The sequence below is a fragment of the Streptomyces silvisoli genome, from assembly GCF_029269905.1.
GTDB classification, from domain to species: Bacteria; Actinomycetota; Actinomycetes; order Streptomycetales; family Streptomycetaceae; genus Streptantibioticus_A; species Streptantibioticus_A silvisoli_A.
Genome location: NZ_JARJBC010000021.1, coordinates 1 through 113,440, shown reverse-complemented (window position 1 = coordinate 113,440; position 113,440 = coordinate 1). Strand labels below are relative to the sequence as shown.

The window sequence follows — 113,440 nt, the reverse complement described above, 5'->3', positions numbered from 1 at the left end:
GTGGGGTGCTCACTAGCGTCTTCACAGTGACCACAGCCGACACTTTGCAGAAGAACGGATCAGCCTCCGAGGCACCGGAGGTGGACTCCCCGGCGCGGCCCGCCACGGCGGCCGGAACAAGGCCGCAGCGTGACCCCTTCTTCGACAACGCGAAGTTCCTGCTGGTGGTCCTGGTCGTCATCGGTCACAACTGGTATCCGCTGATCAGCCACACACGGGCGGTCAAGGCCGCGTACCTGGTGGTCTACTCCTTCCACATGCCCGCGTTCATCCTGCTCAGCGGGTACTTCTCGCGGAGCTTCGAGGCGCGCCCCGACCAGGTGCGCAAACTGATCAAGACGGTCCTGGTGCCGTACCTGATCTTCGAGACGTTCTATCTGGCGGTGGTCGCCGAGGCGGACGGTCATCCGTTCAAGATGGATCTGACCTACCCCAGTTACCTGTGCTGGTTCCTGATCGCGCTGTTCGTGTGGCGGTTGACCACGCCGGTGTGGCGGGCGATGCCACAGCCGTTGCTGGTGTCGGTGCTGGTCTCGGTGGTCGCCGGGTTGACGAACGTCAGTACCGATCTGGCGCTTTCCCGCGTGCTGCAGTTCCTGCCGTGGTTCGTGGCGGGCCTGCTGATGAAGCCGGAGCACTTCCGCTGGCTGCGGCGCCGCGCGGTACGGCTGTGGGCCGCCGCGGCGCTGGTCATCGCCCTGCCGGTGGCGTACATCCTGGCGCCCACCGCCAACGCGGACTGGCTGTCCATGGAGTACGGCGCCACCGATCTGCACGTCGGCGCAGTGGAGTACGTGGCCATCAGGGCCGCGTTGTTCGCCGTGGGCGCGGTGCTGGTCGGCGCGGCGCTGGCGCTGGTGCCCGCCCGTCACCTGTGGCTGACCGCCCTGGGCACGGTGACCATGTACCCGTACCTGTTGCACGGGCTGATCGTGAAGTCCGCGCAGGCGAACGGGTTGTACGACCTGGTGGCCAACTCCGGGCCGCCCGCGGTCATCACGTTGACGGTCGGGGCGGTCGCGCTGGCGCTGCTGCTGACCACGCCGCCGGTGCGCAAGATCGCGCGCTGGGCAGTGGAGCCGTCGTTCCGCCGTCCGCGCCAGGTGTTCGGCCGCTGAGACCGATCGGCCCGTTGCCCTCAGCGGAGCGCTGAGCGGTCCGCTGACCGCCGTTGGCGCACGCGCCGGGCGGCGGGGCCGGGGTGCGGTCCGAAAGCGGCAGCACCGGCGGTACGCCGTCCGCCTGCCGCTCCCCCAGGAACACCCGCCGGACCACCCGCTCCGCGGCGTGACCGTCGTCGTAGCGGCAGAAGCGGGCCCGGAACGCGGCGCGCAGTTCGGCGGCGCGCGGGCCGCACCAGGCGCCGCTGGTGAACGCCTCGATCAACGCGTCCTCGTCCTCGGCGACGATGCCCGGCGGCTCGGCGGTGATGTCGAAGTACGTGCCGCGGGCCGCCCGATAGGCCGCCCAGTCCCCGGCGTGGACGACGATCGGCCGGTCCAGGTTGGCGTAGTCGAACATGACGGACGAGTAGTCGGTGAGCAACCCGTCCACGGCCAGGCAGAGTTCCTCGACCGAGGGGTGCCCGGAGACGTCGATGACGGTGGCCGCGTCGTCGGCCGGGGCCGTTGTCAGTGGCTGCTGGTAGAAGTAGTGGGAGCGGACCAGCAGGACGAACCGCGGCCCGAGGGCGCGGGCCAGGCGTCCGAGGTCCAGTAGGGGGAGCTGGCCGCGGCGGTAGTCGCGGTGGGTGGGGGCGTACAGAAGGGCGGTGGTGCCGGTGGTGATACCGAGGCGGTCGCGGATCCGCAGGACGTCGTCGGCGCTGGCGCGGTACAGGGCGTCGTTGCGCGGATAGCCGTACTCCAGGGTGGTGTAGGACGCGGGGTAGGCGCGCTCCCACACCAAGGTGGAGTGGCGGTTGGCGGACAGCACGTAGTCCCAGCGGTCCGCGTGGGTCATCAGCCGCTCGAAGTCGGTGCCCGCCCCCGCGGCGGGATAGTCCCGCAGGTCCAGGCCCATGTGCTTGAGCGGTGTGCCGTGGTGGGTCTGTACGTGGATCTGGCCGGGCCGTTTGACCAGCCGGTGCGTGAAGTTGACGTTGTTGACCAGGTACTTGGCACGGGCCAGCGCCGTCCAGTAGGCGGCGGAGCCGGGGTGCAGCCGTCGTACGCCCTCAGGCAGGGTGTGCGCGAACTCGGGGGTGGTGATCCATGCGGTACGGATGCGCGGGGCCAGTTGGCGGACGGCGGCCTCGATGGCGGCGGGGTTGCATGAGTAGCCGCGGTTCCAGTAGGCGGCGAACACCGCCAGGCCGGGGTCGATACGGCGGTGCGTCTGGAGGCGGTAGTGCGCCAGGAGCAGCCCCGCCCGCAGCTTCCGGTACGCCGCCCGGGCCGCGTCGCGCGCCGCCCGGCCCAACTGGTCGACGCGCCACAGCAGTCGGTAGGTCCGTCCGGCGCCGAGTCTGGTCAGCAGATAGCGCACCGCGCCGCGCCGGGACGCCGCCGGGTGCGGTTGGGCCGGGCGGTGGCGGTGGTACTGCGCGCGGCAGCGGCGGAAGTACTCGGCGCGGGCCGAACGCGGCAGCCTGCCGGGCGTGTTGTGGACCGTGCCCAGGTGGTCCAGCATCCGCTCGAACAGGACCGGTCGCCACCGTGTCAGTTCGGGGCGCTCGTCGAGGAAGGCGAAGACCCGGTCGTACTGGTCGAAGATGTCGAAGTGGCGGCGGCTGGTGGTGGACAGGATGTTGCCGCGCCGGCGCTGCCGGTAGTGCAGGCAGACCTGGTCGAGCACCGCGATCGACTCGGCGGCCAGCAGCGTGGGGTACGTCCAGGGGGTGTCCTCGTAGAAGCCGGCGGGGAACGTCAGGCCCAGCCGGGCGATGTACTCGCGGCGGTACGCCTTGTTGCAGGCGATCATCAACAGCCGCAGCAGTTCGGGGCGGTCGTCGAGGGTGAACACCGGGGGGCCCGACTGGCCGAGGTGGTGCGACAGGGCGTTGCGCCGCGCCTCGCCGGTCCAGTACGTGCGGTCGTAGTCGTAGACCAGCACATCGGGGTCACCGGTGTGCCGGAGCCGGTCGGCGATGGCGCGCAGGGCGCCGGGCGCGAAGGTGTCGTCGCCGTCGAGGAACAACAGGTAGTCGCCGCTGGCACGGGCCATCCCGGCGTTGCGGGCCGGGCCGAGGCCGCGGTTGCGCGGCAGGTGCACGGGGACCACCCGGCGGTCACGGGCCGCGAAGTCGTCGATGATCTCGCCGGAGCCGTCCGGCGAGTGGTCGTCGACGGCGATGACCTCGAAGTCCGGGTACTCCTGGGCGAGCACGGACTCCAGGCACTCGGACAGGTACGCCTGGACCTGGTAGGCGGGAACGATGACGCTGAAGCGGGTCACGGCACATCCCTTCCAGGAAGGAAACTGCTCAGGTCCCTGCCCGGTTACGGCCCCCGCCGCACTCGGCGGGGCCGCCCGGATCCGGACCGCCCCGCCAACGGGCCACGCCTGGCGGCTACTTGACGGCGCCCGCCATGACGCCGGAGACGAACTGGCGCTGGAAGGCGAAGAACACCACCAGCGGAATGACCATGGAGACGAACGCGCCGGGGGCGAGGACGTCGATGTTGTTGCCGAACTGCCGCACCTGCTGCTGCAACGCCACGGTGATCGGCGCCGAGTCGCTGTTGGCGAAGATCAGAGCCACCAGCATGTCGTTCCACACCCACAGGAACTGGAAGATGCCGAGCGAGGCGATGGCCGGGCCGCCCAGCGGCAGCACCACGGTGCTGAAGATCCGTACCTCGCCCGCTCCGTCCAGCCGGGCCGCCTCCAGCAGCTCGCGGGGGATCTCCGCGAAGAAGTTCCGCAGCAGGAAGATCGCGAAGGGCAGGCCGAAGGCGGTGTGGAACAGCACCACACCGGTGATCGAGCCGAAGATCCCGATGTCGCCGAAGAGCCGGGCCACCGGGATCAGCGCGATCTGCACCGGCACCACCAGCAGTCCGACCACGGCCAGGAACCACCAGTCGCGCCCCCGGAAGTCCAGCCAGGCGAACGCGTATCCGGCGAGCGCACCGATCACCACCACCAGCACGGTGGCCGGGACGGTGATGTAGAGCGTGTTCAGCAGCGAGTGGGTGATGGCGGAATTGCCCAGCAGGGTACGGAAGTTGGTGAGGGTCAGCTGTGAGGGGGCGGTGAGGACCCGCCACCAGCCGGAGGTGGCGATGTCGGCGTTGCCGCGCAACGAGGAGAGCAGCAGGCCGACCGTCGGCAGCAGCCAGAACAGCGCGATCACGATCAGCGCGACACGCAGCAGGCCGCCGCCCGCCCGGCTGGCCAGCCGGGCCGCCAGGGCCGGTGTGCGCCGTACCGGGGCGGTGGTCACCGGCGTCGCTCCCTTCTGATCCGGTGGATGTTGAAGACCATCACGGGCAGTACGAGGAGCAGCAGCAGGACGGATATGGCGCTGCCCACGCCCTGGTCGTCGCCGCCGCCGAAGGAGGTCAGATACAGCTTCAGGGCCAGCACCATCGCGTTGTTCTGGGTGGCGCCCGGGGCGATGATGTAGACCAGATCGAAGATCTTCAGGACGTTGATCATCAGCGTGACCAGCACCACGGCCAGTACCGGTGCCAGCAGCGGCACGGTGATCCTGCGGAACACCTGCCACTCGTTGGCGCCGTCCACCCGCGCGGCCTCCAGCAGTTCCCGTGGCACACCGGCGAGCCCGGCCGCGATGAGCACCATCGCGAAGCCCGCCCACATCCACACATAGGCGCCGATGATCGACGGGGTCACCAGCGTCGGGCCGAGCCAGTCGACGCCGCCGTACTTCGCCGCGAAGTTCGAAGCGGGCAGCCGCAGTCGGGCGCCCGCCGCGGCGGCGGGCAGCGTGAACGTGCCGTCGGCCGCGGTCCTGGCGGACGCCACCACGCGCCCGCCCCTGACCGCCTGCACGGTGACGCCCTTCAGGGCCTTCTCACCGGGGTCGATGACGCCGGGCCGGCCGCCACCGCCCGGATGGAAGTCCAGCCACACCGTGCCGGTGATGCCGCCGCCGTGCGGCGGTGCGGCCTGCTCGGCGCCGGGCGGCAGCTTCGTCTCCGGGATGCCGACCAGCGGCAGCAGCGCCGGGGTTCCGGGCCGCGCCGTGGACCGGGTGGTGTACGAGCCGCCCCCGCTCGGCGCCAGATCGGCGCCGGGGCGCGGCCGGGCGCCCGGGTACACCGAGCTGGGCGAGAACACGTCGTGGACCCCGGCGACCACCGCGTTGGCCACGCCCTGGCTCGGGTCCTGTTCGTAGACCAGCCGGAAGATGATCCCCGCCGCCAGCATGGAGATCGCCATCGGCATGAAGACCACCAGCTTGAACGCCGTTCCCCAGCGCACGCGTTCGGTGAGCACGGCGAAGATCAGCCCCAGCGCGGTGGTGATCGACGGGGCGACCACCACCCAGACCGCGTTGTTCTTGATCGCCGTCAGGGTCCCGGGGTCGGAGAAGACCGTGCCGTAGTTCCGCATCCCCACGAAGCCGGAGCCGCCCGCGTCGTAGAGGCTGCGCACGATCGAGTAGCCGATCGGATAGACCACCAGCGCGCCGAGCAGTACCAGCGCGGGCAGCAGGAACAACACCGCCACCCAGGGCCGGGGCCGTACAAGTCCCCTGCGGGCGCGCGGCGTTGCGGCCGACGGCGTGCCGGGACCGGCCGCGTCGGGTGCGGCCATCGAGGCGGACATCGCCGGTCAGCCGTTCCCGTACGCCTTGGCGGCATCGGCCTCCAGCGCCTTCTGCGCGCCCGCCACGTCGCTGGGATTGGCGAGGAAGTCCTGGAGGTCCTTCCACTCGCCCTCGCCCTTGGTGCCGCCGAAGGCCGCCGGGGCCTGGTCCGACATATCGAAGCGGAAGTCGTTCCCGGCATCGATCAGTGCCTTGGCGATACCCCGTGTCACATCGTCCGGATACACCGACGGGTCGAGGGACTTGTCGGGGGAGAGGAAGCCGCCCTGCTGCGCCCAGATCTTCGCCGCGTCCGGTGTCGCCAGGAAGGTCAGCAGTGCCTGAGCGCCCTTGGTGTCCTTCAGGGCCACCGCGATGTCCGCGCCGACGGTCACCGGCGGCTTGCCGTCGCCGACCGCGGGGAACGGGAAGACCTCGGCGTCGGTGCCGATCTTCGCCTTGGTGTCGGACTCGATGAACCCGGCGACGAAATCCCCCTCGTACACCATCGCCGCCCCGGGCGGGTTGCCGGTGAATGTCTGGGTGACCGACTTGGGGAAATCTGTTTGGAGCGCGCCCTTATGTCCGCCCGCGAGCAGCTGGTCCTTACCGAAAAGCTGGCCGAGGGTGGTCAGCGCGTCCTTCACCGACGGGTCGGTCCACTTGATCTTGTGCTGCGTGAGCTCGTCGTACTTCTGTGGGCCCGCCTGGCTCAGGTAGACGTTCTCGAACCAGTCGGTCAGCGGCCAGCCGTCCGCACCGCCCACCGAGACCGGAGGGATGCCCGAATCGGATATCGTCTGGGCGGTCTTGAGGAAATCCGCCCAGGTCTTCGGCACGCTGACGCCCGCCGACTGGAAGGCGGCCGTGTTGAACCAGATCAGCGACTTGTTGGCGGCCTTGAACGGCACGCCGTACTGCTTGCCGTTGTACGCGCCCAACTTCTGCCAGCCCTGAACGTAGTTGGCGTCCAACTGGGCCCGCACATCGGCGTTGACCGGCTTGATCCAGCCCTTCTGCGCGAACTGGTCCAGCACACCGGGTTGAGCGAGCAGCGCGACGTCCGGCGGCTGACCGCCCTCGATCTTCGTGCCGAGGAAGGTGGACTCACTGTCCCCGGTCGGTGTGAAGGTGACCGACGCGCCGGTGCGCTTCTCGAACTCGGCGAGCACCTTCTCCATGTTCTGCTGTTCCGGGCCCGTCCACACCGCGGCCAACTCCAGGTGCTGACCGTGCAGATCCGGCAGCTTCACTGAGGACCGGCTGCCGCCGGTGCCCGGTGACTGGCCGCCGTTGTCGCTCTTGCCGCCACCGCCGCCGCAGCCTGCGGCGCCGAGTGCGAGCGCGGCCACCGCCGTGATGGCGAGCGCGGCATGAGCCGTGCGCGAGGTACGCATCTGCCCCTCCCCCTGCCTGCCGGAACCGTGCGACAGTCGTACGCCCGCCGCTCAGCCCCCGCAAGGCCGCCCGCGCGGCCAAGGGGGCGATCGTGACCGTGTTGTAAGGCAATTGACGGGAAGTCGGGCGCGTCAGACGAGCAGAACCGGTGCGTCGGCCCCCGACGACTCCGCGGCCCGTTGCAGCGCGCTGGCGAGCAGCGCCAGGTCCGTCGGCCCGTTGCCCAGTTCACGTACCGGCCGCCGGGTCGGCGGATCCCCCATCCGCTCCCATTCCACCGGTACGACGGTGGGCCGCAGCGTGGCGGTGCGCGGGATCCGTCCGCTGACCCGGCCCGCCTGGAACGGCGTCACCGCCCCGTCCGGCCTGCGCAGGTACCCGCGTCCCGGCTGCTGTTCGGCCAGCGCGGCGGGTTCCTCCACATGCACCAGCAGGGCCGCGGACTCCGGGTCCTCGGTGCGCAGCGCGATCCTCAGCCGGGCGCGGTCGTCCGCCTCGGTGCCCGCCGTACGCTCCGGTCGTCCGGTCGCCACCACCAGATGAACGCCCAGCGGGGCCCCGGCCCGGGCCAGCGACTCCACCGCCCGCACCACCGAGCCCGCCGCCGGGCGGCCCGGGCTGCCGAGCGCGGGGGCGGTGAGCGCGTCGAAGTCGTCCACCACGACGACCAGTCGGGGCAGTTCCGCGGCGGCCTTGCTGCGCAGTTTCACCGCGCCCTCGGTGGAGGGCTGCTGCGCGCCGGTGTCGGTGCGCGGCGCCGCCAACCGCTCGGCGAACCGGTGCGTTGCGTGCCAGGAGTCGAAGGACTCGCCGTCCAGCAACTCCTCGCGGCGCTTCAACTCGGCCGTCAACGCCTGGGCGAACTCCCGCATACGGGAGGGGTCGGAGGCGGCCAGATACGTCGAGACATGCGGCAGGTCCGTACAGACCCGCAGACCCTCGCCGCGCTCTGGCGCACCGTCGACCAGTACCAGCGCCAACTGGTCCGGCCGGGCGGCGGCCGCCAGCGCCGCCGCCACCGAGCGCAGCAGCTCGGTCTTGCCCGCGCCCGGTGCGCCGCCGACCAGCAGGTGCGGGCCCTCGGTGGCCAGGTCCACGGCGACCGTGCCCTCCGGCCCGACCCCCAACGCGGCCCGGGGCGCGGCGGGTTCGTCAGTCCAGCGCGCGGAGATCTTCGACGGGGTGGCCAGCGCGAGGTCCAACTGGTCGAGCAGCCGGGCGGTTTCCGGCAGCGCGCTACGCGCCCGGCGCCCCATGCCGTCCGCCTCCCGCAGCGGCGCCAGCGCCCGCCCGAACCGCTCGGCCCAGGCGTCCGACACCGCGTCCACCACCGCGTGCGACGGGCCGTCCGGGGTGAGCGCCAGGGTCGTCGCGACATCGCCCTCCAACCGGGCGAGCGCACCGCAGCGGGCCGCCAGCCGGTCCGCCGACTCGGCCAGGCAGACCAGATGGATCCCGGCGGCCGGGCCCGCGTGCGCCAGCCGCGCCACCGACTCGCGCAGCGCGGTGGAACCGGGGTCTCCGTCCACCACCACGACCGTGTACGGGCCGGAGCGTCCTGCCGCCAACGCGGCCACCGCCTCCGGCTCCGCCGAGGGCCAGCCGGTGCCCAGCGGCCCCTCGTCCAGCCTTCGGGCCAGCTCGCCGGTGCGCGCCTCGGCCTGCTCGCGGTCGAAGGCGAGCAGCAGCCGGCAGTCCTGGCCGTGCGCCGGACGCAGATGCGGCAGCCAGTTCAGCCAGGACCACTCGTCGGCCCGCTGGTCCGCGCCCCGTGAGCGGTCCGCGCTGATCAGCACCAGTTCCAGGGCGGCGGGGGAGTGCAGTGCGCACAGCTGTGCCACCACCGAGCGGGCCAGGCCGCTCAGCCGCGGCCGGGGGCCGACGATCCCCAGCGAGCCCGCGCCGCGCAGGCCGACGGTGACCGGCACCGAGGGCAGCGGCCCGTCGTCGGTCGGCAGATCGGTGCTGCCCAGCCGGACCGCCAGCGCGTCGGGGTGGTCGCAGCCGCGCTCCCACAGCCGTGGCCCCGGGCCCAGCGCGGTCACCAGTACGGCGGCCGGGTCGGGCGCCCGCTCCCGTAGCGCGGCGGCTTCGGCGGCCAGCCGGTCCTGCCCGGTACGGGCGCGGTCACCGCGTCCGGCGGCGCGGCCCGAGGCGAGCCGCCGGGCCAGGGCGCCTATGGCGCCGGACAGCCCGCCGCGCGCGGCCGCGGCCTCCCCGAGCACACCGCCGCGCCCGGCCAGCGTCACCGCGTCCCGCGCGACGGCCGCCAGCCGATCGCGGGTGGCGGCGCGGGAGGTGTGGGCGTCCGCCTCGGGCGCGGTGAGATCGGTTGCGGGTGCTTCCGCCGGGTCGGGCGCGGGGGTTGTGCCGGTTCCGGCGCTGTCCGGGCCGGGGGCGTCCGCCGCCGCTCCGGGAGGCTGGGTGGGGCGGGCGCCGGGGCTGGTGCCGGTGGCGTGGGTGGTGCGGGCTTCGGGGGCGGCGGCACGTGGCTGGTTCACGCCGGTTTCCGGGGAGCCGGTTCGGGCGTCCTCGTCGGCACCGCCCGCCGCCGAGCGTTCCGCGCCGAACTCCCCTGTGCGCGAGGGCGGTTGACCGGCGCCGGCCGGGCCGCCCGAGGCTGTCGGGTCCGCGCCCTGGCCGGTTCCATGACCGGAACCGGAGCCGCCCAACGGCCCGCGGGGCGCGGGTACCCGCGCGTAGGACCCCGTTCCGTACCCCGTGGGGGACGGCAGGACGACCTGGAGGTGCCCCTCGTTGTCGGGCACGACGACGAGGCCCGCGGGCGGGCCGTCGGCCGGATCCAGCCGGAGCGTGGACTCGCCGATCCGCAGCAGCGCGCCGGGCGGCAGCGGTACCGGGCGGTCGTCCACCGGGCGGCCGTCGACCCGGGTGCCGTTGGTGGAGCCCAGGTCGGCGACCGTGATCTGGCCGCCGGGGTCGACCGTCACCACACAGTGCAGCCGGGAGACGTCCGGATCGTCGATCGGTACGTCGGCCTCCAGCGATCTGCCGATCCGCACCTGGCCGCCGTGCAGCAGGTGCACCCCGCCCGCGTCGGGGCCGCCGACCACCTGGAGGCGGGCGGCGGCTTCCGGATCGTCGTGCTCCGGCTCGGCCGGGGTGTGCACCGACAGCACCGCGCCGTCCACCAGAGGCGGTATGCCCAGCCGCGCGGTCTGCGGATCGAGTCGTTCCGCTCCCGCGTACAGCGCCACCGCGGAGCCGGACGAGCGCACCGGCTGCCCGGATCCGACACTGGCCGCGAGTGCGCCCGCCACCGTGCCGAGCGCCGTGTCCGCCGGAGCGGTCACGAGCACGTCACAGGCACGGCCGCCGCGCGGCCCCAGGACGGTCAGCCGGATCTGCATCGTCGTCCGCGTCCCTTCTCACCCGAGAAGCCCGGCAGGGGCGCCGTCCCCCACCGCGTCGTACGGGAGGCATCCTCCCACCTGCCACTGACACTCCGCCCCCGGCGGCCCGTATAACGATCTTGAACGGTCGGCGACCGGTGCGTTTCGGACGTATTTCGATCACCGCCGGGATCGAAAACCTCGTCCCGTGGTGAACGCGGATGCGGGCCCGGACGTTCACACAGGAGTGCCCGGCTGCCGGGCAACCGATCGCCGGTCCGTCGCGTCCTAGCCAGAAGCCCCATGTCACGGCCGTCACGCCGTCGGTCCCACAGAGCACGGACCGGTACGGCGGCTCGGCATTACAGTGGGCGAACGGGCCATCGACGCCACGGCGCGCAACCCCCGGCTGAGGGCGGGGGCGACCGGCGGGCGGGTCCGGCAAGGGATGTCGACCACGACTGGGAGCGCATGACGTGCGGCCGGTAGGCAGCAAGTACCTGCTAGAGGAGCCGCTCGGGCGGGGTGCCACGGGCACCGTCTGGCGTGGCCGGGTGCGCGAGGCGGCCGACCCCGTGGAGGGCACCGCGTCGCAGGCCGGGGAGGCCGTGGCGATCAAGGTCCTCAAGGAGGAGCTGGCCGGCGATCCGGACGTGGTGATGCGCTTCCTGCGGGAGCGCTCGGTCCTGCTGCGGCTGACCCATCCGAACATCGTGCGCACCCGTGACCTGGTGGTCGAGGGCGAGCTGCTGGCCCTGGTGATGGACCTGGTCAACGGTCCTGACCTGCACCGCTATGTGCGGGAGAACGGGCCGTTCAGCCCGATGGGCGCCGCGCTGCTCACCGCGGGCATCGCCGACGCGCTCGCGGCCAGCCACGCCGACGGTGTGGTGCACCGCGACCTGAAGCCCGCCAACGTCCTGCTGGCCAGCAGCGCGGACGGCTCCCAGATGCATCCGATGCTCACCGACTTCGGCATCGCGCGGCTCGCCGACTCCCCCGGCGTCACCCGCACGCATGAATTCGTCGGTACGCCCGCCTATGTGGCGCCGGAGTCCGCCGAGGGCAAGCCGCAGACCTCCGCGGTGGACATCTACGGCGCGGGTATCCTGATGTACGAGCTGGTCACCGGGCACCCGCCGTTCCGTGGCGAGAGCGCGCTCGAAGTGCTGCACCAGCACCTGAGCGAGGAGCCGCGTCGCCCCTCGACCGTGCCCGAGCCGCTGTGGACGGTGATCGAGCACTGCCTGCGGAAGAACCCGGACGAGCGCCCCAGCGCCGGGAACCTGGCCAGAGCGCTGCGCGTCGTCGGCCACGGCATCGGCGTGCACGCCACCCCGGCCGCGGCCGAGGCCGCGCTGGGCGTCGCCGCCCTGCTCGCCCCGGACCCGGCACCTGCTCAGGTGCCCGGCACGGGAGTGGGCACCGGCGCCGGGCGGGGACCGGCGGGCGCCGCCGATCCGACGCAGGTGCTGCCCACCGGCGCCGCCGCGCCGTACGGCCAGTACGGGCAGCCGCAGTACGACCCCAACGGCGCGACCAGCGTGCTGCCGCACTCCGCGCCCACCATGGGCGGCGACGGCACCCGGGTGATGCCGCCGCTGCCGGACGCCACCCCGGCGGCCCAGGCGCAGCAGTCCCAGCAGCCGCAGGGGCCGCACCCCTGGGAGTCGCAGCTCAACGCCGCCCGCAGCCGCAACGAGCAGACCGAGCTGCAGTACCTCGACCCCAGCCAGGACCCGCTGCGCCGCCGCCCGCGCCGCCAGCCCGCCGCCGCGCCCCAGCAGCAGCCCTACCAGCAGCCGCAGCCCCGCTACCAGCAGCCCCAGCCGCAGCCGCGCTACGAACCGCAGCCACAGCGCTACGAGCCGCAGCGCCGCCCGGAGCGCGAACCGGCGCCGCGCCGCGAGCCGCGCCAGCGCACCCCGATGCGGATCCCGGGCCTGGGCTGCCTCAAGGGCTGCCTGTTCATGATCTTCATCCTGGTGGTGATCGCCGTACTGGTGTGGAACTTCACGCCGGTGCCCGACTGGGTCGCCAAGGGGCAGAGCTGGTACGACGCCACGTCCAGCTGGATCAGCTCCGCCTGGCACTGGGTCTCCGACCTCGGCCACAGCTCGAACCGGATGATCGGCAACGGCTGACGGGCGACGGGCGGTTGACGAGGCGGGTCCTCTGGAGTGATCCAGGGGCCCGCCTGGCGCCAACTCTGGAGATTTGTCGACTTCCTGAGGGTGATTTCCCCCGCAGAAGCCGCACTCGCCACCATCCGGTGCCCCCAACGCGCCGTCAGCCGCGTAGCTTTGTCGGCAACGCGTGTCGCCGGGGCCGCCCAACGGGCCGTCGGACGGCGACAGGTGACGTCGGATGAGTCGGAGCAGCCTTGGCACGGAAGATCGGCAGCCGGTACACCGCCCAGCAGGTGCTCGGGCGGGGTTCCGCCGGAACGGTATGGCTGGGTGAGGGGCCCGAAGGTCCGGTCGCCATCAAGCTGTTGCGCGAGGACCTCGCCTCCGACCAGGACCTGGTCGGCCGGTTCGTCCAGGAGCGCACCGCACTGCTCTCCCTCGACCACCCGCGCATCGTCGGCATCCGCGACCTGGTGGTCGACGGCTCGGACCTGGCGCTGGTGATGGACCTGGTGCGCGGCTCCGACCTGCGCTCCCGGCTGGAGCGCGAGCGCCGCCTGGCGCCCGAGGCCGCGGTCGCCATCGCCGCGGACGTCGCCGACGCCCTGGCCGCCGCCCACGCCGCGGGCGTCGTCCACCGCGACGTCAAGCCGGAGAACGTGCTGCTGGACGCCGCCGCGCCGACCGGCCCCGGCGGCGCCCCGCCCGCGCTGCTCACCGACTTCGGCATCGCCCGCCTGGTGGACTCCCCGCGCCGCACCCGGGCCACCCGCATCATCGGCACCCCCGACTACCTCGCCCCGGAGATCATCGAGGGCCTGCCGCCGCGCGCCAGCGTCGACATCTACGCGCTGGCCACCGTGCTCTACGAACTCCTGGCCGGGTTCACCCCGTTCGGCGGCGGCCACCCCGGCGCCGTACTGCGCCGCCATGTCACCGAGACCGTCAGCCCTATCCCCGGTGCCCCCGAGGCGCTGTGGCAGGTCCTGGCGCAGTGCCTGGCCAAGGCGCCGGCCTCCCGGCTGACCGCGGGCGAGCTCGGGGAGCGACTGCGCGCCCTGCTGCCCGAGCTGGCCGGGCTGCCGCCGCTGGAGGTGACGGCACCGGCCGGGGCCGCCGACACCGACGAGACGGCCCGTACGGACCGGCAGGAGGGCGCCGGGCCCGAGCCGCGGGCCGCCGCCCCGCGCGCCCGCCGCGGCGCCGTACCGCTGGTCAGGGGAGCCGCCCCGGACTCCAGTCGGGACACCCACACCAGCATCAAGCTGCCCACCGCCGACGAGCTGGCCGCCTACCGCGACTCCGGCGGCCACCGCGGGCCGCACCGGCACCGGGCGGTGTCCGACGCGGTGCGCAGGCGGCGGCTGAAGCTGGCCGCCGCCGCGACGGCGGCCGTGGTCGCGGCGGGCATCGGCGGCTGGGCGGTCGCCTCCGGCGGCGGCGACAAGTCCAACTCGCGCGAGGACCACCATCCCGGTGACACCCCGCACAGCGGCACCCCGACCGCCCCCACCGCGGGCGCCGCCTCCCCGCAGGGCCACACCGGCGCGCCCGCCGCGCTGCCTCACTGGTCCGGCTTCCAGGACGCACCCCGGTCCGGTGTGCCACTGGTCGGCGGGCCGCGGGCGATCGTGCTCTCCGGCATCACGTACGTCTTCGCCCGCGGCACCGACCAGAACGTCTGGTACCTCACCCGGGACGCGGCCACCGGCCAGTACGGCGCCTGGCAGCGGCTCAGCGGCATACACACCGCCGACGACCCCGCCGTCGTGACCGCCCGCCCCGGCCAGCTCGACCTGTTCGCGCTCGGCACCGACCACCTGCTGTACCGCAGGACGCTGGCGGGCGGGGTGTGGAACCAGTGGTACATGGTCGACGAGCGCACCACCTTCGACGCCGCTCCCGCCGCCGCCTCCTCCGAGCCCGGCCGTATCGACCTGGTCGGCCGCACCGGCGGCGACCTGGTCACCGCCTCCCTGGTCGGCGACCGCTGGAACGCCTGGGCGGTGGTGCCCACGGCGGGCCGCATCACCGCCGCCCCCGGCCTGGTCTCCCGCGCCCCCGGCACCCTGGACGCCTTCGTCGTGCGGCAGTCCGACGGCGCTGTGCTGCGCCTCCCGTACGCCCACGGGGCCTGGCGGCCGCTCCAGGTCGTCGGCGGGCTGGACGCCACCGGCCGCCCCGAGCCGGTCTACGCCGGGGGCCGCGAGTACGTGCTGGTGCCCTCCGGCGGCGGCCTGGCCCAGGCCGTCAGCCCGCAGGACGGCGCCGACTGGACGGTGGCCGACGTGGCTCAGGACCCCGGCGCCGGCGGCTCCGGCGCGGCCGTGGCGGCCAGCGGCCGCGGCCTGGAGGCCTGGGTCCGTACGAACGGCGGCACCCTCGCCCGCGCGGTCGGCTCCGCACAGCAGTAGCCCCGAGGCGGCCGCCCCAAGATCCTTCCCTGCGCGCCCTCGCGCGTGATCTTCCGCCCCGCCCGTGGGATGGGCACCGTTTCCACCGGGGATGCGCCTTCCGCTGACGGCCGCGCCGAAGATCTTCACCGGCCCTGGGAACGCCCTCCCGCAGGGAGTCCCCGCGGGCCGCGCCGTACGGTCCGTACCGGGCTCATCGCACCAGAGGCATGGACCGCGCGGCGCACCGGTACGCTGGTGGCGTGGCAATCGTCGACGTATCCGAAGAGTTGAAGTCCCTCTCCTCCACCATGGAGTCCATCGAGGCCGTTCTGGACCTCGACAAGCTGAGGGCCGACATCGCCGTGCTTGAGGACCAGGCCGCGGCGCCGTCGCTCTGGGACGACCCCGACAACGCGCAGAAGGTCACCAGTCGGCTCTCCTACCTCCAGGGCGTGCTGCGTAAGACCGAGGCGCTGCGCGGGCGGATCGACGACCTCGCCGTGCTCTTCGAACTCGCCGAGGCGGAGGACGACGCGGACGCCCGCGCCGAGGCCGAGGCCGAGCTGACCTCGGTTCGCAAGGCGGTGGACGAGATGGAGGTCCGCACGCTGCTGTCCGGCGAGTACGACGCCCGTGAGGCGCTGGTGAACATCCGCGCCGAGGCGGGCGGTGTCGACGCCGCCGACTTCGCCGAGCAGCTCCAGCGGATGTACCTGCGCTGGGCCGAGCGGCACGGCTACTCCACCGAGGTGCTGGACACCTCGTACGCCGAAGAGGCGGGCATCAAGTCGACCACGTTCGCGGTCAAGAGCCCGTACGCCTACGGCACGCTGTCGGTGGAGCAGGGTACGCACCGGCTGGTGCGCATCTCGCCGTTCGACAACCAGGGCCGCCGCCAGACCTCCTTCGCGGGCGTCGAGGTGCTCCCGGTGGTCGAGCAGAGCGACCACGTGGAGATCGACGAGTCCGAGCTGCGCGTCGACGTCTACCGTTCCTCCGGCCCCGGCGGCCAGGGCGTCAACACCACCGACTCCGCGGTGCGCATCACCCACCTGCCCACCGGCATCGTGGTCTCCTGCCAGAACGAGCGCTCGCAGATCCAGAACCGCGCCTCGGCGATGAACGTCCTCCAGGCCAAGCTGCTGGAGCGGCGCCGCCAGGAGGAGCAGGCGAAGATGGACGCGCTCAAGGGCGACGGCGGCAACTCCTGGGGCAACCAGATGCGTTCGTACGTCCTGCACCCGTACCAGATGGTCAAGGACCTGCGCACCGAGCACGAGGTGGGCAACCCGCAGTCGGTGCTGGACGGTGAGATCGACGGCTTCCTGGAGGCCGGTATCCGCTGGCGCAAGCAGCAGGAGAAGTAGCCCACGGCGCCGGGTGAGTTGGCGCTTTTTATCACAGCCTTATACCCAACTGCCCGGCAAACAACGTCAATTGGGTCATACATGCTCGGTATGCGCTTGACGCTGCTGTGAAATGTGGGAAAGCTGGCGCGCGGCATGCGTATGACGGGGTACCAGCGGGCGGGGGCGGGCAAGCAGTGGTACTGCGGTGCGCGGCCCCCGGGAAATCGCGGCCCTGGGCATAGCTGCTCCACATTCTTCGCATTCTCCGGTTCCGGAGATAGGCAGCTACTGGGGGTAGTTGGCAGATGACCAATCGTAAAACTCGCGTGCGCCTGGCGCGCATAGCCGCCGGCGCGGTGTTCGCGGCCGGTGCCTCGCTGACTGCCGTGGGTACCGCCCAGGCCATGAGCCCGGGCGCCAACGACAGCGCGACCCCGCAGACCGCGAAGTCGGCCCAGGACGGCACCGTGCTCGGTGTCACCGGAGGCAACACGGTCGTCGGCGTCACGAGCGGTGACTCCTCCAACGGTGGTGACTCCTCGTCCAACGGCGGCGACTCGTCCAACGGGGGCGACACCGGCAGCGTGGTGGGCGTGACCACCGGCGGCGGTTCGGTGGTGGGCGTGACCACCGGCGGTGACAACTCCGGTACCACCACGACGGGCGGTGACTCGTCGGGCACCACTGGTTCCACGGGCGACACCGGTAGCACGTCCTCCACGGGCGGCGACACGTCCGGGACCACCGGGTCCACGGGGACCACCGGCTCGACCGGTACCACGGGCACCACTGGTTCCACGGGCACCACTGGTTCCACGGGCACTACTGGTTCCACCGGCACCACTGGTTCCACGGGCACGACGGGGTCCACCGGTACCACCGGCTCCACGGGGACTACCGGTTCGACCGGTACCACGGGGTCCACCGGTACGACCGGCTCCACCGGTACGACCGGCTCCACCGGTACGACCGGCTCCACCGGTACGACCGGCTCCACCGGGACCACCGGTTCGACCGGTACCACGGGCTCCACCGGTACCACCGGCTCCACGGGCACCACCGGCTCGACCGGTACCACCGGTACCACCGGAAGCACCGGTTCGACCGGAAGCACCGGCTCTACGGGTTCGACCGGGTCGACGGGCACCACCGGTTCCGGTGACAACGGTGGCACCTGCACGCTGTCCCAGGACAGCGTGAACTGCGGTGGCAACAACAACACCGGCACCGACAACAACAACACCCAGCAGGTCGCTCAGGGCAAGGCGAAGCAGCAGCTCGCCGAGACCGGTTCGTCCGACACGACGTTCCTGCTGGTCGGCGCCGCCACGATGATCGCCGGTGGTATCGCCTTCCGGCTGATGCCGCGCATGGTCAACCGCCGCAACGCGGCCTGACGCCACCCGGGCGACTGTGCGGGCGCGACCACGCACACGTGAGGGGCCTGGGGCGTACGGATTCCGTAGCCCCAGGCCCCTCGTGCGTCTCGTACTCCAGCGTGGGGCGTACCGCCCGTTACGCGGCCTGGCGTATCACCAGCGCCACCGCGATCAGCGCGATGAGCAGCGCCATCAGCGTGGCCGGGGTCAGCGCGCCGAACGGGCTCTCCTGGTGCAGCCGCTCCCGGTTGGCCCGGCAGACGGCGCAGCGCCCCTCAGAGACCGGTCCAGCGCAGTTGGCGCACACCAGTCGGTCGCATGTCATGCGATGTCCTCCTCACCCTTTTCAACGCCATCGGGCGTCGACGGGTTCCCGGGTGGTGGTCCCGGTTGTTCTCCGGCGCCTCGTGCACTGCTATTCCTCCACTGTGCCAGTTCCCGCACGATTCGGCGCGCCCCGTACCACCGTGCACTCCAGCGGGTGCGTCCGATGCGCGCTTTGTCCGTGTATCGCTGGTGAGGAAGCCCCCAAACCACCGACGGCGCCTGCGCGGTCGCGCGCGCTTCGCGTAAGGTCGGCGCACCGGGAGAGCCGCGCTACCGGCTGTCCGTCCCCCCTAGGCCGACCCTGGTGCAGCTGTGATCCGATTCGACAATGTCAGCAAGACCTACCCGAAGCAGAACCGCCCGGCCCTCCGCGATGTGTCGCTGGAGATCGAGAAGGGCGAGTTCGTCTTCCTGGTGGGTTCCTCCGGCTCCGGGAAGTCCACCTTCCTGCGGTTGATGCTCCGCGAGGAGCGCACCGACACCGGCGCCGTCCACGTACTCGGCAAGGACCTGGGCCGGTTGTCCAACTGGAAGCTGCCGCATCTGCGGCGCCAAGTGGGCACGATCTTCCAGGACTTCCGGTTGCTGCCCAACAAGACCGTGGCGCAGAACGTGGCGTTCGCGCTGGAGGTCATCGGCAAGCCGCGCGGCACCATCCGCAAGACCGTCCCCGAGGTGCTCGACCTGGTCGGGCTGGCGGGCAAGGACGACCGGATGCCGGGCGAGCTGTCCGGCGGTGAGCAGCAGCGGGTGGCGATCGCCCGGGCGTTCGTCAACCGGCCGCTGCTGCTGATCGCCGACGAGCCGACCGGCAACCTCGACCCGCAGACCTCGGTGGGCATCATGAAGCTGCTGGACCGGATCAACCGGACGGGCACCACGGTCGTGATGGCCACCCACGACCAGCAGATCGTCGACCAGATGCGCAAGCGCGTCATCGAGTTGGAGAAGGGGCGACTGGTCCGCGACCAGTCGCGCGGTGTCTACGGCTACCAGCACTAGCCCCGTTCCGCAGCCGCAGCCACCAGAAAGGTCACCATGCGCGCCCAGTTCGTCCTGTCGGAGATCGGCGTCGGTCTCCGGCGCAACCTCACCATGACATTCGCGGTGATCGTCTCCGTCGCCCTCTCCCTCGCCCTGGCGGGAGGCTCCTGGCTCGCCCGCGAGCAGGTGAGCCACATGAAGGGCTACTGGTACGACAAGGTCCAGGTGTCGATCTTCCTGTGCAACAAGACCGACGGAACGGACACCGCCAACTGCTCGAAGGGCGCGGTCACTCCGGAGCAGATGGCCCAGATCAAGTCCGACCTGAGCAAGTTGCCGGTGGTCGACAAGATCTACACGGAGTCGCCGCAGGAGGCGTACCAGCACTACAAGCAGCAGTTCGCCGGACAGGCGGGCATCGACCTGCTGACGCCGGACCAGATGCAGTGGTCGTTCCGGGTCAAGCTCAAGGACCCGCAGCAGTACAACGTGATCTCCAGCGCCTTCGACGGCCGCCCCGGCGTCCAATCGGTGCAGGATCAAAGGAAGTTGCTGGACAACCTGTTCGGCCTGCTCAACGGCATGACGTATGTCGCCCTGGCGGTACTGGCGTTCATGCTCACCGTCGCCATGCTGCTGATCGTCAACACGGTGCGCGTCTCGGCGTTCAGCCGCCGCCGGGAGACCGGCATCATGCGGCTGGTCGGCGCGTCCAGCTTCTACATCCAGATGCCGTTCATCATGGAGGCGGCGCTGGCCGGGCTGATCGGCGGCGGCCTCGCCTGCGGAATGCTGCTGGCCGGGCGGTACTTCCTGATCGACGGCGGGCTGAAGCTCCAGTCCAAGATCCAGCTGATCCAGTTCCTGGGCTGGGGCGACGTCATCAGGGTGCTGCCGTTGGTGCTGGTGGTCGGCGTGCTGATGCCCTCCCTTGCGGCTTTCTTCACGCTACGCAAGTACCTGAAGGTGTGACAGGTATGTACGGGCCGCCCACCAGCCGGGCTTCCGTACGCCCCGGTGTTCTCCATGCCGGGGCGTACAGCCCTGCCCTACACTCCCGACCATGTCCGGCCCCACGATGTTCGTGAGGCCCCAGCGGATCCGCCGCGGGGCGACCCTGACGCTTGTCTTCGGTGCGGTGCTGGCGACCGGCGCGGCCACCGGAGCCTTCAGCCAGCCCGAAGCGAATCCGATACCGCGGCACACCGCACCCGTCCGGGCGGCCACCGCCCAGTTGGGCACCACCGACATCGCGCGGGCCATCGACGACGGCAAGGTCGGCCCGCGGGCCGCCGCCGAACTCGTCAGCCGCAGCGGCGACCGCTGGTCGTCGTTCTACACCGCGCAGGAGTACGAGGGCTTCCAGCAGGAGTTGGACGGCCGGTACGTGGGCGTAGGGCTGTGGGTGCGGCGTGACACCGACGGCCGCATAGCGGTCTCCCGTGTCCAGTCCGCCAGCCCGGCGGAGCGCGCCGGGCTGCGCGTCGGCGACTGGCTGCGCACCATCGACGGCCGGGGGGTGACCGGCGGCGCGGTGACCGACGTGGTGGCCCGGCTGCGCGGCGTCGACCCCGCCGACCCGGACGACGCGCCCGCCCCGCGCCCCGGCAGCGAGGTCCGGCTGGGCCTTGACCGGGACGGAGACGACTGGACGGTCACCGTGCGCCGCGCGGAGCTGACCACCGAGCCGGTGACCGTGACCCAACCCTGGGCCGGTGTCACCGAGATCGGCATCGACTCCTTCGTGCACGGTGTCGCCGACCAGGTGCGCGCCGCCCTCGCGCACGGCGACCACCACCAGGGCGTCCTGCTGGACCTGCGCGGCAACTCCGGCGGCTTGGTCACCGAGGCGGTCGACGTGGCCTCCGCCTTCCTCGACGGGGGCCTGGTGGCCACCTACGACGTGCACGGCGAGCAGCACTCGCTGTACGCCAGCGGTTCCGGCGACACCACGACGCCGCTGGTCGTCCTGGTCGACGGCGGCACGATGAGCGCCGCGGAGCTGCTCACCGGCGCGCTGCAGGACCGCGGGCGGGCGGTGGTGGTCGGCTGCCGCACCTTCGGCAAGGGGTCGGTGCAGATGCCCAGCACGCTGCCGGACGGCTCGGTGGCCGAACTGACCGTCGGCCGCTACCGCACACCGACCGGACGCGCGGTCGACGGGCAGGGCATCACCCCCGATCTGACCGTCCGCGGTCGGCAGAGCGCCCAGACCGAGGCGAGGACGGTATTCAGTGGCCTCGGGGCCCGGTCGTAGTGGGAGAATGACCTGGCTATGGCTAAAGAGACGGGTCGCAAGCTGATCGCGCAGAACAAGAAGGCGCGGCACGACTACCACATCCTGGACACCTACGAGGCGGGCCTGGTGCTGACCGGCACCGAGGTCAAGTCGCTGCGCCAGGGGCGGGCCTCACTGGTGGACGGCTTCGCACAGCTCGACGGTGGCGAGGCGTGGCTGCACAACGTGCACATCCCCGAGTACAGCCAGGGGACGTGGACGAACCACTCCGCGCGCCGCAAGCGCAAGCTGCTGCTGCACCGGGCGGAGATCGACAAGCTGGTCGGCAAGACCCAGGAGACGGGCCACACGCTGGTCCCGTTGCAGCTGTACTTCAAGGACGGCCGGGCCAAGGTCGAGATCGCGCTCGCCAAGGGCAAGAAGGACTACGACAAGCGGCAGACGCTGCGCGAGAAGCAGGACCGGCGCGAGGCGGAGCGGGCGATCTCGGCGGCCCGCCGCCGCCAGCGGCACTGAGCCGGGCCCGGGCCGGAATAGGCTGGCACCGGCATCCGTTGATCCAGTATGATGGCGCCAGCTCATTGAGAAGTGAACATGGGGATGATCGGTTTCGACTGCGGTTGTTGAGGCAGGGGAAGCGAGCCGAGGAACGCGGTAATGATCTCGTAAACCATCTACCGCAAAAAAATAATCGCCAACACCAAGCGCGATTCCTTCGCCCTCGCTGCCTGATCTAACAGACAGCGACTTTGCGAAGTGTCAGCCCGGGGCTGTTCCCGACCCGGATCCTGGCATCAGCTAGGGAACTCAACCACTGGGCCCGGCCACGGGGCCTAGTGGGAAAGCAAACAGTGGCTGGGCCCGTCGGCAGCTTGTCTGCGTGACTGCCGGGGCCGAGAAAAGCACAGCAGACTGCGCTCGGAGAAGCCCTGGTTCTGCACCGTAGGACGCGGGTTCGATTCCCGCCATCTCCACTTGAGCGAGGGCGAAGTGTGTTCGCGGAAAGCGCGAACCGCTTCGCCCTCGTTGCTTTTGCGCGGCTTCGCCGCGCGTGGCGCGGGCTTTGCCACCCGCACCCCCCTTGCGGGCTCACCGGCCGAGTAGCGCTGTCCGCTGCCGGGGTTACCGCCCCCTTTTCGGTGGCCCCCTTGGACGGACACCCAGAACGGCTCACCCGTGAGAAAACGCCCGTACTCATATACGGTGACAGGCTGCTCCTCAAGGAGTGGGCTCCCGCGGAGTGACACCACTCCCGCACGGAGTGTGAAGGAAGCAAGGCAAGAAGGGGGTCCGTGCGTGAGCGCGCAGGACGCGCAGGACGTGGCCGAGGACGCGGGCCACATCGCGCAGGAGGCGGCCGGGCTCGCGGTCGTCGACCGCGAGCTGGCGGCTGAGCAGCGCCATCTCGACCGCGTCTACCGCCGCCTGGAAGAGAAGATCCACGAGGCGGAGTTCCTGGTCGACGACGCGGAGAAGCGCGGCCAGGTCGGTACCCCGGGCGCGCTGGCCGAACGCGACGCGCAGGTGTTCCAGGCGGGGATGCACCTCAACCGGCTCAACTCCGAGTTCGAGGACTTCCTCTTCGGCCGCATCGACCTGCTGCGCGGCAGGGACGGCAGGCGCGGCCCGGACGGCGCGTTCACCGCGACCGAGGTCGCCGAGGACGCGGTCCGCCCGGACAACACCGCCGACATCGCGGAGACCCTGCACATCGGCCGTATAGGGGTGCTCGACGCCGACTACTCGCCGCTGGTCATCGACTGGCGGGCGCCCGCCGCCGCGCCGTTCTACCGCTCCACCCCGAAGGACCCCGGCCGGGTGGTGCGCCGCCGGGTGATCCGCAGCAAGGGCCGCCGGGTGCTCGGCGTCGAGGACGACCTGATGCGCCCGGAGCTGGCCCCCACGCTGGCGGGCGAGGAACTGGCCATCGTCGGCGACGGCGCGCTGATGGCCTCCCTCGGCCGGGCCCGCAGCCACACGATGCGCGACATCGTGGCGAGCATCCAGGCCGAGCAGGACATGGTGATCCGCGCGCCCGCCCCGGGCGTCACCGAGGTCACCGGCGGTCCCGGTACCGGCAAGACCGCGGTGGCGCTGCACCGGGCCGCGTACCTGCTCTACCAGGACCGGCGCCGGTACTCCGGCGGCATCCTGGTGGTCAGCCCGACACCGCTGCTGGTCTCGTACACCGAGGGCGTGCTGCCCTCGCTCGGCGAGGAGGGCCAGGTCGCGATCCGCGCGGTCGGCTCGCTGGTCGAGGGCGCCGAGGCGACCACCTACGACAGCCCGGCGGTGGCCCGGATCAAGGGCTCGTCCCGCATGCTCCCGGTGCTGCGCAAGGCCGCCAGGGGTGCGCTGGACCTCGGCGGTGCGGCGCCCACCTCGCTGCGGGTGGTGGCGTTCGGCCGCAGGCTGGAGCTGGACGAGCGGGAGCTGGCCGACATCCGCCGCAGCGTACTCGCCGGTACCGCGCCGCTGAACCTGATGCGTCCGCGCGCCCGCCGGCTGTTGCTGGACGCGCTGTGGGCGAAGTCCGGGCGCGGCACGCATCTGGCGGACCCTGAGCTGATCGCCGAGGCCCGCGAGGGGTTCGACGAGGACGTGGCGACCGAGGACGACTTCCTCGGGTTCCTCGAAGCCTGGTGGCCGGTGCTCACCCCGCGCCGGGTGCTGGCGGTCATGGCCGACGAGAAGCGGCTTGGCCGGTGGGCGCGCCGCACGCTGAACCCGCGTGAGGTCCGCCAGCTGGCCCGCTCGCTGGCCCGTCTGGACGAGCGGGGCCACGGGCCGCTGAGCGTGCACGACGTGGCGCTGCTGGACGAACTGCGGGTGCTGCTGGGCGCCGCGCCGCGCCCGGTCAGGCCGCGCGAGGTGGACCCGCTGGACGAGCTGACGGGTCTGGACGAGGTGACCACCTACGCCGACCGCGCCTACGCCGCCCGCCGCACCCGTGCCGAGCGGCTGGAGCAGGAGCGCACCGAGTACGCGCACGTCATCGTGGACGAGGCGCAGGACCTGACGCCGATGCAGTGGCGGATGGTCGCCCGCCGGGGCACCAGCGCCACCTGGACCGTGGTCGGCGACCCGGCGCAGAGCTCGTGGAGCGACCCGGACGAGGCGGCGCGCGCCCGTGACGAGGCGCTGGGCGCCCGGGTCCGCCGCCGCTTCACGCTGACTGTCAACTACCGCAACCCGGCGGAGATCGCGGAGCTGGCGGCGAAGGTGCTGCGGTTGGCGATGCCGGGCATGGAGTCGCCCACCGCGGTGCGCTCGACCGGGGTGGTGCCGCGATTCGCCCTCGCCGAGGGGGAGTTGGGGCAGGCCGTACGGGCCGAGGCTCGGCGGCTGCTGGCCGAGGTCGAGGGCACGGTCGGTGTGGTGGTGGCGATGGGCCGCCGGGCGCAGGCGCGGCAGTGGCTGGCCGGGCTCGGGGACCGCGTGGTGCCGCTGGGCAGTCTGGAGGCCAAGGGCCTGGAGTACGACGCCACGGTGGTGGTCTCGCCCGCCGAGATCGCCGACGAGTCCCCGGCCGGGCTGCGGGTGCTGTACGTGGCGCTGACCCGGGCGACCCAGCAGCTCACCGTGATCGCCGGGGAGCGGGACCAGCCCGACGAGGCCGGTGTGCCCGATCTGCTGCGGGACTGAGCACGGTACGGCGAAGGGCGCCCCTCGATCGAGGGGCGCCCTTCGCGTCAAGCCTGTGACACCGACCCGCCATGCTCGCCTCGCGGCAAGAGGTCGCTCGTAGCGACAATGGTTGGGCCCGGGGGCTTGGATCGAGCCGGTGCCGTAACCAGACTAACAAACGTTGCGGGTTGGCCATTCCTGTTGCGGGAATTGGCCGTCGGAGGCGGCCCGGACGGCGTACGGCGGCCTCTGGCCGCCCGCTGGTGTCTCGCATAGCGGAATTACGTTTCCGTGATGTGGGGCTGGTTACCGCCTACCCGTCAGTAGGTGCGACCATCGAGTGTCGCGTGCCCGACCCATGGACACGACACGGAAAATGCGGAGGAAAGTCGGCATGGCAACGGCGCCGAGCGTCTCTTACTCGATCACGGTCCGCCTGGAGGTCCCCGCGAGCGGGACCGCGGTCAGTCAGCTCACCACCGCGGTGGAGTCGTCCGGCGGGTCCGTCACCGGTCTCGACGTCACCGCGTCCGGACACGAGAAACTCCGTATCGACGTGACCATCGCGGCCACCTCGACCGCGCACGCCGACCAGATAGTCGACAAGCTGCGCGGCATCGAGGGGCTGGCCATCGGCAAGGTCTCCGACCGTACCTTCCTGATGCACCTCGGCGGCAAGATCGAGATGGCGTCCAAGCACCCCATCCGCAACCGTGACGACCTGTCGATGGTCTACACCCCGGGCGTCGCCCGGGTCTGCATGGCGATCGCCAACAACCCTGACGACGCACGCCGGTTGACCATCAAGCGCAACAGCGTCGCGGTCGTCACCGACGGCTCCGCGGTGCTCGGCCTGGGCAACATCGGCCCCAAGGCCGCGCTGCCGGTGATGGAGGGCAAGGCGGCCCTCTTCAAGCGCTTCGCGGGCATCGACGCCTGGCCGATCTGCCTGGACACCCAGGACACCGACGCCATCGTGGAGATCGTCAAGGCCATCGCCCCCGGCTTCGCGGGCATCAACCTGGAGGACATCTCCGCTCCCCGCTGCTTCGAGATCGAGGCACGGCTGCGTGAGGCGCTGGACATCCCGGTCTTCCACGACGACCAGCACGGAACCGCGATCGTCGTGCTCGCCGCGCTGACCAACGCGCTGCGGGTGGTCGGCAAGAAGATCGAGGACATACGCGTCGTCATGTCCGGTGCGGGCGCGGCCGGCACCGCGATCCTCAAGCTGCTGCTCGCGGCGGGCGTCAAGCACGCCGTCGTGGCCGACATCCACGGCGTGGTGCACAGCGGCCGCAGCGACCTGGTGGACGCCGACCCCGAGTCGCCGCTGCGCTGGATCGCCGACAACACCAACCCGGAGAACGTCACCGGCACGCTCAGGGAGGCGGTGCGCGGCGCCGACGTGTTCATCGGCGTCTCCGCCCCCAACGTGCTGGACGGCGCGGACGTGGCCGCCATGGCCGACGGCGCGATCGTCTTCGCCCTGGCCAACCCCGACCCCGAGGTCGACCCGGCGGTGGCCCGGGAGACCGCCGCGGTGGTCGCCACCGGCCGCAGTGACTTCCCGAACCAGATCAACAACGTGCTGGTCTTCCCGGGCGTCTTCCGCGGCCTGCTGGACGCCCAGTCGCGTACTGTGAACACCGAGATGATGCTGGCCGCCGCCCGGGCCCTGGCGGAGGTCGTCGGCGACGACCAGATCAACGCCAACTACATCATTCCGAGCGTCTTCAACGACAAGGTGGCCAGCGCCGTCGCGGAGGCGGTCCGCGAGGCCGCCAAGGCGCAGGGTGTGGCCGCCCCGCACTCGATGCCGAACGACGTCCGGTAGGCGAGCCCGCGCGTCGCTGCCGGTCGCGGCTGTGCAGCCCCTAAAGTTGCCGCAGCCGCGGCCGGAGAATCCCTGCGCTGCGCTGTCAGTAGCGGACGGAGCGTCACCAAGCCGCCACGGTGGCGCTTTTCGTGTGACTCTCGCGGGCGCCGGATTGGCTTTCCCGCCGCAGGTACGGGCAGGATGCGTACCCGGGCGAGAGGTTCTTGCGGCAGCCCCGGACCATTGGTGTCCGAGTGGCTTGGCAGCATCGGCTTCAAACTCACGCCTTAATGGCAAGAAAAACACGGGAGTACGAATTATGAACCGCAGTGAGCTGGTGGCCGCAGTGGCTGACCGCGCCGAGGTGACCCGCAAGGATGCCGACGCCGTGCTGGCCGCTTTCGCCGAGACCGTCGGCGAGGTCGTCGCCAAGGGCGACGAGAAGGTCACCATCCCTGGCTTCCTGACCTTCGAGCGCACCCACCGTGCCGCTCGCACCGCGCGCAACCCGCAGACCGGCGACCCCATCGAGATCCCGGCCGGGTACACCGTCAAGGTCGCCGCGGGCTCCAAGCTCAAGGAAGCCGCGAAGGGCAAGTAACACTCGCCCTCTACCTTGACGGGCCAAGCCCGTCCCCCAGGGCGGCCACCTCCGGGTGGCCGCCCTTACGCATGGGTGAGTGACTCGTTGTCTCCCGCGGCGAGCCCAGACTCCGGGGGAGCCCCAGCCCCCCGGGGTGCCCCGAGGGACTGCGGGCGCTTCCCGGGCCGCCCTGCGGGGGAAGGCGCCCCGCCTGCGGGCGCGGCCCGCCGCGGGGCGGCGCAGGTCAGACCGTGACGGCCGTCGGGAGTTCGACGTGCGCGCCCAGGGCGCGGAGCTTGTCCATGAAGTTCTCGTAGCCGCGGTTGATCAGGTCGATGCCGTGCACCCGCGACGTCCCCTCCGCCGCGAGCGCGGCGATGAGGTAGGAGAAGCCGCCCCGCAGGTCAGGAATGACCAGATCCGCACCCTGCAGCTTCGTCGGCCCGGACACCACCGCGGAGTGCAGGAAGTTGCGCTGCCCGAAGCGGCACGGCGTACCGCCCAGGCACTCCCGGTACAGCTGGATGTGCGCGCCCATCTGGTTCAGCGCCGAGGTGAAACCGAGGCGCGACTCGTACACCGTCTCGTGCACGATCGACAGCCCCGACGCCTGCGTCAGCGCCACCACCAGCGGCTGCTGCCAGTCGGTCTGGAAACCGGGGTGCACGTCCGTCTCCAGCGCGATGGCGTTCAGCGCGCCGCCGGGGTGCCAGAACCGGATGCCCTCGTCGTCGATCTCGAACGCGCCGCCGACCTTGCGGTAGACGTTGAGGAACGTCATCATCTCGCGCTGGCTGGCGCCGCGTACGTACACGTCGCCCTTGGTCGCCAGCGCCGCGCTGGCCCAGGACGCCGACTCCAGGCGGTCGGGCAGCGCCCGGTGGTTGTAGCCGCCGAGCGTGTCCACACCGGTGATCCGGATCGTCCGGTCGGTGTCCATGGAGATGATCGCGCCCATCTTCTGCAGTACGCAGATCAGGTCCTCGATCTCCGGCTCCACGGCCGCGTTCGACAGCTCGGTCACGCCCTCCGCGAGGACGGCCGTCAGCAGCACCTGCTCGGTCGCGCCGACCGACGGGTACGGCAGCTGGATCCTGGTGCCGCGCAGTCGGTGCGGCGCCTCCAGGTACAGGCCCTCGGGCCGCTTGTCGATGGTCGCGCCGAACTGCCGCAGCACCTCGAAGTGGAAGTCGATCGGCCGTCCGCCGATGTCGCAGCCGCCCAGACCCGGGATGAAGGCGTGGCCCAGGCGGTGCAGCAGCGGCCCGCAGAACAGGATCGGGATGCGCGAGGAGCCCGCGTGCGCGTCGATGTCCGCGACGTTCGCGCTCTCCACGTGCGAGGGGTCGAGCACCAGCTCACCCGGCCCCTCGCCGGGGCCGACGGTGACGCCGTGCAGCTGCAGCAGCCCGCGCACCACCCTTACGTCTCGAATGTCCGGAACATTGCGCAGGCGGCTCGGCCCACTGCCGAGCAGGGCGGCCACCATGGCCTTGGGTACGAGGTTCTTCGCACCGCGCACACGGATCTCGCCCTCAAGCGGGGTGCCGCCGTGGACAAGCAGGATGTCGTCGGTCATGGGGCTCGCGTTCCTGGAGACGTGGCAGGACGGGGGAGAGGCGATACGCCTGACGTCCGCACGGGGTCCGTACGTACGTCGGTCCGCGCCCTACACGCAGCAACTCCCGACCGGTAGTCGGGGCGCGGCACCGGAAGAAATGGTAATGCGCTCAGCGACCGCCCCCGTCAAGCCGGTGCACGGCTCGGCCCCCTTGTCACGGAGGTGCAGCACATTGCTCACCACGTTGTCACGCACCGCCGGGAGCACGAACCGGAATCGGCCACCCGGGCGCACCGCGACACCCGGCGGCGGGTACGCGGAGGTTTCCGGCGCCGAGTGATACCGGTGAGAACTGCCCACACCGGGCCCGGATGCGGGATCATGTTGGTCATGACGGAGGTGTCCTCGCTCACCGGTCGGCTCCTCGTGGCGACCCCGGCCCTGGCGGACCCGAACTTCGACCGGGCGGTGGTTCTCCTCCTCGACCACGACGAGGAGGGGACGCTCGGCGTCGTCCTCAACCGGCCGACCCCGGTGGGCGTCGGTGATGTGCTGGAGGCGTGGGCGCAGCTGGCGGGCGTCCCGCAGGTGGTGTTCCAGGGCGGCCCCGTCTCGCTGGACTCGGCGCTCGGCCTGGCGGTGGTGCCCGGCGAGGCGCGGGAGGACGGAGAGGGCGAGCCGCTGGGCTGGCGGCGGGTGCACGGCGCGATCGGCCTGGTCGACCTGGAGGCGCCGCCGGAGCTGCTCGCCGCCGAGCTGGGCTCGTTGCGGATCTTCGCCGGGTACTCCGGCTGGGGGCCCGGCCAGCTGGAGGACGAGCTGGTGGAGGGCGCGTGGTACGTGGTCGAGTCCGAGCCGGGAGACGTCTCCTCGCCCGACCCCGAGCGGTTGTGGCGCTCCGTGCTGCGCCGTCAACGCAACGAGTTGGCGATGGTGGCCACCTACCCGGACGATCCGTCGCTCAATTAGGCCGGTCGGCGGGTCGGTCAATTAGGCTAGTTCGACATGAGCACTCTTGAGCCCGAGCGCGGGGCGGGTACCGGAACCCTTGTCGAGCCGACGCCCCAGGTGTCGCACGGCGATGGCGACCACGAGCGCTTCGCCCACTACGTACAGAAGGACAAGATCATGGAGAGCGCGCTCTCCGGATCGCCGGTGGTCGCGCTCTGCGGCAAGGTCTGGGTTCCCGGACGCGACCCCAAGAAGTACCCGGTCTGCCCGATGTGCAAGGAGATCTTCGAGTCGATGGAGATCGGCGGCGGAGACAAGGACAAGGGCGGCAAGTAGCGGCCCCTACGGCCCCCAACTGACGCAGACGGCCGCCGTCCCGCCCGCCGGGCCGGCGGTCGCGTCCTGACCCGGCACCTGGCCTAGTCGACCGCCGCGTCCCGGAGCATGGACTGCGCGTAGCGCGCGGCCTCGGACAGCGCGCGGCACAACTCGCAGTGCAGCACGGGCGCCTGCTCGCCGGTGAGCCCGGTCATGGTGAGCCGTACTCCCGTGGCGAAGCAGCGGAAGCAGGTGTCGTTGCGGAGGCGGAAGAGGTCGATGCGGCGATCTTTTCGCATCGCACCGCCGCCGCGTGCCGCGTACCGCCCGCGCGGGTGACGCACGGGTGAACCACTGGACTTCGCGGCCAGGAGATGAGATGTCCCGTCGCCGACTTCAGCTCACCGCGGCGGTCGTCCAGACTGGTCGGTCATGGATCTCATCCCGGCACCCACCCGACTGCTCGCGGCGCCCGACGACACTCCCTTCACGCTGGACGACTCCACGCTGATCGACGCCGCCCCCGGCACCGAGGGCACGGCGCGCTGGCTGCGGGCCACGTTGGGCGCGGCGGCCGGGCTGACCCTGGCGCCCGGTACGGACGGGCCCGCCATCCGGCTGCGCACCGACGGCGCGCTGGCCGCCGAGGGGTACCGTCTGGCGGTGCGAGCCGACGGGATCGGCATCACCGGCGGCGGGCCCGCCGGGGTCTTCTGGGGCGCCCAGACGCTGCGCCAGCTCCTCGGGCCGCGCGCCTTCCGCCGGGCACCGCTCGACGGCACGGCGCCGCGGGTGCCGTGCGTCAGCGTCGAGGACGCGCCGCGCTTCGGCTGGCGCGGCTTCCTGCTCGACGTCGCACGGCACTTCATGCCCAAGGACGTGGTGCTGCGCTACGTCGACCTGCTCGCGGCGCACAAACTCAACGTGCTCCACCTGCACTTGACAGACGACCAGGGCTGGCGGATCGAGATCAGGCGCCGTCCACGGCTGACCGAGGTCGGCGCGTGGCGCACCCGGACCAAGGTGGGTCTGCGGGAGTCGGCGCTGTGGGACGAGCGGCCGCACGGCGGCTACTACACACAGGACGACATCCGGGAGATCGTCGCGTACGCGGCCGAGCGGCACATCACCGTCGTCCCCGAGATCGACGTCCCGGGGCACTCGCAGGCCGCCATCGCCGCCTACCCGGAGCTGGGCAACCAGGACGTCGTCGACACCGCCGCCCTTCCCGTGCTGACCAGTTGGGGCGTCAACCCCAACGTACTGGCCCCCACTGACAGCACGCTGCGGTTCTACGAGGACGTGCTGACGGAGGTGCTGGAGCTGTTCCCCTCCACGTTCGTGCACATCGGCGGGGACGAGTGCCCCAAGGACCAGTGGCGGCGGTCGAAGGCAGCGCAAGCGCGGATCGAGGAACTGGGCCTGGCCGACGAGGACGAGTTGCAGAGCTGGTTCATCCGGCACTTCGACCGCTGGCTGGCGGACCGCGGCCGCCGCCTCATCGGCTGGGACGAGATCCTCGAAGGCGGCGGCCGGGCCAAAGGGCGTGCCGCCGCCGAGAACGACGAGGAACGCCGGGAGGGGGCGCAAGCGCCCGCAGGGCAGGTGACGGAGCACGGACTCTCTCCGGGCGCGGCCGTCTCCTCCTGGCGCGGCTACGCGGGCGGGATCGCCGCCGCCCAGGCCGGACATGACGTCGTGATGTGCCCCGAGCAGCAGGTCTACCTGGACCACCGGCAGCACGGCGGCGACGACGAACCGGTGCCCATCGGATACGTGCGAACCCTGGAGGACGTCTACCGGTTCGAGCCGGTACCGCCGCAACTCGACGGCGAGCAGGCCCGGCACGTCATCGGCACCCAGGCGAACCTGTGGACGGAGACCCTCGACTCGGTGCGCGCCGTGGACTACCTGGCCTTCCCGCGGCTTGCCGCCTTCGCCGAGGTGGCCTGGTCCCGGCTGCCCGCCCCCGGGCTGCGCGACTACGAGGACTTCACGGCCCGAATGGCGGCACACTACCGGCGACTTGACGCACTCGGCGTCGAATACCGGCCGCCCGCCGGGCCGCACCCCTGGCAGCGGCGCCCCGGCGTCATCGGACGCCCGATCGAAGGGGCGCCCCCAATCGTGTGAGCCGGGGCGCATCATCTCGCCGTCGCACGGGCGGTACTGGCACGGTGGGGCGGCAGGCGAAACCGCACAACGCGCCCGAAGCGCGCCAAAGCCCAAGTAAGGGAGAGGTGATGGTCATCGGGACCATCGGTCCTCACACGGACAGAACCACCCTTCATGGACCCTCGGGTTGATCGGCCCGGAACATGTGCCAGAGTTGCCGTGACCGGGCTGTCAGCACGTACCGTACGGCGACGGGCCGGTATGGGCCGCGACAGGGCCGGATGGGCTGTGGGCGCCGTGGAAGGGACAGCTCCGTGAGCACGTACGCACGGCAGACGGGACGCACGGTGACGCTGCCCGCCTCGCTCGACGAGGCGGTGGCGGCGCTCGCCGCGCTGCCCACGGCCGTGCCGGTGGCCGGTGGCACCGATCTGATGGTCGCCGTCAACTCCGGTCTGCTGCGCCCCGCGGGACTCGTCGGACTGGGCCGGATCAGCGAGATCCGCGGCTGGCAGTACGCCGACGGGCACGCCCTGCTCGGCGCCGGACTCACCCATGCCCGCATGGGACGGCCCGACTTCGCCGCGCTCATCCCCGCCCTCGCCGCCGCGGCGCGCGCCGCCGGTCCGCCGCAGATCCGCAACGCCGGGACGCTGGGCGGCAACATCGCCACCGCAGCGCCGACCGGTGACGCGCTGCCGGTGCTCGCCGCGCTGGAGGCCAGCGTCGTCCTGGCCGGTCCGAGCGGCACCCGGGAGGTCCCGGTAAGCCACCTGCTGACCGGAATGGATCCGCTGCGCCCCGGTGAACTCCTGGCGTTCGTAAGGGCTCCGCTGCTGCATGCCCCGCAGGTCTTCCTGAAGGCGACCGCGCGCACCGGCCCCGGCCGGGCCATGGCGTCGGTCGCCTTGGTGCTCGACCCGGCGCGCCGCGGGGTGCGGTGCGCGGTCGGCGCGGTGGCGCCGATGCCGCTGCGCCCGTTGGAGGCCGAGCGGTGGGTGGCCTCGCTGATCGACTGGGACGGCGCACGCACCCTGGACCCGCGGGTGTGCACCGCGTTCGGCGATTATGTGGCCATGGCCTGCATCCCGGACCCGGCGGGCGACCCGGCGGATCCGGCGGGCCAGGACGCGGGCGCGCTGCCGCCCGCGGTCGCGCATCTGCGGCGTACGGTGGCCGCACTGGCCCGCCGGGCACTGGGGAGGGCACTTTCGTGAGCGATGACGGGACGACGGGTGCGGGCATGAACGGACAGCCCGAGCACGGCTTCGCGCCGGGGGACGGCGTGTGGCAGCCGCTGGCGCCCGGCGGTGAGTACGACGCCGACGCGACCATGCACGTCTCGTTCGCCGAGCGGTTCCACGACCTGGCGGCCACGCCGTCCGGTACGGATCCGCTGGCCGCCCCCGGCCACGGCTACGTTCCGCCGCAGGACGCGGCCGGTTGGGGCGCGCCCACGGCGCCCACCGACGTCACCGGCCCCACCGGGTCCGGCGAGTGGCCGATGCCGTTCGCGCCGGACGCCGGACAGGGCGCCGCCGACCCGGTCGCCACCCAGCAGTGGACGATCCCGTTCGCGGACGACCCCGGTGACGAGTCCGGCGAGTACTCGGTCGGGCAGATGGTGGCCACCCCGCGCGAGCCCGCACACGTCGCGCTCGACGAGTGGCCCGAGCAGACCACCCCGGAGGAGGCGGCAACCGGCCCGGCCCCGGCGGCAGTTGAGGCTCCGGCCGAGCCGTACACCGCGCCGGAGGCCGAGCCGCACACCGCGCCGGAGGCCGAGCCGCACACCGCGCCGGAGGCCGAGCCGCACACCGCGCCGGAGGCCGAGGCCGCGCCGCCCGCCGCCGAGGCCGACCCGCACAGCGAACACCCCGTCACCTCCTACGTGCTGCGGGTCAACGGCGCCGACCGGCCGGTCACCGACGCCTGGCTCGGCGAGTCCCTGCTGTACGTGCTGCGCGAACGGCTCGGCCTCGCCGGCGCCAAGGACGGCTGCGAGCAGGGTGAGTGCGGCGCCTGCTCGGTACAGGTCGACGGACGGCTGGTCGCCTCCTGTCTGATGCCCGCGGCCACCGCCGCCGGCTGCGATGTGCGCACCGTCGAGGGTCTGGCCCGGGACGGCCGGCTCTCCGACGTACAGCAGGCGTTGGCCGACTGCGGCGCGGTGCAGTGCGGCTTCTGCGTTCCCGGGCTCGCGATGACCCTGCACGACCTGCTCGCGGGAAACCACCGGCCGACCGAACTGGAGACCCGGCAGGCGCTCAGCGGCAACCTGTGCCGCTGCTCGGGCTACCAGGGCGTGCTCGACGCCGTGCGGCAGGTGGTCGCCGCCCGCGCCGCGGCGGACGAGGACGAGGAGAACCCGGCCCCGGCGCCGGAGAACGTGACTCCGCTGATCCCGCACCAGGCCTCTGGCGCGGCGGACGACGGAGGACTGGTATGACGCCCGCCAGCGGCAGCGGCGAGATCGGAGACAAGTCATGACAGCGGCGCGTGGCGCCTCCGTTGAGGGTGGTGGTGGGCGACGGGAGGAAATGAGCGGCGTGCGTGGCACCTCCGCCGGGGACGCGGCGACCGGACCCGGCGCGGCGACCGCGCTGCCCACCGTGGCCGTTCCCTCCATCACCGTGGAGAGCCAGCACGGCCTCGGCGCCTCCCTGCTGCCGGCCGACGCGGCGGCGAAGACCCAGGGCGTCTTCCCGTACGCCGCCGACCTGTGGGCCGAGGGCCTGCTGTGGGCCGCGGTACTGCGCTCCCCGCACCCGCACGCCCGCATCGTCTCGATCGACACCACGCACGCCGCCGAGATGCCCGGCGTCCGCGCGGTCATCACGCACGCGGACGTGCCGGGCGACGCCATGCACGGCCGCCGGGTCGCCGACCGCCCGGTCTTCGCGCACGACATCGTCCGCCACCACGGCGAGCCGATCGCCGCGGTGGCCGCCGACCACCCCGACACCGCGCGGCTGGCCGCCGCCGCGATCACCGTCGAGTACGAGGTGCTGGAACCGGTCACCGACCCCGAGAAGGCGTTCGCGGCACCGCCGTTGCACCCGGACGGCAACCTGATCCGGCACATCCCGCTGCGCTTCGGCGACCCCGCGGCGGCCGGCGAGGTGGTGGTCGAGGGCGTCTACCGGGTCGGCCGCCAGGACCCGGCCCCGATCGGCGCCGAGGCCGGACTCGCCGTGCCTCGCCCGGACGGCGGGGTCGAGCTGTACGTGGCCTCCACCGACCCGCACGCCGACCGGGACATGGCCGCCGCCTGCTTCGGACTTGAGACCGACCGGGTCAAGGTGGTGGTCACCGGGGTGCCCGGCGCGATGGCCGACCGGGAGGATCCCGGCTTCCAACTGCCGCTCGGACTGCTGGCGTTGAGGACCGGCCACCCGGTCAAGCTGGTCGCCACCCGGGAGGAGTCCTTCCTCGGGCACGCCCACCGGCATCCGGCGCTGCTGCGCTACCGGCACCACGCCGACGCCGAGGGCAGGCTCGTCAAGGTCGAGGCGCAGTTGCTGCTGGACGCGGGCGCCTACGCGGACGCCTCGTCCGACGCGCTGGCCGCCGCGGTGGCGTTCGCCGCCGGTCCCTATGTCGTCCCGCACGTCTTCGTCGAGGGCTGGGCGGTGCGCACCAACAACCCGCCGTCCGGGCATGTGCGCGGTGAGGGCGCGATGCAGGTGTGCGCCGCGTACGAGGGACAGATGGACAAGCTCGCCGCCAAGCTCGGCCTCGACCCGGCCGAGCTGCGGATGCGCAACGTCATGGCCACCGGCGATCTGCTGCCCACCGGCCAGACCGTGACCTGCCCGGCACCGGTGGCCGAACTGCTCAAGGCGGTACGGGACGCCGAGCTGCCGCCGCTGCCGTCCGCCGACGACGAGGCGGAGTGGCTGCTGCCGGGCGGCCCGGAGGGCGCGGGTGAGCCGGGCGCGGTGCGCCGCGGGGTCGGTTACGCGCTGGGCATGGTGCACATGCTGGGCGCCGAGGGGCACGACGAGGTGTCCACGGCGACGGTGCGGGTGCAGGACGGCGTCGCGACGGTGATCTGCTCGGCGGTGGAGACCGGCCAGGGCTTCGCCACCCTCGCCCGGCAGATCGTGCAGGAGGTCCTCGGGGTGGAGGAGGTGGCGGTGCTGCCCGCCGACACCGACCAGCCGCCCGCCGGACCGTCCGCCCGCGGCCGGCACACCTGGGTGTCCGGCGGCGCGGTGGAGCGCGCCGCGAAGATGGTCCGCACCCAGCTGCTGCAACCGCTGGCCGCCACGTTCGGGATGTCGGTGGAGCTGCTGACCATCGCCGACGGCAAGATCACCTCGTACGACGGGGTGCTCAGCACCACCGTCGCCGAGACACTGCAGGGCAAGGAACTGTGGGCCACCGCACAGTGCCGCCCGCACCCCACGGAGAAGCTGGACGAGACCGGCCAGGGGGACGCCTTCGTCGGACTGGCCTTCGCGGCGATCCGGGCCGTGGTGGACGTCGACATCGAGCTGGGCACTGTCCGGGTGGTGGACATGGCCGTCGCCCAGGACGTGGGCCGGGTGCTCAACCCCCGGCAGGTCGCGGCCCGCATCGAGGCGGGGGTCACACAGGGCGTGGGCATGGCGCTCATGGAGGACCTGCGCACCGCTCAGGGCGCGGTCAGGCGGCCGTCGCTCACCGGCTACGCGCTGCCCACCGCGCTGGACGCGCCGCCGGTGCGGATCGTGAAGCTGGTCGAGGAGCGGGACGTGGTGGCGCCCTTCGGGGCGAAGGCGGTGAGCGCGGTACCCGTGGTGGTCTCGCCCGCGGCGGTCGCGGCGGCGGTACGGGCCGCCACCGGCCGGCCGGTGGGACGGCTGCCGATCCGCCCGCAGACGGCGGCGGCCCGGCAGGCGTGAGAGCGGCCGTCGGACTTCGTCCGGTTTGCCCGCCGGGGCCCCGAAATGCGTCATGGTCGTGATACGGACGGTGACGAGCGGGTGCCCCGCGTGTGAGCCTCCGCATAGGGCGCAGGTCACTTACGAAGGCGTGTAGTGGACGCATAAAGGTGCCGTCAACAGGGCCGCCACGGGCTGTGGCGGCCCTTTTCGCGCCCGCTGGCCGACCCCGTTTCCACTAGTGCGGATAGTAGGTCACATCTTTGCCAGCGGATTTTCCGGTCGCTAAGAATTGCCGAGCCGCAGGGCGCCGTGGGACATGAACGCGGCGCCTATCGCCGAAAAAAGCGAAGGCGTCGCCCGGACTATGTGCCGGACGGGCGACTGCGGCTCAGCGACCTGGAAGAGGAACCAACTCAGCCATGCCCATGCCCGCCTTTCCCGCTCTCAACCGCATGACCCGGACGACCCTGACGCACCTCGACGGCCTGACCCGGAAGCACAAGCTCTCCGCGGCCGGTGTCGCCGTTGCCGGCGCCTCAGTCCTGGCCTTCACGGTCGCTCCGGGATCGGCGCACGCAGCCAACCTCAGCAACCCGGTGATGTCCGCCGCCATGGCGTTCAGCACGTCGGACGCCGGCTCCGCCCCCCAGAGCCAGCAGGCCAGCATCTCGCAGCAGGTCGCCGAGGCCGTCAAGCCGGTCAAGGACCACGCCTCGGCCCAGCACCAGGCCGCGCGGAACAAGGCCGACGAGGCCCGGCGCAACGAGCCGCAGGCCGCGAACCGCTCGGAGTCCCGCCCGGCCGCCCCGGCGCAGGCCGCTCCGGCCCAGCCCGCCCCGGTGTCGTACCCGAACAACCTGGACGGCTGGATCCGGCAGGCGCTGGACATCATGCACAAGAACGGCATCCCGGGTACCTACGACGGCATCAAGCGCAACATCCTGCGCGAGTCCAGCGGTGACCCGAACGCCATCAACAACTGGGACATCAACGCCCGGAACGGCATCCCGTCCAAGGGCCTGCTCCAGGTGATCGACCCGACGTTCAACGCGTACCACGTCGCCGGAACCTCCCACAACATCTGGGACCCGGTCGCCAACATCGTGGCCGCGTGCAATTACGCTGCGAACCGCTACGGCTCGATGGACAACGTGAACTCGGCCTACTGACGGGTCCCATGGCGCCAATAAGCGCGGTGCCGGTAGTGAATTCACTACCGGCACCGCGTTCTCCGCTTTTCGCGGGGATTGCTCCCGCCGCTTCCCCGGCCGCATTTCACGGAGGCCGTGGCGGGAATCGAACCCGCGTAACTCGCTTTGCAGGCGAGCCCCTGAACCACTCGGGCACACGGCCGTGTTGATGCCCTAGACCATAGGCCCGCCCCCCGGGGCGGGGTCAACGGTTGGGCGCGGGGCGCAACGTGACCGCCACACCGCGTTCACGAACCGGCGGCGGGCCTACGACGATCGGACGACGAGGAACCCGACCACGGCCAGGCGCCGCCGAGCCCCTGGCGACCTACGCTGCCGCCATGACCGCGCTGAACGGACCTCTCAACGAGCAACGCACACCGCCCATATCGGGCACCGGCGACCGGGCGGAGACGGTGCTGAGCCGCCGCTACCGGGCGTTGACGCTGGGGATCGTCTCGGTCGTGCTGCTGGTCGCCTTCGAGGCGACCGCCGTCGGCACCGCGATGCCGGTCGCCGCCCGCGATCTGCACGGGCTGTCGCTGTACGGCTTCGGTTTCTCCGGCTACTTCACCACCAGCCTGTTCGCGATGGTGGTCTCCGGCCAGTGGTGCGACCGGTCAGGACCGCTGGCACCACTGAGCACCGGTATCGCCTGTTTCGCCGGCGGACTGGTGGTCTCCGGCACCGCGCGGGCCATGTGGCCGTTCATCGCGGGGCGGGCCGTCCAGGGCGTCGGAGGCGGGCTGTTGATCGTCGCGCTGTACGTGGTGGTCGGCGGTGCCTATCCGGAGCGGCTGCGGCCGTCGGTGCTGGCCGCGTTCGCCGCGTCCTGGGTGGTGCCGTCCATCGTCGGGCCGCTGGTCTCCGGCGCGGTGACCGAACAGCTGGGCTGGCGCTGGGTGTTCCTCGGCATCCCGGTCCTGGTGGCCCTGCCGGTCTCGGTGGCGCTGCCCGCCCTGCGCCGGGCGGCGGTCGCGCGGCACCCGGACGCCGCCGCGCCGCGCGACCGGCGCCGCGTCCCGCTGGCGCTGGGCATCTCGGCGGGCGTGGCACTGCTCCAGTACGCGGGCCAGGACGTGCGCAGCTGGTGGTCACTGCTGCCCGCGGCCGCGGGGGCGGCGCTGCTGGTGCCGTCGGCGGTGCGGTTGCTGCCCCGGGGGACGTTCCGGGCCGGGCGCGGGCTGCCGTCGGTGGTGCTGCTGCGCGGTATCGCGGCCGGGTCGTTCCTGGCCGCCGAGAGCTTCGTGCCGCTGATGCTGGTGACCCGGCGCCAGCTCTCCCCGACACTGGCCGGTCTGTCGCTCGCCAGCGGCGGCGTGACCTGGGCGCTGGGCAGCTATGTGCAGTCCCGGCCGCGCCTGGAGCCGTACCGGGAGCGGTTGGTGCGGGCTGGGATGGGGCTGGTGGCCACGGCGGTGGTCGGCGCGGCGCTGGCGCTGGCACCGGTGGTGCCGGCGTGGATCGTGGCGGTCGCGTGGTGCGTGGGCGGGCTCGGCATGGGGATCGTGATCGCCTCGATGAGTGTGCTGCTGCTGAGGTACTCGCCGCCGCGGGAGGCGGGCGCCAACTCGGCGGCCCTCCAGGTGTGCGACGCGCTCTCCAACGTGGTGCTGGTGGCCGCCGGGGGAGTGCTGTTCGGCGCGCTGGGCGGCGGTACGGTCGCCGCCACCGGTGGCCCGGCGGCCGGCGCCCAGTCCCATCCGGCGGCCTTCGCGGCGGTGTTCTGCCTGGCGGCGGCGGTCGCGCTGGCCGGTGTCGGGGTGGCGGGCAGGCTGCGTCCCGAGCGATAACGGCCGTTCTCGGTACGGGACTTGGCGTGGGGGGCGGCAGCCGGGCGCCGGGAGCGGAGAGCGGCGGGGCGTGCTGTGAGGTGTGTCGCACCCCGGCGTGGACTCGCCGCGTTCGGCGCGGGGCGGTGAGGAGGCGCCGGTAAGCTGTCACGGTTTTCGTATCCGACCGACGTGACCGACAGATCCGACGGACCCGCCCGGAGACCGTGACTACCACCGCCTCGCACCACCTCTCACCCGCCTTCCCCGGCCGTGCCCCGTGGGGTACGGCCGGGAAGCTGCGTGCCTGGCAGCAGGCCGCACTCGACGCGTACATCCAGTCCCAGCCGCGTGACTTCCTCGCCGTGGCGACGCCGGGCGCGGGCAAGACCACGTTCGCGCTGACCCTCGCCTCGTACCTGCTGCACAACCATGTGGTGCAGCAGGTCACGGTGGTCGCGCCCACCGAGCACCTGAAGAAGCAGTGGGCCGAGGCGGCGGCGCGGATAGGCATGAAGCTCGACCCCGACTACAGCGCGGGCCCGGTGTCGAAGGAGTACCACGGCGTCGCGGTGACCTACGCGGGCGTCGGGGTGCGGCCGATGCTGCACCGCAACCGCTGCGAGCAGCGCAAGACGCTGGTCATCCTGGACGAGATCCACCACGCCGGCGACAGCAAGTCCTGGGGCGAGGCGTGCTTCGAGGCGTTCGAACCGGCCGCCCGGAGGCTGGCGCTCACCGGTACGCCGTTTCGTTCGGACACCAATCCGATCCCGTTCGTCTCCTACGCGGAGGGCACGGACGGCATCCGGCGCTCGGTGGCCGACTACACCTACGGGTACGGCAACGCGCTCGCCGACGGTGTGGTGCGGCCGGTCATCTTCCTCTCCTACAGCGGCAACATGCGCTGGCGCACCAAGGCGGGCGACGAGATCGCCGCCCGGCTCGGCGACCCCATGACCAAGGACGCCATCGGCCAGGCCTGGCGCACCGCGCTGGCGCCGACCGGTGAGTGGATCCCCAACGTGCTGCGCGCGGCCGATCTGCGGCTGACCGAGGTCAGAAAGAGCATCCCGGACGCGGGCGGTCTGGTGATCGCCTCCGACCAGGACGCGGCCCGCGCCTACGCCAAGCTGATCCGGGAGATCACCGGGACCAAGGCGACGGTGGTGCTCTCCGACGACACCGGCGCGTCCAAGCGGATCGACGACTTCAGCAACTCGGAGGACCGCTGGATGGTCGCGGTCCGCATGGTGTCCGAGGGGGTGGACGTACCGCGGCTGGCGGTGGGCGTCTACGCGACGACGATCTCGACGCCGCTGTTCTTCGCGCAGGCGGTCGGGCGTTTCGTACGGTCCCGGCGGCGCGGGGAGACGGCGTCGGTCTTCCTGCCCACCATCCCGATGCTGCTCGGCTTCGCCAACGAGATGGAGGTCGAGCGCGACCACGTGCTCGACAAACCGAAGAAGTCGGGCGAGGACGACATCTACGCGGAGGAGGACAAGCTCCTCGCGGAGGCCGAGAAGACGCAGGACGAGGTCACCGAGGAGCAACTGCCGTTCGAGGCGCTGGAGTCGGACGCGGTCTTCGACCGGGTGCTCTACGACGGCGCCGAGTTCGGCATGCAGGCGCACCCCGGCAGCGAGGAGGAGCAGGACTACCTGGGCATTCCGGGGCTGCTCGAACCGGACCAGGTGCAGTTGCTGTTGCAGCGGCGGCAGGCCCGGCAGATCGCGCACAGCCGCAGGAAGCCGGACGCCGAGGCGGACCTGGTGGAGCTCCCGGCTGAGCGGCGCCCGGTGGTCAGCCACAAGGAACTGCTTGAGCTGCGCAAGCGGCTCAACACCATGGTCTCCGCCTACAACCACCAGAGCGGCAAGCCGCACGGGGTGATCCACAACGAACTCCGCCGCGCCTGCGGCGGTCCGCCGAGCGCGGAGGCGACGGCGGGCCAGATCCAGGAGCGGATCAAGAAGGTCCAGGAGTGGGCCACCCGCCTGCGCTGACCTCGCGCTGGGCGTTCGGGGCAAGGGCCCTTTCCGGGGGTGCGGCCTGGCCCGCCCAGGGGTTTACGGAAGTCAAGGTTCCGCATCTGCAATGCGCGTAAAACTCCGCGATCCGACGTAGCCGATCGCGGAAAGGTAAAGAGCTGTGCCCGGATTGTGGACGAGCTCTTTCGCTGAGCGGTACCGCTCGCTACTGTCCCGCTCACGCACGCGCCGTGGCAACGCCGCCGCGGAGCGCAGCCGGGTTCCACGCGACCGGCGGCCTCTGCGCGCGCTGCCGCGCTGTCGGCAGTGGTTCCGTCGCGCCGGGCCGCCACTCACCTGAGGAGGGGGCGTCGTGACCGCGGAGACCTCACAGACGCTCGACCGGGGACTGCGGGTCCTCAAACTGCTGGCCGACACCGACCACGGGCTCACGGTCACCGAGCTCGCGGCAAAGCTCGGCGTCAACCGCACCGTGGTGTACCGGCTGCTCGCCACGCTCGAACAGCACGCCCTCGTGCGCCGCGACCTGGGCGGCCGGGCCAGGGTCGGGCTGGGCGTGCTGCGGCTGGCGCACCAGGTGCATCCGCTGCTGCGCGAGGCCGCGCTGCCCGCGCTGCGCTCGCTCGCCGAGGAGATCGGCGCCACCGCGCACCTGACGCTGGTCGACGGCAACGAGGCGCTGGCCGTCGCCGTGGTGGAGCCGAGCTGGACCGACTACCACGTCGCGTACCGCACCGGCTTCCGCCACCCGCTGGACCGCGGCGCGGCGGGCAAGGCGATCCTGGAGGGCCGGCTGTGGAACGCCGCCCGCCGCAACGTACCCGCCCCCGCCTGCGCCGGCGGCCCGGCGCCGCAGGCGGAGCAGAACGGGGCGCCCGGCTACGTCCTCACCCACAGCGAACTGGAGGCGGGCGCCAGCGGCGCCGCCGCGCCGCTGCTCGGCGTCACCGGCATCGAGGGCAGCGTCGGCGTGGTGATGCTCGCGGACTCCGTACCGGAACGCGTCGGCCAGCGCGTGGTGGCCGCGGCGCGGGAGGTCTCGGAGGCACTGCGGTAACGGCTGGGGAACCGGAGACGGCGGGACACCGCAGAAGTGTTGTAATGCCAGTGTGTCTTCTCGCGCCAAAATCCTCGCCGTCTGCTCCGCCGTCGTCGTCGCGCTGCTCGCGGTGGCACTGTTCGCCCCGCTGCCGATCACGATCGCCTATCCGGGCATGACCGCGAACGTCCTGGGCGCGAACAACGGACAGTCGGTGATCACCGTGACCGGTACGAAGACCCGCTCCACCAGCGGACAGCTGCGGATGGTCACCATCGTCGCCACCGCGCCCAACGCGGACGTGCACTTCAGCGACGTGTGGAAGGCGTGGTGGTCCAGGAGCGAGGCGGCGATGCCGCGCAGCGCCGTCTACCCGGGCGGAGGCAGCGTCCAGCAGGTCACCCAGCAGAACCTCAACGAGATGAAGCAGTCCCAGCAGGCGGCCACCGCCGCCGCCCTCAAGCACATGGGACTGTCGCCCTCGCAGGTGAAGGTGGACCTCAAGCTCGCGGACGTCGGCGGCCCCAGCGCCGGACTGATGTTCACCCTGGGGATCATCGACCGTGTCCAGGGCGACGGAAAGGGCAACGACCTCACCGGTGGCCGCACCATCGCCGGCACCGGAACCATCGACCAGAGCGGCGCGGTCGGCGCGGTCGGCGGGGTACCGCTCAAGGAGCAGGCGGCCAAGCGCGACGGCGCCACCGTCTTCCTCACCCCCAAGGACGAGTGCTCCGACGCCAAGGCGGAACTCCCCGCGGGCCTGAAGCTGATCCCGGTCAACACCCTGGACGACGCGCTCAGCTCCCTGGCGGCGCTGCGCTCCGGCGCACCGCTGCCGAGCTGCTGACCCCCGACAGGCCCACGTTCAACCGGACTTGATGAACCCCTCGCGAACCAGCCAGTCCTTGGCGACCTCGCGCGGGTCCTGGCCCTCCACGTCCACCTTGGCGTTGAGCCGCTGCTGGTTCTCGGTGGTGAGCTTGGCCGTGATGGGTTCGAGCACGGTGGCGATCGCCGGATGGGACCGCAGCGAGCGGCTGTTGATCTCCGGGGCCGCGTTGTAGTCGGGGAAGAAGTGCCGGTCGTCCGCGAGCACCCGCAGGTGCCTGGCGGCTATCCGGCCGTCGGTGGTGAACACCTCGCCCAGCGCGCAGGAGGTGCCCTGGGAGACCTGGGTGTAGACGATTCCGCTGTCCATGATCCGGATGTTCCTGACCGGGATGCGCATGCCGTACGCCTTCTCCATGCCGGGCAGGCCGTCGTCGCGCACGTCGAACTCGTTCTCCACGCAGAGGGTGACCACGCCAGGGTCCGACCGCGACAGGGCGGCCACATCGGACAGCGTGGAGTAGCCGTACCGCCTCTGGTTGGCCTGGTTCGACGCCAGCGCGTAGGTGTTGTCGAGGGTGGCGGGCGGCAGCCAGGTCAGGCCGTTGCGGGCGTCCTCGTCGCGTACCGCCTGCCACTGGGCGTGCGGGTCGGTGATGGGTCTGGTGTGGCCCAGGTAGGTGATCCAGGCGGTGCCGGTGTACTCGTACATGGCGTCCGCCGTGCCCTTGAGCACCGCCTGGCGGGCGCCGATGGAGCCCTGGATGTTGGTCTTGTCGATGACCGTGGCGCCCGCCGCCTTGAGCGCCAGGCCCATCATCTCGCCGAGGATGATCTGTTCGCTGAAGTTCTTGGAGGTGACCGTCAGCGTCACTCCCCTGAGTGGTTTCCCCTGGCCGATCGAGCCGGGCTGCACCGGGTCGGCGATGGCCTGGCCGCTCCTGAGCCCGCAGCCGCAGAGCGCGGCCGTGCCGCACAGCGCGAGGGCCGCGCAGAGCGCCACCGCGCGTACCGCGTTCACCGGCGCAGGAAGCCCTGGTCGATCAGCCATGACTTCGCCACCTCCCGCGGGTCCTTGCCCTCCACGTCGACCTCGGCGCCCAGCCTGCGCGCCTCCTCGGTGGTGAGCCTCGCGGTCACCGGGCCGAGCAGCCCGGCGAGTTGGGGGTAGCGCCGCAGTGTTCCGCCGTAGACGACCGGGGCCGCGTTGTAGTCGGGGAAGAAGTGCCGGTCGTCGGTGAGCACGGTCAGCCGGTCCGCCTCGATCCGTCCGTCGGTGGCGTACACGTCGCCGATCAGGCAGGGACTTCCCGCCGCGATCTGGGTGTAGATCAGCCCGGCGTCCATCGTCATGATCCGTGATTTCGGCACCGAGACGCCGTATGCCCGCAGCACGCCGGGCAGCCCGTCGTCGCGCACCGCGAACTCGTTGTCCGCGCAGATGGTCAGGGCCGACGGCGAGCGCTGGGCCAGCGCCGCCACGTCGGAGAGCGTCCGCAGCTTGTAGCGCGCGGCGTTGTCCCGGTTGACGGCGAACGCGTAGGTGTTGTTCAGCCGCGCCATCGGCAGCCAGGCCAGTCCGTTGCGGGCGTCCTGGTCGCGTACCGCCCGCCACTGGGCCTGTGGGTCGGTGATGGGTCTGGTGTGGCCGAGGTAGGTGATCCAGGCGGTGCCGGTGTAGTCGTACATCGCGTCCGCCGCCCCGCTGAGCATCGACTGGCGGGCGCCGATCGAGCCGCTGATGCCGGTGTGGTCCCGTACCGTGGCGCCCGCCGCCTTGAGCACCAGGCCGGTGATCTGGCCCAGGACGCGCTGCTCGGTGTCCTGCTTGGAGGCGACCGTCAACCGTGCGCCGGACAGCGGGCGGCCCGCGCCGACGGAACCCGGTCTGACGGTGTCCGCGATCTGCCCGCCGCTGTGCAGCCCGCACCCGGAGAGCGCCCCCAGCAGGGCCAGTACGGCGCACAGCGGACGGCTCACCCCGCCTCCAGCCCGTGCGGGGTCATCCGCAGCTCGGCCAGTGACGCCAGCCAGTCCACCAGCAGCGCCAGCGCCACCGCGAGCACCGAGCCGACGATCAGCACCCGGGTGCGCTGGGTGACGATGCCGTTGGTGATGATCGTGCCCAGCCCGCCGCCGCTGACGAACCCGGCGAGCGTGCCGGTGCCCACGTTGAGCACCAGCGCGTTGCGCACCCCGGCGAGGATCAGCGGTACCGCCAGGGGCAGTTCGACCTTGCGCAGCACGCCCCAGCCGGACATGCCGATGCCGCGCGCCGCGTCCACCAGGCTCGGGTCGATGGCCCGCAGCCCGCTCATGGTGTTGCTGAGCACCGGCAGCACCGCGTACGCCACCATGCCGACCAGCGCGGTGTGCGGGCCGATGCCCAGCCAGAAGGTGAGCAGCGCCAGCAGGCCGATGGACGGGATGGACTGGCCGAGGTTGGCGACGGCGGTGGCCAACGGGGCGGCGCCGCGCAGTCGTTGACGGGTGAGCGCGATGCCCAGCGGGATGGCGATCACCAGCACGAAGAAGGTGGAGTACGCGACCAGCTTGATCTGCTGCCACAGCGCCTGGCGGACCGCGCCGCCGTTCAGCGAGTTGCGTTCGATGGAGTCCAGCGGGATGTTGCTGATCCACAGATAGGTGGCGACCAGCGCCAGTGCGACCACGATCGGGGTGAGCACCAGCCGCTTGGCCGAGACCCTGCGGCCGGGGGTGCTGGGCAGCATTGAGACGACCGGCTGTTCCGGTTCGCCGCCCGGGTCCTGCCGTTCGGCCAGCCGCTCGTGCTTCTCCGGGCCGCCGGTCATGGCCGCTCGCCCCCGGCGAAGCCGCTCTCCAGCCGCTGCTGCGTCTGGTGGGCGCGCGCCTCCTCCAGGTCGTGCCGGTGCTCAAGGGCGGCCATCCGGTCGGCCTCCAGCAACCGGTGCACCGAGTTCAGCAGCGTCTCCATGTCGACCACACCGACGTACTCCCCGCGCCGCCCGGTGACCGGTACCCGGCCCGCGCTGTCGGTGAGCACCGCCTCCAGCGCGTCCCGCAGCGTGGCGTCCCGGGTGACGTGGTGGGTGACCAGCGTGCCCGCCCTGGCCAGCGAGCCCTTGGCGCGCATCAGGTCGCCGCGCCGCAGCCACTTGTACGGGCGCTGCCGCCGGTCGAGCAGCAGCAGTTCGTTGCCGCCGCGCTCGCGCAGCTTGTCGAAGATCTCCTGGAGCGGGTCGTCCATGGTGACGGTGGGGACGTCCTCGATCGTCACGTCGCGCACCCGGGTCAGGTTGAGCCGCTTGAGCGCCGCGCCCGCGCCGACGAAGCCGGAGACGAAGTCGTCCGAGGGGTTGGTGAGGATCGCCTCCGGGGTGTCGAACTGGGCGATGTGCGACTGCTCGCGCAGCACCGCGATGCGGTCGCCGAGCTTGATCGCCTCGTCGAAGTCATGGGTGACGAAGACGATCGTCTTGTGCAACTCGTGCTGCAACCTGATCAGTTCGTCCTGCAGGTGGTCGCGGGTGATCGGGTCGACCGCGCCGAACGGTTCGTCCATCAGCAGCACCGGCGGATCGGCGGCCAGCGCCCTGGCGACCCCGACGCGCTGCTGCTGGCCACCGGAGAGCTGGCGCGGGTAGCGGTGGTGGAACTCGCGTGGGTCGAGTCCGACCAGGTCCAGCATCTCCTCGACCCGCTCCCTGATCCGCGCCTTGGGCCAGCCGATCATCTTCGGCACCTGCGCGATGTTCTCCGCGACCGTCATGTGCGGGAAGAGACCGGAGGACTGGATGGCGTAGCCGATCCGGCGGCGCAGCCGCACCGGGTCGATGTCGGTGACGTCCTCGCCGTCGATCCTGATCCGGCCGGAGCTGGGCTCTATCAGCCGGTTGATCATCCGCAGTGTGGTGGACTTGCCGCAGCCGGACGGGCCGACCAGGATCACCGTCTCACCGGCGGCGATCTCCATGTTGACGCCGTCCACCGCGGGCTGCTGGCTGCCCGGGTAGCGCTTGGTGAGGTCGTCCAGCTCTATCACCGCGCCGGTGACGGCCCGCTGGCGGTCATCCACGGATCCCCCTTGAGGTGGTCAGCCGCCCGATCAGCACCAGGGCGAAGTCGAACAGCAGGGCCAGTACGACGATGCCGAGCGTTCCGGCCAGCACCTGGTTGAGCGCGTTGGCGCTGCCCAGGCTGGAGATGCCGTTGAAGATCTCGTTGCCCAGGCCGGGGCCCGAGGCGTAGGCGGCGACGGCGGCGATGCCCATCAGCATCTGGGTGGCCACCCGGATGCCGGTGAGGATGGACGGCCAGGCCAGTGGCAGTTCGACCTTGAGGATCTGGGCGGTCCGGCTCATCCCGATGCCCCGGGCGGCGTCCACCAGCGTGGGGTCGACTCCGCGCAGCCCCACGATGGCGTTGCGCAGGATGGGCAGCAGCGCGTAGAGCACCAGCGCCGTCACGGTGGGCGGCACGCCCAGGCCCAGTACCGGGATCAGCAGGCCGAGCAGCGCGTACGACGGCACGGTCATGATCGTCACTGTGGTGGCGATGGCCAGCCGTCCGGCCCGGTCGTTGCGGTACGTCAGCACGCCGATGCCGATGCCGACCGCGGAGGCGACCACCATGCACTGGAACACCGCGCTGGCGTGCTGGTACGTGTCCGTCAGCAACTGCTGACGCCGGTCGCTGACGAAACTCCAGAAGTCCACGTCGGCCTCCTGACGAATCACCGTACTGACGGCCACACAAAGGCGTCTACCAGGCGTCTACGCCCCGTCCCGCGCTGCTCCGTCCTGCGATGCCTGCTCCACCAGCGGGATGATCCGGTACGGAACCGGATTTTCCATGACGATCGCCGTGGAAGCCCGCACGATGCCATCAAAACCCACGACCCGGTCGATCACACGTTGGAGATCGGCGTTCGAGCGGGCCACCAGACGGCACAGCATGTCCCCGTGCCCGGTGGTGGTGTGCAGTTCCAGCACCTCGGGCACGGTCGCCAAGTGGGCCCGTACGTCCGGGCCTTGGCCCTGCTTGATCTCCAGCGTGGCGAAGGCGGTGACCGGGTAGCCGAGCGCCGCTGGATCCACCTGGGGGCCGAAGCCCCGGATCACCCCTTTGGCCCGCATGCGGTCGAGCCGCGCCTGGACCGTGCCGCGCGCCACCCCCAGCCGTCGGGACGCCTCCAGTACCCCTATCCTCGGCTCCCGCTCCAGCAGCTTGATCAGCCGCCCGTCGAGCGGATCGATGCCCATAGCGCCTCCTTGATGGTCATCATGCACAGATTGACCGGTGGATCCCGGCTAGTGCGGCACAACATGTCCAGTGATTTCGCAAACTATTGCGCACTATGAAGCGTGGCGGGAGGCTTTCGCCATGACTGAGACCCAGGACAAGACCAAGGACGCATTCCCGGTCAAGGGCATGGACGCCGTCGTCTTCGCGGTCGGCAACGCCAAGCAGGCCGCGCACTACTACTCCACCGCCTTCGGGATGAAGCTCGTCGCCTACTCGGGCCCGGAGAACGGCAGCCGTGAGACCGCCAGTTACGTCCTGGAGTCCGGCGGCGCCCGCTTCGTGTTCACCTCCGTCATCAAGGCGGAGACCGACCGCGGCCACTTCCTCAGCGAGCACGTCGCCGAGCACGGCGACGGTGTCGTGGACCTGGCGATCGAGGTGCCGGACGCCCGCGCCGCGTACGAGCACGCCGTGGCGCACGGCGCCACCGGCCTCGACGAGCCGTACGAGCTGAAGGACGAGCACGGCACGGTCGTGCTCGCCGCCATCGCCACCTACGGCCAGACCCGCCACACCCTCGTCGAGCGCACCGGCTACGACGGCCCCTACCTGCCCGGCTTCGTGGCCGCCAAGCCGATGGTCGAACCCGGCGCCCGCCGCTTCCAGGCCATCGACCACTGCGTCGGCAACGTCGAGCTGGGCAAGATGGACGAGTGGGTGGCCTTCTACAACAAGGTCATGGGCTTCACCAACATGAAGGAGTTCGTCGGCGACGACATCGCCACCGAGTACTCGGCGCTGATGTCCAAGGTGGTCGCCGACGGCACCCGCAAGGTGAAGTTCCCGCTCAACGAGCCCGCCATCGCCAAGAAGAAGTCCCAGATCGACGAGTACCTGGAGTTCTACGGCGGCCCCGGCGTGCAGCACATCGCGCTGGCGACCAACGACATCGTCTCCACGGTGCGGGCGATGCGGGCGGCCGGTGTGGAGTTCCTCGACACGCCCGACTCGTACTACGACACCCTCGGCGAGTGGGTCGGCGAGACCCGGGTACCGATCGACACACTGCGCGAGCTGAAGATCCTCGCCGACCGCGACGAGGACGGCTACCTGCTGCAGATCTTCACCAAGCCGGTGCAGGACCGGCCGACGGTCTTCTTCGAGATGATCGAGCGGCACGGCTCCATGGGCTTCGGCAAGGGCAACTTCAAGGCCCTCTTCGAGGCCATCGAGCGCGAGCAGGAGCGCCGCGGCAACCTGTGAGCCGGGGGCCGGGCGCCGCCCCGAAGATCCTCCGCCCTCGGCCGGCGGCCGCGTGCTTTCGCTCGCGGCCGCTCGGTGCGACGCTGTGGGCATGACGGATCTTGTGGAACGGCTGCGTGCGGGACTGCCGGACGAGGCGGTGCTGACCGACCAGGACGTCACCACCTCGTACGCCCGGGACATGGCGAGCTTCTGCGATGCCGGGGCACCGGCTGTCGTCGTGCTGCCGCGCACGGTGGAGCAGGTGCAGCACGTCATGCGCACCGCGACCGAACTGCGCGTCCCGGTCGTCCCGCAGGGCGCCCGCACCGGCCTGTCCGGAGCGGCCAACGCCAGTGAGGGCTGTGTGCTGCTCTCCCTGGTCAGGATGGACCGCATCCTGGAGATCGACACCGTCAACCGCATCGCGGTGGTCGAACCGGGCGTGGTCAACGCGGTGCTCTCCCGCGCCGTCGGCGAGCAGGGCCTGTACTACCCACCGGATCCGTCGAGTTGGGAGCAGTGCACCATCGGCGGCAACATCGGCACCGGCTCCGGCGGGCTGTGCTGTGTGAAGTACGGGGTCACCGCCGAGTACGTGCTCGGCCTCGAAGTCGTCCTGGCCGACGGGCGGTTGCTGCGCACCGGGCGGCGCACCGCCAAGGGCGTCGCCGGCTACGACCTCACCCGGCTGTTCGTCGGCTCCGAGGGCAGTCTGGGCGTCGTCGTCAAGGCGGTGCTGGCGCTCAGGCCCACCCCGCCACGGCAGTTGGCGCTGGCGGCCGAGTTCCCGTCGAACGCCACCGCATGCGAGGCGATCTGCGCGATCATGTCGGCCGGACACGTGCCGTCGCTGCTCGAACTGATGGACCGCACCACCATCCGGGCGGTCAACGAGATGGCGCGGATGGGGCTGCCGGAGACCACCGAGGCGCTGCTGCTGGCCGCCTTCGACACCCCCGACCCGGCGGCCGACCTGGCCGCGGTCGGCGAACTGTGCACGGCCGCCGGGGCGACCACGGTGGTGCCCGCCGAGGACCCGGCCGAATCCGAACTCCTCCTGCAGGCACGGCGGATGTCGCTGCCCGCCTTGGAGCGGATGACCGGCACCACCATGATCGACGACGTGGCGGTACCGCGCTCCCGGCTGGCCGCGATGCTGGACGGGGTCGCCGCCATCGCCGACCGGCACGACCTGGTGATCGGGGTGTGCGCGCACGCCGGAGACGGCAACACCCACCCCGTGGTCTGCTTCGACGCGGCCGACCCCGACGCCACCCGGCGGGCCCGCGCCTCCTTCGACGAGATCATGGCGCTCGGCCTGGAGCTGGGCGGAACGATCACCGGCGAACACGGCGTCGGGGTCCTGAAGAAGGACTGGCTGGCCCGCGAACTCGGCCCGGTGGGCGTGGAGTTGCAACGCGGCATCAAGCAGGTCTTCGACCCGCTGGGCCTGCTCAATCCCGGCAAGCTGTTCTGAACCACGGCGGCGCTAGGCCCCCGCCTCCGGGCTGTCATCGCCCGGCCAACCCCCGTGCGGCCACAGGTCGTCCAGCGTGGTGGGGGCGAGCAGCCGGCTCAGTTCGTCGTCCATACCCAGCTGTTCGTGCTCGGTGCCCGGCGGGACCACACGCAGCGTGCGCTCCAGCCAGGCGGCCATCGGAGACGACGGTGCCTCCAACAGCGCGCTGCCGTCGGGGGAGTTGAGCGCCAGGCAGATCACACTGCGGCCCTCCACCTTCGTCGGCCAGATCCGCACATCGCCGTGGCCGGACGGCCGGAACACCCCCTCGACCAGCAGCTCCCGGGCGAACGTCCAGTTCACCGGCGAGTCGGAGCCGATATGGAAGGTGATGTGCACGGCGAACGGATCGTCGGTCCGGTAGGCCAGCCGGGCCGGTACGCAGACGCTGCGCTCGGGCGACAGCACCAGGGTCAGTTCCAGTTCGCGTTCCACGACGGTGCGCATGAAGACGACGTCCTTTCCTCGGCAGCCCCTGGCGGAGTGACGCAGCGGGCGCTGCGGGGGGCCGCACCGGGAGAGAGCGCATACCTCCCACACCATTACGCGACTTCGGGCCGCGATGTTGGGATTTTCCGGAACGGCTGCCCACGTGGGCCCCGAGCGGCTAAAGAAGACCGGTGAGCGGGGTGCGTCCGCACGGACGTGCGTCGCACGTGTTCGCGGTGTTCGGGCCCGTGTCCACGAGCGTCTTCCGAGGTCCGGGTTCTTCGTTAGTGTCTTCGCTAGTGTCCTTCCCGGGGGTCTCGCACCCGGGCACGTCGGCCAGGATGGGAGTTGGGGGCTGTGGTGTCCTCCGGTGGCGGTGGTGAGCAGGTGCCGCGCGAAGGCTATTACCCAGACCCGTCGATTCCGGGATACGTCCGGTACTGGAACGGTGCGGCGTGGGTCCCCGGAACCAGCCGCCCGGCGCCCGCGCCGGACGAGACGCTCGCCCCGCCTCCGACCGCCGCGACGGCCGTGCCGCCCTCGGTCACCCCGCAGGCCCCGCCGCGCACCCCGGCGATCGACGAGTCCGGGCCGATGTTCCTCGACGAGGATCCGGGCGCGCCGGTGGCGGAGACGTCGGGGGCCTCCGGGATGTCCTGGAAGGCGGATCCGGCCCGGCAGGCCGGGGTCGGTGAGGCAGCCCGCAAGGTGAAGTGGGGGTCGGAGGGGGACGCCGCCGGGGCGGACGCGGCTGGTTCCGGGACCGACGATCCTCGGGACGCGGCGATCGCCGGTACGGGTGGTTCCGGCGTGCCGGGACCGGGGGCGGGTGCTCCCGCGGGTGCGGGCGGTTTCGGCCCGCCGGGGTCGGGGGCGCCGGCGGCGGAGTTCGGTGTGCCGGGCTTCGGGGCGGCCCCCGCTGTGCCGGGTACGGCTGCCAGCGGCACGCCGGGCGCCGCTTCGGCTGTCCCGGGTGCGCCGCACGCGTCCGGGGGTCACGCGTACCCCCAGGGCGCCGCGAACGGCGCTCCGGCCGCCCCCGGCCAGGCCGCCTACGCCTATCCGCCGCAGGCCCCCGTGCCGGGCGGCTACGGGTTTCCCCCGCCGGGCGGCGAACCGCTGCCGGGCGGCTACGGCTACCCCCAGGCGGGCGGCGACCCCGTGCCGTGGCAGCGGCAGGTGCAGGAGCTCGCCGGTGACAGCGGCGCCGCCGGGCCCGCCCTGCCGTGGCGGCCGCCGGTCGCCAACCCCTTCCTCCAGGCGCAGGAGCAGGCCCGCCCAGCCGGTACCGGACGCCGCCTGGCCGCCCGGTTCATTGACAGCGTGCTGGTCCTCGCGGCGGTCGCGGCGGGCGCCTTCCCACTGGTCAGCGCCTCGGTACGGCACATCCAGGACAAGATCGACGCCGCTCGGCAGAGCGGTGAGAACGTCCAGGTCTGGCTGATCGACGGCACCACCGGCCTGTACCTGGGCATCGTGCTGGCCGCGCTGCTGCTGGCCGGGCTGCTCTACGAGGTGCTGCCCACCGCCAAGTGGGGCCGGACCCTGGGCAAGAAGCTGCTCAAGCTGCGGGTGCTCGACATCGAGTCGCAGCTCACCCCCGGCTTCGGCCAGGCGCTGCGCCGCATGCTGGTGCGCCAGCTGCTCGACTTCGTCGTGGTGGGCGTCGTCAACGCCCTGTGGTGCCTGTTCGACCGTCCTTGGCGGCAGTGCTGGCACGACAAGGCGGCCCGTACCTTCGTCGCGGGCGGCAGCTGAGCCCGTACCCTGGCGTCGCCCGAACGGGTGCGACCAGGGGCGCGCGGCGGGTGGCCGGGTTTGACTCGGTCTATGAGTACCGATCAGCCGACGCCCGGCTCCGGCGAGGAGCCCCCGGAGGGACCGTCCCAGCCGCGCGAGGACGATCCGTTCCGGAAGCGCCCGCCGCATCCCACGCCGCCCGGCGGCCCCGGTGAGCCCAGCGCCGCTTCCGGCGGTGAGCCCGGCCGCCCGTTCGGCGAGCCCAGCGGTGCCGGGGGCGAGCCGCCCTACGGCCGGATGCCGCCACCGCCGGCCGGCGGCCGTGCCGAGAGCGATCCGCTCGCCGGGATGCCGCCGCTGGCCAACCGGTTCAAGCGGCTGGTCGCGAGGATCATCGACGCGCTGATCGTCGGCATCCCGCTCGGCCTCATCCTGGGCTTCGCCTTCGGCGGCTACAACTACAACCGCGCGGGCCGCAGCTTCTGGCAGGAACTCATCTACGCCCTGGTGTACTTCGCCTACGACGGCTACATGCTCACCACCCGCGGCCAGACCTTCGGCAAGCAGTTCATGAAGATCCGCGTCGCGATGCTGGACAACGGCGCGCTACCGGCCGGTCAGCCGGGCTGGACCCGCGCGGCCGTCTACGCGCTGCCGCCGATCGTGCCGTGCTGCGGTTCGCTGTTCTGGCTGGTCAACGTCCTGTGGCTGCTGTGGGACAAGCCGTACCAGCAGGCACTGCACGACAAGGCCGCGAAGACCGTGGTGGTCGCCGCGCAGTGACCGGAGGTGTCCGCGTTCAGTGGCGCAGCGAGTGATCGCTGAGCACCTCGGCCGCACGGCCGGTACGGGCGCGGGGCACCCCGTGCGGACGCGCCGCGGCGGCCGGCCGGGCCGGTCGGGACTGCCGGGTGGTGTGCGCTCCCCAGGGCAGGGTGAAGGTCAGCGCGACGAGCACCCCGAGCGCCAGCCCGGCGAGCGCGATCACGATGACTCCCGCACCCGAACTGGCCCGGGAGAGCAGCAGCATGGCGATGGTGGAGAAGACGACGGTGGCCGAACCATAGGCGAGCTGTGCGGGGGTCGGGCGCGGCATGTCGGAATCCGTCCTCGATGCGGGGTACGTCAGTCGGTCGGGCGTTGTCCGTTCTCAGTCGTTCGCGTGTTTGATGTGTCGCTCAATGACTCTACGAGTCCGCATGCCCGATGGGAACGTCCGGTAAGCGTGACCTAACCGACCGTACGGAGCACAGGGGGCGCACGGAATTCACAGTGCGCCTCTCGGAACCGGTCGTACAGGTGTCGCGCCGGACAGTGTCAGATGACCCGCGAGTGGGACCACCGCCATCTGGCGGAGGCACACCCTTCGGCCTGATCATCGTTCTTGTCGGTATGTCCCACCCTGTGAGGAGGCGTCGTGGCCGCCGGTGGTTTCGCCAAGCTGCCCAATGGCAACGTTGTCGTGGCGCTGACCCTGCCCCGTCCGGGCGACGGGCACGCGGGGGCCGCCGTGCGGGTGCTGGTACACGCGGTCAACCGGCAGCGCGCCCTCACCAGGGTCCGGAACCTTGGCTTCCGCGCGGTTCGGCTGAGCGGCAACGCGGAACCGCCCACCCCGGACGAGATCAGCGCCGTGCTCCACCATCCGGACGGCCTGGTCTGGCGATCCCGGCACGCCGATGACACCGAGCTGTGGCATCCGCTGCGGGCGTTGCGCAGACTCGGCGCGGTCGGCTGAGCCTCAGTCCGTCACCACCGGCTTGCCGCCCGCCATCGGCGTTCCGCGCAGCTCCACCCCGGCGTGCCGCATCTCCTCCAGGGCCCGCTCGGTGGTCTCCGGCAGCACGCCCGCCGTCAGGTCGAGCAGCACCCGGGTGGTGAAGCCCTCGCGCGCCGCGTCCAGCGCGGTGGCCCGCACGCAGTGGTCGGTGGCGAGGCCGACGATGTCGACCTCGCCGACGCCCCGCTCGCGCAGCCACGCCGCGAGGCCCATCCCGTTCTCGTCCACGCCCTCGAAGCCGCTGTACGCGCCCGAGTACGCGCCCTTGTCGAAGACCGCGTCGATCGCGCCGGATGCCACCGCCGGTGCGAAGTTCGGATGGAAGCCCACGCCCTCGGTGCCCGCCACACAGTGCGGGGGCCAGGTCGCCCGGAAGTCGGGGTGGTCGGAGAAGTGGTCTCCGGGGGCGATGTGGCAGTCCCGGGTGGCCGCCACGTGCCGGTACACGCTTCCGGCGGCGCCCACCAGATCGGTGATCGCGGCGGCCACGTCGGCGCCGCCCTCCACCGCCAGGCTGCCGCCCTCACAGAAGTCGTTCTGTACGTCAACGACGATCAGTGCCCGGTGCATTGTGCACGCCTTTCGTAAGGCCCCAAGCGTAGTACCGGATCGGGGTGTTGGCCCATCTGTCAGTACCCACCGGGTTGTCCGTCACACGAACTCGGTGGGCAGTACGGGCTCGCCGCGCGACAACTGGGTTGCCGACAGCGGCAGTCCGGCTCGGGCCTGGATGTGCCGGGTGCGCGCCGCGTCCAGCGGCTCGCGGGCCACCACCTCGCCGCGCAGTACCAGCGGGGCCAGCAACTGCCGGTCGGCCAGCTCGGGCGGCACCGGCCCGGTGCCGACCACCTCGGCCTCGGCGACGCCGTCCGCGTCCAGTCGGCGCGCCGCCCACTTGCGGCCGCCGGTGCTGGCCTTGCCGCCCAGCGACTTCTTCGCCACCGGCACCAGCGGGCTGTCCGGGGTGTCGGCGTCGTGCCGGGCGCGGGCGACCAGCTTGTAGACCATCGAGCAGGTCGGGTGGCCGCTGCCGGTGACCAGCGAGGTGCCCACGCCGTACGCGTCGACGGGGGCGGCGGCCAGCGAGGCGATGGCGTACTCGTCGAGGTCGGAGGTGACCACGATCTTGGTGTTCTTCGCGCCCAGGGAGTCGAGTTGCTGGCGGACCCGGTGGGCGTGCAGCAGCAGGTCGCCCGAGTCGATCCGGACCGCGCCCAGCTCGGGGCCGGCGACCTCGACGGCGGTGCGTACCGCCTCGGTCAGGTCGTAGGTGTCGACCAGCAGAGTCGTTTCGGCGCCGAGGGCGTCCACCTGGGCGGTGAACGCGTCGCGCTCGGTGTCGTGCAGCAAAGTGAAGGCGTGGGCGCTGGTGCCGACGGTGGGGATGTTGTAGCGGAAGCCCGTGGCCAGGTCCGAGGTGGTGGCGAAGCCGCCCACGTACGCGGCGCGGGCCGCGGCCACCGCGGCCAGTTCATGGGTGCGGCGGGCGCCCATCTCGATCAGCGGGCGGCTGCCCGCGGCGACCGCCATCCGGGACGCGGCGGCGGCGACCGCCGAGTCGTGGTTGAGGATCGACAGGACCAGCGTCTCCAGCAGGATGGCCTCGCCGAACGTGCCCTCGACCCGCAGGATCGGCGAGCCCGGGAAGTAGACCTCGCCCTCGGGGTAACCGTGGATGTCGCCGGTGAAGCGGAAGTCGGCCAGCCAGTCCAGGGTGGCGCGGTCCACGACCTTCTCCCGGGCCAGGAAGCTCAGTACGTCGGCGTCGAACCGGAAGTTCTCCACTGCGTCCAGTACGCGGCCGGTGCCCGCGACGACGCCGTAGCGGCGGCCCTCCGGCAGGCGGCGGGTGAAGACCTCGAAGACCGAGTGCCGACGGGCCGCGCCGCTGCGCAGGGCGGCCTGCAGCATCGTCAGCTCGTACCGGTCGGTGAACAGGGCGGTCGACGGCACCGCCACCGGCAGCCCGAGAGCCGACCCGGCCAACATCGCTGGAGTGTCCATGACTCGGATGCTACCCCGTAATCGTCAACTTGACGATTACGGGGTGACGTGATCTCCGTCGCTCCCGCGCCCGGATCTCCCGCCCGCCCGCCGGCTCCCCGGTGACTCGCCGCCGTCGAACGGCCGGTCCTCGGCACGCCGCCGGAACCCGGCGGTGCCGCACGCCCCATCAGCGGCCTCCACCGCGGGCGCCGCGTCCGTAACTCCGGACGCACCGTCACTGGTGGAACCGACCGCCTGGGGCGTCCGGTCCGCGCGGCGAAACGCGCACCCCGGCCAGGGGTGCGCCGCGCCCGGGTGGGCGCCCCCCGGCGCGAGTTGGGGGGCGGGAAGTGGCAGCATGGGAAGGGTGAGTGTCGCACCCGTGGAGATCGAGCGGACCGAGTCGAGTGAGGCGGTATCCGAGGAGCCCAAACCCGACGTCCCCTGGGTGACGATCGTCCACAACGACCCGGTCAACCTGATGAGCTACGTGACCTACGTCTTCCAGGCCTACTTCGGCTATCCGAAGGACAAGGCCAAGAGGCTGATGCTGGACGTCCACCACAAGGGCCGCGCCGTTGTCTCCAGCGGCACCCGTGAGGAGATGGAGCGCGACGTACAGGCCATGCACGGCTACGGCCTGTGGGCCACGCTCAGCCAGGACCGCTGACCCCCCTTCGACTACCCGGAGACATACGGGCCTCATGGCCGGATACTTCGAAGCCGCCCCCGACGGCGGAGCCGCGATCGCCCTCGACGAGGTGGAGATCTCCATCCTCCGCAGCCTCGCCGTCCAGTTCCTCGAACTGGTCGGCCCCGGACCCGGTGGGTCCGCGGACGACAGCGACCCGCTGGCCGCACTGCTCGCCGACGGCCCCACCCAACCGCCGTCCGATCCCGCGCTCGCCCGGCTGTTCCCCAACGCCTACTGCGACCCGAACAAGGCGTCGGACGCCGCGGCCGAGGCGGCCTCCGCCGAGTTCCGCCGCTACACCGAGAACGACCTGCGGGCCCGCAAGCGCGAGGACGCGCTCGCCGTGGTGCACGCACTCGACGCGCTCACCCCGGCCGGTGACCGGGGCGCGGTGCTCAGGGTGGACGGTGACCAGGCGCAGCGCTGGCTCGGCACGCTCAACGACCTGCGGCTGACCATCGGCACCCGGCTGGAGGTGGACGAGGATCCGGACAGCGAGCTGTACCGGCTGCCGGACGAGGATCCGCGCAAGCCGCTGATGATGGCGTACATGTGGCTGGGCGGCCTCCAGGAGTCGCTGATCGAAACCCTGCTGCCGTAGCGCCGTCCCTGGCCGTTCGCCGGGTGTTCGCTCAGCGGACGCTCAATTCCGCATAACGATCGCGTTACCCGCGATGCGCGTTTCGCCCGTAAGTGCACCTTTTTGCGGCATTTCTCCGTGATCTCGGCCACATTCGTGTGCGTGGATCATCCTCGCACTCGTGATAGGAATCCACGACCAGCCGTAGGACGCCACCCATGTCCACGCGGCGGCGCTGTGCCGACCGATCGTCGGCGTGCGACTCCATCCGGGGGAATCGGTACCCGGCCCGGTCACGTAGTGCCGGCCGGGCGTGCAGACGTGGAGAAAGGCGCACACCACCATGGCCTCAGAGCAGGTCAAATCAGTGATCGACGGCGGCGCGGAGGAATCCTCGGGAGAGGGTTACCACCGGGGACTGGGAAACCGTCAGATCCAGATGATCGCAATTGGCGGCGCGATCGGCACCGGTCTTTTCCTCGGTGCCGGCAAGGCGATTTCCAAGGCCGGTCCGAGTCTCATCCTGGCGTATGCCGTCGTCGGCATCATCATCTTCCTCATCATGCGGGCGCTGGGCGAACTGCTCATGTACCGCCCGGTGTCCGGAAGCTTCTCCGAGTACGCCCGGGAGTTCCTCGGCCCGTTCTTCGGGTATGTCACCGGCTGGACCTACTGGCTTTTCTGGGTGGTCACCGGCATCACCGAGGTGACGGCCGCCGCCAGCTACGTCCAGTACTGGTGGCCCGGTGTTCCGCAGTGGACGTCCGCGCTGGTATTCACCGTCGCCCTGTACTTCGTGAACCTCATCTCCGTGAAACTCTTCGGTGAGTTGGAGTTCTGGTTCTCGATGGTCAAGGTGACCGCGATCATCGGCATGATCCTGATCGGCATCGGGGTGCTCACCCTCGGCTTCTCCAAGGCCGGTGACACCGCTTCGATCAGCCACCTCTGGAACGACGGCGGATTCTTCCCGAAGGGAATCGGCGGCACGCTGATGACCCTTCAGATCGTGATGTTCGCCTTCCTCGCCGTGGAGTTGGTGGGCGTCACCGCGGGCGAGTCCAAGGACCCGAAGACCGTGCTGCCGAAGGCCATCAACACGGTGCCGTGGCGCATCGGCCTCTTCTACGTCGGCGCGCTCGTCATCATCATGGCGCTGGTGCCGTGGACCGAATTCCAGCCCGGCGTAAGCCCGTTCGTCGCCGCCTTCGCGAAGGTCGGTCTGCCGCTCGGCGCCGGAATCGTCAACTTCGTCGTGCTCAGCGCCGCGTTGTCGTCCTGCAACTCCGGTATGTACTCGACCGGCCGTATGCTGCGCGACCTCGCGCTCAACGGCCAGGGCCCGAAGGCCTTCACCAAGCTCACCCGCAACGGCACACCGCTGCTGGGCACCACCGTCTCCGGCGCTTTCATGCTCGTCGGTGTGTGGATCAACTACCAGTGGCCGTCTAACGCGTTCAACTACGTGGTCTCGTTCGCGACCATCTCCGGTATGTGGGCCTGGATCATGATCCTCTGCTCCCATCTGCGGTACCGCCGGGCGGTGCGCCTCGGCCGGCTGCCCGCCTCCGACTTCCGGATGCCGGGTTCGCCGTGGACCAGTTGGATCGCGCTCGCCTTCATCGGCCTGGTGGTCGTGGAGATGGGCATCGACAAGGACGCCCGGGTCTCGCTCTACTGCGCCCCGGTCTGGGCGGTGATCATGATCGTCTCGTACTTCGGGATCCGGGCCCGCCGCCCGGAGGTCTTCGCGAAGAAGGATGTCGCGGTCGAGCGTCAGGCCGAGCGCGTCAAGGCGTGACGGCGTGAAAAGGGCCGCTCCGACTGCTCGGGGCGGCCCTTTTCCTGTCTTCCGCGCTCTCCCGCCGCCCGCCGCCACCCTCGAACGAGGCCCTCCGGGCCACTCTTATGCTTCTTGCCATGCTCACCATCACCCAGGCCCTTTACGACGAGATCGTCGCCCACGCGCGGGCCGACCACCCCGACGAGGCGTGCGGGGTCGTCGCGGGGCCGGCCGGGGCCGGCCGCGCCGAGCGGTTCATCCCGATGCTGAACGCGGCCCGCTCGCCCACGTTCTACGAGTTCGACTCCACGGACCTGCTGAAGCTCTACCGCGAGATGGACGACCGGGACGAGGAGCCGGTCGTGATCTACCACTCGCACACCGCGACCGAGGCCTATCCGTCCCGTACCGACATCTCGTACGCCAACGAGCCGGGCGCCCACTACGTCCTGGTTTCCACTGCCGAGTGCGGCAATGACGAGGGGCCGGTCTCGTTCCGCTCGTTCCGCATTGTGGATGGCGAGGTCACCGAGGAACCGGTGGAAATCGTGGCAAGCTACCCGGCGTAGCCTGTGTGCGCCCCTGGTGACCGTATCCCTGTCCGCATGCTGGGACGGCGCGCTGGGGCTGACGAGGGGAATCGATACCATGTCCGCATGGTTGTCCACGACGTGAGCGACAGCGAGAAGGCGCCGGGCACACTGCTCGTCGCGCGGCTGCACGTCGACCTGTGCCGTCTTGCCAGCGCCATGTGTACCCGCGCGGCGCATCGTCCGGCCTGAGCCCGTACGGCTCCGCCGCACCCTGCTCAGCCCGCTGCCCCGGCGCGGCCCCGCGGCCGTGCCTCCCCTGTCGTCCTTCCGCACTGGAGTGCATCCATGGCCATCGAGGTCCGTATCCCGACCATCCTCCGCACGTACACCGGCGGCGAGAAGTCCGTCGAGGGCACCGGTGAGACCCTCGCCGAGCTTTTCTCCGACCTCGACACCCGGTACGCGGGCATCCGCGAGCGCGTGGTGGACGGCGAGCAGCTGCGCCGGTTCGTCAACGTCTACCTCAACGACGAGGACGTGCGGTTCCTCGACGGCATCCAGACGAAGCTGTCGGACGGCGACAACGTGACGATCCTTCCTGCCGTGGCGGGCGGCGCCCGCTGATGCGGTACGACAGCCCGCTCGCCGCGGTCGGCAACACCCCGCTGGTACGGCTGGCACGCCTGTCCCCGTCGGACAACGTGACGCTCTGGGCCAAGCTGGAGGACCGCAACCCCACCGGTTCGATCAAGGACCGCCCCGCGCTCCACATGATCGAACAGGCCGAGCGGGACGGGACGTTGACTCCCGGTTGCACCATCCTGGAGCCGACGTCCGGCAACACCGGCATCTCGCTGGCGATGGCGGCCCGGCTCAAGGGCTACCGCATCGTCTGCGTGATGCCGGAGAACACCTCGCGGGAGCGCCGCGAACTGCTGGCGATGTGGGGCGCGGAGATCATCTCCTCGCCCGCCGCGGGCGGCTCCAACACCGCGGTACGGGTCGCCAAGGAACTGAGCGCCGAGCACCCGGACTGGGTGATGCTCTACCAGTACGGCAACCCCGCCAACACCGCGGCGCACTACGCCACCACCGGCCCCGAGATCCTCGCCGACCTGCCGACCATCACCCACTTCGTGGCGGGCCTGGGCACCACCGGCACACTGATGGGAGTCGGCCGCTACCTGCGGGAGAAGGTGCCCGGCGTGCAGATCGTCGCCGCCGAGCCGCGCTACGACGACGTGGTCTACGGCCTGCGCAACCTCGACGAGGGGTTCGTCCCCGAGCTGTACGACGAGTCGGTGCTGACCACCCGCTACTCCGTCGGCAGCGAGGACGCGGTGCGCCGCACCCGTGAACTCCTGCGCGAGGAGGGCCTCTTCGCGGGCATCTCCACCGGTGCGGCGCTGCACGCCGCCCTGGGCGTGGCCAACAAGGCGCTGCGCGTCGGGGAGAGCGCCGACGTGGTCTTCGTGGTCGCCGACGGCGGCTGGAAGTACCTGTCCACGGGCATCTACACCGCCCCCTCCACCGAGGCCGCGATCGAGGCGCTGCACGGCCAACTCTGGGCGTAGCGCCACCGCGCCGACGGAATCAGGAGCGGCTCGGCCGGCAACCGGCTTGGCGGAACACGGACTGGTGATTCCGCCCACAACCGCGCCTGGCTAAGGCGCGCCGACGGTCACCCCGCCTTACCCTCGACTGCACAATGGCGGGCTATGGAAATCCGCACCACGCACCCGGCGGCGCGCTCACGACGACGTGACGCCTCCGGGTGGGTGACCGTACGCGACCGCGCAAGACTCCCGGACGCAACCCTGGAGGCTCCTGCATGAAGCTCACCGTCGTCGGCTGCTCGGGGTCGTTCCCGTCCGCGGACTCGGCCTGTTCGAGCTACCTCGTCGAAGCCGACGGCTTCCGGCTGCTCCTCGACATGGGCAACGGCGCCCTTGGCGAACTGCAGCGCCACATCGGCCTGTACGACCTGGACGCGGTCCTGCTGAGCCATCTGCACGCGGACCACTGCGTCGACATGTGCGCCTACTTCGTCGCCCGCTACTACCGCTACGACGGCGGCATGCCGGACCCGATCCCGGTCTACGGACCGGAGGGCACCGAGACCCGGCTGGCCACCGCGTACGGCGAGGAGCCGGACGACAAGTCCATGAGCGAGGTCTTCGACTTCCGCACGCTCACCCCGGGGACGTTCGGCGTCGGCCCGTTCACCGTGCGCACCGACCGGGTCAGCCATCCGGTGGAGGCCTTCGCGTTCCGGGTGGAGCACGGCGGCCGGTCGCTGACGTACTCCGGGGACACCGGGCCGTGCGAATCGCTGCTCGGGCTCGCCGAAGGCGTCGACCTGTTCCTGTGCGAGTCGTCGTTCACCTACGGCAAGGAGGACGTGCCCGGGCTGCACCTGAACGGCCGCGAGGCGGGCGAGCACGCCGCCCGTGCGGGGGTCCACCGCCTGGTGCTCACCCACATCCCCCCGTGGACCGACCCCCAGGTCAGCCTGGTCGACGCGCGCGCCACGTACTCCGGGCCGGTGGAACTGGCCCGCAGCGGCGGGGTGTACGAGCTGTAGGCCCGCGAAACGCGGAAGTGCCCCCGGAACCGCGGTTCCGGGGGCACTTCGCTTGCGGCTACGCCTTGGTGAGGTCCTCGACCTCTTCCTCGGGCTCGCGTCCCGGGGTGGGAATGTTGAACTTGGTGATCGCGAAGCGGAAGACCACGTAGTAGACGGCCGCGAAGCACAGGCCGATCGGGATGATCAGCCATGGCTTGGTGGCCAGGTTCCAGTTGAGCAGGTAGTCGATCAGACCGGCCGAGAACCCGAAGCCGTCGTGTACGCCCAGGCCCCAGGTGACGGCCATGGATATACCGGTGAGCACCGCGTGAATGGCGTACAGCGCCGGGGCGATGAACAGGAAGGTGAACTCGATCGGCTCGGTGACACCGGTGACGAAGGCGGTCAGCGCGACCGAGATCATCATGCCCATGACCGCCTTCCGGCGCTCCGGACGTGCGCAGTGCGCGATCGCGATCGCGGCGGCGGGCAGGCCGAACATCATGATCGGGAAGAAGCCGGACATGAACTGGCCGGCGGTCGGGTCGCCGGCGAAGAACCGCGGGATGTCGCCGTGGAAGACCTTCCCGGCGTGCGTGTAGGTACCGACCTGCTGCTGGAAGAAGGTGTTCAGGAACTGGTGCATGCCGACCGGGATCAGCGCCCGGTTGAAGACGCCGTAGATACCGGCGCCCGCCGCGCCCAGACCGGTCAGCCAGTCGCTGAAGTGACCGAGGCCGGTGCCGATCGGGCCCCACAGCAGACCGAACAGCACACCGAAGCCGGTCCCGATGAAGGCCATCAGGATCGGCACCAGACGGCGGCCGTTGAAGAAGCCCAGCCAGTCCACCAGCTTGGTGCGGTGGAAGCGCTGCCAGACGATGGCGCTCACCAGGCCGATGACGATGCCGCCGAGCACTCCCGGGTTCTGCGGGGTGCCCTGCGGAAGCGCCTGGGTGACGGAACCGGCCACCGGGAAGGCGGTCAGTACGTTGTGGTAGACCAGATAACCGACGAGAGCGGCCAGTGCGGTGGAACCGTCGGCCTTCTTCGCGTAGCCGATGGCGACACCGATGCAGAACAGCAGCGGCAGGTTGTCGAAGAGGGCACCGCCCGCGGTGGCGAAGACCGTGGCGACCTTGCCCCACTGCAGTCCGGTCTTGCCGAACACGTCGTCCTGGCCGAGCCGGAGCAGGATGGCGGCGGCGGGCAGGACGGCGACGGGCAGCTGCAGGCTGCGGCCGACCTTCTGCATACCCTGCATGAAGCCGGCGCCCCGCTCTTTCGCGGGCGCGGGCGCCGCCGAAGCGGTGGCCGTACTCATCAGATTCCTCCTGGTGAGAGGCGGGCTCTGAAGGGGGACGGCCCGCGGCTCTGGTCTACACCACCCAGTGGTGTAGACCTGTTGTAACACGTCGGAGCCGCATAAAGGAATCCATGATTTCAGGCAACGCCGACACGCCGCCAATCCGTTATGACACCCGCTATGCCCCCAGGTTCTAAGCCTTGGTGGTGTCCTCCACGTCCTCTTCCGGTTCGCGGCCCGGTGTCGGGAGGTTGAACTTGGTGATCGCGAAGCGGAAGACCGCGTAGTACACGGCCGCGAAGCACAGCCCGATCGGGATGATCAGCCAAGGCCTCGTCGCCAGGCTCCAGTTGATCACGTAGTCGATCAGTCCGGCCGAGAAACTGAAGCCGTCGTGCACGCCAAGACCCCAGGTCACCGCCATCGAGACACCGGTGAGCACCGCGTGCACCGCGTACAGCAGCGGCGCGATGAACAGGAACGAGTACTCGATCGGCTCGGTGATGCCGGTGACGAACGAGGTCAGACCGACCGAGAGCATCATGCCGCCGATGTCCTTGCGCCGGTGCGGTCTGGCGCAGTGCGTGATCGCCAGCGCCGCGGCGGGCAGTGCGAACATCATGATCGGGAAGAACCCGGAGGTGAACTGCCCGGCCGTGGGGTCGCCCGCCAGGAAACGGTTGATGTCACCGTGCACCACCGTCCCGTCCGGCTTGGTGTAGCTGCCGAACTGGAACCACACGAAGGTGTTCAGGAACTGGTGCAGCCCGATCACCAGCAACGCCCGGTTGGCCACCCCGAACACCCCCGACCCGATCGCGCCCAGATCGCTGATCCACTTGCTGAACGTGGTCAACCCGGCACCCACCGGCGGCCAGACCCACAGGCACAGCACCGCGAAGACCAGCGCCACGAACGACATCACGATCGGCACCAGACGGCGGCCGTTGAAGAAGCCCAGCCAGTCCACCAGCCGCACCCGGTGGTAACGCTGCCAGAAGAAGGCGGTCAGCAGCCCGAGCACGATGCCGCCGAAGACACCCGGGTTCTGGTACGTGGGCACGGTGGCGTTGGCCCCGGCCAGGCAACTCGCCGCGGTGAACCTCGCGCCCGCCGGGCACTGCGGGAACTGGCGCAGGATGCCGTAGTAGACGAGGAACCCCGCGACCGCGGCGAGCGCCGTGGAGCCGTCCGCCTTCTTCGCCATCCCGATCGCCACGCCGACGCAGAACAGCAGCGGCAGCCCCAGCGAGGAGTCCAGCAGCGCGCCGCCCGCGCCCGCGAACACCTTGGCCACCGGGGTCCAGCCGAGTCCGCTGCGGCCGAACACGTCGTCCTGGCCGAGCCGGTTGAGGATGCCCGCCGCGGGCAGCACGGCGATCGGCAACTGAAGGCTGCGGCCCATCTTCTGGGCGCCCTGGAGCAGCGACGCCGTCCACTTCCGACCCGGCGCCCGACCGGTGGCGCTCTCCGCACTCATCGGCGACCTCCTGGTGGGCTGTTGCCAGGTTTGGCGGGCACCGCAAAATGGTGTAGACCAGTCACAGTGCGGGTGTTGGACTGCCCCAGCGGGTGCGGCACCAGTGATCGTCATCATTGGGCAGAAGGCTGGCGACCGCTCGCGAAGGTGGGCCAAACGTGCGTTAACGTGTGGATTCCTCACGGCGCACGCGGTACGCGAACGCGGGCTGCCGATGGCCTGAGACAACAGGAGTGGACATGGCCAGCAAGGCTGAGAAGATCGTCGCCGGGCTCGGCGGGCTTGACAACATCGAAGAGGTCGAGGGCTGCATCACGCGGCTGCGCACCGAGGTCAACGACGCCTCCCTGGTCGACGAGGCCGCCCTCAAGGCCGCCGGCGCGCACGGCGTGGTGAAGATGGGCACCGCGATCCAGGTCGTCATCGGCACCGACGCCGACCCGATCGCCGCCGAGATCGAGGACATGATGTAAGGCGCCGTAAAGCGCCTGCGCGGGGTCCGTTCCACACCCGGAGCGGACCCCGTCCGCTTTGTCGATAGGGTCGTGCGCATGTCTCGTATCGACGGCCGCACCCCAGAACAGCTCCGCCCGGTCACCATCGAACGTGGATGGAGCAAGCACGCGGAAGGCTCCGTACTGGTCTCCTTCGGCGACACCCGCGTGCTGTGCACCGCCAGCGTCACCGAGGGCGTACCGCGCTGGCGCAAGGGCAGCGGCGAGGGCTGGGTCACCGCCGAGTACGCGATGCTGCCACGCGCCACCAACACCCGCGGTGACCGCGAGTCCGTCAAGGGCCGCATCGGCGGGCGCACCCATGAGATCTCCCGCCTCATCGGCCGCTCCCTGCGCGCCGTCATCGACTACAAGGCGCTCGGCGAGAACACCGTGGTGCTCGACTGCGACGTACTCCAGGCCGACGGCGGCACCCGCACCGCGGCCATCACCGGCGCCTACGTCGCACTGGCCGACGCCATCGGCTGGGCCCAGGAGAAGAAGCTGGTCAAGGCCAAGGCGCAGCCACTCACCGGCGCCGTCAGCGCGGTCAGCGTCGGCATCGTCGACGGCGTCCCGCTGCTCGACCTGTGCTACGAGGAGGACGTGCGCGCCGAGACCGACATGAACGTCGTCTGCACCGGCGACGGCCGCTTCGTGGAGGTCCAGGGCACCGCCGAGGGCGCCCCCTTCGACCGCACCGAGCTGAACGCCCTGCTCGACCTCGCCGCCGCCGGCGCCGCCCAGCTCGACGGCATCCAGCGCGCCGCGCTCGCCCAGCTCCGGGGCTGACGCACATGCGTACCGCGCTGACCGCCACCGCCACCGCCGCCCTGGCCCTCGCGCTGCTCACCGGCTGCGGCGGCCAGAGCGGCAAGCACGACTGCGCCTCGGTCGCGGAGGCGGTCAACGGGAACGTCAAGGACCTGCGCGCCGCCGTCGCCAAGGGCACCGGCAACCCGCGCGACGCCGCCACCGCGCTGCGCAAGCTCCAGCTCAACCTCGACCAGCTCACCAGCGGCGGCAACAGCTCCGCCACCAGCAAGGCGGTGGCCGACCTGTCGCTGGCCGCCTCCAACGCGAAGAACTCGCTCGACAAGGGGGAACCCGTCGACCTCCGGCCGGTCACCACGGCGGCGGGCGCGCTCACCTCCTCGTGCGGAAAGGGATGATCCAGACCATGCAGCGGCTCGTGCTCGCCACCCGCAACGCCCACAAGGTCTCCGAACTGCGGGCCATCCTCGCCGACGCCGGACTGGACGTGGAACTGGTCGGCGCCGACGCCTTCCCGGAGGTCCCGGACACCAAGGAGACCGGCGTCAGCTTCGCCGAGAACGCGTTGCTCAAGGCGCACGCCCTCGCCCAGGCCACCGGACTGCCCGCCATCGCCGACGACTCCGGCCTGTGCGTGGACGTGCTCGGCGGCGCCCCCGGCAGCTTCTCCGCCCGCTGGGCCGGACGGCACGGCGACGACCGGGCCAACCTCGACCTGCTGCTGGCCCAACTCGCCGACATCGACAGCGAACACCGCGCCGCCCACTTCGCCTGCGCCGCCGCCCTGGCCCTGCCGGACGGCACCGAGCACGTGGTGGAGGGCCGCCTGGACGGCACGCTGCGGCACGCACCCGAGGGCGACGGCGGCTTCGGCTACGACCCGATCCTGCAGCCCGATGGTGAGACCCGCACCTGCGCCCAGCTGACGCCTCAGGAGAAGAACGCCATCAGCCACCGGGGAAGGGCGTTCCGCGCGCTGGTGGCGGTGATTCGGGAAGCGCTGGGGTGACAAGAAAGGCGTGGCCCCAACAGGGCCACGCCTTCGGCGGTAGGCCCGGTGGGATTTGAACCCACGACACACCGGACCTAAACCGGCGCCCTCTAGCCGCTGGGGTACGGGCCCTCAGCACTAACTCTACTGGTTCGTGGCCGCCGCTGGTGAGGGGGCACCATGTTCGCGGTCCGGCGGGCGAAGCTCGCCGTCTGGCTGTGGCATGACGGGCACAGGTACCGCAGATTGCCCATGCGGTTGTCCAACCGGTCGCCGTTGATGTGGTCGATCTCCAACACAAGCTGGTATCCGTACCAGACTTCGCCGGTGCCGCATTTCCCGCATATGTAGGGCACTCCCATCTCCTGGAGGGCACGGTGCAGGAGGCGGCGGTTGGTGCGCGATGACCCGGGGCTGAGTCGTTGCAGGATTTCCGTCGCCGTCTTGCGCCGGGGTGAGGAGCGTCCTCGGTTGTGTCCCTGCCCGACGAAGTGATGGGTTGGTATTCCTTGCGCGATAAGGTTCTTCTTCACCTTCGCACGTGAGGCACCGCTGTTAGGGAGCCCTAGCGCACGCAGCACCTCCGCAAAGGTGCGCGATTGCGCCACGATGGCGCGTAGTTCGTCCGTATCGATGACTTGAGCCTGCGGCCTGGCCGGGTTGAAGTGGGAGGTGTCGATACCGAAGTGGGCGAGCCTCCGCTCGATGTGGTTGTACGCGCTGTCGTACGGGGGTATCCCCAGGTACTCGATGACTTCGCGGATGGAGTTGGAACGACTGGTGGCGTCCTGCAGCGCCTCCTTGGTGTAGCGGCGGCGAGGGGGGTTCGGCAGAGCCTCGTCCTGGAAGTGCGAGATGTCGATGTTGTAGTGGTCCACCCGCTTGCGTAAGTACCTCAGCGGACCGGCACCCAGGGGCTGGCCAAGTCGGCGGAGCATGTCAACGAGGCTGGTTGACTCGGTGGCAGTGGCGGTGAGGCGATCGCGGGTGTACCCCGGACGAGGTGTCAGGCGGCCCATTCACGTCGCTGCCTTACGCCTGCGGCCACGGTAAGTGTCAGTAACAGCATGGCAGTTGGGGCACAGGATCCGTAGATTCTCCAGGCGGTTGTCCCACCAGTCGCCGTTGCGGTGATCGACTTCCAGGCGGAGCGGTTCGCCCTGCCACTGAGGGCCTGTGCCACACATGGCACATTCTTCCGCGACGCCGCTGCTCAGCATCGCCTTGCGAAGACGTTCACCGGGCACTCGGCCGTCCGACGGGGTGCGCAGAATCAGCCAGTTCCGTTGCTGGCGTCTCGCACAACCACGGCTGGCGGTCGAGAAGTTCGACGTGTCGATTCCGAGTGCGGCGATGCGGCGGCTGATGTGGGCCTGGTTGCCGCCGACCGGATTGATACCGAGTCGGCGTACCACCTCTACGACGCTCGATGACTGGTTGACGGCTTCGCGTAGTCTCCGCTCGGTGTGCCGTACACCTTCGCGCTCCAAATGGGAGCTGTCGATGCCCCATCGGGTGATGAGTTTGCGGGCGTAGGAACGTGTCCCGTCCGTTGGATTGCCGCCCAGCCTTCTGATTGCTTCGGACAACGACTCCGAGGCCGCGACGGCCTCGGCGAGAAGTTCGCGCGTATACCTGGCAGGCATGGTCCCCCCTGCGATCGACCGCTTGTCGCGTTCTCGTACGTGTAAACGAGAAGTCCGCTGATCGGTTACGCCGAACGGGGGCCGCCCAGGCCCCGGAGTTCCAGGGGCTGGGCGGTAGCGGGGCTCAGAGCCCCAGATCCTTGATGATCTTGGCGACGTGGCCGGTCGCCTTGACGTTGTACAGGGCGCGCTCCACCTTGCCCTGCTCGTCCACGACGACGGTGGAGCGGATCACGCCGGTCACCGTCTTCCCGTAGAGCTTCTTCTCGCCGAAGGCGCCGTACGCCTCCAGTACCTTCTTGTCCGGGTCGGCGACCAGGGTGACCTTGAGGCTCTCCTTGTCCCGGAACTTCGCCAGCTTCTCCGGCTGGTCGGGGGAGACGCCGATGACGTCGTACCCGGCGCCCGCGAGCAGGTCGAGGTTGTCGGTGAAGTCGCAGGCCTGCTTGGTGCAGCCGGGGGTGAGGGCGGCAGGGTAGAAGTAGACGATGACCTTGCGGCCCCGGCGGTCGGCGAGGGAGATCTGGTTGCCGTCCGCGTCCGGCAGGGTGAAGTCGGGGGCGGTGTCGCCGGGCGTCAGGCGCTCGCTCATGGCTGGGGCTCCTCGTCGTGTGCGGCTCGCTATCGCTACTCGACGAGCCTAATCGGGGTGCCAAGCGGCGCGTCGTAAGGGGAGCTGACAAACTGATCGGCAAGGAATGTCGGTTCTATCGGCCTAGGTGACGGAGGCAGCGCGGTGTCGGAGGGCAGGACTCCCGCTCAGATCGAGGCGGACATCGTCCGCAGGCGGCAGGAGCTCGCCGTGACGCTGGACGAGATCGGGGTGCGGGTGCATCCGAAGACCATCGTCGGCAACGCGTCGGCTTCGGTGCGTCAGACGGTGGACCGCACCGCCGGACGCGCCTACGTGGCGGTGAACCGGGCGGTGACGAGTGTTCGCGGCGAGCTGTTCTCCGCGGACGGCGCACCCCGGATGGAGCGCATCGTGCCGGTGGCGGTCGCGGCGGTGGCGTTGGCCGTGGTGTTCTCCGGTCGGTCGTCCAAGCGCAAGGGCAAGCGTAAGTAGCGTGCTTTGGCCCGTCCTGTGCGTTACGTAGCGGTGTATCACGGGCGCCGGGGAGCGACATCCCCCGGACGCCAGGTAACGTCGTGCCCGTGAGCTCGAATACGTCCCTCGACGGCGGCGCCGCGCACGACGCGCGTACGCACGACAAGCTGCCCATCCGCATGCTGCACGACCGGGTGCTGGTGCGCACCGACATCCCGGAGGGTGAGCGCCGCTCGTCCGGCGGCATCCTCATCCCGGCGACGGCGGCCGTGGGCCGTCGGCTGGCCTGGGCCGAGGTGGTCGCGGTCGGGCAGAACGTACGGACCGTGGAGGTCGGTGACCGGGTGCTGTTCGACCCGGAGGACCGGGCGGAGGTCGAGGTGCGCGGTGTGGGGTACGTGCTGATGCGTGAGCGCGATCTGCACGCGGTGGCCGCTGAGCGGCTCCAGGGCTCGGAGGACTCCACGGGCCTGTACCTGTAGAGGTGTTTCGCGGGGAAGCGGGCGGTGATCCCGGTCACCGCCCGCTTCCGTGCGTTTTTGCTACGGTCGGCGGTACCCGACGAGACGCGCCGTACCGGGATCCGCAAAGACGACGCACCCCGTAGAGACATCCGCCACGGAGGTGCCGTCATGGCCTGGGTCCTGTTGTCGTTGGCCGGTCTGCTGGAGATCGCCTGGTCGATCGGCATGAAGTTCAGCGAGGGGTTCACCCGGCTGTGGCCGAGCCTGTGCACGGTGGCCGGGATCGTGCTGAGCATGGTCCTGCTCTCGCTCGCGGTGCGCCGGCTGCCGATCGGCACCGCCTACGGGGTCTGGGTGGGCATAGGCGCGGTGGGCACCGCGGTGCTGGGCATGGTGCTGTTCCACGAGCCGGTCACCCCTGCCCGGATCCTCTTCGTCTGCCTGCTGGTCGTCGCCGTACTGGGCCTGGAGGCCACGTCCGGTCACTGAGCGGCTACGGCGTGAAGGTCCCCGGCGGCCCACTGGTCGCTCCCGGCCCGCCGCTCGGTGTCCCGCTCGTGCCGCCCCCGGCCGCGCCCGGTCCTGAGCCGCCGGATCCCGCGCCGTCCGAGGTGCCGGCCGACGTGCCGCCCGCCGCGCCCGTCGACGTACCGCCGGAGCTGGGGCTGCCCGTGCCGCCGCTGGGGCCGCCGTTGCCCGTGCCGCCGTCCGGGACGCCGCTGGTGCCCTGGTCGACGCCGCCGTTGAGGCCGCCGGTGACGGGGCTCATCTGCGGCGGTGAGGGGGGCGGGGAGTCCGGCGGGCTGCTGTCCGGCGGCCCGCTGTCGGGCGGTGAGCTGCTCTCCTGGGGTGGGGCGCTGGAGTCCGGCGGCGAGTCGCTGGGTGACGGGCTGGCGCCGCTTTGCAGTTGCAGGTCGAAGTCCGGTACGGAGTCGCCGTGTTCGGCCGCCGCGGTGTACTGCGCCCAGATCTGTGCCGGGAAGCCGCCGCCGTTGACCCGGTCCAGGCCGGTGGCTCCGTAGAGCTTCATCTGCTGCCCGGTGTCGGAGTTCTGGCCCATGACGGCGACCACGGTGACGAGTTTCGGGGTGTAGCCCGCGAACCAGGCGGCCTTGTCCTCCTCCGCGGTACCGGTCTTGCCCGCGGAGGGCACCCCTGATGCCTGCGCGGCGGTGCCGGTGCCGTCGGGGGCGTTGACCACGTTCTGCAGCATGGAGGTGGTGGTGTCGGCGGCCTCCCGGGGGACCGCCTGGCGGTGGTCGCGGCCCGGCAGCGGCACCGGGTTGCCGCCCTTGACCACATTGCGCACCAGTGTGTAGGGGATGTACGTGCCGTGGTTGTCCAGCGTCGCGTACGCCTGCGCCATGTCCAGTGGGCTGGCGGTGGCCACGCCCAGCGCGATGGACGGGTACGCGCTCAAGTCCGGTGTGGTGGACGGGAGTCCGAGGCTTGTGGCGGTGGCCTTCACCTTGTCCGGGCCGACGTCCTCGGCCATCTGCGCGTAGACGGCGTTGACCGACTTGTTGGTCGCGGTGGAGACGTTGATCTCCCCGTAGTCGACGTCGTCCTCGTTCGCGGGCGCGTAGTTCACCGGGCCGTCCGGCCCCTGCACCGGGCGGTGGTTGGTGCCGTCGTAGACGGTGTTCGGGGTGATCTGCTGGCCGTCCTGGGTGGTGGAGTTGTTCTGCACCGCCGATGCGAACACGAACGGCTTGAAGGTGGAGCCCACTTGGTAGTCGCGTCGGGTCGCGTTGTTGACGTACTGCTTGGTGAAGTCGAGGCCGCCGTACATCGCCACCACGTCGCCGGTGGCCGGGTCGACGGAGACGCCGCCGGCCCGTACGTACTTGTCGGTGGGGTTGGCGGACGGGTCCAGTTTGCCGATGAGTTGGTCCTGGGCGGCCTTGACCAGGGCGTCCTCCTTGCCCTTGTCGATGGTGGTGGTGATCCGGTAGCCGCCCGAGGCCAGCGTCTGCTCGTCGAGGATCTTGTTCTCGGTGAGGTAGTTCTTCACCGCCTCCACCAGGTAGCCGCGCTGCCCGGAGAGACCGGAGCTGGCCTTGACCTTGCCGGGTGTCGGGAAGGACATCCTCGCCCGTTCCGACTGGGTCAGCCAGTGCTCCTTGACCATGCCGTCCAGCACGTAGTTCCAGCGGGCCACCGCCCGGTCCTTGTTCTGCGGGTCGGCTACCACGTCGAAGGCGCTGGGCGCGTTGAGCAGTGAGGCCAGGTAGGCGCCCTCGGCGGTGCTCAGTCTGCTGGCGTCCTTGCCGTAGTACGCCTGGGCGGCGGCCTGGATGCCGTAGGCGTTGCGGCCGAAGTAACTGGTGTTCAGGTAGCCTTCGAGGATCTCGTCCTTGGACTGCTCGCGATCGAGTTTGATCGCGATGAAGAACTCCTTGACCTTCCGGCTGACCGTCTGTGCCTGGTTGAGGTAGTAGTTCTTCACGTACTGCTGGGTGATGGTGGAACCGGACTGGGTGCCCTTGCCGCTGACGGTGTTCCAGGCGGCCCGCACCATCGCCTGCGGGTCGACCGCCGACTCGTGGTAGAAGCCGCGGTCCTCGGCGGCCAGCACCGCGTGCTGGGTGCTGCGCGGCACCTGGCTGAGCGGGATCTCCTCCCGGTTGACCGTGCCGCTGCGGGCCAGTTCGGTCTTGCCGTCCGAGTAGAGGAGGACGTTGCTCTGCGCGGTCGCCATGGTGTTCGCGGCCGGAATCCGCACCAGCAGGTACCCGGCGATGAACGCGCCGCACACCGCGATCAGGAACACCAGCACCGCACCGAGCGTGAAGCGCCAGGTGGGGACGAGACGCCGCCAACCGGACCGCTGGGGGCGCGCCGCCCCGTCCCCCATGCCGCGTCCCTGACGCTCCGGCTGCTCGTCGCTCATGTCTGTACGGACTCCTCGGCCGCCGTGGGGGTTGTGCCGCGGCGCGACGCGGCGGAAAGGCGATGTCCCGCGGGACACTCTCGCACCATCGGGTACCCCGCCCACGGCGGGCGCACCCTGACGACCGTCCCACGGCCCGAACGGCTGTGTCGTTCCACTGGAACGGATGACAAAACCTGTGGCAGCGGTTCGATCTGCGCCCGTACACTGCGGAATTTCCGCCGCGCGGCGGATCGCGGGTGGTCGAACCGGTAGTGGCCGAGGAGCGGGCGATGGGGGTGCGTGGGGGCGCGCGGTTGTACGCGGCGGTCGCGGTGCGCGGCTTCCGCCGCTACGCGACCTACCGGGTGGCCACCCTGGCCGGGGTGTTCACCAACACCGTCTTCGGCTTCGTCGTCGCCTACACCTACACCGCGCTGTGGAGCGTACGGCCCCGGTTGGGCGGCTACGACCTGCCGCAGGCGGTGACCTTCGTCTGGCTCGGGCAGGGGCTGCTGATGGCCACCGCGCTGCTCGGCGGCGGGAACGAGTCCGAACTCGTGGAGCGCATCAGGTCCGGTGACGTCGCCATCGACCTGTACCGTCCAGTGAACCTGCAACTGTGGTGGCTGGCCACCGACCTCGGCCGGGCGGCCTTCCACCTGGTCGGGCGGGGCGTGCTGCCGATGGCCGCCGCCTCGCTGGTGTTCCGGCTCGCCTGGCCCTCCGGGGTGGCGGCATGGGGCTGTTTCCTGGTCTCCGTCGCGCTCGGTGTGGTGGTCAGCTTCGCCATCCGCTACCTGGTGGCGCTCACCAGCTTCTGGCTGCTGGACGGCGCGGGAGTGCTGCTGATGGCCGCCCTGCTGGCGACGTTCTTCTCCGGGATGGTGCTGCCGCTGACCGTCTTCCCGGGCTGGCTCGGCACGCTGGCCCGGGCGCTGCCGTGGTCCGCCCAGCTCCAGGTGCCGGCCGACGTCTTCCTCGGCCGGCACCGCGGCAGCGGGGTGCTGTGGGCGCTGGCGTTCCAGGCGGGGTGGGCGGTGGTGCTGCTGGGCGCCGGGCAGTTGGTGCAGTCGGTGGCGACCCGCAAGGTGGTGGTGCAGGGTGGCTGACGCCGGACGGCTGGCCGGTTTCGAACGCCGGGGGCGGACCGCCGTGGCGATCGACGGGCTGCGCGCGTACCTGCTGATCGCGGGGATGTGGATCCGCTCGACGATGGTCTACCGCACCTCCTTCGTCCTGATGGCGGTCGGCAACTTCGCCATGACCGCGCTGGACTTCGCGGCGGTGGCGATCATCTTCGGCCACACCAGGGTGCTCGGCGGCTTCACGCTCACCGAAACGGCGTTCCTGTACGGGAGTTCGGGCGTCGCCCTGGGCCTGGCCGACCTGGTGGTCGGCAACCTGGACCAGCTCGGGCGGCGGGTGCGGGACGGCACGATGGACACCCTGCTGGTGCGCCCGGTCCCGGTCTACGCCCAGGCCACCGCGGACCGCTTCGCGCTGCGCCGGCTCGGCCGGCTCACCCAGGCGGCGGTGGTGCTCGGCTGGTCGATGACCCGGATCGACGTGGCGTGGACGGCGGTCGACGTGCTGCTCGTCCCGGTGATGCTGGTCAGCGGTGCCGCGATCTTCGCCGCCGTCTACACCATCGGCGCCGCCTTCCAGTTCTGGGCCAACGACGCGGCGGAGGTGCAGAATTCGTTCACCTACGGTGGAAACGCGCTCACCCAGTACCCGCCGACGGTGTTCGCCAAGGACCTGGTGCGCGGCGCCACCTTCGTCGTGCCGCTCGCCTTCGTCAACTGGATGCCCGCACTGCACATCCTGGGCCGGGGCAATCCGCTGCGGCTGCCCGGCTGGGTGGACTTCTGCTCGCCGCTGGTGGCGCTGGCGACGTGCGCGCTGGCCGGCTTCGCCTGGCGGACCGGACTGCGGTCCTACCGATCGACGGGGAGCTGAGCGATGGACGCGTTGATCCAACTCGACGGGGTGCGCAAGGAGTTCGAGGTGCGCCGCAGAGCCGGGCTGCTGCGCCGCGAACGCCGCACGGTGCGTGCCGTGGACGGGCTGAGCTTCGAGGTGGCGCGCGGTGAGATGGTCGGCTACATCGGGCCCAACGGCGCGGGGAAGTCCACCACGATCAAGATGCTCACCGGGATCCTCGTGCCCAGCGGTGGGCGGCTGAGCGTCGCGGGCGTCGACCCGTCCCGCGAACGCACCCGGCTGGCCCGCCGCATCGGCGTGGTCTTCGGGCAGCGCACCACCTTGTGGTGGGACCTGCCGCTGCGCGACTCCTACGAACTCGTCCGGCGCATCTACCGGATCGCACGCGACCGTTACACCGCCAACCTGGAGGCCTGCGTCGAACTCCTCGATCTGGCCGCGCTGTTGGACGTTCCGGTACGCCAACTCTCCCTCGGCCAGCGGATGCGCGCCGACATCGCCGCGGCGCTGCTGCACGACCCCGAGGTGCTCTACCTCGACGAGCCCACCATCGGCCTTGACGTGGTCAGCAAGGCCAAGGTCCGCGAGTTCCTGCGCCAGGTCAACACCGAGCGCGCCACCACCGTGCTGCTGACCACGCATGACCTCACCGACATCGAGCAGCTGTGCCGGCGCGTGATGGTCATCGACCACGGGCGGCTGGTCTACGACGGCGGCCTCGACGGCCTGCACGCGGTGGGGGAGAGCGAACGCACCCTGGTGGTCGACTTCGAGCGCGAACTGCCCCCGGTGAACATCGGCGGCGCCCGCGCCGTCCGCACCGAGGGCCCCCGCCAGTGGCTGGCCTTCCCGGCCGCCGCCAGCGCGGCCCCCCTCGTGGCCGAACTGGCCGCCCGCTACCCCCTGGTGGACCTCTCGATCCGCGAGCCCGCCATCGAGGACGTCATCGCGAGGATGTACGGGGGCCGGGATGAGGCTTCGCGGCTTCCCGGGTGACCTCCCGCTGAGCGGGAGGCATTCCGCAGCGGCGTCGGCGCGACCGCGACGGCGCGGACCGGCGGTGCCGGCCAACCGCCGGGCGGAGCGCCCGTCACACGGTGGCCGGGGCGGAGCCCAGCAGCGTGGACAGGTCGACCGCGTCGGCCATGGCCTGGTAGCCCGCGTCGTTGGGGTGCAGATGGTCGCCCGAGTCGTACACCGGGCGCAGCCGGGTCGGGTGCTGCGGGTCGCGCAGTGCCAGATCGAAGTCGACCACGCCGTCGAAGATCCGGCCGGCGCGGATCGCCGCGTTGACCTGTTCCCGGACGGCGTCGAACTGCGGCTGGTAACCGCGTTCGCCCTCGAACGGCGTCAGCGTCCCGCCGACCACCCGGATGCCGTGCGCGTGTGCCTCGCGGGTGATCTCCTGCAGCCCCGCGACGATGGCGTTCGCGTCGCTCTGGTGCGGCGACAGGATGATGTCGTTGATGCCGAGTTCGACGATGAGCGTCTTGGCGCCGGTCCTGGACAGCGCGTCACGGTTGACCCGCTGCAGCGCGCTGGGGCCGTTGCCCGCAAGGTTCGGCGGGGCGTCCAGCAGCACCCGGTTGCCGCTGATGCCCTCGTTGAGCACGCCCAGCCGCGGCCCCTGCGGGCTGCCGTCGAGCCGCTCGGCGAGGTAGTCGGTCCAGCGGTGGTTGGCGCCGACGGTGGAGGTGAAGCCGTCCGTGATGGAGTCGCCGAGGGCGACGACCGCGCCCTTGGCCTGGTCGGTCCACACGTCGACCGCGGTCACGTAGCGCCAGTACGGGCTCTGCTCGGTGAAGGCGGTCCCGTCGGGGTCGGCCGTGTGGTCACCCTGCGCCAGGTAGGACGTCTGACGGGCGTGCGGGTGGTAGGTGACGGCGCCGGAGGCGTAGGGGCTGAAGGTGGTGACCAGCAGGTCGGCCGCGGCCGGTACCCGCAGCCGCACCGGATCGCTGAGCACGCTCTCGCCCACCGGCACCGTCACCGCGGCACGCCCCCCGAAGGACAGCGCGGCCAGTGTGCCGGGCAGCGCGTCGGGCCCGCCGGTGCCGTCCGCGACCGCCAGCGTGGTGTGCGTCAGGACGAGCGGCGCGCTGCCGAACAGGTTGGACAACTGCACCCGGGCGGCGGTGCCGCCCACACTGGTGTGCAGCACGTTCCGGATCGACATGTCGGGGTAGCCGTGCGGGGTGTTCGGCTCCGCGGCGGCGGGTGCGGTGGCCCATGTGCCCACCCAGGCTCCGGCGGCGGCCTGGGCGGCCGCGGTCGACTGGGGCCGGGGCGCCGTCGTCGTGTCATCGGTGTGCGTGCCGCCGACGCTCACGAATATCGCGGCGCACACCACGGCCACCACCGACGCCAGCGTGGCCAGCAGGGCATAACCGGACTTCCTGGTCACGCGGTGCTTCTCCTCGGTCCTTGGGCGGCGGTACCGCGCGCCGCGCCCCATGATCATATGGGGCGCTCCGGAACTCCGCGCCGAACCGCGGGTGCCGCCCGTAGAGACGACGGGAACCTGCCGATCGTTCCTCAGACGGATGTGACGGAGACAATCACGGGGTGGAACGGATGGATGTGGTGGCGAAGACCGCTGCGGGGCGGCCCGGTGGCGGGTTCTCGTACAGTCCCGCGGACGAGGAGCGACGGCGGGGCGTCCGCAGGATGAAGCTGGTCGCGACCGGCTTCCTGGCGGTCGCGACGTTGGCGTACGGGCTCGCCAAATGGGCGGAGGTCGCTGGGGCCGGCGCCTGGGCGGGATACGTGGCGGCGGCGGCCGAGGCCGGGATGGTCGGCGCGCTGGCCGACTGGTTCGCGGTGACGGCGCTGTTCAAACGGCCGTTGGGGCTGCCCATTCCGCACACCGCGATCATCCCGACGAAGAAGGACGTCCTGGGCCGCTCGCTGGGCGACTTCGTCGGTGAGAACTTCCTGTCCGAGCAGGTGGTGCGGACCAGACTCAGGGCGGTCGGCATCGGCTCCCGGCTGGGCGGCTGGCTGGCCGATCCGGAGCACGCCGACCGGGTCACCGAGCAGGCGGCGGCCGCGCTGCGCGGTGCGCTGCGGGTGCTGCGGGACTCCGACGTGCAGGCGGTGGTCGGCGAGGCGGTCACCCGCCGGGCGGACGCCATGGACGTGGCGCCGGGCCTGGGCCGGATGCTGGAGCGGGTGGTCGGCGAGGGCGGCCACCGGCGGGTGGTGGACCTGGTGTGCGTAAGGGCCCACGACTGGCTGGTCTTGCACGGCGACTCGGTGATGGACGCGGTGCAGAACGGGGCGCCCGGCTGGACGCCGCGCTTCGTGGACCGGCGGGTCGGCGAGCGGGTCTACAAGGAACTGCTGCGCTTCGTCGGTGAGATGCGGGACATGCCGGACCATCCGGCGCGGGGTGCGCTTGACCGCTTCCTGTCGGACTTCGCGCGGGAGTTGCAGTCCGACCCGGACACCCGGGAGCGGGTGGAGCGGCTGAAGCGTGACCTGCTGGCGCGCGGCGAGGTGCAGGATCTGATCGAGTCGACGTGGAACGCGGTGCGGTCGATGGTGGTCGCGGCCGCCGCCGACGAGCGCAGTGAACTGCGGTTGCGCACAAGGGCGTCACTGCTGTCCCTGGGCGCCCGGATGGCGTCCGACCGGCGCCTCCAGGCGAAGGTGGACGGCTGGCTGGAGGACGCGGCGACGTATGTGGTGACCACCTACCGGGACGAGATCACCGCGTTGATCACCGAAACCGTGGCGAGTTGGGACGCCGAACAGACCTCCCGCAAGATCGAGGCGCATGTCGGCCGCGACCTCCAGTTCATCCGCATCAACGGCACGGTGGTGGGCGCCCTGGCGGGCCTGCTGATCTACACCGTGTCGAGGGTGGCGGGCGGTTGACCGGTAAGGCCAGCGAGTCCGTGCGGCGGCCACGCTAGGGTCAATGAGTGTCAACACCACTCAAACGCCGCCGTTCACTTCTCTGGCTGCTCGTTCCGTATGTGTTCTTCCTGGCGGCCCTACCGCTGGTGAACCGGGTCCACCCCGTGGTGCTGGGCATTCCGTTCCTGTTCTTCTGGATGCTGCTGGCGACCGCCGTGACGCCGCTGGCGGTATGGCTGGCGCACCGTGGTGACAAGGGCGTGCGGTCGTGAACGCGGCGGTGGCGACCTCGGTGTTCGGGGTCTTCATGGTGCTCACGGTGGCGCTGGGGCTGCTCGCGGTGCGCGGCCGCGGCGCCTCGGGCGGACTCACCGACTGGTCGGTGGGCGGCCGGAGCATGGGCACCTTCTTCATCTGGCTGCTGATGGCGGGCGAGAGCTACACGAGCTTCAGCTATCTGGGCGCGGCGGGCTGGGGTTACAACTACGGCGCACCGGTGCTCTATGTCATCGCGTACCTTTCCTGCGGCTACGCGGTGGGCTACGTCGTCGGGCCGATGCTGTGGAGTTACGCCCGCAGGCACGGCCTGGTCTCGATCACCGATCTGGTCGCGCACCGGTTCGCCAGCCCCTGGCTGGGCGCGGCGGTCGCGGTGCTGGCCACGGTCTGCCTGCTGCCGTACATCCAGCTCCAGATCACCGGCATGGGGGTGGTGGTCGCCACCATCTCGCACGGGGCGATCAGCCTCAACTGGGCTTATCTCATCGCCTTCCTGGTGACCACATGCTTCGTGGTGGTCAGCGGGCTGCGCGGCAGCGCCTGGGTGTCGGTGCTCAAGGACGCGCTGGTCATCGGCACGTTGGGGTTCCTGGCGGTGTACGTGCCGTTCCACTACTTCGGCGGGTACGGGGAGTTGCTCGGCCGGCTGGTGGCGCACAAGGCGCAGTGGCTGACGTTCCCCGGGCACGCCTCCGGCGGTCTGGGGCAGACCTGGTTCATCACCACCACGGTGCTCAACTCGCTGACGATCACGGTCTTCCCGACCACCGTCGCGGGCTACCTGGGCGCCCGGGACGCGGAGGTGCTGCGGCGCAACGCGATCTGGCTGCCGTGTTACCAGGTGCTGCTGTTCGTGCCCGTACTGCTGGGCATGGCCGCGCTGTTCGTGGTCCCGGGGCTGACCGGCGCGGGTTCGAACCTGGCCCTGTTCCGGCTGGTGGTCGACTCGCTGCCCGGCTGGCTGGTGGGCCTGGTAGGGGTGGCGGCGGCGCTCTCCTCGATCGTGCCGATGGCGGTGTTCATGCTGGTCATCGGCACGATGTGGGGGCGCAGCGTGCTCGGCGCGGTGCCGCGGCTGGCGGACCGGCAGAAGCTGTGGTCCCAACTGGTCGTGGTGGCGGCGGGGGTACTGGCGCTGCTGATGACGTACGAGGCGCCGAACACCCTGGTGCGGCTGTCGCTGATCTCCTACGAGGGCATGGCGCAGCTGGTGCCGATGGTGCTGCTCGGGCTGCTCTGGCGCCGGTTGACGCTCGCCGGCGCGCTGAGTGGGCTGGTGGCCGGGTTCACGGTGGTCTGTCTGCTGGTCTTCTCCGACCGCGATCCGCTGTGGGGGGTGAACGCCGGGCTGCTGGCGCTGGGGCTGAACGCGCTGGTCACGCTGGTGGTGACGTACGCGGGTCCGCGCCCGGCGGACCCGCGACCGGATGAGGAGGTGCTGGCCGAGGAGGCGTTGTCGGCGGAGCGGTCTAGTATCTGAAGGCAGGGAGGGGGTGCTGAGATGTTCCGTGGTGTTGACGCGCTGCGCGCCTACCTCGGCACGCTGATCCTGCTGCTGGCCGGGTTGTTGCTGACCCACGCCCAGCTGACGACCGCGGTCGCGGCCGTGGCGGCCACCGCCGCGGCGGTGCTGCTGTGCCGTGCCTTCGTCGACGCGGTGGCGGCACGGCCGGTACCACCGGGCCGAATACGCACCGCCATCCGCGACCGTGAACGCCGCACGGCCTTCCTCCCGCAACGCGACCCGGACGCGTCGGGCCGCCCCCGCCCCCGAGCGCCAGGCCGTCTCCGCGGGACGGCCACGTAGCGCCTCTCCGGTGGATTCGGCGGTCGGCCGCACCGGGTTCGGCACCGCCGGGTCACGCCCTCGCGGTTGCTCACCGCCGCGGCGGTTCCGCACCGACCGCAACCCCATCGCGTGACCGCACGGAAAGCGCTGCACGGACCGTCCCCTGCCGGATTCCAGATCCCGCCAGGACGATCCCGTGGAGCTCAACCATGCCCGTTTTCACCCCACTTACCGCACTGCTCTCCCAACTCGCCGACGGCTTGGCGCCGCTGGCCGGCGATTCGGCGATGGCCGCCGCGATCGTCGCGTTCACCCTGTGCGTACGCCTCGCGCTCCACCCGCTGGCGCGGGCCGCCGCACGCGGTGAGCGGGTCCGCACCCGGTTGGCGCCGCGTGTCGCGGAGCTGAACGCCAGGTACAAGGGCGACCCGCAGCGCATGCGGCAGGCGGTGACCGAGCTGTACGCGAAGGAGGGAGTGTCGCCCATCACCGGTTGTCTGCCGTCGCTGCTCCAACTCCCGGTCTTCGCCGTGATGTACCACCTGTTCTCGGGCAGCGGCGGCGCACTCCGCCAGCACGCCCTGGCGGGCGCACCGCTCGGCGGCCACTGGCTGGACGCGGTTCGCGCCGGTGGGGTGTGCGGGCCGCAGGGGTTGGTCTATCTCGCCGTCTTCGCGGTGATCGCCGCGGTCGCGGCCTGGACGTACCGGCGTGCCCGCGGGACGGCCGCGCAGGCCGCCCCGCTACCGGACGCACCGGGCGCGGCCGGACTCGCGAAGTTCCTTCCGCTGCTGTCCTTCGGCACGCTCATCACCGCGGCCCTCCTCCCGCTCGCCACCGGGCTCTACCTGGCGACCACCACGACCTGGACCGCCGTGGAGCGGGCACTGCTGCACCGGACGCCGAACGAGGCCGTCCCGGCGCCCGGCACCGTGGCGTCCACGAAGTGAGCCGGTCTTGCGGAGTGGGCGGTCGCGATTGGAGGATCGGACAAGTCATCCGATGACCGTCCTCGTCGGTTGCGTGGTGCCGCAGGGCCGCCAGCCCTGCGGCACAGCGTGTTCATCCTCGACCACGGGAGACTTTGAATGAAGCTGCTGCGTGTCGGACCGGCGGGAGCGGAGCGTCCGGCGTTGCTGGACGGCGACGGGAACCTGCGTGATCTTTCGGGTCTGGTACCCGACATCGACGGTGCGCTGCTCGCCGACGAGTCCGCGCTGGCGGGCGTACGCCGTGCCGCGCGGGGCGGTGCGCTGCCCGTCCTCGACCGGCCGGAGCAGCGGGTCGGCCCGCCGCTCGGCCGGATCGGCAAGATCGTCTGCATCGGGCTCAACTACCACGACCACGCTGCCGAGACGGGGGCGGAGGTCCCGGCCGAGCCGGTGGTGTTCATGAAGGCGCCGGACACGGTGGTGGGTCCGCAGGACACCGTGCTCATCCCCAAGGGCAGCGTGAAGACCGACTGGGAGGTCGAGTTGGCGGTCGTCATCGGCCGCACCGCGCGCTGGCTGGAGACCGACGCGGAGGCGTTGGCGGCCGTCGCCGGGTACACGATCGCGCACGACGTGTCAGAGCGCGAGTTCCAGATCGAGCGCGGCGGCCAGTGGGACAAGGGCAAGAACTGCGAGACGTTCAACCCGCTCGGCCCCTGGCTGGTCACCGCCGACGAGATCGCCGACCCGCAGGATCTGGCGCTGCGGTTGTGGGTCAACGGCGAGCTGCGGCAGGACGGTTCGACGGCGGACCAGATCTTCCCGGTCGCCCATGTCGTGCGGTACCTCAGCCGCTTCATGACCCTCTACCCCGGCGACATCATCAACACCGGCACCCCGGCGGGCGTGGCCCTCGGCCAACCGGATCCCAAGCCGTACCTTCGAGCGGGCGACGTGGTCGAACTGGAAATCACCGGGCTGGGCCGCCAGCGCCAGGTCCTGAAGAACGCGTAAGGGCCCTTCCGGCGGGATTCCGCCGTCGGGGTGCGATGGGTTCGGCACCGCCGGTCCGCACCGCCTGGATCGCTCGCCGCTTCGGCGGTCCGGACCGCCGGGGCAAGCGCCCGGCGGTCCGGACCGAACCGTCAACTCCTCGGTGGCATCGGAGGTTTGCGAGGGAAAGGCCCCGCCGGGACGGCGCCGAACCGAGCGCAACCCCGGACGAGAGCCGTCCCGTTCAGGTGACGAAGCGCTCCAGCGCGGTGGCCACCAGAGCGTGGTCGTCGGCCTGCCGCAGGCCGGAGACGGCGGCCGCGCCGATGACGCCGACGCCCCGTACCCGCAGGGGAAACGCGCCGCCGTGTGCCGCGTAGCGGGAGGGGTCCAGGCGGGCGGACTCCTCGAACGTGGTGCCCTTGGCGCGGAACCGCGTTCCGACCAGGTAGGAGCTTTCCGCGTACCGCTCCACCACCCGGCACTTGCGCGCCAGCCACTCGTCGTTGTCCGCGGACGAGCCGGGCAGCGCGCAGTGGAAGAGTCGCTGCGGCCCGCGCAGCACGGTGATCGCCACCGGCGCCCGGCGCTCCACGGCCAGTTCCCGCAGCAGCCCGCCCAGCCGCCAGGCGTCGTCATGCGTGAACTGCCCCAGGGTGAGCCGTTGTTCCTGCTCCTCCAGCACCGGCACCAGTGCCAGCGCCTCCTGTCGCTCCATCGTCACCGCCCCGCCAGCTCGACCGTGCGCCGCTCCGCCGCCGACGCCCGCGCCGCCTCGAGTACCGTCAGCGCGGCCACCGCCTCACGTGCGGTCACCGGTGGCGCGGTGCCGTCGCGCAGAGCGGCCGCGATCGCCGCGTAGTAGGCGGGGTAGTCCCCGGGCAGCGTCGGCACCGCGGCGCCCCCGCCGGTCAGCGGCGACTCACCGGCACCGAGCCGACCCCATGCCTCCTGCGGCTCCGTACCCCAGCCCGATCCGGGCCGCAGGCCCTCCCGCAGCGCCGCCTCCTGGGGATCGAGCCCGTACTTCACATAGCCCGCGACCGACCCCGACACCCGGAAGCGCGGCCCGAGTTGCGGGGCCACCGCGCTCGCCCACAGATGGGAGCGGACGCCGTTCACATGCTCCAGGGCGATGAACGTGTCGTCGTCCGCCTCGGCTTCCGGGCGCCGTACGTCGGACTCGGCGAACACGGTGCGCACCGGCCCGAAGAGGGTGAGCGCCTGGTCCACCAGATGGCTGCCCAGGTCGTACAGCAGCCCGCCGAACTCCGCCGGGTCGCCGGACTCGCGCCAGCCGCCCTTGGGGCGCGGGCGCCACCGCTCGAAGCGTGACTCGAAGCGGCGCACCTCGCCGAGCTCACCGGTGTCGATGAGGTGGCGCACGGTGCGGAAGTCGCCGTCCCAGCGGCGGTTCTGGAACACCGAGAGCAGCAGGCCGCGTTCCTCGGCGAGGTCGGCGAGCGCCGCGGCCTGCGCAGCGGTACCGGCCACCGGCTTGTCCACCACGACGGGCAGCCCGGCCCGCAGCGCGTCGGTCGCCAGCGGGACGTGGGTGCGGTTCGGGGACGCGATGACGACCAGGTCCAGCTGGTCCGCACGGCTCCACAGCTCCTCGGCCGAGGCCACCGTGCGTACCTGCGGATGCTCGGCCTTGGCCTGCGCCTGCCGCTCGGGGTTCGAGGTGACCACGGTGTCCAGCAGCAGGCCCTCGGTGGCGGCGATCAGCGGTGCGTGGAAGACGGAACCGGCCAGGCCGTAGCCGATGAGGCCGACGCGGAGCGGAGAGTTCACAGCCATGCCGACCACTAAAGCAACGCTGTTGCGAAAGTGCAAGCGTCAGCGACAATGGGAGCGTGAACAGGGGTAACTGCGGGGCCAACCTGCCCGTACTGCGCGGCCACAACGCCGCACTCGTGCTGGACCTGCTGCGTTCCGCCACCGCGGGCGGCGGCGCCGGGATCAGCCGCCTGGAGCTGGCAGAGCGCACCGGCCTCACCCCGCAGGCGGTCAGCAAGATCGTGGCGCGTCTGCGCGCCGAGGGCATGGCGACGGAGGCGGGCCGCCGCGCCTCCACCGGCGGCAAGCCACGCACCCTGCTGCGGCTGGTGCCCAGCGCGCGGTACGCGATCGGGCTGCACCTGGACCGGGACGAGATGACGGCGGTACTGGTCGACCTGACCGGAGAGCGGGTGGCGGTACGCACCGCGCCGTTCGACCTCGGCGCGGATCCGGCGGCGGTGCTGGACGCGGTCGCCGCGCGGGTCCGGGAACTGCTCACCGGGGTCGACCGCCGGGCGGTGCTGGGGGCCGGGGCCGCCGTCCCCGGCCCGCTCGACCACCGGTCCGGTGTGCTGCGCCGGGTCACCCGCTTCCCGCACTGGGACGGCTTCCCGCTGGGGGACGCGCTCGCCGACCGGCTCGGCCTGCCGGTCACCGTGGACAAGGACACCAACGCGGCTGCGCTGGCCGTACTGGGGCTTCGCGACGCCCCGCCGGAGAGCCGCCCCGCCGAGGGCGCGGACGCGGCGCCCTCCCAACTCGCCGACCCCGCAGGCTCGTTCGCCTATCTCCACCTGGGCACCGGCCTGGGCGCCGGACTCGTGCTGGACGGTGCCGTCTACCGGGGGCCACGCACCGGGGCCGGGGAGTTCGGGCACCAGGTGGTGCGGTTGGACGGGCCGCCCTGCGGGTGCGGCAAGCGGGGTTGCCTGGAGGCCCTATGCCTGGCGGCACTGAACCGCGCCGACACCGTGACGGCGGCGCGTCTGCTCGGTGTGGGCGCCGCCAACCTGGTCGCGCTGCTCGACATCGACCGGGTCGTACTGGGCGGCCGTGCGGTGCTCGCCGCCCGCGAGACCTTCGCCGCGGGCGTCGCCGCCGTGCTCGCCGAGCAGTCAGCCCACCCGGTCCCGGTCACCGTCGCCCCCGCCGACCGGCCGACCGTCGCCGACGGCGCGGCCCGGCTGGTGCTGGCCCCGGTCTTCGGCCGCGAGGCACTCGGCTGACCCGCTGCGCCGTCCGGGCGCATACCGGGCCGCGCGACGGCGGGCCGCCGCCGGGCGAGCGGGCGGCGCCGGGTCTGATGGAAACACCAAGGCCGCCCCGCACCAGACCCGGCACGGTGATCCCGTACCGGCGAGACAGACAGCGAAGGTCCGACCCATGCACCTGGGCAGTGCGCCGCTTCGCGGCGCCCTTGTCATCTCCGCCGCCACGATCGTTCCACTGCTCGGGCCCACCCTCGCGGCGGCGGCCCCGCAGGATCCCGATCCGGCGCCACCCGCCTGCGGCAGCCCGGACTGCCGCGAGGCCCGTCCCACGGCCTTACTGGCCGACCGGCAACGGAAGTTGACCGGACTGCGCCGCGCCTCCCGGGGCCACGACAGCGGTTCCACGGTCTTTCCGATGCTGCTGGTCGGCGCCGCCCTGATGGCGGGGGCGCGCCGTACCGTCCCCTGGCGCGGCAGGTTCTGAACCCCTGGTCGTGGCGCCTCCACCGCTCTGCGAGGATCGCGGCGTGAACGACCCGCGCGACACCCAAGGCAGCGACGCCCCGAGCGGCGGCACCCCCGGCGCACCCGTACGGTCCGGGATCCCCGAGCACGGCCGCATCCCTAAGTACTACGCAGTGAAGACCCAGTTGGAGTCGTTGCTGGACGAACTGGGCGAGGGCGGCGCCCTGCCCACCGAGCGCGACCTCGCCGCGCGTTTCGGGGTGGCCAGGGAAACCGTGCGGCAGGCCGTGCGGGAACTGCTGATCCAGGGCCGGGTGCGGCGCAAGGGGCGCGGCACGGTGGCGGCCGGACCCAAGCTGGAGCAGCCGCTCTCCCTGGTCTCGTACACCGAGGGGGTGCGCCGCCAGGGCAAGGTGCCCGGCCGCAGCCTGATCGGGCTGGACCGGGTGCCCGCCGGTGCGCAGCTCGCGGAACAACTGGACATCGGCGCCAACGATCCGGTGTGGCATCTGGAACGGGTGCTGCTCGCCGACGACGAGCGGGTGGGCCTGGAGAGCACGTATGTCTCGGTGGACCGGTTCCCGTACCTGGAACGGGACTTCGACCCCGACTCGTCGTTCTACGCGTTCCTGCGCGACCAGCTCGGCGTGCGGTTCGCCGCCGCGGAGGAGCGGATCGAGACGGTGCTGGCCACCCCGCGCGAGGCGCTGCTCATCGGCACCCCGCCCGCGCTGCCGATGCTGCTGCTCAACCGGGTCTCCCGGGACACCGACGGCCGCCCGGTGGAGCGCGTGCGCTCCCTCTACCGCGGCGACCGTTTCAGTTTCACCACACATCTGACCGGGGCCTGACGTCCCCGCCGTGCGCTTGGTAGCGTACGGCCATGTCACGAATAGATAACGGGTCTAGCCCAAACGTGATGGGCTGTTCATCGTCGATTCATCACTCGGACGCGACCGCTCAAGCCCCGGCACACAGGCTCCGGGGCATGAGAGTCGTCATCGTCGGCGCCGGGGCACTCGGCACCATGCACGCCTGGCACGCGGTCGCCCGCGGGCACGAAGTCGTCCACATCGAGCGGGAGCGCGACGCGCGCGGTGCCTCGGTGCGCAACTTCGGGCTCGTCTGGGTCGGCGGCCGGGCAACCGGAGCGGAGCTGGAGACCGCGCTGCGGGCGCGCGAACTGTGGCAGGAGATCGGCGCCCGGGTACCCGGCGTCGGCTTCCGGCCCAACGGCTCGCTGACCGCCGTGCGCACCGAGGCCGAACGCGCCGTGGCCGACGAGGTGCTGTCCCGCTCCGACGCGGACGTGCGCGGCCTGAAGTGGCTGGACGCCGCCGAGACCCGGGCGCTCAACCCGGCGCTGCGCGGCGAACTGCTCGGCGCCCTGTGGTGCGAGCGGGACGCCGCGGTGGAGCCCCGGCTCACCCAGCGCGCGCTGCGCGAACACCTCACCGCCTCCGGCCGCTACACCTTCCTGGGCGGCCGGGAGGTCCGCGAGGTCGGCCCCGAGAAGGTCGTCGACGACCACGGCCAGGCCCACCACGCCGACGCCGTCGTACTGTGCACCGGCGCCTGGCTGTCCGGTCTGGTGCGGGAGCTGGCCCCCGAACTCCCGGTCCGCAAGGTGCGGTTGCAGATGATGCAGACCGATCCGCTGGGCGAACCGCTCACCACCTCGGTCGCCGACGCGGACAGCTTCCGCTACTACCCGGCGTACGCGGGCGGCGCGCTGGACGCGCTGAACGACGGGCAGCCGCAGGCGGACACCGCCGCCGAGCACCGGATGCAACTGCTCATGGTGCAGCGCCTGGACGGCGGACTGACCATCGGGGACACCCACGAGTACGCCGAACCGTTCGGCTTCGACGTGGTCGAGGAGCCGTACGAGCACCTGAGCGACGTCGCCGAGGCGCTGCTCGGCCGCCCGTTGCCGCGCATCCGGCACCGCTGGGCGGGGGTGTACGCGCAGTGCGTGGACACCGCGCGGGTGGTGTACCGCGAGCAGGTGGCGGACGGGGTCTGGCTGGTCACCGGCCCCGGCGGGCGCGGCATGACCTGCTCGCCCGCGATCGGCGAGGCGACCGCGAACGAGCTGGGCTGGTAAGGAAGTTGGTAAGGAAAATGACGGAAATGCCGGAACGCGATATCAAACTGATCGTCCTGGACATGGCGGGTACCACCGTCGCCGACGGCGGCCTGGTCGAGCAGGCCTTCACTCGGGCCGCCGAACGGCTGGGCGTGGAGCCGGACCTGGAGTACGTCCGGGCCACCATGGGCGAGTCGAAGATCTCCGTCTTCCGCGCCCTGTTCGGTGACGAGGACTTCGCCCAGCGCGCCAACACCGAGTTCGAGCGGGCCTACGGCGAACTGGTCGACGGCGGCAGGGTCACCGCGCTGCCCGGCGCGGCCGAGGCCATCGCCGAACTGCGCGCCGAGGGCCGCAAGGTCGTGCTGACCACCGGGTTCGCCCGGGTCACCCAGGACGCCATCCTGGACGCCCTCGGCTGGCGGGACATCGCCGACCTCACCCTCTGCCCGGCGGACGCCGGCCGCGGACGCCCGTACCCGGACATGGTGCTCACCGCGCTGCTGCGCACCGGCACCGACGACGTACGGCGTATCGCGGTCGCCGGGGACACCTCGTACGACATGCTCACCGGCGTCCGCTCCGGCGCCGGGATCGTGGCAGGCGTGCTCACCGGTGCGCACGACGAGCCGCGGCTGGCCGCCGCCGGTGCCACGCACGTCATCGGGTCGGTCGCCGAACTGCCCGCGCTGGTACGGGAGTTCTGAGATGGGCATCCGGTTCGACTCGGTCACCGTCCGGTACGGGGACAACACCGTCCTTGACTCCCTCGACCTGACCGTGGAACCCGGCGAAGTCATGGCACTGCTCGGCCCCTCGGGGTCGGGCAAGACCACCGCGCTGCGGGCCGTCGCCGGGTTCGTCACCCCGGCGTCCGGGCGGGTGCTGATCGGTGGCCGCGATGTCACCGCGCTGCCCCCGTACCGGCGCGGCATCGGCATGGTGGTCCAGCAGTACGCGCTCTTTCCGCACCTGCGGGTGGAACAGAACGTCGCCTTCGGCCTGAAGGCGCGGAAGGTGCCTCGCGCACGGATCACGGAGCGCGTCACCGAGGCGCTGCGGATGACCGGCATGGAGGGCTACGCCCGCCGGTATCCGCGGGAGCTGTCCGGCGGCCAGCAGCAGCGGGTGGCGATCGCCCGCGCGCTGGCCATCCGGCCCGAGGTGCTGCTGCTGGACGAACCGCTGTCCGCGCTGGACGCGCAGCTGCGCTCCGGGATGCTCGCCGAACTCGCCAGGTTGCACCGAGAGTTGCCGGATGTCTCCATCCTCTATGTCACCCACGACCAGATCGAGGCGCTGACCCTCGCCGACCGGATCGCGGTCATGGACCGGGCGCGGCTGCGGGACTGCGGCACCCCGCAGGACCTCTACCGCAGGCCGCGCACCGAGTTCACCGCCTCCTTCGTCGGCAACGCCAATCTGCTGCCGGTCACGGTGGACGGTGGCGCGGTTCGCTTCGGCGCCACGGAACTGAAGGTTCCGGTGGACGGTGTGGCGCCGGGCGCGACCGCGACGCTGTGTGTACGGCCGCACCTGGTCGGCCTGGGGGAGGGGCCCAACGCGCTGCGCGGCACGGTCGCCGAGGTGCAGTGGCGGGGCGCCACCCACCGGGTGCTGGTGGACGTGGACGGCCACCAGATCAAGGCGGACGTAAGGGAGTTGCGCACCCCGCCCGCGCTCGGCGAGCCGGTGTCCGTGCACTTCGCGGCCGAGGACGCGGTGCTGCTGGCGGCGGGGGTGGCCGATGGCTAGCCTCGCCCTCGCCGCCCCGCGGCGGGTTCCCCGCTGGCTGTGGGCGGTGCCGCCGCTGGCCGGGCTCGGACTGGTCTTCCTCTATCCGATGACCCTGGTGGTGTGGCAGTCGGTCTCGCCGGACAGCGGCGGCCACGACCTGTCGGGGTACGGCACGGTGCTGTCCTCCGCCGGATTCCGCACCGCGCTGCTCAACACCGTGTGGATCGCGGCCGGTTCGACGCTCGGCTGCCTGGTGCTGGGCTTCGTCCTGGCCCTGGTGATCGCCTTCGTGCCGTTCCCCGGCGGCCGGGTGCTCAGCCGGTTCATCGACATCTTCCTGGCCTTCCCGTCCTTCCTGATCACGCTGGCGCTGCTGTTCCTCTACGGGACGGTCGGCATCGTCAACGGCATCTGGACCGACGCCACCGGCGCCGCGCAGGGGCCGCTGGACTTCCTGCACACCCCGTGGGGCGTGCTGCTCGCCGAGGTCACCTACTTCACGCCGTTCGTGATGCGGCCACTGCTGGCCGCCTTCTCACAACTGGACACCGCCCAGATCGAGGCGGCGGCCTCGCTGGGCGCCCGGGCGCCGCGCATCGTACGGCAGGTGATCTGGCCGGAGGCACTGCCGGCACTGGCCGCGGGCGGCTCCCTGGTGCTGGTGATGTGCCTCAACGAGTTCGGAATCATCCTGTTCACCGGCGCCAAGGGCGTCACCACGCTGCCGATGCTCGTCTACAGCAAGGCGATCCTGGACGGCGACTACCCGGGGGCGTGTGTGGTCGCGGTGGTCAACATCGCGCTGTCGGTGGCGCTCTACGGCCTGTACCGGGTGGTCCTGGCCCGTGGCACTGGAGGTGCCCGTCGTGCTGGTGCATAGCCGAGGCGGCCGATGGGCCGTGTGGACCGTGTTCTTCGCCCTGTTCCTGCCGGTGTTCGCGCTGCCGTTCCTGGTCATCCTGGTGGCGTCCTTCGCCAGCAGCTGGAGCGGTGCCTTCCCCTCCGGGATGACGCTCGGCCACTACCAGGAGATCGCCCACGGCGACTCCCCGCACGCGCTGCTCACCAGCCTGGTCACCGCGCTGGTGGCCAGCCTGGCCGCGCTGGCCGCCGGTACCTGGGCGGCGCTCGCCGCGCAGGCGCTGCGGCGGCGCGGACGGCGGGTGATGGACGCGCTGTTCATGCTGCCGGTCGCGGTGCCGTCGGTGGTGGTCGGGCTGTCCCTGCTGGTGGCGTTCTCCAAGCCGCCGCTGCTGCTCAACGGCACCCCGGCCATCGTGATCGTGGCGCACACGGTGCTGGTGACGGCCTTCGCCTACCAGTCGGTCGGCGCCGCCCTCGCCCGCCTCGACCCGGCGTACGAGCAGAGCGCGGCGAGTCTTGGCGCGCGGCCGTCCTACGTGCTGTGGCGGGTGAAGCTGCCGCTGCTGCTGCCGTCGCTGACCGCCGCCGCCGCACTGTGCTTCGCCCTGTCCATGGGCGAGTTGAGCGCCACGATGATGCTCTATCCGCCGAACTGGGTGCCGCTTCCGGTGAGTGTCTTCGGCGCCACCGACCGCGGCGCCCTCTTCTCAGGGGCGGCGCTGGCGGTGGTTCTCATGGCCGCGACGCTGGCCGTCCTCCTCGCGGTCTCCCGCATCCGCACCAAAGCCACCTACCGGTAGCGGTGGGTGGGTTCACCGGGGGCAAGCCCCCAGACCCCCAAAGGAGTTCCCCATGTCCGCCACGTCCGCCTTCTCCGTCAGAAGCGTCACCGCCGCCGTCGCCGTGCTCACCCTCGGCGCCTCCCTCACCGGCTGCGCCGGGTCCTCGTCCGGCGGCGGGCAGCAGATCACCGTCTACAGCGCCGACGGACTGAAGTCCGAGACCGGGGACGGCTTCTACGACAAGGTCTTCAAGGACTTCCAGTCCCAGACCGGCATCAAGGTCAACTACGTCGAGGGCGGCTCCGGGGAGATGGTGCAGCGCCTGATCCGCGAGCGCTCCAACACCCAGGCGGACGTGGTGGTCACGCTGCCGCCGTTCATCCAACAGGCCGAGCAGAAGGGGCTGTTGGCCAAGTACGCTCCGGCGGGTTCCGACCACGTCTCGGACATCGACAAGGACGCGAACGGCGAGTGGACCTCCATCGTCAACAACTACCTGTGCTTCATCTACGACAAGAAGCAGCTGCCGCAGCCCCCGAAGACCTGGAACGACCTGCTGGACGCCAAGTTCAAGGGCAAGCTCCAGTACTCCACGCCGGGTGTCGCGGGTGACGGTACGGCCGTGCTGGTCAAGGCGCTCCACGACTTCCGAGGCCAGCCGGCGGCCATGGCGTTCCTGAAGAAGCTCCAGGCCAACAACGTCGGCCCGTCGAAGTCCACCGGCGCGCTGGCGTCCAAGGTCGACAAGGGCGAGCTGCTGGTCGCCAACGGTGACGTGCAGATGAACTTCGCCGACATGAAGTCCATGCCCAACCAGGGCATCTTCTTCCCGGCCGGGAACGACGGCGGCCAGCCGAGCACCTTCGCCCTGCCGTACGCGGCGGGCCTGGTGAAGAACGCGCCGCACAGCGAGAACGCCAAGAAGTTCCTGGACTTCCTGCTGTCCAAGCAGGTCCAGCAGGAGGTCTCCTCGATCGGCGGTGGCTTCTCGTCGCGCACCGATGTGGACGCAACGGACAAGAACGCCGATGCGCTCAAGCAGATCATGTCGGGCGTCCAGGTCTTCCAGCCGGACTGGAACCAGGTGAACAGCCAGTTGGACAGCTACGTCAGCGCCTGGCAGGCCGCCACCGGCAGCTAGGCTCGGAGGGGACCGGGGCAGCGTGTTCGAGGCGCCGCCCCGATCCCGAGCCGTTCCATCCGTGAAGGAGTCGTCCCCGTGGCAGAGCGCAAGCCGATCGAATCCTGGCTCACCGACATGGACGGCGTGCTCATCCACGAGGGCATCCCGGTCGCCGGGGCGGACGAGTTCATCAAACGGCTGCGGGAGTCCGGCAAGCCGTTCCTGGTGCTGACCAACAACTCCATCTACACCCCGCGCGACCTGCACGCCCGGCTGTCCCGGATGGGCCTGCTGGTGCCGGTGGAGAACATCTGGACCTCGGCGCTGGCCACCGCCAAGTTCCTCGACGACCAGCGGCCCTGCGGCACCGCCTACGTGATCGGCGAGGCGGGGCTGACCACGGCACTGCACGACATCGGCTACATCCTGTCCGACGCCGAGCCGGACTACGTGGTGCTGGGGGAGACCCGCACCTACAGCTTCGAGGCGCTCACCAAGGCCATCCGCCTGATCGACGCGGGCGCCCGCTTCATCGCCACCAACCCCGACGAGGTCGGGCCCTCCGCCGAGGGCGCGCTGCCCGCCACCGGCTCGGTCGCCGCCCTGATCACCAAGGCCACCGGCAAGGAACCGTACTTCGTCGGCAAGCCCAACCCCCTGATGATGCGCGCGGGCCTGAACGCCATCGGCGCCCACTCCGAGACCTCCGCCATGATCGGCGACCGCATGGACACGGACGTCCGCGCGGGCATCGAGGCGGGCATGGAGACCTTCCTGGTCCTCTCCGGCCTGACCCAACCCGATGACGTGGAACGTCATCCCTTCCGCCCGTCCCGGGTGGTGAACTCGATCGCGGACCTGGTCGAGTTGGTCTGACACGAGTGACTTTGGCTGCCCGTAGTCTCCCGTTCGCCCGCGCGGCCGGCGGCCCGCTCCCCTCGGGTCCGCCGGCCGGCGGCCCTCACCCTTGGGCGCTTGGACTGCGGGAGGTGTCCGGTGCGGCCGGGTGAGGTTCGGGGGAGTCCGCCGACCGGGGCAGCGGCGTCCGGAAGCGGACCAGCACCGCACCGTCCAGCGCGTGATGCACCTGCACGCCGTCCACGTGCCCGGCCAGCTCATGGCACAGCTCCGCCGTGACGTGCGAGGGGGGCGCGTGCAACGCGGCGGTGGCGGGCGCGTCGGGCGGCTGGTCGTAACCGTGGTCGGTGACCGAGACCGTGCAGCGGTTGTCGTCCATGCCGAGCGTGACGCGATATCGCCGGGCGTACCCGTAGTCCAGGACGTAGCGGCAGGCGAGGGCGGTCGCCTCGGCGATCTGCGCGCACGGCACGTCATGGGTGCCGATGGTGGTGAGCGCGGCGTGCGTCATGCGCTCCGCGAGGGCGTCACTGCCGTTGGCACGCGCCAGCGAGAACGTACAGCAGACATCCAACGTCGAGCGTCTGGGGTCGGACAGCGGAAGGCGTGCGGAAGCAGTGCCCTTCACCATGGCTGGACCACGTCCTGCGTCGTCGGGGGTATGCGGCTTGGCTCGGATGCGGTGGCGACACGGTGGCCGGGGTCCTGGGCCACACACATACCCTAGAACAGGCCAACGCCCAACGGGTAGGGCGAGTTGACGCCAAGTCAAAACACGGGCACGTACCGCGACGGTTGCCTGGTGCGGGTGCGCGACGGAAGGCCGCCGTCCGGCCGTACCGGCCGAACGACCGGTTTCGCGATTCGTCGCAAATCGTGCTGTGGTGGGGGGTCGTGCGGTCTGCCTCAGTTGTCCCGCAGAGCTTCAGAATCCAGGGATTTGTCCACTATCCGGCGGGCCAGTTCGGACAGTCGCAGCCGATGGGTGCGCGCATGGCGGCGCATGGCGCCGAACGCGGCGTCCATGTCCACCCCCCACCGTTCGGCGAGCATCCCCTTGGCCTGCTCCACCGCGACCCTGCTGTCCAGCGCCGACTGCAACTGGCTGGCGAGCAACTCGCTGCGGGTGAGGGCCCGTTGCCGCAGCATCCCGATCGTGGCGGCGTCCGCGAGCGCCTGGGCCAGCGCCACATCGCCGTGCGGCACCCCCGGCTCGGTACGGAACAGTTGCAGCGCCCCGATCACCGTCTCCCGTAGCCGAAGCGGCACCGCGTAGGTGCCGAACACCCCGCGGCCGACCGCCCGTTCGGCGAACCGCGGCCACCGTGCCCCGTCCGTGGCCAGGTCCACCGGTCCGACCAGCGCCGCCGTGCGGAAGCAGTCCAGCGCGGGGCCGCCGTCCCGCTGGAGGTCGAGCAGTCCGGCCGCCTCGCGGACGGCGACGGTGCGCAACTTGCCGTAGCCGTCGGCCAGTAGCAGCCCGGCGCCCGACGCGTCGAGGAACTCCAGGCACCGACTGGCCAGCAGGCGCAGGAGCGCGGTCTCCTCGAAGCCGTCCACCAGGGTGTCGGCAAGCTCGACAAACGTTTCCGCTAACCGCTGCTCCCTCGGGCGTTCCGCCGGGTCCCTGGGGATCGTGCTCATGACACCACTCACATCCGCTTGCCGCGCGGCCCTGGAGGGCGCCGGAATTCTGCCGGAATAGTAGCCGCGCCGGGCGCCGTGGGAGCCCGACGGTCGCGGCGGAACCCGGAGCCGCTACCGCGGACGCGCCAGCAGCAGGAGAACGGAGTCGTCGCCGAGCGTTCCGCCGGCATGCCCCAGCAGATCGGCGTAGAGCCGGCCGACCGCCGCCTCCAGATCGCGCGCCGCGCCCGCCACCAGCGCGCCGACCCGCTCGGCGAGCGGATAGAAGCCGCCGTGCCGTGGATCGCGCGCCTCGATGACCCCGTCGGTACACAGCACCAGCACCTCGTCGGCGCCGAGCGGCACCCGCCACGGCTCCGGCGCCCCGCGGACGAATCCGGTCAGCCCGAGCGGCACCCACGGTTCGGGCGGATCGAGCGAGGTCACCCGCCCGTCCGGCGACACCCGCAGCGGCGGTACGTGCCCGTAGTGCAGCAGCTCGATCTCCGCGTCCTCGGCCGCCCGGCGCTGCGCCGGGAACTCCAGGAACAAGGCGGTGGTGAACTCCCCGTCCATCACATGCCGCCGCACACTGGCGTCCACCCGCCGGGCCACCCCCGCCAGCCCGCCCTCGTCGTACGCCGCCTCGCGGAACGCGCCCATCACCACCGCCGAGGTCTGCACCGCCTCAAGGCCCTTGCCGCGTACGTCGCCGACCAGCGCCCGCACTCCGTGCGGGGTGTCCAGCACCGCGTACAGGTCGCCGCCGATCTGTGCCGCGTCCGCCGCGGAGGCGTACCGCACCGCCAGACTGACTCCGCCGACCCGTGGCCCGGGCGGGCGCAGCAGGGCGCGCTGCGCCGCCTCCGCGACCGTGACCACCGCCCGGTACTGCTCGGTGCGCACCTCGCGCCACCATGACGCGTACGCGCTGAACAGCACCACGGTGAGGTAGCTGATGGCCATCCCGGCGAGGATGCGCCGGTCCTGGGTGTCGAGGACCCCGTCGTACGGCATCAGAGCGGCCTGTACCGCACCGCCCAGCAGACCGATCAGCAGGGTGCGCTTCCAGGCGGTGGTCACCACGGCCAGCGCGGGGGCCATGACCATCATCGGGGCCAGGAAGTGGTTGCGCCCGGCGAGCAGATCGGCGGCGGCCACCGCGGCGATCGCGGTGAGCGGGATCGTCATGCCCTGATGGGCGGAGATGACGGCGCCCAGCGCGTCGACGGCCTTGCGGAATGCTCGGGTCCACACATTCAGAACATATCGGGTTCGAACCTGTGAGATCGTCCCGAGTTGGAACCAATCCATGTCCCGTGGGCGTTCTTGACTGGGATGAACAAGACGATCAGGCGCACAGCGGTCTTCTCCCTCCTGCTGGTCATCGCCCTCATGGTGCGGGTGACCTGGGTGCAGGAGGTCGATGGCAAGGCACTCGCGGACGACCAGTACAACCGACGGAACTTGATCGCGCAGTACGCGAACCCGTTCGGTGACATCATCGTGGGCGGACGGCCCGTGACCGGGTCGGCCAGGACCAGCAGCCCTGACTTCAAGTACAAGCGGACCTACACCGGCGGCCCGCTGTACGCGGCGGTCACCGGCCGGCTGTCCCAGGTCTACGGCTCGACCCAGCTCGAAGGCATCTACCAGAGCGTGCTCAACGGCACCGACTCCCGCACCAAGAGCCTGCTCAACGTGCTCACCGGCAACAGCGGCAAGCCCGGCGACGTGCTCACCACGATCGACCCGGCCGTGCAGAAGGCCGCGTACAACGGCCTGGGCAGCAAGAACGGCGCCGCCGTCGCCATCGACCCGCAGACCGGCAACGTCCTCGCCATGGTCAGCACCCCCAGCTACGACCCGTCGAAGATCGCCGGCGGTTCCAAGGCCGACGCGCAGGCCTGGAAGCAGTACAGCGACGACAAGAGCCAGCCGATGAGCAACCGGGCGCTGCGTCAGACGTATCCGCCCGGCTCCACCTTCAAGCTGGTCGTCGCGGCCGCCGCGCTCCAGGACGGCCTGTACTCCTCCATCGACCAGCCGACCAGCAGCCCCAACCCGTACACCCTGCCGGGCACGGTCAGCCCGCTCGGCAACGAGAACGCGGCGGCGCCCTGCGAGAACGCCTCGATACGCACCGCGCTGGAGTACTCCTGCAACACGGTCTTCGCCAAGATGGCGGTGGACCTCGGCCAGGACAAGGTCAAGGCGATGGCCGACGCGTTCGGTTTCGACGGCAGCAGCCTCGACATCCCGGTGCGCGCCGCGCAGAGCGTCTACCCGACGAAGATGCCCAAGTCCTCGCTGGCGCAGACCGGCATCGGCCAGTTCGACGTGCGGGCCACCCCGTTGCAGATGGCCATGGTGGTGTCCGCCATCGCCAACGGCGGCAAGCTGATGGCCCCGCACATGGTCTCCAAGGTCACCGACGGCGACGGCAACGCGGTGCAGAACTTCGACCCCAAGCAGATGTCCCAGCCCGTCAGCGAGCACACCGCCCAACAGCTGCAGGACGCGATGGTCTCCGTCATCCAGAAGGGCACCGGCACCAACGCGCAGATCCCCGGCGTCGAGGTCGGCGGCAAGACCGGCACCGCCCAGCACGGTGTGGACAACAGCGGCAACCCGTACGCCTGGTTCGTCTCCTACGCCAAGGCCGGCTCCGGCAAGCAGGTCGCGGTCGCGGTCATGGTCGACGACCCGGACGCGGTGCGCGCCGAGATCAGCGGCAACGGGCTGGCGGGTCCCATCGCCAAGGCGATGATGCAGGCGGCGCTTAAGTCCTCGTGAGCCGATTGGCGTGATTGCGTTGCGCCACATGAACCTTCTGTGTCGACAGCGGCAGGTTCGCTGGCCGCCGCTCACAGGATCTGCATAGCCTGCCAACTGTTCCTTCTCCCGGACCAGTTGGAGGGCCAGTGCTGCGTGACAACGCGCGCAAGAGAACCATCGCCTCGACCGCGACGGCCGCCGCATCCGCACTTACGCTGCTGCTGGCCGTTCCGGCGGCAGCCGCCACACCGACCCCAGGCGCGCCCACCATCGGGGACCCGTACTACCCCACGTACGGCAACGGCGGGTACCACGTGTCCCACTACGACCTGCGGCTGAGGTACCAGCCGAAGACCGACCAGCTCCAGGGCACCGCGACCATCCTGGCGTCCGCCACCCAGGACCTGTCCCGCTTCGACCTGGACTTCTCGCTGGACGTCAGCAGTGTGCTGGTCAACGGGCAGCAGGCCGCCTTCACCGAGAACCCCGGCGCCCACAAACTCCAGATCACCCCCGCCGCGTCACTGCCCAAGGGCAGTGACGCCACGGTCGTGGTGCGCTACTCCGGGGTGCCGTCCAAGGTCACGGTGAACGGCATCAACGCCTGGCTGCGCACTCCGGACGGCGCGGTCGCGGCCGACGAGCCGGAGGCGGCGTGGTGGTGGTTCCCCAGCAACGACCACCCGCTGGACAAGGCCACCTACGACGTGTCGGTGGAGGTTCCCAAGGGCCTCCAGGTGATCAGCAACGGCGTGCCCACCGGCCAGCGCGACACCGCCACCGGCACCCGCTACAGCTGGCGGCAGGACCGGCCGCAGGCCACCTACCTCGCCACGCTCGCCGTCGGGAAGTTCGACATCACCACCGGCAGGACCAAGGACGGCGTCCCCGTCGTCAACGCCTACAGCACGGACCTCGGCGCCAACGCGGCGGCGGCACGGGCCAGCGTCGAGCGGTCGGCGGAGATCATCGACTGGGAGAGCAAGTACTTCGGGAAGTACCCGTTCGACGCGCTGGGCGGCTACGTGCCCAACGTCAAGACCCACTACGCGCTGGAGACCCAGACCCGGCCGTTCTACAGCCCGGCGCAGTTCGCCAGCGGCTCCAACGCCTCGGTGGTGGTGCACGAACTCGCCCACCAGTGGTTCGGCGACGACGTCTCGCTGGAGCGCTGGCAGGACATCTGGCTGAACGAGGGCTTCGCCACCTACGCCCAGTGGCTGTGGTCGGACTACCAGGGCGAGGGCACCCCGCAGCAGCTCGCCGACTACGTCTACGCCCAGCACCCGGCGAGCGACCCGTTCTGGAAGGTCAAGCCGGGTGACCCGGGCGCTGCCCACCAGTTCGACGACGCGGTCTACGACCGGGGCGGCGCCGCCATCCAGGCACTGCGCAACACCGTGGGCGACAAGGCGTTCTTCCGGATCCTCAAGGCGTGGACCACTGAACACGCCTACGGCAACGGCGACTTCGCGCAGTTCCAGGGTCTGGCGGAGCGGATCTCCGGCAAGCCGCTGGCCCAGCTGTTCCAGACCTGGCTGTTCACCCCGGAGCGCCCGGCGGCGCCCGCCGCGGCCAAGGCCGGGGTACGGGCGCCGGCGGTGACCGCGCAACCGAAGTCCTGGGCGCGCATCCACGCCGCGTACGCCCGCTGATGAGGCGCTGAAAGCCGGACCAGCTAGTCACCCCAAGTGACGGTTTGAGAGGGCGGTGCGGTTATACAGGGCACATGACCGATGCCATGACCGCACCGCCCGAGTCCGTCGAGCTGGACGTGAACCGACACGACCCGGCCTACCGGGCCTGGCTGAGGGAGGCCGTGGGCAAGGTCCAGGCCGATGCCAACCGCTCGGCCGACACCCATCTGCTGTCCGTGCCGCTGCCGGTGGAGTGGGGCGTCGACCTGTATCTGAAGGACGAGTCCACCCATCCCACCGGCAGCCTCAAGCACCGGCTGGCCCGCTCGCTGTTCCTGTACGGGCTGTGCAACGGCTGGATCCGCCCCGGACGCCCGGTGATCGAGGCGTCCAGCGGCTCGACGGCGGTCTCCGAGGCGTACTTCGCCAAGCTCATCGGGGTGCCGTTCATCGCGGTGATGGCCGCCAGCACCAGTCGGGCCAAGATCGAGTTGATCGAGTTCCAGGGCGGCGGTTGCCACCTGGTGGACAACCCGTGTGAGGTCTACGAGGTCGCCGCCCGGCTCGCCGCGGAGACCGGCGGCCACTACATGGACCAGTTCACCTACGCGGAGCGGGCCACCGACTGGCGCGGCAACAACAACATCGCCGAGTCGATCTTCCGGCAGATGGCGTCGGAACGGCACCCGGAGCCGTCCTGGATCGTCGCCACCGCGGGCACCGGCGGCACCTCCGCGACCATCGCCCGCTACGTCCACTACACCCAGCGGAGCACCGGCGTCTGCGTGGCCGACCCGGAGAACTCCGCGTTCTTCGACGGCTGGCGCACCGGCGATCCGTCGGTCACCACCGACCACGGCTCCCGTATCGAGGGCATCGGCCGTCAGCGCGTCGAGCCCAGCTTCATCCCCGGCGCGGTGGACCGCATGACGCGGGTGCCGGACGCCGCCGCGATCGCCACCATCCACCTCCTGGAGCGGCTGCTGGGCCGCAGGACCGGCGCCTCCACCGGCACCGGCACCTGGGCCGCGTTCCGCATCATCGCGGAGATGCGGGCGCGCGGCGAGCGGGGCAGCGTGGTGACGCTGCTGTGCGATCCGGGCGAGCGGTACCTGGACAAGTACTACTCGGAGGAATGGCTGGCCGCCCAGGGCATCGACGTCGCGCCGTACGCGGCGCGGCTGGAGCGGTTCCTGGCGCAGGGGCGGTTGTAACCCGCGGTCGGTCCGGCGCCGCCGGGACCAACGCGCGGTGACCCGCAGGCCGTCAGCCCACGGCCGTCCGCAGTACGAGGTATCCCGCCACCGCCACCGTCAGCGTGGCGAACGCGCGGCGCAACGCGGCGGAGGGGACCCGGGCCGACACCCGGCGGCCGAACAGCGAGCCGAGCACCGCGGCGGCGGTCAGCGGCGCGATGACCTTCCAGTGGAACGTCTCCCCGCCCGCCCGAGCGGCCAGCGAAACCGCCGAGTTGACCGCGATGACCAGCAGCGAGGTGCCCACCGCGACGGGCATCTCGTACCCCAGCGCGCCCACCAGCGCCGGGACGATCACGAAGCCACCGCCCACCCCGAGGAAACCGGTGAGGAACCCGACGGCCAGGCCGGAGGCGACGATCCGCACCACCGGCGTCCCGCCCACCCGCTCCGGCGCCGGTGCGGCACCGCGTCCGCGCCGGAACATGGCCGTCGCCGAGACCACCATCAGCGCGGCGAAGCAGAACATCAACGCCGTTGGATCCACCGACCTGTTCAGCGCCGTACCCGCGTACGAGGCCGCGATGCCCGCCGCACCGAATCCGAGGCCAGCGCCCCAGCGCACGTTGCCCGCACGGGCATGGCTCCACGCCCCGCACAGCGCGGTCACTCCGACCACCACCAGACCCCCCGTGGTGGCCGATCGCGCGTTCTCCCCGAGCGCGTACACCAGTACCGGAACCGTCAGTATCGAGCCACCGCCGCCAAGTGCCCCCAGACACAGGCCGATCAGCCCGCCGAGGAGCACGCCGAGCAGGGTCATATGACGGTTCCGGGCTGCCCGCCGGTACACGTCACCGGCAGCCCGGCCACCGACCAGGCCTGCATCCCGCCGCGCAGGTTGCACGCCGCCCGGCCCGCCGCCCGCAGCCGCTCGACGACCAGCGCGGACCTGCGGCCCGATCGGCATACCACCACGAACAGTTGACTTTCCATCAGTTTGGGATCCCCGAAGTCGACCGCGGACAGCGGAAGATGCACGGCCTCCGGTGCGTGCCCGGCCGCCCACTCGTCGTCCTCTCGTACGTCCAGCAGCACCGCCGCGCCGGAGCCGACCAGCCCCCGGGCCTCCAGCGGATCCACTTCCCGCACTGCCTCCAACACGCCGACCCCCAAGGTCACTTCGTCAGGGCGAAGGACCCGGCCCCCGCCAGATCCAGCCGGTAGCCCTTCGCCGAGAACTCGGCGCGGGCGGTGAAGCGGTCGCCGCGCACCAGCGTGTGGCGCCACTCCACCGGGCGGCTGCCCGCGCAGCCGAGCCGGTCCACGGCGAACGCGGCGACGCCCTCACCGATGCCGAGCAGCCGGCGCTCCGCCGGGGTGGGCACCACCGCCCGCAGCACCTCGCGGCCACCGGTCAGCCGTACGCCGGTGCGGGCTGCCAACTCGTCGTAGAGCGAGGTGTGGGTGAAGTCCGCCTCCAGCAGCGGTGCCGCCAACTCGGCGGGCAGCCACACCCGGTCGACGGCCAGTGGTTCGCCGTCGGCCAGTCGCAGCCGCTCCAGGTGCAGCAGCGGTGCGGACTCCTCCAAGCCGAGCCGGGCGGCGAAGACCCCGTCGGCACGGATGTCCAGCACCCGCACCACACTGCGCTGCACCTGGCCCGCCGCCTCCACCGACCGGAACAGGCTGTAGAGCGCGCCCAGCGGCTGCTCTATCTCCGCGGGTACGGCCAGCCGCGGCGGACGGCCGCGCTCGGCGGTCACCAGTCCCTCGGCGCGCAGTTGGCGCAGCGCCTCGCGCACCGTGTGGCGGCTGACTCCGTACTCCTCGACCAGCGCCAGCTCGCCGGGGAAGGCGGTGCGGAACGCGCCGGACTCCAGCCTCGCCCGCAGGTCATCGCGGACCTGGGCCCACAGTGGAAGCGGACTGGAGCGGTCCGGCTTGGTTGCTCTACTCGATTGCACGGACCTAATGTACGTACATTCGTGCATTAACGAAAGGGGTGGGCAGATGGTCGAGGTCGAGGTCATCGACACGACGGAACTGGGCAACCGCAGCTACATCGCGCACGACGGCCGGGTCGCGGTCGTCATCGACCCGCAGCGCGACCTGGACCGGGTCGAGGCGGTGCTGGCCAACGCCGGGGTGACCTGCGGGCTGGTCGTGGAGACGCACATCCACAACGACTACGTGACCGGTGGATACGAACTCGCCCGGCGAAACGGCGTGCCGTACGTGCTGTCCGCCGCCGAGTCGGTCTCCTTCGACCGGTATCCGGTGGAGGACGGCGACCGGCTCGCGGTGGGCGGCCTGTCCGTCGAGGCGGTGGCGACCCCCGGCCACACCGACGGCCATCTGTCGTACGTCATCTCCGACGGTGAGGGGCCGCCCGCGGTGTTCACCGGAGGCTCGCTGCTCTACGGCACGGTGGGCCGCACCGACCTGGTGGACCCCGACCGCACCGAGGAGCTGACCCGGGCCCAGTACCGCTCCGCCCGGCGGCTGGCCGCCGAACTCCCCGACGACGCGGCCGTCTTCCCCACCCACGGCTTCGGCAGCTTCTGCTCCTCGGCACCCACGGCGGCCGGTCCGACCGCCACCATCGCCGACGAGCGCACCCGCAACGACGCGCTCACCGAGCCCGACGAGGACGCCTTCACCGCCCGCCTGATCGCCCGCCTCACCGCCTATCCGGCCTACTACGCGCACATGGCACCGCTCAACCGGCAGGGCCCTTCGGCCGCCGACCTCACGCCGCCCCAGCCGGTGGACGCGGTAGAGCTGAAGTCCCGGATCGCCGCCGGGGAATGGGTGGTCGACCTGCGCGACCGCACCGCCTACGCGGCCGGGCACATGGCCGGAACGGTCGGCATCGAACTGGGCCGTCAGTTCGCCACGTACCTGGGCTGGCTGCTGCCCTGGGGCAGCCCGGTCACCCTCATCGGCGAGACCGCCGGGCAAGTCGCCGATGCCCAGCGGCAGTTGGCCCGCATCGGCATCGACCGCCCGGCCGGAGCGGCGGTCGGCCCGGTGCCCGGCGAGTGCTCCTACCGGCGGGTGGCCTTCGCGGACCTGGCCGCGCTCGGGGGCGGGCTGCTGCTCGACGTACGCCGCGACGACGAGCGGGCCACCGGCGCCCTGCCCGGCTCACTGCACATCCCGCTGCACCAACTGCTGGACCGGCTGGGCGAACTGCCGTCGCGGCGGACGATCTGGGTGCACTGCGCCAGCGGCTTCCGGGCCAGTGTCGCCGCGTCGCTGCTGGCGCGGGCCGGACACGAAGTGGTGCTGATCGACGACGACTTCGCCCACGCCATGACCGCACAGCGCTGAGGAGGCACGCCATGACACAGCACGCCAAGGTCCTCATCATCGGCGGTGGCACCGCCGGAATCACCGTCGCGGCCCGGCTGCGGCGCGCCGGTACCACCGGCGTCGCCGTGCTCGAACCGAGCGAGACGCACTACTACCAGCCGCTGTGGACCCTGGTCGGCGGCGGCCGGGCAGCGCTGGGCGAGAGCGCCCGCCGCGAGGCGTCCGTCATGCCGCGCGGCACCCGCTGGGTCAAGGACCGCGCGACGAGCGTCGATCCGGCCGCGCACATGGTGACCACGTCCGACGGTTCCCGGCTGGAGTACGACCGGCTTGTCGTCTGCCCCGGCATCCAGCTCGACTGGCACAAGATCCCAGGCATGGCCGAGGCCGTGCGCACCCCGTACGCGTCCTCCAACTACCTGCCGGAACTGGCGCCCAGGACCTGGCAGTTGATACGCGGACTGCGCAAGGGCACCGCGGTGTTCACCATGCCGTCCGGGCCGATCAAGTGCGGCGGCGCGCCGCAGAAGATCGCCTACCTGGCCGCCGACCACTGGCGGCGCGAGGGCGTGCTCAAGGACATCCGGGTGGTGCTGGTGCTGCCCACGGCGGCGATGTTCGGAGTGCCCGCGTTCTCCGCCGAACTGGCCAGGGTGGCCGCCCGCTACGGCATCGAGGTCCGGCTGAGCAGCGAACTGACCGAGGTCGATGGCTCCGCCCGCAAGGCCGTCATCGTCGACAACACCGACGGAACGAGCGAGTCCATCGGCTACGACCTGCTGCACACCGTGCCCCCGCAGTCGGCCCCCGACTGGATCAAGGAGGGTCCGCTCGCCGACCCCGGCAACCCGGCCGGCTACGTCCAGGTCGACAAGCACACCCTGCGCCACGAACGCCATCCCGACGTCTTCGCGCTGGGGGACGCGGGTTCCACCCCCAACTCCAAGACCGGCGCGGCGGTCCGCAAGCAGGCCCCGGTCGTGGTGCGGAACCTTCTGGCCACGATGGCGGGACGCGAACCCACTGCACGCTACGACGGCTACGCCTCCTGCCCCATCACCACCGCGCAGGACCGGATGCTGCTCGCCGAGTTCGACTACACCATGGCGCACACACCGACCATCCCGCTGATCGACACCACCCGTGAGCGGCGCGACATGTGGTACCTCAAGCGTTACGGACTGCCGTTGCTGTACTGGCGGTTGATGCTGCGCGGCCTCGCCTGAGGCGGGTGCCATCGGCGTGCCGTTGCGGGGCGCCGACGGCACGTTGGCCGAGAGTGTCAGCCATGACGACTGATACCAGGGCGGCCGGACAGGAGCCGCGGCGGTGACCGGGGAGTCGACCGGACTGCCGGTCCGCCGGATGACCGCCCGCGACCGGGACGAGGCACACCGGGCCTCCACACCACTGGAGTTGTTCTTCGACCTGTGTTTCGTGGTCGCGGTGGCACAGGCCGGAGCCCGGCTGGTGCACGCACTGGTGGCCGGGCACGCGGGCGCGGGCATCGCCGGGTACTTGATGGTGTTTTTCGCTATTTGGTGGGCCTGGATGAATTTTTCGTGGTTCGCCTCGGCTTATGACATCGACGATGTGCCGTACCGGGTCACCACGCTGGTGCAGATCGCGGGAGTGCTGGTGCTCGCCGCCGGGGTGCCGCGGGCCTTCGACCGCGCAGACTTCACCGTGGTCGCCATCGGCTACCTGGTGATGCGGCTGGCTTTGGTCACCCAGTGGCTGCGGGCCGCGTCCGGTGAGCGGGGGGCGGCCCGGCAGACCGCTGTCCGGTACGCGAGCGGAGTGGCGCTGTGCCAGATCGGCTGGTTGGCGCTGCTGCTCCCGCCGGGACGGCTGGCGGTGTGGGCGTTCCTGGTGATGGTGGTTGCCGAGCTGCTGGTACCGCCGATCGCCGAGTCCGGCGCCCGCACGCAGTGGCATCCGCACCACATCGCCGAGCGCTACGGCCTGTTCACCATCATCGTGCTGGGCGAGACGGTCTCCGCGGCGACGGTCGCCGTACAGTCGGCGCTCGATGTGCACCGGCCGCACGGCCAACTGCTGATGATCGCGGGCGGTGGGCTGCTGATCGTCTTCTCCGCGTGGTGGATCTACTTCTCGGTGCCGATCCACGAACGCCTGCGCGGCAACCGGGAGGCGTTCTTGTGGGGGTACGGCCACTACCTGGTCTTCGCCTCGGCCGCCGCGATCGGCGCGGGCATCGAGGTGGCCGTCGAGCAGGCGGTGGGCGTGGCGCACATCCCGGCGTCGGCCGGTTCCGCGGCGGTCACCGTGCCGTCGGCGGTGTACCTGTTCACGGTGTGGCTGCTGCACACCCGGTTCCACAAGCGCGGTCTGCTCCATCAGTCAGTGCTGCCCGTCGCGTCGGTGGCGGTACTGGCGTGCACCCTGGCCGGGCACGCGGCGGTGCCGCTGGCCGGAGTGGTGGGGGCGCTCGCGGTGGCCCTCGGGGTGACGTTCCGCACGCGGATCGTGCGCGCGGAGCTCGAAGGGGCGCGCCAGAACGCGTAGTGGCAACCGGTTCCGGGCTCCGCAGCCTGGCAGATATCTCGTATGGAGAGCTAAAATTATTGTATGGCGGCAGCGGAGCTCCCCGACGCACTGACCGATGTCCTCACCGGCATCCAACGGCTGATCCGGCGCAGGTTGCGGGCCGACATGCCGGCCCCCCGACTGCGCGGCGCGCAGATCGAACTGCTGCGGCTGGTGAGCGCCGAGCCCGGAATACGTGTCTCGGCGGCGGCCAAGGAGCTCTATCTGGCGGGCAATTCGGTCTCCACCCTGGTCAACCAGCTGGTGAAGGCAGGCCTGTTGAACCGGGAGACCGATCCGGCCGACCGGCGCTCCACCCGGCTGCTGCCCACCCCGGACGCCGAGGCGCGGCTACGGGACTGGGCGGCGCGCCGTACCGCACTGGTGCGGCGGCAGGCGGAGCGGCTGTCGGAGGAGGACCGGGCGGCGCTGGCCGCCGCGATTCCTGCGCTGCGCAGGCTCGCCGAGGGCCTGCACGAGGAGGTGGGCTGATGAGCGACGACGAGCCGATAGCCGAAGCCCTCGCATGCCGCGGGCTGGCGTACTCCTTCGGGGAGACCAGAGCGGTCGACAGCCTTGACCTGACCGTGGCCGCCGGTGAGGTCTTCGGGCTGCTCGGTCCCAACGGTGCGGGCAAGACCACCGCGATCCGCTGCATCACCACGCTGCTGCCGGTACCCGCCGGAATGGTGCGGGTCTTCGGCCATGACCCGGCGCGGGAGCGGATGGCGGTGCGGCGGCTGCTCGGCTACGTACCGCAGCAGCTCTCCGCGGACGCCTCGCTGACCGGACGGGAGAACGTGGCGCTGTTCGCCCGGGTCTTCGACGTCGGCCGGCGCGAGCGGGCGGACCGGGTGGCGCAGGCTCTGGAAGCGGTCGACCTCACCGAGGCCGCCGACCGGATGGCCGGCACGTACTCCGGGGGCATGATCCGCCGCCTGGAACTCGCCCAGGCACTGGTCAGCGCGCCCCGGCTGCTGATGCTGGACGAGCCGACCATCGGCCTGGACCCGATCGCCCGCACCAGCGTGTGGGACCACATCAACGCCGTCCGCGCGGCGACCGGCATGACGGTGCTGGTGACCACGCACTACATGGACGAGGCCGACCAGTACTGCGACCGCGTCGCCCTGATGCACCGCGGCCGGATCCGCGCCCTGGGTACACCGGAGGCGCTGAAGGCCGATCTCCGTGACCGCCGGGGCGGCACGGGGGCGCCCACCTTGGAGGACGTCTTCCGCGACGTCGCCGGAAGCGGGCTGGACGCCCAGGGAGGAGAGTTCCGCGATGTCCGCCGTACCCGCCGCACCGCGTCCCGCGTCAGCTGACGGCGCCGACCGGGGCCTCGACCTGCTGCTCGTGCCGCCACGCGCGCGCACCGGCTGGCGGGTGGTGCCCGCCCGGATCCTCGCCATGTGCGTGGTCGAGCTGCAGAAGCTGCGGCACGACCGCACCGAGCTGTACACCCGCGCCGTACAGCCCGCGCTGTGGCTGTTGATCTACGGTGAGACCTTCACCCGGATCCGGGCGATCCCCACCGGTGGCATTCCGTATCTGGACTATCTGGCTCCGGGGATCATCGCGCAGTCCGCGATGTTCATCGCGATCTTCTACGGCATCATGATCATCTGGGAGCGGGACTCCGGGATCCTCACCAAGCTGCTGGTCACGCCCACCCCGCGGGCCGCGCTGGTGACCGGGAAGGCCTTCGCGGCGGGGGTGAAGTCGCTGATCCAGGCGGTCGTCGTGGTGGTGATCGCCGCACTGCTCGGCGTCGCGCTGACCTGGAATCCGCTTCGACTGCTGGGTGTGGCCGGGGTGGTGCTGCTGGGCTCGGCGTTCTTCTCCTGCCTGTCCATGACGATCGCGGGCATCGTGCTCACCCGCGACCGGCTCATGGGCATCGGCCAGGCCATCACCATGCCGCTGTTCTTCGGCTCCAACGCCCTGTACCCGGTGTCCGTGATGCCGGGGTGGCTGCGGGTGGTCAGCCGGATCAATCCGCTGAGTTATGAGGTCGACGCGTTGCGCGGGCTGCTCATCCGCACCCCGGCGCATCTGGGAATGGACTTCGGGGTGCTGGCCGTCGCGGCGGCGCTGGGGATCACGGCGGCGTCGTCCCTGCTCAGCCGCTTGGCACGGTAAGCAGTAGGGCCCCTCGCGTTACGTGAGGGGCCCTACGTGAAAAGTGCGCCGCCAGGGACTTGAACCCCGAACCCGCTGATTAAGAGTCAGCTGCTCTGCCAGTTGAGCTAGCGGCGCCAGCGGAAGAAATAATACCTGACCACAGCCCATGGCCATGACCATGGCCGCCGTGCTCGCCCGCCCACCCCGGGGCGGGCGGGTGCGGGCCGGGGTGCAGGGCGGCCCCCCGGCGGGGGGCGTCGGGCGAAGGCCGTCGGCGGCCGGAGGTGGAGCTTCCGGAGGGGCGCGGGGGCAGGCCCCCCATGAGGCCCCAGCCCGGACCACCAAAAGCAGTCAGCCCCACATGCAAGCATGTGGGGCTTTGGTGCGCCGCCAGGGACTTGAACCCCGAACCCGCTGATTAAGAGTCAGCTGCTCTGCCAGTTGAGCTAGCGGCGCTCGCTCAACAGAAACTCTACCGGATACGGCAGGGTGCTCATGACCAGCCCGATCTATTGACGTGATCGCGTCACGGGGTACACCCTGTGGGGCATTGGTCTGTACCACCTCCACCCCCACAGGAGGCAGCACTGTGCCCAGCAGACTCAAGACCCTGGCCGCCGCCGTGTCGGCGGCCACCCTCGCCGTCGGTGCCCTGACCACCATGGCGGCCACCAGCCACGCCGCCCCGGCCGACGCCGGCGGGGTCGGCGCCAACTGGTACGCGGCGGCGCCGTACCTGATGCCGCTGGACAACGACCCCCCGGACCCGGGCGCCGTGATGGACGCCACCGGGCTCAAGGCCTTCCAGCTGGCGTTCGTCCTCGCGCCGAACGGCGGCGGCTGTTCGGCCACCTGGGGCGGCACCGACGCGGTCTCCTCCGACACCGCCGTGGCGAACGTGATCTCGGGGATCCGCGCCAAGGGCGGCGACGTCTCGGCGTCCGTCGGCGGCTACGGAGGCACCAAGCTCGGCCAGACCTGCGGCACACCGCAGGCCACCGCGGCCGCCTACCAGCAGGTGATCGACAAGTACGGGCTGAAGGCGATCGACTTCGACCTGGAGGAGCCGGAGTACGAGAACTCCGCCGCCATCCACAACGAGATCGGCGCAGCCAAGATCCTTCAGCAGCAGAACCCCGGCATCTACCTCTCGGTGACCACCGCGGGCACCGCGGACGGCACCGGCTGGTTCGGCAAGCAGATGCTGAACGAGGCCAAGTCCCAGGGGTTCACCCCGAACAACTTCTCCATCATGCCGTTCGACGGAGGTTTCAACGGCGCGGCGGCGCAGACCACCGCGCTGACGAACTTCAACTCCATACTGCAGTCGACCTTCGGCTGGGACGCGGCCACCGCGTACGCGCACGAGGGCATCTCGCAGATGAACGGCCGCAGCGACAGCGGCGAGTACTTCTACCAGGCCGACTTCCAGACGGTGTTGGACTACGCGACCAGCCACCACATGGCGCGCTACACCTTCTGGTCGGTCAACCGGGACCGGCAGTGCACCCCACCGGACAACAACGGCCAGACGTCCGGAACGTGCAGCAGCGTTCCGCAGGGCGCGTACGACTTCACCAAGTACTCGGTGAAGTTCGCCGGTTCGAACCCGCCCACCTCCACGCCGACTCCGCCGCCCACCGGGCCGTGCACCGCGCCCGCGTACAGCAGCACCGCCGTCTACGTCGGCGGTAACGAGGTCTCGTACAACGGCCACACCTGGAAGGCCAAGTGGTGGACGCAGGGCGAGGCGCCCTCCACCGGCGGCTCGGGCGTCTGGCAGGACGAAGGCCCCTGCTAGGGCACGCAATTCCGTAGTGACGGGCCAGGCGGCCGCCTGGCCCGTCACACGTTCTCAGATCGACAGCGACAACAGCACGGGCGCCGCACGCTTGTTGAGCGTGTCCGCCGCCTTGCGCAGATGGTGGGCCCGGTCGAGCGGCATCGAGACGGCGAGGCAGCCGACCGACGCGCCGATGCTGATCGGAACCGCGGCGCAGACCGTGCCGACCGCGTACTCCTGCAGGTCCAGCGTGGGCACCGTGGAGGGCTGGTTGTCCAACGTGGTGAACAGCACCCGCTCGTTGGTGATCGTCTTGGACGTGAAGCGCGCCACCTTGTGCCGCGACACATGGTCCCGGCGGCCGTTCACGTCGAGCTGGGTGAGCAGGCACTTGCCGACGGCGCTGGCGTGCGCCGCGTCCCGGAAGTCCACCCACTCGTTGACCTTGGGCGCGGCCGGGCCGTCCGCGTAGTCGATGATGCGGACCTTGCCGTCGTCGTAGCGGCTGAAGTAGACCGCCGCGCCGACCTCGTCGCGCAACCTGGCGAGGATCGCCTTGAGCTTGTCGCTCAGGGCGCGCCGCCGGGTGCTGCTACCGAGCAGGACAGCCGATTCG

The 113,440-nt window shown here is 71.2% G+C and carries 105 protein-coding genes, 4 tRNA genes, 1 other RNA gene, 1 pseudogene and 1 riboswitch (1 of these 112 cut by a window edge); of the genes and pseudogenes, 73 read left to right on the top strand and 38 right to left on the bottom strand.

Annotated elements, in window-relative coordinates; translation table 11 throughout:
* A pseudogene (locus P3G67_RS27875) lies at positions 1–980 on the top strand (acyltransferase family protein) (its annotated part extends 46 nt beyond the left edge of the window); the annotation flags it as partial.
* A gap of 16 nt (positions 981–996) precedes the next feature.
* Here the strand turns inward: P3G67_RS27875 and P3G67_RS27870 are convergent.
* The 5 genes from P3G67_RS27870 to P3G67_RS27850 form a co-directional block, all read right to left on the bottom strand.
* Entirely contained in the window at positions 997–3,396 is a 2,400-nt protein-coding gene (locus P3G67_RS27870; RefSeq protein WP_276095945.1) for a bifunctional glycosyltransferase/CDP-glycerol:glycerophosphate glycerophosphotransferase, read from the bottom strand.
* Positions 3,397–3,511: 115 nt separating this feature from the next.
* The gene (locus tag P3G67_RS27865; RefSeq protein ID WP_276095944.1) at positions 3,512–4,387 is read right to left on the bottom strand and encodes a carbohydrate ABC transporter permease; all 876 of its coding nucleotides are present in this window, start codon (positions 4,385–4,387) and stop codon (positions 3,512–3,514) included.
* Positions 4,384–5,739: a carbohydrate ABC transporter permease gene (locus P3G67_RS27860; RefSeq protein ID WP_276095943.1), complete on the bottom strand. Its 1,356-nt coding sequence runs from the start codon at positions 5,737–5,739 to the stop codon at positions 4,384–4,386. The genes P3G67_RS27865 and P3G67_RS27860 overlap by 4 nt, the downstream gene beginning before the upstream one ends.
* A gap of 6 nt (positions 5,740–5,745) precedes the next feature.
* Entirely contained in the window at positions 5,746–7,116 is a 1,371-nt protein-coding gene (locus P3G67_RS27855; protein WP_276095942.1) for an ABC transporter substrate-binding protein, read from the bottom strand.
* A 132-nt stretch (positions 7,117–7,248) separates the two neighbouring features.
* Positions 7,249–10,488: an FtsK/SpoIIIE domain-containing protein gene (locus tag P3G67_RS27850; RefSeq protein ID WP_276095941.1), complete on the bottom strand. Its 3,240-nt coding sequence runs from the start codon at positions 10,486–10,488 to the stop codon at positions 7,249–7,251.
* A 458-nt stretch (positions 10,489–10,946) separates the two neighbouring features.
* On the opposite strand from P3G67_RS27850, the gene P3G67_RS27845 reads away from it, so the two are divergent.
* From P3G67_RS27845 to P3G67_RS27830, 4 genes are all read left to right on the top strand, one after another.
* Positions 10,947–12,614, top strand: a complete 1,668-nt coding sequence (locus P3G67_RS27845; RefSeq protein ID WP_276095940.1) for a serine/threonine-protein kinase — start codon at positions 10,947–10,949, stop codon at positions 12,612–12,614.
* 239 nt (positions 12,615–12,853) lie between these two features.
* Positions 12,854–15,013, top strand: coding sequence for a protein kinase domain-containing protein (locus P3G67_RS36175; protein ID WP_391858367.1), 2,160 nt, complete (start codon positions 12,854–12,856; stop codon positions 15,011–15,013).
* A gap of 242 nt (positions 15,014–15,255) precedes the next feature.
* The gene (gene prfB, locus P3G67_RS27835) at positions 15,256–16,362 is read left to right on the top strand and encodes a peptide chain release factor 2 (RefSeq protein WP_276095939.1); all 1,107 of its coding nucleotides are present in this window, start codon (positions 15,256–15,258) and stop codon (positions 16,360–16,362) included.
* A gap of 287 nt (positions 16,363–16,649) precedes the next feature.
* Positions 16,650–17,741, top strand: coding sequence for a hypothetical protein (locus P3G67_RS27830; protein ID WP_276095938.1), 1,092 nt, complete (start codon positions 16,650–16,652; stop codon positions 17,739–17,741).
* A 118-nt stretch (positions 17,742–17,859) separates the two neighbouring features.
* Here P3G67_RS27830 and P3G67_RS27825 read toward each other — a convergent pair whose 3' ends face one another.
* The gene (locus tag P3G67_RS27825; protein ID WP_255926751.1) at positions 17,860–18,048 is read right to left on the bottom strand and encodes a hypothetical protein; all 189 of its coding nucleotides are present in this window, start codon (positions 18,046–18,048) and stop codon (positions 17,860–17,862) included.
* A gap of 314 nt (positions 18,049–18,362) precedes the next feature.
* Between P3G67_RS27825 and ftsE the strand changes: the two genes are divergently transcribed.
* The 8 genes from ftsE to P3G67_RS27785 all read left to right on the top strand — a co-directional run bounded on the left by ftsE (position 18,363) and on the right by P3G67_RS27785 (position 27,320).
* Positions 18,363–19,052, top strand: a complete 690-nt coding sequence (gene ftsE, locus P3G67_RS27820; RefSeq protein ID WP_269857681.1) for a cell division ATP-binding protein FtsE — start codon at positions 18,363–18,365, stop codon at positions 19,050–19,052.
* A gap of 36 nt (positions 19,053–19,088) precedes the next feature.
* A complete protein-coding gene (gene ftsX, locus P3G67_RS27815; protein ID WP_269857682.1) occupies positions 19,089–20,006 on the top strand; it encodes a permease-like cell division protein FtsX in 918 nt (305 codons plus the stop codon).
* Between the two features lie 91 nt (positions 20,007–20,097).
* Positions 20,098–21,291, top strand: coding sequence for a S41 family peptidase (locus P3G67_RS27810; RefSeq protein WP_276095937.1), 1,194 nt, complete (start codon positions 20,098–20,100; stop codon positions 21,289–21,291).
* Positions 21,292–21,309: 18 nt separating this feature from the next.
* Entirely contained in the window at positions 21,310–21,789 is a 480-nt protein-coding gene (gene smpB / locus P3G67_RS27805; RefSeq protein ID WP_269857684.1) for an SsrA-binding protein SmpB, read from the top strand.
* 80 nt (positions 21,790–21,869) lie between these two features.
* Positions 21,870–22,250, top strand: a transfer-messenger RNA (tmRNA) gene (ssrA, locus tag P3G67_RS27800).
* Positions 22,251–22,593: 343 nt separating this feature from the next.
* The gene (locus P3G67_RS27795; protein ID WP_391858369.1) at positions 22,594–24,918 is read left to right on the top strand and encodes a HelD family protein; all 2,325 of its coding nucleotides are present in this window, start codon (positions 22,594–22,596) and stop codon (positions 24,916–24,918) included.
* Between the two features lie 376 nt (positions 24,919–25,294).
* Entirely contained in the window at positions 25,295–26,737 is a 1,443-nt protein-coding gene (locus P3G67_RS27790; RefSeq protein WP_269857685.1) for an NAD-dependent malic enzyme, read from the top strand.
* Between the two features lie 301 nt (positions 26,738–27,038).
* Positions 27,039–27,320: an HU family DNA-binding protein gene (locus P3G67_RS27785; protein ID WP_255926739.1), complete on the top strand. Its 282-nt coding sequence runs from the start codon at positions 27,039–27,041 to the stop codon at positions 27,318–27,320.
* Between the two features lie 226 nt (positions 27,321–27,546).
* Here P3G67_RS27785 and murA read toward each other — a convergent pair whose 3' ends face one another.
* Positions 27,547–28,881, bottom strand: coding sequence for a UDP-N-acetylglucosamine 1-carboxyvinyltransferase (murA, locus tag P3G67_RS27780; RefSeq protein ID WP_269857686.1), 1,335 nt, complete (start codon positions 28,879–28,881; stop codon positions 27,547–27,549).
* Between the two features lie 372 nt (positions 28,882–29,253).
* Here murA and P3G67_RS27775 point away from each other — a divergent pair, with 372 nt between their 5' ends.
* Both P3G67_RS27775 and P3G67_RS27770 read left to right on the top strand, forming a co-directional pair.
* On the top strand, positions 29,254–29,832 hold the full coding sequence (locus P3G67_RS27775) for a YqgE/AlgH family protein (protein ID WP_391858366.1): 579 nt from the start codon (positions 29,254–29,256) through the stop codon (positions 29,830–29,832).
* A 36-nt stretch (positions 29,833–29,868) separates the two neighbouring features.
* Positions 29,869–30,150, top strand: coding sequence for a DUF3039 domain-containing protein (locus P3G67_RS27770; protein ID WP_269857688.1), 282 nt, complete (start codon positions 29,869–29,871; stop codon positions 30,148–30,150).
* Between the two features lie 83 nt (positions 30,151–30,233).
* On the opposite strand, the gene P3G67_RS27765 is transcribed toward P3G67_RS27770, so the two are convergent.
* Positions 30,234–30,431: a hypothetical protein gene (locus P3G67_RS27765; RefSeq protein ID WP_269857689.1), complete on the bottom strand. Its 198-nt coding sequence runs from the start codon at positions 30,429–30,431 to the stop codon at positions 30,234–30,236.
* Positions 30,432–30,564: 133 nt separating this feature from the next.
* Here P3G67_RS27765 and P3G67_RS27760 point away from each other — a divergent pair, with 133 nt between their 5' ends.
* The 5 genes from P3G67_RS27760 (at position 30,565) to P3G67_RS27740 (ending at position 38,287) form a co-directional block, all read left to right on the top strand.
* The gene (locus P3G67_RS27760) at positions 30,565–32,265 is read left to right on the top strand and encodes a beta-N-acetylhexosaminidase (protein WP_276095936.1); all 1,701 of its coding nucleotides are present in this window, start codon (positions 30,565–30,567) and stop codon (positions 32,263–32,265) included.
* 263 nt (positions 32,266–32,528) lie between these two features.
* Positions 32,529–33,464, top strand: a complete 936-nt coding sequence (locus P3G67_RS27755) for an FAD binding domain-containing protein (protein ID WP_269857691.1) — start codon at positions 32,529–32,531, stop codon at positions 33,462–33,464.
* Between the two features lie 26 nt (positions 33,465–33,490).
* The gene (locus tag P3G67_RS27750; protein WP_276095964.1) at positions 33,491–34,696 is read left to right on the top strand and encodes a (2Fe-2S)-binding protein; all 1,206 of its coding nucleotides are present in this window, start codon (positions 33,491–33,493) and stop codon (positions 34,694–34,696) included.
* Positions 34,697–34,859: 163 nt separating this feature from the next.
* Entirely contained in the window at positions 34,860–37,136 is a 2,277-nt protein-coding gene (locus P3G67_RS27745) for a xanthine dehydrogenase family protein molybdopterin-binding subunit (protein WP_391858368.1), read from the top strand.
* Between the two features lie 434 nt (positions 37,137–37,570).
* Positions 37,571–38,287 carry a transglycosylase SLT domain-containing protein gene (locus tag P3G67_RS27740; protein WP_269857694.1) on the top strand — a complete coding sequence of 239 codons (717 nt, stop codon included), beginning with the start codon at positions 37,571–37,573 and terminating at the stop codon, positions 38,285–38,287.
* Between the two features lie 112 nt (positions 38,288–38,399).
* On the opposite strand, the gene P3G67_RS27735 is transcribed toward P3G67_RS27740, so the two are convergent.
* A tRNA-Cys gene (locus P3G67_RS27735) sits at positions 38,400–38,471 on the bottom strand.
* Between the two features lie 178 nt (positions 38,472–38,649).
* Here P3G67_RS27735 and P3G67_RS27730 point away from each other — a divergent pair.
* The 4 genes from P3G67_RS27730 (at position 38,650) to P3G67_RS27715 (ending at position 43,960) form a co-directional block, all read left to right on the top strand.
* Positions 38,650–40,101: an MFS transporter gene (locus P3G67_RS27730; protein ID WP_276095934.1), complete on the top strand. Its 1,452-nt coding sequence runs from the start codon at positions 38,650–38,652 to the stop codon at positions 40,099–40,101.
* A gap of 206 nt (positions 40,102–40,307) precedes the next feature.
* On the top strand, positions 40,308–42,086 hold the full coding sequence (locus tag P3G67_RS27725) for a DEAD/DEAH box helicase (protein ID WP_276095933.1): 1,779 nt from the start codon (positions 40,308–40,310) through the stop codon (positions 42,084–42,086).
* 337 nt (positions 42,087–42,423) lie between these two features.
* Positions 42,424–43,128 carry an IclR family transcriptional regulator gene (locus tag P3G67_RS27720; protein ID WP_269857697.1) on the top strand — a complete coding sequence of 235 codons (705 nt, stop codon included), beginning with the start codon at positions 42,424–42,426 and terminating at the stop codon, positions 43,126–43,128.
* 52 nt (positions 43,129–43,180) lie between these two features.
* Positions 43,181–43,960 carry a S16 family serine protease gene (locus tag P3G67_RS27715; protein ID WP_276095932.1) on the top strand — a complete coding sequence of 260 codons (780 nt, stop codon included), beginning with the start codon at positions 43,181–43,183 and terminating at the stop codon, positions 43,958–43,960.
* Between the two features lie 18 nt (positions 43,961–43,978).
* Here P3G67_RS27715 and P3G67_RS27710 read toward each other — a convergent pair whose 3' ends face one another.
* Genes P3G67_RS27710 through P3G67_RS27685 form a run of 6 tightly spaced genes read right to left on the bottom strand, consistent with a single transcriptional unit; the run spans position 43,979 to position 49,184 of the window.
* A complete protein-coding gene (locus tag P3G67_RS27710; protein ID WP_276095931.1) occupies positions 43,979–44,992 on the bottom strand; it encodes a glycine betaine ABC transporter substrate-binding protein in 1,014 nt (337 codons plus the stop codon).
* A complete protein-coding gene (locus tag P3G67_RS27705) occupies positions 44,959–45,921 on the bottom strand; it encodes a glycine betaine ABC transporter substrate-binding protein (RefSeq protein ID WP_276095930.1) in 963 nt (320 codons plus the stop codon). Before P3G67_RS27705 ends, P3G67_RS27710 begins: the two co-directional genes overlap by 34 nt.
* Positions 45,918–46,754: an ABC transporter permease gene (locus tag P3G67_RS27700; protein ID WP_276095929.1), complete on the bottom strand. Its 837-nt coding sequence runs from the start codon at positions 46,752–46,754 to the stop codon at positions 45,918–45,920. Before P3G67_RS27700 ends, P3G67_RS27705 begins: the two co-directional genes overlap by 4 nt.
* Positions 46,751–47,998: a betaine/proline/choline family ABC transporter ATP-binding protein gene (locus P3G67_RS27695; RefSeq protein ID WP_276095928.1), complete on the bottom strand. Its 1,248-nt coding sequence runs from the start codon at positions 47,996–47,998 to the stop codon at positions 46,751–46,753. Before P3G67_RS27695 ends, P3G67_RS27700 begins: the two co-directional genes overlap by 4 nt.
* Entirely contained in the window at positions 47,991–48,638 is a 648-nt protein-coding gene (locus P3G67_RS27690; protein WP_276095927.1) for an ABC transporter permease, read from the bottom strand. The genes P3G67_RS27695 and P3G67_RS27690 overlap by 8 nt, the downstream gene beginning before the upstream one ends.
* A 57-nt stretch (positions 48,639–48,695) precedes the next feature.
* Positions 48,696–49,184: an Lrp/AsnC family transcriptional regulator gene (locus P3G67_RS27685; RefSeq protein ID WP_276095926.1), complete on the bottom strand. Its 489-nt coding sequence runs from the start codon at positions 49,182–49,184 to the stop codon at positions 48,696–48,698.
* A gap of 121 nt (positions 49,185–49,305) precedes the next feature.
* Between P3G67_RS27685 and hppD the strand changes: the two genes are divergently transcribed.
* Both hppD and P3G67_RS27675 read left to right on the top strand, forming a co-directional pair.
* The gene (hppD, locus tag P3G67_RS27680) at positions 49,306–50,430 is read left to right on the top strand and encodes a 4-hydroxyphenylpyruvate dioxygenase (RefSeq protein ID WP_276095925.1); all 1,125 of its coding nucleotides are present in this window, start codon (positions 49,306–49,308) and stop codon (positions 50,428–50,430) included.
* A 91-nt stretch (positions 50,431–50,521) separates the two neighbouring features.
* Positions 50,522–51,889: an FAD-binding oxidoreductase gene (locus tag P3G67_RS27675; protein ID WP_276095924.1), complete on the top strand. Its 1,368-nt coding sequence runs from the start codon at positions 50,522–50,524 to the stop codon at positions 51,887–51,889.
* 12 nt (positions 51,890–51,901) lie between these two features.
* On the opposite strand, the gene P3G67_RS27670 is transcribed toward P3G67_RS27675, so the two are convergent.
* Positions 51,902–52,378: an SsgA family sporulation/cell division regulator gene (locus P3G67_RS27670; protein ID WP_276095923.1), complete on the bottom strand. Its 477-nt coding sequence runs from the start codon at positions 52,376–52,378 to the stop codon at positions 51,902–51,904.
* A gap of 339 nt (positions 52,379–52,717) precedes the next feature.
* Here P3G67_RS27670 and P3G67_RS27665 point away from each other — a divergent pair, with 339 nt between their 5' ends.
* Together P3G67_RS27665 and P3G67_RS27660 are read left to right on the top strand one after the other, a co-directional pair.
* Complete coding sequence (locus P3G67_RS27665) at positions 52,718–54,118, top strand: RDD family protein (RefSeq protein WP_313881447.1); 1,401 nt, start codon at positions 52,718–52,720, stop codon at positions 54,116–54,118.
* A gap of 72 nt (positions 54,119–54,190) precedes the next feature.
* Complete coding sequence (locus tag P3G67_RS27660; protein ID WP_276095921.1) at positions 54,191–54,883, top strand: RDD family protein; 693 nt, start codon at positions 54,191–54,193, stop codon at positions 54,881–54,883.
* Between the two features lie 16 nt (positions 54,884–54,899).
* Here P3G67_RS27660 and P3G67_RS27655 read toward each other — a convergent pair whose 3' ends face one another.
* A complete protein-coding gene (locus P3G67_RS27655) occupies positions 54,900–55,196 on the bottom strand; it encodes a hypothetical protein (protein ID WP_276095920.1) in 297 nt (98 codons plus the stop codon).
* A 321-nt stretch (positions 55,197–55,517) separates the two neighbouring features.
* On the opposite strand from P3G67_RS27655, the gene P3G67_RS27650 reads away from it, so the two are divergent.
* Positions 55,518–55,838 (top strand): hypothetical protein, encoded by a 321-nt coding sequence (locus P3G67_RS27650; protein WP_269857710.1) that lies wholly within the window; start codon positions 55,518–55,520, stop codon positions 55,836–55,838.
* Positions 55,839–55,841: 3 nt separating this feature from the next.
* Here the strand turns inward: P3G67_RS27650 and P3G67_RS27645 are convergent, their stop codons facing one another.
* Complete coding sequence (locus P3G67_RS27645; protein ID WP_276095919.1) at positions 55,842–56,450, bottom strand: nicotinamidase; 609 nt, start codon at positions 56,448–56,450, stop codon at positions 55,842–55,844.
* Positions 56,451–56,531: 81 nt separating this feature from the next.
* On the bottom strand, positions 56,532–57,884 hold the full coding sequence (locus P3G67_RS27640; protein ID WP_391858364.1) for a nicotinate phosphoribosyltransferase: 1,353 nt from the start codon (positions 57,882–57,884) through the stop codon (positions 56,532–56,534).
* 340 nt (positions 57,885–58,224) lie between these two features.
* Here P3G67_RS27640 and clpS point away from each other — a divergent pair, with 340 nt between their 5' ends.
* From clpS to P3G67_RS27600, 8 genes are all read left to right on the top strand, one after another.
* The gene (gene clpS / locus P3G67_RS27635; protein ID WP_269857713.1) at positions 58,225–58,536 is read left to right on the top strand and encodes an ATP-dependent Clp protease adapter ClpS; all 312 of its coding nucleotides are present in this window, start codon (positions 58,225–58,227) and stop codon (positions 58,534–58,536) included.
* Positions 58,537–58,570: 34 nt separating this feature from the next.
* Positions 58,571–59,161: a DUF2017 domain-containing protein gene (locus P3G67_RS27630; RefSeq protein ID WP_276095918.1), complete on the top strand. Its 591-nt coding sequence runs from the start codon at positions 58,571–58,573 to the stop codon at positions 59,159–59,161.
* Positions 59,162–59,483: 322 nt separating this feature from the next.
* Positions 59,484–60,941, top strand: a complete 1,458-nt coding sequence (locus P3G67_RS27625; protein ID WP_276095917.1) for an amino acid permease — start codon at positions 59,484–59,486, stop codon at positions 60,939–60,941.
* Between the two features lie 119 nt (positions 60,942–61,060).
* The gene (locus P3G67_RS27620) at positions 61,061–61,492 is read left to right on the top strand and encodes a M67 family metallopeptidase (protein WP_276095916.1); all 432 of its coding nucleotides are present in this window, start codon (positions 61,061–61,063) and stop codon (positions 61,490–61,492) included.
* A gap of 87 nt (positions 61,493–61,579) precedes the next feature.
* On the top strand, positions 61,580–61,705 hold the full coding sequence (locus P3G67_RS27615; protein ID WP_269857797.1) for a putative leader peptide: 126 nt from the start codon (positions 61,580–61,582) through the stop codon (positions 61,703–61,705).
* 96 nt (positions 61,706–61,801) lie between these two features.
* Entirely contained in the window at positions 61,802–62,080 is a 279-nt protein-coding gene (locus P3G67_RS27610; RefSeq protein ID WP_269857717.1) for a MoaD family protein, read from the top strand.
* Positions 62,080–63,030, top strand: a complete 951-nt coding sequence (locus P3G67_RS27605; protein WP_269857718.1) for a PLP-dependent cysteine synthase family protein — start codon at positions 62,080–62,082, stop codon at positions 63,028–63,030. Before P3G67_RS27610 ends, P3G67_RS27605 begins: the two co-directional genes overlap by 1 nt.
* Positions 63,031–63,287: 257 nt before the next feature.
* Positions 63,288–64,040, top strand: a complete 753-nt coding sequence (locus P3G67_RS27600; protein ID WP_276095915.1) for an MBL fold metallo-hydrolase — start codon at positions 63,288–63,290, stop codon at positions 64,038–64,040.
* A gap of 58 nt (positions 64,041–64,098) precedes the next feature.
* On the opposite strand, the gene P3G67_RS27595 is transcribed toward P3G67_RS27600, so the two are convergent.
* Together P3G67_RS27595 and P3G67_RS27590 are read right to left on the bottom strand one after the other, a co-directional pair.
* Entirely contained in the window at positions 64,099–65,346 is a 1,248-nt protein-coding gene (locus P3G67_RS27595) for a PTS transporter subunit EIIC (RefSeq protein ID WP_276095914.1), read from the bottom strand.
* Between the two features lie 175 nt (positions 65,347–65,521).
* Positions 65,522–66,808, bottom strand: a complete 1,287-nt coding sequence (locus P3G67_RS27590) for a PTS transporter subunit EIIC (protein WP_276095913.1) — start codon at positions 66,806–66,808, stop codon at positions 65,522–65,524.
* A 233-nt stretch (positions 66,809–67,041) separates the two neighbouring features.
* Here P3G67_RS27590 and P3G67_RS27585 point away from each other — a divergent pair, with 233 nt between their 5' ends.
* The 4 genes from P3G67_RS27585 to rdgB all read left to right on the top strand — a co-directional run bounded on the left by P3G67_RS27585 (position 67,042) and on the right by rdgB (position 69,085).
* The gene (locus P3G67_RS27585; RefSeq protein WP_078970859.1) at positions 67,042–67,281 is read left to right on the top strand and encodes a glucose PTS transporter subunit EIIB; all 240 of its coding nucleotides are present in this window, start codon (positions 67,042–67,044) and stop codon (positions 67,279–67,281) included.
* Between the two features lie 78 nt (positions 67,282–67,359).
* On the top strand, positions 67,360–68,094 hold the full coding sequence (gene rph / locus P3G67_RS27580) for a ribonuclease PH (protein WP_269857722.1): 735 nt from the start codon (positions 67,360–67,362) through the stop codon (positions 68,092–68,094).
* 5 nt (positions 68,095–68,099) lie between these two features.
* Positions 68,100–68,474: a hypothetical protein gene (locus P3G67_RS27575; protein ID WP_276095912.1), complete on the top strand. Its 375-nt coding sequence runs from the start codon at positions 68,100–68,102 to the stop codon at positions 68,472–68,474.
* 8 nt (positions 68,475–68,482) lie between these two features.
* Positions 68,483–69,085: an RdgB/HAM1 family non-canonical purine NTP pyrophosphatase gene (rdgB, locus tag P3G67_RS27570; protein ID WP_276095911.1), complete on the top strand. Its 603-nt coding sequence runs from the start codon at positions 68,483–68,485 to the stop codon at positions 69,083–69,085.
* A gap of 40 nt (positions 69,086–69,125) precedes the next feature.
* Here rdgB and P3G67_RS27565 read toward each other — a convergent pair.
* The 4 genes from P3G67_RS27565 to bcp all read right to left on the bottom strand — a co-directional run bounded on the left by P3G67_RS27565 (position 69,126) and on the right by bcp (position 71,305).
* Positions 69,126–69,199 (bottom strand) — tRNA-Leu (locus tag P3G67_RS27565).
* A complete protein-coding gene (locus P3G67_RS27560; protein WP_276095910.1) occupies positions 69,178–69,945 on the bottom strand; it encodes an HNH endonuclease in 768 nt (255 codons plus the stop codon). The genes P3G67_RS27565 and P3G67_RS27560 overlap by 22 nt, the downstream gene beginning before the upstream one ends.
* A gap of 141 nt (positions 69,946–70,086) precedes the next feature.
* Positions 70,087–70,713: an HNH endonuclease signature motif containing protein gene (locus P3G67_RS27555; protein WP_276095909.1), complete on the bottom strand. Its 627-nt coding sequence runs from the start codon at positions 70,711–70,713 to the stop codon at positions 70,087–70,089.
* A gap of 124 nt (positions 70,714–70,837) precedes the next feature.
* The gene (gene bcp / locus P3G67_RS27550; protein WP_276095908.1) at positions 70,838–71,305 is read right to left on the bottom strand and encodes a thioredoxin-dependent thiol peroxidase; all 468 of its coding nucleotides are present in this window, start codon (positions 71,303–71,305) and stop codon (positions 70,838–70,840) included.
* Between the two features lie 144 nt (positions 71,306–71,449).
* On the opposite strand from bcp, the gene P3G67_RS27545 reads away from it, so the two are divergent.
* The 3 genes from P3G67_RS27545 (at position 71,450) to P3G67_RS27535 (ending at position 72,714) form a co-directional block, all read left to right on the top strand.
* Positions 71,450–71,779, top strand: a complete 330-nt coding sequence (locus P3G67_RS27545) for a DUF3618 domain-containing protein (RefSeq protein WP_276095907.1) — start codon at positions 71,450–71,452, stop codon at positions 71,777–71,779.
* A gap of 161 nt (positions 71,780–71,940) precedes the next feature.
* Positions 71,941–72,243 carry a GroES family chaperonin gene (locus P3G67_RS27540; protein WP_269857790.1) on the top strand — a complete coding sequence of 101 codons (303 nt, stop codon included), beginning with the start codon at positions 71,941–71,943 and terminating at the stop codon, positions 72,241–72,243.
* Between the two features lie 54 nt (positions 72,244–72,297).
* Positions 72,298–72,362: riboswitch (guanidine-III (ykkC-III) riboswitch) on the top strand.
* A 31-nt stretch (positions 72,363–72,393) separates the two neighbouring features.
* Positions 72,394–72,714, top strand: a complete 321-nt coding sequence (locus P3G67_RS27535; RefSeq protein WP_269857728.1) for a DMT family transporter — start codon at positions 72,394–72,396, stop codon at positions 72,712–72,714.
* A gap of 4 nt (positions 72,715–72,718) precedes the next feature.
* Here P3G67_RS27535 and P3G67_RS27530 read toward each other — a convergent pair whose 3' ends face one another.
* On the bottom strand, positions 72,719–75,118 hold the full coding sequence (locus P3G67_RS27530) for a transglycosylase domain-containing protein (RefSeq protein ID WP_276095906.1): 2,400 nt from the start codon (positions 75,116–75,118) through the stop codon (positions 72,719–72,721).
* 272 nt (positions 75,119–75,390) lie between these two features.
* Between P3G67_RS27530 and P3G67_RS27525 the strand changes: the two genes are divergently transcribed.
* The 3 genes from P3G67_RS27525 (at position 75,391) to P3G67_RS27515 (ending at position 78,040) form a co-directional block, all read left to right on the top strand.
* Complete coding sequence (locus P3G67_RS27525; RefSeq protein ID WP_276095962.1) at positions 75,391–76,209, top strand: ABC transporter permease; 819 nt, start codon at positions 75,391–75,393, stop codon at positions 76,207–76,209.
* An 85-nt stretch (positions 76,210–76,294) separates the two neighbouring features.
* A complete protein-coding gene (locus tag P3G67_RS27520; protein ID WP_269857791.1) occupies positions 76,295–77,059 on the top strand; it encodes an ABC transporter permease in 765 nt (254 codons plus the stop codon).
* 3 nt (positions 77,060–77,062) lie between these two features.
* Positions 77,063–78,040 carry an ABC transporter ATP-binding protein gene (locus P3G67_RS27515; protein WP_276095905.1) on the top strand — a complete coding sequence of 326 codons (978 nt, stop codon included), beginning with the start codon at positions 77,063–77,065 and terminating at the stop codon, positions 78,038–78,040.
* 94 nt (positions 78,041–78,134) lie between these two features.
* On the opposite strand, the gene P3G67_RS27510 is transcribed toward P3G67_RS27515, so the two are convergent.
* Complete coding sequence (locus P3G67_RS27510; protein ID WP_276095904.1) at positions 78,135–79,448, bottom strand: SGNH/GDSL hydrolase family protein; 1,314 nt, start codon at positions 79,446–79,448, stop codon at positions 78,135–78,137.
* Between the two features lie 170 nt (positions 79,449–79,618).
* On the opposite strand from P3G67_RS27510, the gene P3G67_RS27505 reads away from it, so the two are divergent.
* The 6 genes from P3G67_RS27505 to P3G67_RS27480 all read left to right on the top strand — a co-directional run bounded on the left by P3G67_RS27505 (position 79,619) and on the right by P3G67_RS27480 (position 84,919).
* Positions 79,619–80,923 (top strand): DUF445 domain-containing protein, encoded by a 1,305-nt coding sequence (locus P3G67_RS27505; protein ID WP_276095961.1) that lies wholly within the window; start codon positions 79,619–79,621, stop codon positions 80,921–80,923.
* Between the two features lie 47 nt (positions 80,924–80,970).
* On the top strand, positions 80,971–81,177 hold the full coding sequence (locus P3G67_RS27500; protein ID WP_276095903.1) for a DUF3311 domain-containing protein: 207 nt from the start codon (positions 80,971–80,973) through the stop codon (positions 81,175–81,177).
* On the top strand, positions 81,174–82,664 hold the full coding sequence (locus tag P3G67_RS27495; RefSeq protein WP_276095902.1) for a sodium:solute symporter family protein: 1,491 nt from the start codon (positions 81,174–81,176) through the stop codon (positions 82,662–82,664). Before P3G67_RS27500 ends, P3G67_RS27495 begins: the two co-directional genes overlap by 4 nt.
* Before the next feature lie 21 nt (positions 82,665–82,685).
* A complete protein-coding gene (locus P3G67_RS27490) occupies positions 82,686–82,991 on the top strand; it encodes a DUF6412 domain-containing protein (RefSeq protein WP_269857735.1) in 306 nt (101 codons plus the stop codon).
* 191 nt (positions 82,992–83,182) lie between these two features.
* Complete coding sequence (locus P3G67_RS27485) at positions 83,183–83,923, top strand: YidC/Oxa1 family membrane protein insertase (RefSeq protein WP_276095901.1); 741 nt, start codon at positions 83,183–83,185, stop codon at positions 83,921–83,923.
* Positions 83,924–84,061: 138 nt separating this feature from the next.
* On the top strand, positions 84,062–84,919 hold the full coding sequence (locus P3G67_RS27480; RefSeq protein ID WP_276095900.1) for a fumarylacetoacetate hydrolase family protein: 858 nt from the start codon (positions 84,062–84,064) through the stop codon (positions 84,917–84,919).
* Between the two features lie 223 nt (positions 84,920–85,142).
* On the opposite strand, the gene P3G67_RS27475 is transcribed toward P3G67_RS27480, so the two are convergent.
* Together P3G67_RS27475 and P3G67_RS27470 are read right to left on the bottom strand one after the other, a co-directional pair.
* The gene (locus P3G67_RS27475) at positions 85,143–85,616 is read right to left on the bottom strand and encodes a heme-degrading domain-containing protein (RefSeq protein ID WP_276095899.1); all 474 of its coding nucleotides are present in this window, start codon (positions 85,614–85,616) and stop codon (positions 85,143–85,145) included.
* A 2-nt stretch (positions 85,617–85,618) separates the two neighbouring features.
* Complete coding sequence (locus P3G67_RS27470) at positions 85,619–86,698, bottom strand: Gfo/Idh/MocA family oxidoreductase (RefSeq protein WP_276095898.1); 1,080 nt, start codon at positions 86,696–86,698, stop codon at positions 85,619–85,621.
* 56 nt (positions 86,699–86,754) lie between these two features.
* Here P3G67_RS27470 and P3G67_RS27465 point away from each other — a divergent pair, with 56 nt between their 5' ends.
* From P3G67_RS27465 to P3G67_RS27420, 10 genes are all read left to right on the top strand, one after another.
* Complete coding sequence (locus P3G67_RS27465; RefSeq protein WP_276095897.1) at positions 86,755–87,906, top strand: ROK family transcriptional regulator; 1,152 nt, start codon at positions 86,755–86,757, stop codon at positions 87,904–87,906.
* A gap of 157 nt (positions 87,907–88,063) precedes the next feature.
* Positions 88,064–88,375 (top strand): hypothetical protein, encoded by a 312-nt coding sequence (locus tag P3G67_RS27460; RefSeq protein WP_276095896.1) that lies wholly within the window; start codon positions 88,064–88,066, stop codon positions 88,373–88,375.
* Positions 88,376–88,418: 43 nt separating this feature from the next.
* A complete protein-coding gene (locus P3G67_RS27455; protein WP_269857742.1) occupies positions 88,419–89,207 on the top strand; it encodes a GntR family transcriptional regulator in 789 nt (262 codons plus the stop codon).
* A gap of 137 nt (positions 89,208–89,344) precedes the next feature.
* On the top strand, positions 89,345–90,463 hold the full coding sequence (locus P3G67_RS27450; RefSeq protein ID WP_276095895.1) for a TIGR03364 family FAD-dependent oxidoreductase: 1,119 nt from the start codon (positions 89,345–89,347) through the stop codon (positions 90,461–90,463).
* A gap of 26 nt (positions 90,464–90,489) precedes the next feature.
* Positions 90,490–91,152 carry a phosphonatase-like hydrolase gene (locus tag P3G67_RS27445; RefSeq protein WP_391858363.1) on the top strand — a complete coding sequence of 221 codons (663 nt, stop codon included), beginning with the start codon at positions 90,490–90,492 and terminating at the stop codon, positions 91,150–91,152.
* Between the two features lies 1 nt (position 91,153).
* Complete coding sequence (locus P3G67_RS27440; protein WP_269857745.1) at positions 91,154–92,200, top strand: ABC transporter ATP-binding protein; 1,047 nt, start codon at positions 91,154–91,156, stop codon at positions 92,198–92,200.
* Positions 92,193–93,062: a 2-aminoethylphosphonate ABC transporter permease subunit gene (locus P3G67_RS27435; protein ID WP_276095894.1), complete on the top strand. Its 870-nt coding sequence runs from the start codon at positions 92,193–92,195 to the stop codon at positions 93,060–93,062. The genes P3G67_RS27440 and P3G67_RS27435 overlap by 8 nt, the downstream gene beginning before the upstream one ends.
* A complete protein-coding gene (locus tag P3G67_RS27430; protein ID WP_276095893.1) occupies positions 93,049–93,846 on the top strand; it encodes an ABC transporter permease in 798 nt (265 codons plus the stop codon). The genes P3G67_RS27435 and P3G67_RS27430 overlap by 14 nt, the downstream gene beginning before the upstream one ends.
* Before the next feature lie 52 nt (positions 93,847–93,898).
* Positions 93,899–94,969, top strand: a complete 1,071-nt coding sequence (locus P3G67_RS27425) for a 2-aminoethylphosphonate ABC transporter substrate-binding protein (protein ID WP_276095892.1) — start codon at positions 93,899–93,901, stop codon at positions 94,967–94,969.
* A gap of 78 nt (positions 94,970–95,047) precedes the next feature.
* The gene (locus P3G67_RS27420; protein WP_276095891.1) at positions 95,048–95,827 is read left to right on the top strand and encodes an HAD-IIA family hydrolase; all 780 of its coding nucleotides are present in this window, start codon (positions 95,048–95,050) and stop codon (positions 95,825–95,827) included.
* An 85-nt stretch (positions 95,828–95,912) separates the two neighbouring features.
* On the opposite strand, the gene P3G67_RS27415 is transcribed toward P3G67_RS27420, so the two are convergent.
* The 3 genes from P3G67_RS27415 to P3G67_RS27405 all read right to left on the bottom strand — a co-directional run bounded on the left by P3G67_RS27415 (position 95,913) and on the right by P3G67_RS27405 (position 98,692).
* Positions 95,913–96,440 (bottom strand): hypothetical protein, encoded by a 528-nt coding sequence (locus P3G67_RS27415; RefSeq protein WP_276095890.1) that lies wholly within the window; start codon positions 96,438–96,440, stop codon positions 95,913–95,915.
* A gap of 275 nt (positions 96,441–96,715) precedes the next feature.
* On the bottom strand, positions 96,716–97,453 hold the full coding sequence (locus tag P3G67_RS27410; protein ID WP_276095889.1) for an ANTAR domain-containing protein: 738 nt from the start codon (positions 97,451–97,453) through the stop codon (positions 96,716–96,718).
* A 114-nt stretch (positions 97,454–97,567) separates the two neighbouring features.
* On the bottom strand, positions 97,568–98,692 hold the full coding sequence (locus P3G67_RS27405; RefSeq protein ID WP_276095888.1) for a PP2C family protein-serine/threonine phosphatase: 1,125 nt from the start codon (positions 98,690–98,692) through the stop codon (positions 97,568–97,570).
* Between the two features lie 81 nt (positions 98,693–98,773).
* Here P3G67_RS27405 and P3G67_RS27400 point away from each other — a divergent pair, with 81 nt between their 5' ends.
* The 3 genes from P3G67_RS27400 (at position 98,774) to P3G67_RS27390 (ending at position 103,064) form a co-directional block, all read left to right on the top strand.
* Positions 98,774–100,231, top strand: coding sequence for a peptidoglycan D,D-transpeptidase FtsI family protein (locus tag P3G67_RS27400; protein WP_276095887.1), 1,458 nt, complete (start codon positions 98,774–98,776; stop codon positions 100,229–100,231).
* Positions 100,232–100,359: 128 nt separating this feature from the next.
* Complete coding sequence (locus P3G67_RS27395; protein ID WP_276095886.1) at positions 100,360–101,868, top strand: M1 family metallopeptidase; 1,509 nt, start codon at positions 100,360–100,362, stop codon at positions 101,866–101,868.
* A 74-nt stretch (positions 101,869–101,942) separates the two neighbouring features.
* Complete coding sequence (locus tag P3G67_RS27390; protein WP_391858362.1) at positions 101,943–103,064, top strand: PLP-dependent cysteine synthase family protein; 1,122 nt, start codon at positions 101,943–101,945, stop codon at positions 103,062–103,064.
* 52 nt (positions 103,065–103,116) lie between these two features.
* Here the strand turns inward: P3G67_RS27390 and P3G67_RS27385 are convergent, their stop codons facing one another.
* The 3 genes from P3G67_RS27385 to P3G67_RS27375 are packed head-to-tail and all read right to left on the bottom strand — an operon-like array spanning position 103,117 to position 105,013.
* Positions 103,117–103,869 carry a sulfite exporter TauE/SafE family protein gene (locus tag P3G67_RS27385; RefSeq protein ID WP_276095885.1) on the bottom strand — a complete coding sequence of 251 codons (753 nt, stop codon included), beginning with the start codon at positions 103,867–103,869 and terminating at the stop codon, positions 103,117–103,119.
* Entirely contained in the window at positions 103,866–104,210 is a 345-nt protein-coding gene (locus P3G67_RS27380) for a rhodanese-like domain-containing protein (protein ID WP_276095884.1), read from the bottom strand. Before P3G67_RS27380 ends, P3G67_RS27385 begins: the two co-directional genes overlap by 4 nt.
* Positions 104,211–104,224: 14 nt before the next feature.
* Positions 104,225–105,013 (bottom strand): GntR family transcriptional regulator, encoded by a 789-nt coding sequence (locus P3G67_RS27375; RefSeq protein ID WP_276095883.1) that lies wholly within the window; start codon positions 105,011–105,013, stop codon positions 104,225–104,227.
* A 46-nt stretch (positions 105,014–105,059) separates the two neighbouring features.
* Here P3G67_RS27375 and P3G67_RS27370 point away from each other — a divergent pair, with 46 nt between their 5' ends.
* The 6 genes from P3G67_RS27370 to P3G67_RS27345 all read left to right on the top strand — a co-directional run bounded on the left by P3G67_RS27370 (position 105,060) and on the right by P3G67_RS27345 (position 111,059).
* Entirely contained in the window at positions 105,060–106,382 is a 1,323-nt protein-coding gene (locus P3G67_RS27370) for an MBL fold metallo-hydrolase (protein ID WP_276095882.1), read from the top strand.
* Positions 106,383–106,393: 11 nt separating this feature from the next.
* Positions 106,394–107,590 (top strand): NAD(P)/FAD-dependent oxidoreductase, encoded by a 1,197-nt coding sequence (locus P3G67_RS27365; RefSeq protein WP_276095881.1) that lies wholly within the window; start codon positions 106,394–106,396, stop codon positions 107,588–107,590.
* A gap of 139 nt (positions 107,591–107,729) precedes the next feature.
* Positions 107,730–108,893: a low temperature requirement protein A gene (locus tag P3G67_RS27360; protein WP_276095959.1), complete on the top strand. Its 1,164-nt coding sequence runs from the start codon at positions 107,730–107,732 to the stop codon at positions 108,891–108,893.
* 63 nt (positions 108,894–108,956) lie between these two features.
* Complete coding sequence (locus tag P3G67_RS27355; RefSeq protein ID WP_276095880.1) at positions 108,957–109,406, top strand: MarR family winged helix-turn-helix transcriptional regulator; 450 nt, start codon at positions 108,957–108,959, stop codon at positions 109,404–109,406.
* Positions 109,406–110,242, top strand: a complete 837-nt coding sequence (locus P3G67_RS27350; protein WP_276095879.1) for an ABC transporter ATP-binding protein — start codon at positions 109,406–109,408, stop codon at positions 110,240–110,242. The genes P3G67_RS27355 and P3G67_RS27350 overlap by 1 nt, the downstream gene beginning before the upstream one ends.
* A complete protein-coding gene (locus tag P3G67_RS27345) occupies positions 110,202–111,059 on the top strand; it encodes an ABC transporter permease (protein WP_269857762.1) in 858 nt (285 codons plus the stop codon). The genes P3G67_RS27350 and P3G67_RS27345 overlap by 41 nt, the downstream gene beginning before the upstream one ends.
* Positions 111,060–111,103: 44 nt before the next feature.
* On the opposite strand, the gene P3G67_RS27340 is transcribed toward P3G67_RS27345, so the two are convergent.
* A tRNA-Lys gene (locus P3G67_RS27340) sits at positions 111,104–111,176 on the bottom strand.
* Positions 111,177–111,421: 245 nt separating this feature from the next.
* A tRNA-Lys gene (locus P3G67_RS27335) sits at positions 111,422–111,497 on the bottom strand.
* Between the two features lie 205 nt (positions 111,498–111,702).
* Here P3G67_RS27335 and P3G67_RS27330 point away from each other — a divergent pair.
* Positions 111,703–112,842 (top strand): carbohydrate-binding protein, encoded by a 1,140-nt coding sequence (locus P3G67_RS27330; protein ID WP_276095958.1) that lies wholly within the window; start codon positions 111,703–111,705, stop codon positions 112,840–112,842.
* A 54-nt stretch (positions 112,843–112,896) separates the two neighbouring features.
* Here the strand turns inward: P3G67_RS27330 and P3G67_RS27325 are convergent.
* The coding region (locus P3G67_RS27325) for an IclR family transcriptional regulator domain-containing protein (RefSeq protein WP_276095878.1) at positions 112,897–113,440 on the bottom strand (544 nt) is incomplete at its 5' end.

Bases quoted from the DNA above. Each gene is read 5' to 3' on its own strand.
- P3G67_RS27710 (WP_276095931.1), bottom strand. From the start codon at position 44,992: ATGGCTGATCGACCAGGGCTTCCTGCGCCGGTGAACGCGGTACGCGCG.
- P3G67_RS27385 (WP_276095885.1), bottom strand. From the start codon at position 103,869: ATGACCCTGCTCGGCGTGCTCCTCGGCGGGCTGATCGGCCTGTGTCTG.
- P3G67_RS27535 (WP_269857728.1), top strand. From the start codon at position 72,394: ATGGCCTGGGTCCTGTTGTCGTTGGCCGGTCTGCTGGAGATCGCCTGG.
- P3G67_RS27350 (WP_276095879.1), top strand. From the start codon at position 109,406: ATGAGCGACGACGAGCCGATAGCCGAAGCCCTCGCATGCCGCGGGCTG.
- clpS (WP_269857713.1), top strand. From the start codon at position 58,225: ATGGGAAGGGTGAGTGTCGCACCCGTGGAGATCGAGCGGACCGAGTCG.
- P3G67_RS27530 (WP_276095906.1), bottom strand. From the start codon at position 75,118: ATGAGCGACGAGCAGCCGGAGCGTCAGGGACGCGGCATGGGGGACGGG.
- P3G67_RS27655 (WP_276095920.1), bottom strand. From the start codon at position 55,196: ATGCCGCGCCCGACCCCCGCACAGCTCGCCTATGGTTCGGCCACCGTC.
- P3G67_RS27755 (WP_269857691.1), top strand. From the start codon at position 32,529: ATGGGCTGTGGGCGCCGTGGAAGGGACAGCTCCGTGAGCACGTACGCA.
- P3G67_RS27605 (WP_269857718.1), top strand. From the start codon at position 62,080: ATGCGGTACGACAGCCCGCTCGCCGCGGTCGGCAACACCCCGCTGGTA.
- rph (WP_269857722.1), top strand. From the start codon at position 67,360: ATGTCTCGTATCGACGGCCGCACCCCAGAACAGCTCCGCCCGGTCACC.
- bcp (WP_276095908.1), bottom strand. From the start codon at position 71,305: ATGAGCGAGCGCCTGACGCCCGGCGACACCGCCCCCGACTTCACCCTG.
- P3G67_RS27540 (WP_269857790.1), top strand. From the start codon at position 71,941: ATGCTGCACGACCGGGTGCTGGTGCGCACCGACATCCCGGAGGGTGAG.
- P3G67_RS27640 (WP_391858364.1), bottom strand. From the start codon at position 57,884: ATGGACACTCCAGCGATGTTGGCCGGGTCGGCTCTCGGGCTGCCGGTG.
- P3G67_RS27750 (WP_276095964.1), top strand. From the start codon at position 33,491: ATGAACGGACAGCCCGAGCACGGCTTCGCGCCGGGGGACGGCGTGTGG.
- P3G67_RS27610 (WP_269857717.1), top strand. From the start codon at position 61,802: ATGGCCATCGAGGTCCGTATCCCGACCATCCTCCGCACGTACACCGGC.
- P3G67_RS27600 (WP_276095915.1), top strand. From the start codon at position 63,288: ATGAAGCTCACCGTCGTCGGCTGCTCGGGGTCGTTCCCGTCCGCGGAC.
- P3G67_RS27615 (WP_269857797.1), top strand. From the start codon at position 61,580: ATGGTTGTCCACGACGTGAGCGACAGCGAGAAGGCGCCGGGCACACTG.
- P3G67_RS27415 (WP_276095890.1), bottom strand. From the start codon at position 96,440: ATGGTGAAGGGCACTGCTTCCGCACGCCTTCCGCTGTCCGACCCCAGA.
- P3G67_RS27825 (WP_255926751.1), bottom strand. From the start codon at position 18,048: ATGACATGCGACCGACTGGTGTGCGCCAACTGCGCTGGACCGGTCTCT.
- P3G67_RS27590 (WP_276095913.1), bottom strand. From the start codon at position 66,808: ATGAGTGCGGAGAGCGCCACCGGTCGGGCGCCGGGTCGGAAGTGGACG.
- P3G67_RS27785 (WP_255926739.1), top strand. From the start codon at position 27,039: ATGAACCGCAGTGAGCTGGTGGCCGCAGTGGCTGACCGCGCCGAGGTG.
- P3G67_RS27520 (WP_269857791.1), top strand. From the start codon at position 76,295: ATGTGGATCCGCTCGACGATGGTCTACCGCACCTCCTTCGTCCTGATG.
- rdgB (WP_276095911.1), top strand. From the start codon at position 68,483: ATGCAGCGGCTCGTGCTCGCCACCCGCAACGCCCACAAGGTCTCCGAA.
- P3G67_RS27450 (WP_276095895.1), top strand. From the start codon at position 89,345: ATGAGAGTCGTCATCGTCGGCGCCGGGGCACTCGGCACCATGCACGCC.
- ftsX (WP_269857682.1), top strand. From the start codon at position 19,089: ATGCGCGCCCAGTTCGTCCTGTCGGAGATCGGCGTCGGTCTCCGGCGC.
- hppD (WP_276095925.1), top strand. From the start codon at position 49,306: ATGACTGAGACCCAGGACAAGACCAAGGACGCATTCCCGGTCAAGGGC.
- P3G67_RS27410 (WP_276095889.1), bottom strand. From the start codon at position 97,453: ATGAGCACGATCCCCAGGGACCCGGCGGAACGCCCGAGGGAGCAGCGG.
- P3G67_RS27345 (WP_269857762.1), top strand. From the start codon at position 110,202: ATGTCCGCCGTACCCGCCGCACCGCGTCCCGCGTCAGCTGACGGCGCC.
- P3G67_RS27775 (WP_391858366.1), top strand. From the start codon at position 29,254: ATGACGGAGGTGTCCTCGCTCACCGGTCGGCTCCTCGTGGCGACCCCG.
- P3G67_RS27765 (WP_269857689.1), bottom strand. From the start codon at position 30,431: ATGCGAAAAGATCGCCGCATCGACCTCTTCCGCCTCCGCAACGACACC.
- P3G67_RS27700 (WP_276095929.1), bottom strand. From the start codon at position 46,754: ATGACCGGCGGCCCGGAGAAGCACGAGCGGCTGGCCGAACGGCAGGAC.
- P3G67_RS27675 (WP_276095924.1), top strand. From the start codon at position 50,522: ATGACGGATCTTGTGGAACGGCTGCGTGCGGGACTGCCGGACGAGGCG.
- P3G67_RS27740 (WP_269857694.1), top strand. From the start codon at position 37,571: ATGACCCGGACGACCCTGACGCACCTCGACGGCCTGACCCGGAAGCAC.
- P3G67_RS27595 (WP_276095914.1), bottom strand. From the start codon at position 65,346: ATGAGTACGGCCACCGCTTCGGCGGCGCCCGCGCCCGCGAAAGAGCGG.
- P3G67_RS27505 (WP_276095961.1), top strand. From the start codon at position 79,619: ATGGATGTGGTGGCGAAGACCGCTGCGGGGCGGCCCGGTGGCGGGTTC.
- P3G67_RS27330 (WP_276095958.1), top strand. From the start codon at position 111,703: ATGGCGGCCACCAGCCACGCCGCCCCGGCCGACGCCGGCGGGGTCGGC.
- P3G67_RS27850 (WP_276095941.1), bottom strand. From the start codon at position 10,488: ATGCAGATCCGGCTGACCGTCCTGGGGCCGCGCGGCGGCCGTGCCTGT.
- P3G67_RS27485 (WP_276095901.1), top strand. From the start codon at position 83,183: ATGCCCGTTTTCACCCCACTTACCGCACTGCTCTCCCAACTCGCCGAC.
- P3G67_RS27830 (WP_276095938.1), top strand. From the start codon at position 16,650: ATGACCAATCGTAAAACTCGCGTGCGCCTGGCGCGCATAGCCGCCGGC.
- P3G67_RS27620 (WP_276095916.1), top strand. From the start codon at position 61,061: ATGCTCACCATCACCCAGGCCCTTTACGACGAGATCGTCGCCCACGCG.
- murA (WP_269857686.1), bottom strand. From the start codon at position 28,881: ATGACCGACGACATCCTGCTTGTCCACGGCGGCACCCCGCTTGAGGGC.
- P3G67_RS27480 (WP_276095900.1), top strand. From the start codon at position 84,062: ATGAAGCTGCTGCGTGTCGGACCGGCGGGAGCGGAGCGTCCGGCGTTG.
- P3G67_RS27390 (WP_391858362.1), top strand. From the start codon at position 101,943: ATGACCGATGCCATGACCGCACCGCCCGAGTCCGTCGAGCTGGACGTG.
- P3G67_RS27575 (WP_276095912.1), top strand. From the start codon at position 68,100: ATGCGTACCGCGCTGACCGCCACCGCCACCGCCGCCCTGGCCCTCGCG.
- P3G67_RS27425 (WP_276095892.1), top strand. From the start codon at position 93,899: ATGTCCGCCACGTCCGCCTTCTCCGTCAGAAGCGTCACCGCCGCCGTC.
- P3G67_RS27360 (WP_276095959.1), top strand. From the start codon at position 107,730: ATGACCGCCCGCGACCGGGACGAGGCACACCGGGCCTCCACACCACTG.
- P3G67_RS27810 (WP_276095937.1), top strand. From the start codon at position 20,098: ATGTCCGGCCCCACGATGTTCGTGAGGCCCCAGCGGATCCGCCGCGGG.
- P3G67_RS27685 (WP_276095926.1), bottom strand. From the start codon at position 49,184: ATGGGCATCGATCCGCTCGACGGGCGGCTGATCAAGCTGCTGGAGCGG.
- P3G67_RS27355 (WP_276095880.1), top strand. From the start codon at position 108,957: ATGGCGGCAGCGGAGCTCCCCGACGCACTGACCGATGTCCTCACCGGC.
- P3G67_RS27625 (WP_276095917.1), top strand. From the start codon at position 59,484: ATGGCCTCAGAGCAGGTCAAATCAGTGATCGACGGCGGCGCGGAGGAA.
- P3G67_RS27460 (WP_276095896.1), top strand. From the start codon at position 88,064: ATGCACCTGGGCAGTGCGCCGCTTCGCGGCGCCCTTGTCATCTCCGCC.
- P3G67_RS27730 (WP_276095934.1), top strand. From the start codon at position 38,650: ATGACCGCGCTGAACGGACCTCTCAACGAGCAACGCACACCGCCCATA.
- P3G67_RS27440 (WP_269857745.1), top strand. From the start codon at position 91,154: ATGGGCATCCGGTTCGACTCGGTCACCGTCCGGTACGGGGACAACACC.
- P3G67_RS27660 (WP_276095921.1), top strand. From the start codon at position 54,191: ATGAGTACCGATCAGCCGACGCCCGGCTCCGGCGAGGAGCCCCCGGAG.
- P3G67_RS27670 (WP_276095923.1), bottom strand. From the start codon at position 52,378: ATGCGCACCGTCGTGGAACGCGAACTGGAACTGACCCTGGTGCTGTCG.
- P3G67_RS27435 (WP_276095894.1), top strand. From the start codon at position 92,193: ATGGCTAGCCTCGCCCTCGCCGCCCCGCGGCGGGTTCCCCGCTGGCTG.
- P3G67_RS27555 (WP_276095909.1), bottom strand. From the start codon at position 70,713: ATGCCTGCCAGGTATACGCGCGAACTTCTCGCCGAGGCCGTCGCGGCC.
- P3G67_RS27760 (WP_276095936.1), top strand. From the start codon at position 30,565: ATGGATCTCATCCCGGCACCCACCCGACTGCTCGCGGCGCCCGACGAC.
- P3G67_RS27400 (WP_276095887.1), top strand. From the start codon at position 98,774: ATGAACAAGACGATCAGGCGCACAGCGGTCTTCTCCCTCCTGCTGGTC.
- P3G67_RS27515 (WP_276095905.1), top strand. From the start codon at position 77,063: ATGGACGCGTTGATCCAACTCGACGGGGTGCGCAAGGAGTTCGAGGTG.
- P3G67_RS27445 (WP_391858363.1), top strand. From the start codon at position 90,490: ATGCCGGAACGCGATATCAAACTGATCGTCCTGGACATGGCGGGTACC.
- P3G67_RS27630 (WP_276095918.1), top strand. From the start codon at position 58,571: ATGGCCGGATACTTCGAAGCCGCCCCCGACGGCGGAGCCGCGATCGCC.
- P3G67_RS27475 (WP_276095899.1), bottom strand. From the start codon at position 85,616: ATGGAGCGACAGGAGGCGCTGGCACTGGTGCCGGTGCTGGAGGAGCAG.
- P3G67_RS27770 (WP_269857688.1), top strand. From the start codon at position 29,869: ATGAGCACTCTTGAGCCCGAGCGCGGGGCGGGTACCGGAACCCTTGTC.
- P3G67_RS27645 (WP_276095919.1), bottom strand. From the start codon at position 56,450: ATGCACCGGGCACTGATCGTCGTTGACGTACAGAACGACTTCTGTGAG.
- P3G67_RS27860 (WP_276095943.1), bottom strand. From the start codon at position 5,739: ATGTCCGCCTCGATGGCCGCACCCGACGCGGCCGGTCCCGGCACGCCG.
- P3G67_RS27370 (WP_276095882.1), top strand. From the start codon at position 105,060: ATGGTCGAGGTCGAGGTCATCGACACGACGGAACTGGGCAACCGCAGC.
- P3G67_RS27490 (WP_269857735.1), top strand. From the start codon at position 82,686: ATGTTCCGTGGTGTTGACGCGCTGCGCGCCTACCTCGGCACGCTGATC.
- smpB (WP_269857684.1), top strand. From the start codon at position 21,310: ATGGCTAAAGAGACGGGTCGCAAGCTGATCGCGCAGAACAAGAAGGCG.
- P3G67_RS27470 (WP_276095898.1), bottom strand. From the start codon at position 86,698: ATGGCTGTGAACTCTCCGCTCCGCGTCGGCCTCATCGGCTACGGCCTG.
- P3G67_RS27790 (WP_269857685.1), top strand. From the start codon at position 25,295: ATGGCAACGGCGCCGAGCGTCTCTTACTCGATCACGGTCCGCCTGGAG.
- P3G67_RS27525 (WP_276095962.1), top strand. From the start codon at position 75,391: ATGGGGGTGCGTGGGGGCGCGCGGTTGTACGCGGCGGTCGCGGTGCGC.
- P3G67_RS27365 (WP_276095881.1), top strand. From the start codon at position 106,394: ATGACACAGCACGCCAAGGTCCTCATCATCGGCGGTGGCACCGCCGGA.
- P3G67_RS27855 (WP_276095942.1), bottom strand. From the start codon at position 7,116: ATGCGTACCTCGCGCACGGCTCATGCCGCGCTCGCCATCACGGCGGTG.